The following is a 115343-nucleotide window of genomic DNA, read 5'->3' as shown; positions in this document are numbered from 1 at the left end:
TATAAATACATTCACATATATAATTGGGCAATGATTATCTTCCTTGGATTTGAAGTTTTTTACATATCACTTCAGGCTTCTAGAGGTCAGTTGTCCCATTATAACATCAGTTCAACTTTATATGCTTCACTGACTGTGGTCATGGCTATTTCAGCAATAGCGGCCACATTATACACTGGATATATCGGGATCTTGTTTTGTACGGGGGATTTTGCTGAGCTTCCGGATTACTATCTTTGGGCTATTCGCTTTGGCATATTTTTATTTGCCATATTTGCTTTGGAAGGCACCATAATCGGCGCCAATGGTTCGCACAGGGTTGGTGGTGCTGGTGGAAGCGCAATACCTTTTCTGAACTGGAGTCTTCAATATGGTGATCTGCGCATAGCTCATTTCATAGGGATGCATGCGCTGCAGGTATTACCATTGGTTGCTTTTTATGTACTTAAGGATATTAGGCTGGTTATTTCGGCTGGAATAATGTACGGATTACTTGCTGGTTTTTGTTTGGTATTGGCTCTGAATGCCAGGTCTTTATTCTCATTTTAGTAAATTCTTTAACAATTATTCAGATCAGTATTGAAGTTGGCACCAATATTTCAGATCAGGAATGATAATTACTTACAAATATTAAGGTGGATTGAAAGAGCTTAAGAAATGGTTCTTGATTCTACCTGAACTGTAGTAACCCGGATTGTAATAATTAGGGATGTCATTTGAATTAGAATTTATTCGCCTGCATGGTTTCCCAGAGTTGGAAGCATGGTGATAACTATAGAAAAGGCTGATGTGAGGGATTGTGATTTTGGCAAGTAAGGATGATTAAAGAGGATAATTATCGTTTATTCTCTAATTCAGAGTAGCAGGATATTTGAAAGAACGTTTTAGGTAGTCTACAGTTGCCTGACCCTCATGTTTGTAGATAATTATCATTTTTTATCTTCATCATTGTTTTAGATATAAGCATTGGTTTTTAATTAAATGATTTTCGAAACTCCAATGGTGAAACGTTTGTTTTTATCTTAAAAAGTTTGCTAAAGGACTGGGGATGTTCAAACCCGAGTGCGTAGTCGATTTCGCTCACTGGAAGATAAGTGGTGGATAACTTCTCTTTCGCTTTTTCAATTAGTTTTTGGTGGATGTGTTCCTGAGCATTTTTACCTGTAAGCTGTTTCAGCATGCTGCTCAGATAATCTGATGAAACGTTCATAGCATCGGCAACTTTATTGACGGTAATAAGACCACCTTCCGATTGTTCTTCAGCGGAGAAATAGGAATTCAGAAAATTCTCAACTTTGGTCAGCATTTGGTGACTGCTGATTTTTCTGGTCATAAACTGACGGTTGTAGAAGCGTTCACAGTATTTGAGCAACAGTTCAATCTGAGATACAATGAGACCTTGCGAAAAGCTATCAATATTAGCATTGTATTCTTGTCTTATGTTTTCAAAAATAGTAAGAATAACCGTTTCTTCTCTACCGGAAAGAAACAGCGCTTCGTGAACTGAATAATCAAAAAACGAATATTTTTTAATTTGCTTCGCTAAAGAAAATCCCCATAGGAAATCAGGATGGATTTGCAGAAGATAACCGGATCCGCTATCAGACGAACCCGGATCTTTTTCTATTCGTAATACCTGACCTGGGGCTAAAAAAGACATCAATCCTTCATCAAAATCATAAATCTGTTGCCCATAATGCAGTTTTGCGCCAATATCACGCTTTAAAGCTATCGAATAAAAATCCATAACAAGATTCACAACTTTTGAATCTTCGCTAAATTCCAACTGTGAATAGTCAACAAGACTGATTAGGGAATGTTCCGGTTTTGGGAGTCCTCTGAAACGGTGGTATTCTGTAATCGATTTTATTCTAGCGATTTCCATAGGTGCAATTTAAAGTATTTAAGATCAGTTGTGAATTGGATATTTTTAAAAAAAATGTTATCCCTTAACATTAATTTGTCTTTCCTGACTGGCTTTTCATTAAAAGCCCAAACCAATCCTCCAAATGCCAGGTATGTGTAAGCTTACCATTTTTTAAGTAATGAAATTCGTGCAGCGATACTGATACTTTTTGATGTGTCGGCTTAATCCCCATAATTTCATTGATGTGGGTAAACTCCATTGATGCCCTCACTGCCGCCCGCTCGTGGCTTCCGAAAATGTCGTGGATGATCACCTCGATGTCCGGACAGGTTTCAAAAAGATAGGCCATAATGTTCTTCAGACCTTCGGGCCCGTTTTTCTGGCCAGGTGCAAGTGGGATATCTTTCCAATCCGGCGTACAGATTTCATCCAATACTGAGGGATTTTTCATTTTAAACGCACCGTAAAATTTCCTGATTGTTTCTATCTCGGATTTCGTCAGGTTTTTAACAAAATCATTTTCTTCATTTTCCATTTTCATAGGGGTATTATAGATTAGACCCTCCGGAAATTTCAATCCGCTGGGCGGTAATCCAGCCTGCCGCGTCACTGCATAAAAAAGCAACAACACCACCTATATCTCCAGGAAGACCTACTCTTCCCAAAGCAGTCTGGGAAGCTAGTTGTCGATTCATTTCCTCATTGTCCCGAACGGCACCTCCCATAATATCGGTTTCAATTGCTCCGGGCGCTATTACATTAACCCTGATATTTCTTTTGCCTAACTCCTGTGCCTGGTATTTTGTCAAGGTTTCCATGGCGCCTTTCAATGCCGCGTACGCTGCAAAACCGGGCGTAGAGAATCGTGTAAGGCCCGAAGAAACGTTTACAATACCCCCGAACGGATTGATTTGTGACAATAGTTTTTGGGTGAGGAACAATGGTCCTCTAAGGTGTACATTTTCCATTTCTGTGAACTGCTTTTCAGTAAGATTTTCAAATTCTGTATAGTGGATAAATCCAGCATTGTTGATTAGGAAGTCAAATCTGTCTGTATTTAATTCAGATTGCAACTTGGCTATTAAAGTTTTTGAGAATCCATCAAATAGCGAAGAATTTGAAATATCAAGTTGAAGTGCAATTCCCTTTTGCCCGGTTGCTTCAATTTGTTTTACAACTTCTTCGGCTGCATCTTTTTGACTGTGATAAGTAAAAACGACATCAAGTCCATTTTTAGCAAGACTTAGGACGATATCTTTTCCTATACCCCGGCTTCCCCCGGTAATTATTGCAATTTTGTTTTGTGATGACATGCTTCTTTTTAATTTATTAATGTGAAGCAAAGGTATGTGGACAAAACATGGGGAATGAAGCCAAAGCCTTTATGTTTGTATCCAAAACCCATTTTCTTGAACGAGAAAAGACTTCAAGAAGAAAATTTTCCATTATAATTAGTAATGAGTGTAAAATAATAGCTGAAAGAAAGTAAGCGGTAGTGGATGCCCCGATACCTAGCTACCTAAAAAGAGCGGGCTTGAGATGGTATATATCCAATTAACGTCGACAAAGGCACTATTGTATCTCCACATCAAAATAACTTGGGCCAATAATCAGGAAAACAGGACATTACTAACTTAAACCGAGATACTGATGAACACACTACCAATTACACAGTTTTAGGTATCGCTGATTGCTTCGGGCATCGAGTATTGCAAGCCTTACCTGGGCAACGGAAACCGTAGGGAAGATTTATGTTCATGCAAACGGCAGGCCTGCGTTTGACAGTTTGGTCAACCGATTGACTACTGGTCAACTTGATGCTGTTGCAAAAATAACATGGAAAACTCCAGAGAAATTAATATCAGCTATTAAAAACTCCTTGACCTCCAAAATTATCGGCGAGGTTGATATTGTTGATTGTGTCCTAAACCATTCGGGCGTTTGGTCAGCGCATAAAGCATTAATAACGCATAAGGTTGTTGAGGTGGAGGTGCCGGTTTATAATTGGGTTTTAGCTAACCCGATGCTTCATGAGCAACCGATCCTCCAACATGTTAAAGCCGCTTCGTCACTTGTGAAATCTGAATGGCTTTTTGAGGTCGTTGGGAATGGGAAAGGATCTCCACCTAGTCCAAAAAGGCTATTTTTTAAAATCTCAATGATAATCAATTTTATAACATGAAAAAAATTATACTTTCAATCGTATTGTTATCGTTTCTAGCATCATGCGCTCAGAGGTTTTGTCCTGCTTATTCGTTTAAGCATAAAATTCGTGGAGGTGCAAGAACTGGATATTAAAACAAACATTTTATAGGCTAACCGCAAATCAGTTTTAGCGATGAAGAGTATGTTGCTTTTTGCGTGAACACCAAAAAAGCCACCGAATAAATCAGTGGCTTTGCTTTACCAAATATATATATTGCTTAAAAATGCAATCAAATAACGTTAAGGATTTATGTTTGTTTTAAAAAAATAAAAATATGTGATGATTGTGCTACTTTTCCCGGAATTCAACCCTGAGCATATCAGAATGCATTATCAGAGCTGATAGCGATGATTAAGATATTCGCCTTTCGTTACAGATTTTGGTGCAGGCACGGAATGAAAGCCATGCCGGTTAATATGATAGAAGTTAAACTAATATTCCCTAAAACCTAAGCGCGTAGTTAATGAATTCGTGATCAGTCATCATATCAAATTCATGATTCCCCTGCTACGCTGATAACAGGGGAATTAACTTTCCTCGCGAAAGATGAGAATCGCCAGCCATTGATTCTCAAGACACCATTGTCTGTTGCAATGTTATACAATCTCATTAATAAAACCAAAACTCATATATAATTTTACCCTGCCAAATCCATGACAGGATAAATACCGGCCAGGAAGTGTCATCCCACTAGCTTAGGGTTAAACCAAACGTAACAAAAAAGTGGGAAGTATTTATTACGGTAATAGCTAATGAACAGTATGAACAGCTAACATATTGATTTACTGAATGATTTCTCCCTTAGATGACATATTGTAGTAAAATATCCAATGACAAAAATGGCGATTCGAAATATCCATTTCAAACCGCCAATTAATCAATCTTAGTGTGTGCTGAATTCAGCTATTAGATAACGGTAAAAACAATAATTGGTTTTAACAAAAAAAGGCTATCTCGCGACAGCTTTAGTCTATTTTAACCAAATTTGAATGCCAATGTGTTAATGATTAAATAACCAGTGATCGATCAAAATGTTTCCAACAATTATTCATTTCTTTTAACCCGGATAAGTAAAACTGTGCTTTGAACGCGGCAATATTCTGCGCATGTGATTTCCGACGACAAAGAGAAGGGATTGTTTCATAAGATATGACTGCTCATTAAATCATCCCTTAGAAAATATGACCACCGAATCAGCATCAGGCTAAAGAATCGAAATGCTTTGACCGTATCATACTTAAAGAAGATGTGATAGATAGCGTGACCATATTTTGTTTTCAGATATGGCAAGCATAATGTACCATGCTATATTAAAAAAATAGGCTTGATTGTTGGAAGATCTAGGGAGGAAGCTAATGTCCAGTGTTCAGCCACCATTTTATTTTTCTCATTACTGTGGTGATAGCGGTTGGGGTACACAAGGATGAAGTATGGTCAATTTAAGATTGGTGATAGAGTTGCTCAAACAAAAGGATCTTTCTATGGTTTAGATTGCGAATATCCATAATTAAACCCATGAAAAACCTGTACCAATCCCCGATTTTCCTGTTGGCTTTTGTCGTCATGGTTATGCTCTTTATTGCTCCGACTTTTGCTCAGTCACAAACCGGAATGAATATGAAGGCCTATTCGGACTATAAAAAGGCAGATGCGGAACTAAATGTCGTGTACCAAAAAATCCTGAAAAGCTATTCGAAGGAAACTATTTTCATTAAAAAATTCAGGAATGCACAGCGGCTATGGATCCAGCTTCGTGATGCAGAACTGGCCGCAAAATACCCCAACAACGGAACCTATGGTTCGGTGGCACCTATGTGCGAGTCGATATACCTGGAAACGCTGACCAGAGAAAGAATTATATTCTTAAATGTTTGGGTCACGGGAATCCAGGAAGGTGAGGTTTGCCTGGGATCGGTCAGGATGAAATCATAGTACATTCCGGTCTTTCAGTAATGCATTAATCAATTTTATCAATTCCCTATATTTTTACCTAAAACGCCACTACCAATGACTTTATATCCGCTTCTAATGAGATTCTGTTGTCTAACCTTACTAATTAGTATATTCACCTGCTGTAAGAAAAAGGAAGATCAAACTCCACCCGAAGTAGATATGCCAACGGTAATTACAGGAAAGCTATACGGATCGCCTTTTACGGCAAAAGTGACATTGGAGCGTTATACAAAATTTGGTATGAATACCTACCGCCCCGAAGACCTGTTCAGTATATACCTTGCAGGAGATGAATCTAAAACCTGTAGCTCACCCTTGAGTGATTTTTCGATACGCCTGACGGTGCCAAAAAAAATAGGTACTTTTTCGGGCAATGATACCTATATCCTGGTTAATGATCCGGGTGACCCAAGCGGTCAGAATGGTTCATTATTCTCTTCTGAACAAACCATTATCACCATCAGTTCCATCACAGCGGATAAGGTTACGGGCCAAGTTAATGTGAAATGGCCGGAACAGAATATTGATTTTAAAGGACATTTTGAAGCTTATTACTGCAAATAGGAGGAGATGTTACATTTAATTTGGCTTCACTGCAGTGCAATCCAAAGATTTGTATCTCCCCTTGGATAAATCTGGCTCCAAGGTTATAACGCTAAGCTGATTCTTTATTCCATGGAAAGCAATGACTGGAATTAAAGAATGGAGATCGTAAGTCTGAAAGTTTAATTTCTACAAATGACAAGAATATTAATGAGCTGTTTATTTTTTTGGTTTAATATTTTAAACTGATCAGTTTAAAATATATCTTTGCAGCATCATGGGGAGAAATAAAGAATTTGATTATGAGCAGAAGCTGGATATAGCGCTGGAACTTTTCTGGACGCAAGGGTATCATGTGACTTCTATCACTGACCTGGAGCGCGAGATGGGGATTAATCGCAGCAGTATTTATCCTACTTACGGGGATAAAAAGGAGTTACTGCTCAAATGCCTGAGCAAGTACTTGAAAAGTAAAGTAGCTGAATATGCAGCCATTACAAAGGGTGCGCAAACTGATGCAATTGAAAACTTGAGGAGGATGTTTAGGCTGGCAGTCGACCAGAGTATCAAGGAAGGGAGGACCTGCCTGGCTGTGAAAATGGCTTTTGAAATATCGCTAGGCGATGAAGATGTCAGGCGGGTACTGTTGCGCAGTGAGAAGAAGATTGAGGAAATCTATTATAAAATTTTATTAGACGGACAGAGCGAGGGGTCTGTTAATAATAAACTGGATAGTAAACTGACGGCTGATTTTTTTGCGGCCTCTTCCAGTGCGCTATTTAAAAATTATGCTTTGAATAAAAACCGGAATGCGGTTTATGACATGATTGAGAACTTGATCAGCATGGTCAAAGTATAGGGTTTCTTTTTTTAAAATAATCAACAATAAATATTTTTTTAATCTTTTTTAAACTGACCAGTTTAATATGAATTTAAGTGTAAATAAAAAAGTGGCCTACATCGGATGTCTGGGCGTTATCGGAATTATCAGTACAGAATTTGGGGTGATTGGCATCTTGCCGCAGATTGCGGAATATTACCATATCAATATTGGTACGGCGGGTTACTTATTAAGCTTGTTTGCTTTGACTATTGCATTGACGGGCCCATTTATGGTTTTATATGCCTCGCGGTTTGATAAAAAGAAAATCATGCTTTATGCGTTGGGATTATTTTTGATTTCCAATGTGGGTTCGGCTTTCAGCCCACCGTTGTGGCTGCTGATGGTATTGCGGATTTTGCCGACCATTTTGCACCCGGCATTTTTTTCGATGGCGATCGCTGCGGCAGGTAAAGATGCTTCCCCTCAAATACAGATGCGTCTGACCAGTATCATCATTGGTGGTATAGCCCTGGCGCAGGTAACACTAATTCCCTTCACCACTTTTATCGCCAGTATTTATGCCTGGCAATTCAGTTATGTGATCCAGGCTTTGGTGATTTTGTTCACGTTGGCAATTCTTTATAAAGGACTGCCTGCTATGCCCAACACTGAAGAAAAGTCGTTTAAAAACCAGTTGAGTATACTGAAAAGGCCAAAGTTTATCGCGGGAACCGGGCTGAACTTATTTCTGATCACAGCCTGGTTTTGCTCATACAGTTATTTTGCGGATTATCTTTCCAAAGCGATGGGCTTAACGGATCCACAAATCAGCTATATGCTACTATTGTTTGGGGTGATGGGTGTAATCTCTAATTATCTGGCTGGCCGTCTATTAGGTAAATATATGATCAGTACGACGCTGTTTTTTCTTGCCGGTACTTTTCTGATGCCGTTTGCATTTCAGTATGTAACCCCTTCATTTTTTAATATTTCGCTGGTGGTAGGGTTTTGGGGAGTAATGTATGGACCTTGTTTTCTGATTGGGGTTGGATATATGGTTTCTGCGGCACAGGATGCGAAGGAATTTGCCAATAGCCTGCAGACTTCATTTGGAAATCTTGGGGTTTCACTTGGTACGGCAACCGGTGGCTGGTTTATCAGTTATTACGGGATAGCCGTTACGCCCTGGGTGGGAATTGGCTTTGGTTTGCTGGCTTTGGTGATGATTTTATGGAGGGCCTGGCTGGATAGGGTTTAAGTAGGCAGATCAATCCAGTTCTGCCACAAATTTAAGGTTCAGGTGCGGCACAAGAAGGAATTTCCGGCATAAACCTACCTGTGGCATCTTTAAGCTGTTCCTCCTTTTGCTTTGGCGCAGGAGACTGAACCTTTTACTGCACCATAATTCAATCTTAAATATTATGGAAAAGCAAATTTTTAAAGTTCCAGAATTGAAATCAGTTATCGTCCGGCGTTTAAACTTTCGGAAAAACCCAAGATAACTTCGTCTGATATCGCTTATGGGATATTGGATCAAAGTTGGGATCACAAGGATGGAGCTGCTGGAAGAGTTTAAGGTAGCTGTTGAACAGGCATAACAGGATACTTGGTGTGCTGAATGTACCCCGAGGTGGATTTTCAGAAGTCATGATTGATCCAATGGTTTGTTCTCGGGGGCGCTGAAAGCTTGTGCGAATGGTATTATTTAGCTCACAATCATCCGGGTTCGCAGCTCAGTCTGGATGAGGCGGATATCCGGCTGACCAGAAAAATAGTGGAGGGCGGGAAGCTATTGGGAATTGAGGTGCATGATCATATTATTTTTTCAGCCTATGGTTATTATAGGTTCGGGGATGAGTGGATGATGTGATTCATTAGTCCGTCGAAACCTATAAAAGATCCTGACTCGTACTGAATCAATTCAGCTCACTGCTGGCTTTGACTCTACTCAGCGTTTCGGGGCGCATCCCAAGATAGCTCGCCAGATATTTACCCGGAATTCTTTTATTGTTGCTGAACAGGGAACAGAATATTTGATATCGTGCTGAAGCATCAGGAATCCGGGAAAGGGCAGACTGCTGGTTGAGCTGGTATATTTTACTCATCATGAGGGTTTTTAATACGAAACCGGATTCCGGGCATTGATGTAATAGTTTTTTGATCAATGCGTGTGGCATGACAATCAATCTGCAGTCTTCTAATGCCTGAAGACGAAGTTGTTGTCCTTCAAGATAATGGTGTTTAAACAGGTCAGAGTCCAGCAGGTTTTCTTCACCCAGAAAATCCAGGGTAATATCTTTTCCCTGGTGCTCGATATATTTACGGATGAGTCCGGAAGACAAAAAGAATGTACTATCGGTGTCCTGCAACAATTGAGTAAGGTCCTCATGACGGCTCACCTCAAGAATATAGGCATCTGATCGGATCAGTTTTATAAATTTAGCGGAAAGTGGATGATTTGCCTTGCAATAGCTGATAAATGGTGTGACCATAGTCTTTCATTAGATAGGCAAGAATACTGTATTTTGTATCAAATTCAAAAAATAATAGACTTGATGACTGAATATTTACTACGAAGTTGGTAATTAAACTTCAGCCAACATTCCATTTCATTCATTAATTGGGTGATAACGGTTAGCAATATTAAAGGGCTGAAGTCTAATTAATTTAAGGATTTTGATGTGATAGGATGATTTTATTTGTAGCTGTTTTTTGTGTTTTGTTGTTATTTGGTATTGATCTTTGCTGCGGCACTTCGGATTCTGCTCAGGGTTTCCAGTCTCATGGCTAAAAAGGAAGCGATGTATTTAAGTGGTACCCGGTCCAGCAGATGATGGTAGGTGACCAGAAACCGTTCATAGCGTTTGGCAGCTGTTGGAAGCCTGGCGATGAAGGCACGTTCTGAGGCACCCTGGTAATAGATCTCGGTCATTTTTCGACCGACATAATTGGCAATTGAGAAATGTTCGTATAAGTATCTTGACATGGAATGGGGAACGGCGATAGCCAAAACAGGTTCAATGCTTTCAATGTATTCATCCGAATCTACTTCTTTCCAAAGGTTTCGGATGCTTCCTGCAAGTTCATTGTCCGCGGCAATCCAGGTCGTGATCTTTTGGTTTCCTGCTTTGATATATCCGTGCACGGCGCCTTTGATGATCAAAAATATATAACGGTTGCGTTTGAGTGGGGAGGCCAGGTGTTTTCCTTTTGCAAAAGCAACAGGAAATGTTTGTTCATTGATGATTTGTTCGATTTCCGGGTTGAGCGTATGGAAGGACTTAAAAACGGCGATGAGCGGCGATATGCCGCCGAAATTATCCCATTTATTGTCCCCAAATTCGTTTTTTAAGTTCATTTTATGCAAAAATAAAAAACTGCGTATTTTATGCAATAGCGTATTTAAGTATACAACTTTCGGTTGTTCAATGCAGCACAATTAACTTTAATAAGTAAGAAAGATGTATATATTTTGATCAGGATTACAATCATATTTTATTGAAAAAAATTACGTTAACACATTCTACTTATAGAGAATTAGCATAGGAAATTACTTGGCTGAGCATATTGCGATTCCAAGAATAGTCAAAGAGGAAAAGTGATATTTAAGATCGTAAAATTGCTGCTATGTTTAATCTTAATGATGACGCATTTGATAAATATGTAGCAGCAATAAAATAGAATTTGAGGAGCATAATCCTGATTTGGTGTTTGAATAAGAGTTTGAGTGGTGGAAGCAATTTTTGCCCATGATACAATTTTAATTAATGCTCCGGAAAATATTAAATGAAAGTAATTAAGAATAAAGTGAAAGACGATCTAAGAGTGGTAAAGTATTGCTCCTATGAATTTTTATCCATAGAATCGGAATCATTACAATTTAGACACTTCAGGTTTTCTAAAGCAACAAATTAATGCATTCGTAGCATAGAACTATGGGCCTTTATTCTCCACAAATTATTGATATTGTTTTGATTGTAGAAAATGATTTTAAAATCCTAAACCATTGAATCTACGTAACTACATTACGTCCCGGTCTTTAAGTTCATGAAAGCTAGAATAGAGATATATGAGAAAGGGAATAGTTTTGTCTTATAACAGAGATGTTAAATACGGGTTCATCAGAGATCTAAATGGTCAAAAAATTCGATTTTACAACGACGATGATCTGATAATTTTAAATGTAGGAGACTTGGTTCAGTTTGCGATTGGCGTGATAAAAAATAGGCCTTGTGCAGTGAATATCATGATGTTATGCCGTAATCAAAACAAAGTTGATGAATGCAATTAATCATTCTCCGAAGTACCATTGGATCGCTCCTGTGCTAGCTAATATAAGAACGATAACAACCACACCTTTTAATGTAGCTTTTTGCCATTCTTCCGGTGTATCATGATGCCTTATGATTTTGCCGACACCGAAATGTGCAATCAATACACATGATATGAGAAAAAACCAGAGGGTAGATATCATAGGTACAATATAGGAAGAATTTAGTTCAAAAGTTTTGGGCGCTCAGTTGTTCAGGGATACTGTTTTCTTGTTGGTTATAAACTTGTTATATAATTTTTTTTCTAAAAAGATATACAACTGCCTATTTTGTGCAATACCGTGTTTAAGTATAAAACTTTCGGTTGTTAAATGTTGAATTATACCTTATTGAAGAACGGTCCTTGTCGAAATTTAACCTATATAATTAAGAGCAGGACTTCAACATATAGGCAAGTGGATCAATAAAATAAATCCTCCAATCCCAGTTTTTTTATCCGCATACTGATTGCCGACCTGGAGCGGCCAAAGTGCAGCGCAAGATCCCCCGGGCTGTACCCATCGGCAAACATGATGGTGAGTTCATTATCCAGTTCCACTGTCCAGGATTGGTTAGCGGAGGAGGTATGTTGTTCGCGGTTAACTGATTTGGTATTGATCGCCTTTTTTTGAGAACCCTGGGATGTCTTCGCGTGAGGTTGTGATTCTTTGGGGGCTGCGATGAGATAGATTTGCGGGGAGGCGGGAAAATGTTTTGGAACCAGGGCTTCTGGGATATAAAGACCAGTTTTGGCCCGGGTGATGGCAACATATAATAGATTGATTTCTTCGTTCATCCGGACAAAATCTTCTGGCATGGCATTTTTGTCTTCCCTGAGCCTTCTCACTTTCTCTTCGGTTACGAAGTCATCGGCCAGAAGCACTGCATCATATTCCATTCCCTTACAGCGATGCACGGTGGAGAAGACGATTTCAGCTTTTGATTTATCTTTGTTTTCTACATGCTTTGCCTTTATGGCTTTGATCATGCCGGGTATAGCGTTACCATATTTTTCCACCAGTTCAATCATCATTGATAATTGTTTATCGCCGGTCTGCTCCACATATTCTTTCAGCGCTTTAATATCACGCATGGCGCTGATCAGCGGATCTTTGATCTGATTAGAATTTCGATTATGCAGGTTCAGGATATCATATAGTGATGCGCCTTCTTCCGCATAGGTGTAGGAGTTGATGTTGCCTTCAAAGTAGATATACCGGATGTTTTTCCTTTCGGTCACATACTCGTTTGCTTTGATGAGCAGTCCGAGATTTGTGCGTGCGATGACGGCATTGCTTTTAATTTTTTTTCCGCTGCCTTTTCCCAGTATGGTCATTGGGCGATGGGGCTCCAGGAGATTTTTCAATCGCAGGGTTTCCATTGCAAGGTTAGCAATGTCCTGTCCGAACCGGAAACTGGTGGAAAGGTGATAAGTTTTGAAATTAGCTTTCTCCAGGGAGTTGACGGCATAACGCCAGCTGTATATTTGCTGATGGGTATCGCCAACAATGACTTTAGTGGCATTTTGTTTTAAAAAGATATCCAGCATGGCAGGGGAGGAATCCTGCGCTTCGTCAAACAGGATGTAGTCAAAGCCAAGCTGGGGATGCTGAAGCTGGAATTTTTTCAGGTAAAAGTCGTGGGTGATTTCGATTTCACCGCGGTCCATTTTGCCCAGAAAAATTCTTGCCTGTGAAACAATGTATTCATAGTTTTCGGCGATAAGGATCTTAGCTGCTACATCCGCTGCAAGATCGAGGTAATTTAAGTGCTGGACTTTCGGCTTATCGCTGTTAGAGAAATAAGATATGAGTTTAAGTACGTGATTGGCGATTACTAATTCACTGTGCTTTTCTCCTGTACCTTTTAGTTTAAGAATGCCGGCAATTTCGTTTGTGGTATAATCCTGGTTTCTGACCTGGTATTTGCTGCGCATGACAATGTTGCGAAAGGCGAGGGAATGTGCGGTTTCCACATCAACGTTCTGTAAACCTTTTGCGGCGAATTTTTCGGCGGCTTCTACTTTTACAGCTTTGTTGAAGGCGAGGTATAAAATCCGGGAGTTGGATGGCCTTGTCCTGGCATACTCAATGATGGTGGTTGTTTTTCCTGATCCTGCAACCGCGTTAATTTTGATATGGCCAGTTGAATTGATGATATCTTTCTGCTGCCTGGTCCATTCCATCTTCAAAGGGTGTATTCTGTTTGGGTTTTGTAATGATGCAAGAATACGAATTTTGGCGTTGTTGTATGATCTTTATTTTCAATTGTTGTGGTGCTGGGGTTGCTGATGGTGGCTGGAATGGTGGTGGCTTGCGGTTGGTATTTCGGGAAGGGTGCACTTTATCAGTGAGCTGCTTTCGGTCATAAAATGTAAAACTCTCTGGCCGATGGTTTGAATTATTATCTTTAAGTTAAGCTAAATAAGAAGTTAGATAGTTAATAGATGGTGACTCAAGAGGGGTTTTGGCCATAAGTGACACGGGGAGAGCTTTTGGAACGGTTTGCAGATTTTGAGTGGTTTTGAGGTTTTGTTTAAGGAGGGGTTTTCCATATTTTGTATTTTTAGGAATAAAGCTTACTTTAGTCCCATATTAACATAACGCTCAGAACGCTCATCAAATTACGCCCTCTTCCAGTAATCATCCGTTGATCTTGTTTTCTTTTGTTACTGGCTAAGTAATCTGTTGTGAAGTGCTGATTGTTGAAATTATTGATTATTATTATAATAATTTTGAAATCTATATCATCATACATCTAACAACGATTTAAAAGTTTTCAATTTGTCTAATTAGTTAGATTTTAAGACGAGAATTCAGGAAGAGTGAATGTTAAAAATATTTTGATATGTTGCGAGTCAATTGTGTAAGAAATTGTCGCATTTTTGTTGAATTCAGGTATTGTATTTTGTGGTAGTTTGAAGATAAATTGAATTAGTCGTGCGACTTTTTAATTAATGCATTTTCTTTTAATGGAAGGCGTAAACTATAAAATATTGGAAAGTAATTTCTTTTAATGCCTATTTCAATTTTAACTTCTTTAATGTATTTTTTTATTAGGAAATTAAGACTCCAAAAAGAATTAAATGGTATCTTTTTTTGAGTCTTTTCATAATGCTAATTTTTAATGTGTTATTGCTACTAGTGATACATTACCTTTTTAATGTTGATTGTAAATGAAGTTGTGGCAGCCGAAATATACATTTTTACACCTCTTTAATACAATATACATTGTCTATTGTTTTAGTTGTAACCGTTTAGTTGTATTTAATGTCCATTATGATAATATATTTTCGACTGTTTGGTTTTCGGTAATGATGCCTTTCCTGTAAGCTGCCTATATCATCCAGTAGCTTTACCCGGAGAGAAAAAATAATCAACTCTATCATATCAGTCAAAGAATCGGGATTATTAGGTTTCAGACACGTTTATCTGTTCATGATGGGTATAGAAATACTTACCTGGTTCTTTTTTGCGCTTCTTTTAATGTCAAGTCCGATATAGCTGCAGGTGGATTTCGAGAAGGCTTGCAGCAATAAAGCCTTTCAAACGTTTACGCCTCCAAAACCGTCATCGATCAATTTCATCAGTTCATCTCAGCTAATGCTCAGGTTGATTTTCACATGCTGTTTGATATAATAATATTCGCAAAGGAGTTCACTACAACCTTAATCGATGGTTTTGATGAAAGCATTGTTGGTAGACTAACATGCTAACTAATACAATTACGTTGGAGTTATTGTTATATTTATCCTTCCCTGCGAAACAATTGCCCCGTTACCGGGTTAGCTTGTTATACAATACTTACAATTATGGGCCACACTGTGCCGCCGGTAAACCAACATCCCTTCTTGGCCGGAGGCGGAACCATGGGTGAGCTCATCAGAAATTTTTCATGGGATGAGACCTTGATTGGTGATCCGTCAGGGTGGCCACCATCGCTAAAAAACTCAGTGAGTATAATGCTGCATTCCCCATTCCCAATGCATATTACCTGGGGAGGAGAATTCTTGCAGCTTTATAATGATGCTTATCGGCCGATTCTCGGAACAAGCAAGCACCCCAGAGCATTAGGCATTCCTATATATGAAAGCTTTCCCGAAATATGGGATACGGTTGGACCTATGTTTTATGGAGTAATGAAGGGTACCCCGGTACGAATGAAGGACTTCAAGGTATTTCTTGACCGCAAAGGTTACATGGAAGAATGTTACTTCGATTTTGCCTACAGCCCGATTTTAGATGAGTTAGGAGAAATACGTGGGGTTTTAACCAATGTCTTGGAAACTACAGATAAAGTGAAGGCATTTGTTGAGCTAGAAAACACCAGAGAGGAATTGAGGGCATCTGAATTCCATGTTATTCAACAGAGAGATAGGTTGATGGAGTTCTTTATGGATTCGCCTGCCGGAATATGTATTCTGGACGGACCTGATTTGCGTTTTACCATGGTTAATCCGCTTTATCAACAATTTTTCCCGGGTCGTGAACTTATCGGCAAAACAGTAATCGAGGCTATTCCTGAAATTTCCAATGACCGGATAATTGACATTCTTGATCAGGTATTAAAGACGGGTAAAACCTACCATGGAATTGATGAATTAATCCCAATGTCCAAAAGATATGATGGGGCAGTGGAGGATCGTTTTTTTGACCTGACTTATCAGGCAAGGTTTGATGAGAAGATGGCTGTATCCGGCATAATGGTTTTTGCCATTGAAGTGACTGAACGAAAGAGGGAAGAGATCAGAAAAAATGAATTTATTGAAATCGTAAGTCACGAGCTCAAAACCCCGCTTACTTCCCTGACAGCTATTGTGCAGATTGCAGAATCCAAACTTCAAAAGGGATTGTCGGATAGCAGTTTTTTACTAGAGGCGATGAGTAAGGCTGGCTCCCAGTTAAAACGCATGTCTGCGATGATTGGCGGGTTTCTGAATGTATCTAGGTTAGAATCTGCACAGATACATCTAGGTAAAACAATTTTTGATTTTACTCAGCTTGTAATTGATGCCATGGATGAGCTCCAGTTATCTTCTTCCGGTCACCAATTGGAAATGGACTGCCGGGACGTGCATATGTTGGAAGCAGACAGGGAAAAGATGATTTCTGTTGTCACTAACCTGATGGCGAATGCTGTTAAATATTCACCTGAAGGTGGAAAGATCATTATGGACTGTTCCAAAAAAGAAAATGAGCTAATATTTTCCGTAAAGGATTCTGGTATTGGAATCTTGCCTGAAGATACTGAACGCATATTCGAGCGATATTATCGTGTGTCCAGTTCAGTCACAAAAAACATATCCGGTTTCGGAATCGGCTTATATCTAAGTGCGCAGATCGTCAAATTACATGGTGGAAGGATTTGGGTAGATAGCAAGCGGGGTGTTGGATCAGTATTCAGCGTTAGCTTGCCACTATCACATTAGCATATCTGTTACAACATGTTTTTGATCTCTGCTAATTATTCTTTAAGTCACCTTCATATTTCTTAATTAGTTTAATTTATTAAAAAAAAATGCAAAATCGCATATTACTCATTGATGATGATGAGCTTATCCTTAATTCATTAGAATGCTTTTTACAAGATGAGCACTATATCATTCAGAGTCATGATAGGATAGAGGGGCTCGGAGCCATCATTTCCAGCTTTGATCCAAATTTGATTATTCTGGATATTAAATTACACAATGCCGATGGAAGGGAAGTTTGCGATGAATTAAAAAACAGTCCTGAAACCGCAAATATTCCTATTATATTACTCACCGCACTTAGCTTTGAAGAGATTTCTATGATTGAATGTGGGGCCGATGCGATAATCGGAAAACCTTATCCGGGTCATGGTCTACTCTCAACCATACGAAGCTTGATAGCGGCTATAGAGAAAGCATAAGCAGCTATATTTCTTTAACCTCTGAATTCAAAAGAAATATTTCGAAGTGCTTTTTCTAGCTGAATAAACCGGAATAAGATCCCGTCAATCTTAAACTGATTTTACGATAAGTTGTCTTTCAATTGATTAGTAATTTTTTATCAAGATAGTCGACTAGATCTAGGGATGCGCTACAACAAAATATCAGTAATTTGAGCTGTCTGGTACTGCTGTATCGACTGCGATGGTTAGCCCTCATATGAGTATAATTATATAAAGCAAACTTTCGATAAAACCGATATTTAAAGCAAACCGGTCTTTTGCTCAAACTCAATGATCATTAAGATATATCTTTAAAATAATGTCCGAATGGAGTTTTGCTAAGAGCAATCGTTTCATTTTGGATTAAAGGTCAGTATGTTTTACTTTATATCGATCACTACAATAAGCTGGTAACTATTGTTATATAAATGTGTCATATGTTTTCCTGGCCTGGTCAGTTTGCTACGGAATCTATTTATCAATCGAGCTAAAATTTCCATTACATGTTATTTCAGATTTGTTAGAAGTATTGATACTAAAGGCTGTTAATATGACGTGGGATTAGCAGATGATCTAGAACAATTTTATCAAATTCGCTCACGATATTTCTTCGGAGTTGTTCCAAGTATTTTTTTTACATAGCGGGTAAAGAACGAACGGCTCGAAAACTCCATTTGATTGGCTATTTCGGAGATGTTAAGGTTCTTATTTTGCAATAGTATGATGATCCGCTCTCTTGCATTACGCTGTATCCATTTAGATGCAGTTATCGCGGTATTTACCTTGCAAATATAGTTAAGGTATTTGGGCGTAATATTCAGCTTGTCACTGTAAAACCGTACTTCGCGATGTGACATGCAATGTTGCTGTACCAATTGTATAAACTGTTCATACAATGTTCCGCTTTGAAGACTCCGTTTTCTTCTGTCTAACTCGTATTCAAAGATGTGCCACATTTCCAATAAGAAAATTTGCATTTGCAGTTTAAGTGCTTCATCATAAAACCGATGGCTGGTTTCCAGCGACATATCGTACAGCAACCTGAAATTTTTTAAGATCTTCTCTTTGTCTGTTCTATCCGGATGCAATATGGGATATTCTTTGGAATGTATATTGCTGTCGATGCTCGCCGTGGCACTCGGCAAACTTTTGGTAAGCAGATCGCTTTCGACAAACAAAATCGTGGACTTAAAACTTTTTGAAAAAAATAGGTCTGAAACATTTATTCCCGCCAGCCAAAAGATAAATTCGCCTTTTTTGCTCTGATATTTTTGGCCATTGAAGGAAAATCTTAAACTCCCACTTTGACAATAGATGTGTGTATGAAACCGGATATTAAAATCTTTAGGAAACTCACTTCCAGATACGGCGCTGCAAAGCATAACTTTTTGATTTTTTAACATATCGGTAATAATAGAATAATGGGTCAATAATAGGTAATATTTGACATTACTTGCGATATAAATGTAACATAACACCTTTAAATTCCTTTTAGCTTTGTTGCAATAAAAATTACTGGAATGAATAAACAAGATATTTTCGAAAGGTTACGCAATGGGGAAACTGTTTTACCAAACGACCCTGAAGCATATAGAATGCGTGAGGAGTCCTTTGCCACAAAGAAACTTTTAGTCCAAATGAACAACGCGACAGACCTTAATGAAATAAGAGGTTTATTGAGTCAGATAACAGGTTCGGATATTGACGACAGTGTTGCGGTTTTTACGCCTTTGCATATCAATTACGGAAAACATATCAAAATCGGTAAAAATGTATTCATCAATTTCGATTGCGTGTTTTTGGATCTTGGCGGAATTATCATTGAGGACAATGTTCTTATCGCTCCAAAAGTAAGTTTACTATCCGAGGGGCACCCAACTTCAAGGGAAGACCGGCATTCGTTAATTCCCAAAGCTATCCACATCAAAAAAAATGTCTGGATTGGTGCGGGTGCAACCATACTTCCAGGGGTAACTATAGGAGAAAATGCAGTCGTTGCTGCTGGAGCAGTTGTTTCAAAGGACGTCGCTCCAAGTACAGTTGTCGGTGGGGTTCCGGCTAAATTCATTAAAAACATTTAAGCATGAAAAAATCAATGCTTTTAGCGCTAAATGCAATCCTTTGTTTTGGTATCGTGGACGCACAATCAACATACACCTCGATACAGATCAAAGAAATATCAGCAAAAAGCTATACAACCTTTAAGGTAAGCGACATGATCACCCTGTATGCCGTAAGTTTTAAAAATCAATACAATATGCAGATAGCGGGACATCTTTTTGTTCCTAAAACTATAGATAGGAAAGCCAAGCATTCCGCCATAGTTGTCGGTCACCCTATGGGGGCTGTGAAGGAACAGAGCGCCAATGTATATGCCTCGAATATGGCGGACAGGGGCTTCATTGCCTTAGCTATTGATCTTTCATTTTGGGGGGAAAGTGAGGGTTCGCCAAGTAATGTCGTGCTTCCCGATATGTATGCAGAAGATTTCAGCGCTGCGGTGGATTTTCTTGGCACAAGGGATTTTGTAGATAGGGAACGAATCGGCGTACTCGGGGTATGCGGAAGCGGAAGCTTTGTAATCAGTGCCGCCAAGATCGATCCTAGGATGAAAGCAGTTGCAACGGTAAGTATGTATGACATGGGTTCAGCTAGCCGAAATGCGCTGAACCATTCGCAAAGCCTTGAAGAAAGAAAAAAAAATCAGGAAGGAGCCGCTGAACAAAGGTATACGGAATTTTTGGGTGGAAAGACTAGATATACAGGTGGAACTATCCACCAACTGGATGAGAACACCCATCCAATACAGCGTGAGTTCTTCGAATTCTATCGCAGTTCTAGAGGAGAATATACACCAAAAGGCGGCTCGCCAGAAACCACAACACATCCTACTTTCAGCAGTAATACCAAGTTCAATAATTTCTATCCGTTCAATGATATAGAAACCATTTCTCCCCGCCCGATGATGTTTATAACAGGTGATAAATCCCATTCCCGTGAATTTAGCGAGGACGCTTTTAATCGTGCAAGCGAACCGAAAGAGCTGGTCATCGTTCCAAATGCAGGCCATGTTGACCTTTACGATAAAACTGAACTGATCCCATTCGATAAGCTTTTTTTACCCAACATCTTAAAGAAAACAAATAGTAAAACACAAAATCCAATACCGATGAAAACATTATCAATAACCGCAATAGCTGCCCTGATGCTTACGAGCATCAGTTGCAGGGCGCAAAATACTAGCAAGGTAGATCAGAAAAAAATGAATTTCATTTTTCCGAAAGGAGAAATCGGCCCTGCAGAAAATTTCACTGGCATGGCCTGGACCTTCGCCCTTGTTAAAAATGATTCAGTCTACAACACCGTGGTTGGCAACGTCTTTTTTGAGCCTGGAGCAAGAAGCAACTGGCACAAGCATCCTTCGGGCCAGATCCTGATCATTACCGATGGTGCAGGATACCACCAGATCAAAGGACAACCGAGGCAGACCCTCAAAAAGGGAGATGTGATACAATGTCCGCCCAATGTGGAACATTGGCATGGCGCCAGTTCTGATATTGGTATGTTACAGCAATACATATTACCAAATACAGAAAAGGGCATCGTGACCTGGCTACAGAAGGTAACGGATGAAGAATATCTCGGGAGTAAATAAATAACTTCTAAAATGAATAACACCAAGTCTCTACTGACCATTTTTCATGGTGAGTAGCCTGATTAATAGTTACGCTGGGCACTGAAAGTACTGGCATGTTTCTTTACTTGTATCCTTAAACTCCGGTAGCATAGTTTTTTAAAAAAAAATGTTACCTGATACCTGAAATATTTAACGCTTATTTATTTTTTTACAAAATAATAGGTCAGCTTTGCGGAAGTGTAGGCTGGATCATTGTTATACGGCCCTTCGGTCGACCATGTCATTTTATTATTATCTATGGTGATCTTATAGGTCTCGGTTGGATTATTTGTAATACTGATGTAATTGATATTATTGTTATTATAGAAACTGTAGTTATATGTTCTTGTCCCCCTGGCATCAACACTTTTCGCGGAATTATCTCCAGCAAATTCCCAGACTTGTCCACTTAGAACGGGTTGATCTTCGGTTTTGGCAAGCTTCCCTGAGGCATCGTAATACTCAATTTTCCCCGCTGTGGTTATCCAATTACACGTAATTTTTACTTTAAGCGCTTCAGGATCGTTGACAACTGGATCAACCTGTGCATCTTTCTTGCAGCTAATCAGTAAAAAACAAAAAATAAGGGATAGCGTGTATAGTTTAGATTTCATAGAATAATTTTATTCAATAACGTTTTGTCGTTATAATAGTTTAGTATCGCCGTAAACATCAGGAGAAATTGTATCAGACATCTTTGAAGCATTTCGACGCCAGTAAGGCGAATACGAAATGAATGGTGTGGTCCTATATTCTAATGCTTTAAACCCATTTACTTATCCAATTATCTATTGTCTGAGGAAATCAAGTAAAATTTGATTAAAGAGTTTTGGATTTTTTAATGGTAAGTAATGGTCTTCACCCTTGACGATTTGCACGCTGGAACTTTTGATATGGGCGTGGATCAAGAGGGTATGTTCGGATTTAATCACATCAGACTCACCAGCCAGGATAAGTGTGGGAATGTTGATCTTATTTAACTCATCTTCATTTATCTGAGGTTCCTTCAATACCAACTGAGTGAGTCGCAACTGGTTGTTGGATGCTTCATCTTGAAGATTCATCAGGCTATCTCTACGTTTTTTAAACATTCGGACAATATCTTCCTTTATGGCCCTGGTGCCCGGAAAAATATTCGCACCCATCAGGACCATTTTATCAATTTTTTCAGGGTGTATCAAAGCAAACTCAATGGCTGTATTTCCGCCATCACTCCAACCCAGTAAACTCGCTTTTTTGATGTGGATGGAATCCATTACCGACTTTAGGTCATCGGCAAAAAGCCTATAGCTATAGGCCATCGTATCTCGGTTGATGCTATTCCCATGTCCCCGGGTATCGATGGCAATGACCTGGTGATGCTCAGATAGTGGTCCTATCTGCTTTCGAAACGAGATAATGCTCTCGCTGTTTCCATGGAGCAGAATCAATGGACTTCCTTTTCCATAGCTCTCATAATAGATTTCACCGTTTGCCACCTTGATGCGCTTTCCATTGTTGTTTCCGTACAATGCCCCGGATATCTCCGGATCAACTTTCGTTATCCCGTCCAGGTTTTCCTCCTGTTCTCCTTCCTTCACATTTTTGGTTCTACTGGTTGATACTTCCAGGCCAATAAGCAAATGGGAACTGGAAACTTTTTGCCACGTTGCCTCACTTTTTATTCTGTAGAGGCTTGAGCGCAGCGGACTGGGGAATGAAGGGATAAAAAATGCCTGCCTGCTCGTGTCCCCGGGTAAAGACTCAAGTTCAAGAATGGACAGGGAAACGGCAATTTCTTTTCTTCCCTTTATCTCGATCTGGTAAGGACGCAAATCTATGGTCTGGACCTTTGGCATTCCCTGCTCAGATGAGCCAGACACATCGAACACGACATCCTTATCCAGCAAAGAGTGATCGGGAATTCCATTTTTAATTCCATAAACATTCAATCTGAGCTTTATCTTTTTGAAATGTCTTCTGTTGATGCCGAAATTAAATGTTCTTAAGTAAACATCCGGGTCTATTTTAAGAATGGTCGCCTGTTCACGACCCTTTTCATCGCTGAATTTAGGTATATTCTTATACATTGCAGGAAAGAATACCAGATTTGCTGACCAGCGTCCATAGCTTTTCATTTTCCTTTGCCCGGCATTTATTTCTACGGTTTTGAGGTTTAGCGGCAACTCCTTTAAAGAAATGGTCGTGTTTCCATTGATGAGCTGTTCTGCATTCATTCTAGCGGTCTGGAAACCTATTGCAGTGAATATGAGCGAATCTGTTTTTGAAATTTCATTTGGGCGATAGCTTAACCTGTAGTTCCCTAATGAATCAGAAATGGTGCCGATAGCCTTACCTCTGATGCCGATACTGACAAATGCAAGGGGGAGTTTGGTGTCGGCATTTACGGTTTTGCCGGATAATTGACTTTCCTGGGCATGAGCTTTAATGTTAAATAAAAAAGAATGAGCGAGTGCTGTAAGCAGAAAAAACTTTAGAGTCGCGTATCGAAAAGGAATTTGTTTTTGCATTTTAAGGCCGTTTTCAATCAAGATGAGATCGAGACTAAAAAGGTTGCAAGCACACGTTTTTATATTATTTCGACATTATCATTCGCAAGGCGTTAACCGTTCAAAGGATAGAATAAACAAACTTTTTTAAAGTTAGTTCAATTAACTCGCAACTTATTTGTTGATATATGCATCATGAAAAAACTGTAGATTATGACATTGATCCGCAAAGAAGCTGCTGGATTTGGATATAGCTGAGTCACTTAAATCTTTCTTAGAGAAAACTAAATCATTGCGGGAGGAAAGATGCGGAGGACTGAAATGAGCGCATGACTCACTATTTTCCAAATAATCTGTATGACTAGTGATAGAATGATTCAATTCATTCGGCTAGTGTTAATTTGCAATGCGAATTGATTTACGGAGGTTCTTTAATGGAAAATTAATCTATGTCCTTAATGTCAAATCTGAAAAATCATTTATGGTAGATCAGTTTATCCACAATATCGATAGGTGGGCCATTTGGGTAAGCCATCATGATGTTAACTATAGATATACATTTGGTCTGGTTAATTTGGTTTAATTTTTTTAATACTCATAGAGATCCAGACACATGTTATTCCCCAAATGATCTGAGCCGGAAGCATTAAGGGCCTAATGAAACCACCTAGTGCATTCGATTCTTTGTAGATATATGGGACAAAATGAATATCTGGCGCTGTGTGCCAGTAAAGGTAATAGATCATGAAGGCTCTGATTCCAGTAATGAACATTACCGTTTGGACAATCGAAGCACTTGTTTTATTGTTTATATTCAACAATATGATCAGACCCAAGGTGATCGATGCATGAACAATCAACTCAATGATAATAAAGGCTACATGAACGACATTGTAAGTTGGGTGGTGACCCGGAGCGGGCGTGTGCAGGTAGGTTAAAAAATCGATGCATTCCACTAACAGGAACAGGGTGTATATCCCGTAAAGATAGATACCCCATTTGATGACAGAATGACCTCGTGAGATTGAGGTTTCTGCCTGCTGTTTAGGTTGTTCCTGGCTTGTTGCTCTGCTTTCCATGTCATATGATCATAAAGTGTTTTAAAATAGCCAGCCGGGGTTGACAGACGGTGCAAAGTATCCTGCAACTCCGGTGGCTGGAGAGACATTAACGCCATAGGTTTAGCACTAGGACTCGTGATTGGTTTTTGTTTCCCTTATGCTTGTTTTTCGTTTAGTTGGCGAAGTTGAATTTACCTTCAAACAATTTCCCTACAATTGGAAGGGGTTTAAGTACTTCGTTGTTGGCGGCGACTACCCCTAATAATAAAAACACCAGGCTTAACACACTTACAATAAGGGAAAGGACGTATAAAGAGGGAACAACGCTCACCACTACTGATATCGCAATTCCCAGGATAAAGGTTAAAATGATTAAACCTAATGATTGCCCTAGATGGTAATTTACCAAAGGGTTTTTGTCTGAACTTTTTTTGTACTGCAAGTAAGCTACCACCCATCCGATGATGGTAACATAAGCCAAAATGGCCATGGTTTTGTTTGACATAATAGATTTTTTTAGATTAATGAAATAAACTATTGTGACCAAAATTAGGCTCCCAATTGCTGCAATACAACAAAAGGCAGCCTACAATGTGTCTACTGATCAAAAATGGAGCGTCTACAAATCGTCTACAACAAATTCATCGATGCGTTGTTAAATGTATATTCGCTGAGGTTAAAGCCCGTCATTAAACTTTATTCCTATCTGATAAATGTTCAAGAAAGTTGCTATTCTTCTCGCCATCGTTACGTTTACTATTCACAAGTTTGCCGCTGCGCAAATGCTTGTGATCGATTCCTTAAATAATGTACTTGCAAAAGCAAGCCAAGGTGAGCGACCTGTTGTGCTGGCTGAATTGGCCCGCGCAAATTATGAGACTGATGTTAACAGGGCTATTGATCTGATTATGCAGGCTATAGCTTTGGCAAAAAAGGAGAAGGAAGAAGGTATTGCTGCTTATTGTTATGCTTCAGCCGCGCATCTTCTGATGAGGAAAGGACAGGAGAAACGGGCGGCAGCTTATATAGATAGTGCCATGCGCGCTGCAGGTAATTCGACAAATTCACTTTTCAAAGGTTATGTATGGCTCCGTAAAGGCTGGTTTGAGCTAAATAAAAATGAGAATGAGAAAGCCATGTCGGCATTTATCAATGCTGATAAATTACTGAAAGTCAGTGCTGACCGAAGGGCACTGAGTTATCGAACGCTGATAAATCACTATGCTGCGAGTATTTACGCTTATGGCAGTGACACCTTAAAACAGCATAAATATGCGGTTTTGGCTTTGCAGCTCTCTAAGATGAGCAGATATCCGGATGATGTGCAGATTGGCTACATGACTTTAGCACACAGTTTCTTTTCTGCTTTTGAAGTGCAAACGAAAAGAAGGATGCTTCTGGATTCGGCAGTTTATTACTACCGGAAATCTGCGGAAGTTTACCGCCGCAACCAGGATAAGATTTTGATTCAAAGTAATGCATCAGTGACCGCGCTCAACCTGGCGAATATCTATTTTAAGTATTTTCCGGAAGGCTTTAGGGACAGTGCCAATCGTTATGTCGATGATGCACTTAAAGTCGCCAGGAAAACCAATATGCCTGAAGTGATAGCCAATTGTTATGGTATCATGAGTGAATATGCGATGCGTAGGGGGGATTATCCAGCGGCAGAAAAATATTTGCTGACGGGAATTGCAGAACTTGATAAGGCCTTACCGGGGGTTGATATTACACGATCGCGGATGATGTTGGGGCTGTCGAAACTGGCGGAACAAAGCGGAGACTACCCTAAAGCCTTGAGTTATTATAAGCGTTACTCGGCGTATTACAGGAAGGTCTTTGATGCCCAGAAGCTTGCTGCTGTGCAGCAGGTGGAGGAGCAGTATCATTCGGAACAACGTGATCTGGAAATTGTAAGGTTACGTGAACGGGCAAATTTAAACCGGCAGATAAACTGGTTATATGTGGCTGTAGGTTCAGCAAGTATATTAGTATTGGCTTTGTTACTGGGTTTTTACCATTATAAGCTCAAAGCCTCGCAGCAGCGGATTTTGATATCGCTTCAGGAAAAACAGGAGGCGGAGTTACTGGCGTCTTTGGGGGAGCAGGAACGTGAACGGATTGCTGCTCAGCAGGCTTTGCTTCAGGACCGCACGGAGTGGCTGGAGCGTGAATTGTTAGCGGGTACGCTCAAGATTGAGGAAAAGAACACGATTTTGGAACTGCTGAAAGAGAAATCGAAAAGTATTGCCGATACGGCTACTAAAAGTATGGGACGAATGATCGCTCAAAACCTGCGGATGGATAAGGACAAGGCAGATCTGCAAAATTCGATTGGAGATATTCATCCTGGATTTTTCAGTGCTTTGCAGGAAAGGGCGGGTGGTGTGCTCACTAAACTCGACCTGAAATATTGCGCCTATATATTAATGGGCCTGGATAATAAGGAAATTGCGAACAGGCTGGCGATTGAGCCCAAGAGCATCCGGATGGCCAGGTATCGCTTAAAGCGAAAACTTGGTCTGCAGAAAGAGGAGAACTTGGATTTAGTCGTTCGCGCCTATGAGTGGAAAATCCAGTACAGATCGGGTTCGACTGATAGGGATTGATGATTTTAAAATTTTACCGTTGAATTTGATTAAAATCTTGAAACTTCACAGTCTTTAAATATTTCATGTATTAATTTGCAGTATATTATAAGCGTGGACCAATTAAATTTGTCTTAAGGCTTTTGTAAGCAATGCTGTTGTGGTTTTTAGTTGCGGGAGAACTTGATATAATAAATATCTGGAAAAGGGTTAGTTCAGGTCGTAGCCATAAGTTACCAAGATAAGACATTCGGTAAAGTTGTGCAAATATGAAGTGCCTGTTATCTCACATGCCCTCGCCGTTACCCTTCCACTTTTGTTCATATTTCCTGTTAATTATCTTCAATAGGTTTTATTCAAACTTTATTTGTCTACAGGATGATTATATTTTGTTTATTATATACAAACATTAGTTAAAATAGTATTAATAGATTTTCACGGGATGTTATAATTTTGGTTATTGACTAATGCAAAAGCGAACATGTTGATTCGTTAGCTCCTAACCAAATAAATATGACTATTTTCTACTTCATTTCAACTTTCTTTTCAGAAAAGCCCGGCTTTCGCCAATCGATTTTCATTGTATATATGTTGGACAAAATCACCATAAATTTCTAACATGAGGTTACATCTGGCAGATTTAATGATTTTAGTGTCTTATCTGGTGCTGATGGTCTTCATCGGCTGGTACTATAGGAATAAGGCCCGTTTAAATAAACAAAGTTACCTGATGGGGGGCAAGAAGCTGCCCTGGTATATGTTGGGGCTAAGTGATGCTTCTGACATGTTCGACATCAGTGGGACCATGTGGATGGTGTCACTGTGTTTTGTTTATGGTTTGAAAAGTATCTGGATTCCCTGGCTTTGGCCGGTGTTCAATCAGGTCTTCAATATGATGTTTTTGGCCAAATGGCTCCGAAGATCAAATGCGGATACCGGAGCGGAATGGCTGGCGACCAGGTTTGGGACTGTTGGTAAGGGCGTCAAGGCTTCGCACAATGTAACTGTTGTTTTTGCTCTGATCGGCTGCCTTGGCTTTCTGGCTTATGGCTTTGTGGGCCTTGGTAAATTCGTAGAAATTTTTATTCCCTGGCACATTGTGGAGCCCTATGTTCCGTTTCACGTCAGCGCACAGTATGTGCCTCACTTCTATGGAATATTGTTTACCATTTTTGCCACTTTTTATTCCATTCTGGGTGGAATGCATAGTATCGTGTTGGGTGATGTGATCAAATATATCATTATGACCATTGGTTGCGTTGCCATCGGATACATTGCCTTTACGCATCTAAGGGCATCTGACATAAACGTTCCCAAAGGCTGGGTAAATCCTTTCTTTGGGTGGAACCTGGATCTGGACTGGTCCAATCTGGTCAAGGATGCAAATAAAAAAATTGCTGATGATGGGTATGGTCTATTTGGAATATTTTTCATGATGATGCTCTTCAAAGGGGTTTTTGCAAGCTTGGCGGGTCCTGCACCCAACTACGATATGCAGAAAGTACTTTCCACCAGCAGTCCGAAAGATGCGTCCAAAATGACCGGATTTGTGTCAATAATTTTATTGCCTGTCCGCTACACCATGGTAATCGGCCTTACAGTTCTGGCGTTACTTTATTATAATCAATTGGACCTGAGTTCGCCCAACGGAACTGATTTCGAACGGATTCTGCCAGCTGCAATCAATGCATTTCTTCCAGTTGGAATACTGGGTATTGTTCTGACCGGACTGATGGGTGCGTTTATGGGTACATTTTCTGGAACATTAAACGCAGCGCAGGCTTATATTGTCAATGATATCTACTTAAAATATATTAAGCCAGAGGCAACAACCAATCAGATCATGACGATGAATTACCTGACGGGTCTGGTAGTTGTGGTGACCGGGGTATTTTTAGGTTTTTTTGCCAAAGACGTGAACAGCATCCTGCAATGGATTGTTTCCGGCCTGTATGGAGGCTATATTGCCGCAAATATGCTTAAATGGTATTGGTGGCGATTTAATGCCAATGGGTTTTTCTGGGGGATGCTGACTGGGATTGCCGGGGCACTTGTCTTCTCGCATTTTTTTAATGGGATCGAGTTCCTTTATTATTTTCCGGTTCTTTTTGCCATCTCTATGTTAGGCTGTATCATCGGTACCTACACCGCGCCTGCAACAGATGAAGATATTTTGAAAAGTTTTTACAGTACCGTCAGGCCCTGGGGTTTCTGGAAGCCGGTGGATGTTTTGGTGAAAAAAGATGACCCGGATTTTAATGAAAATAAAGGATTTAAACTTGATATGTTCAACGTAGCGCTGGGTATTGTGGCACAGCTCTGCCTGACTGTGCTCCCGATGTATTTTATCCTTTGGATGAAACTTCCCTTATTGATCACCGTTGCAGTGATTATTGTGATTGCGTTGATCTTGAAAAGGACCTGGTGGAATAGATTGGAAAACTAAAAATATAGCATTAGAAATAATATGGATTTTAACAAACGATTGGAAAAAATAAGCTCAAATTATGAGTCACTCATTACAAGGGAAAATAACATTAGTGAGTACACAAATGGCGTGTACCAGCGGTATCTGAATCCGGTACTTACTGCAGAACATGTACCTTTTAAATGGAAATATGATCTAGATCCAAAAAGAAACCCGTTTTTGATGGAAAGGATTGGAGTGAATGCAGTTTTTAATTCGGCAGCCATTAAATTTAACGGGAAGTATATCCTGATGGCTCGGGTGGAGGGAAGCGATAGGAAATCTTTCTTCGCAATTGCAGAGAGTCCCAATGGAGTTGATCAGTTTCGTTTCTGGGACAAGCCTTCAATCATTCCGCACAAAGATGGCGAAACCAACCTTTACGACATGAGACTGGTATCGCATGAGGATGGATGGATATATGGCGTTTTCTGTACAGAAAGCAAGGATCCGATGGTGTCAGAGGCGGATCAGTCTTCTGCAGTGGCGCAGTGTGGTATTGTCCGTACCAAGGACTTAGTGAATTGGGACCGCTTTGCAGATTTTAAAACCAACTCTGCCCAACAGCGAAATGTGGTGCTTCACCCGGAATTTGTAGATGGTAAATATGCGTTCTATACCCGTCCGCAGGATGGATTCATTGAAGCCGGAAAGGGAGGGGGGATTGCATTCGGTCTGTCAGAAACGATAGAAAACGCGGTGGTGGACCATGAGGTTGTCATTGACAAACGCGTCTATCATACTATTTATGAGGCGAAAAACGGGTTGGGTCCTGCTCCGATAAAAACCGGTAAGGGATGGTTGCAAATGGCTCATGGTGTTAGAAATACAGCAGCAGGTTTACGTTACGTGCTATATCTTTTTCTGAGTGATCTTGAAGATCTGACAGTTGTTACACATAAACCCGGAGGATATTTTATTGCACCAGAAGGCATTGAAAGAACTGGGGATGTATCAAATGTTGCTTTTTGTAATGGGTGGATTGCGGATGAGGACGGAAAGGTCTTTATTTATTATGCCTCATCGGATACGCGAATGCATGTAGCAACCTCTACGATAGATAAATTGCTTGATTACGTAATCAATACGCCTCGGGATGGTTTGAACAGTTCATCCTCGGTATCGGAAATATGTAAGCTTGTGGATAGAAATGAGCTCATCACCGATCACCATGCCCTGGTATAATAATATTCATTAGCCCAGCAGTCTTTGGTGCGGGTGTTAAAATGCTATCATAAATATTTTTTGATGAAATTGAATCCCGATCAAACTTCAGCGTCTTGTCCTCCCTAGATTATAGTTAGAGTCCAGTATGACTAATTTATGCGCCGATGGCCTGAAAATTACTTTTTCAGGTGAATCCTTGGTAATTTCTAATTCTAAATTGATGTATAATGTCTATTGTTTGGGTTGATTTTTTTCGAATCAGATCCCGATACGACTTAATTTTTTAGGTGGTTTGCTTGTTCTGAGGAAGTCTTAAGGAGTAGGGATAGAGAATTTTAATTATATTTTGTTAAAAAAGTATTAATACATCTGTCAATTGAATTCATAATATTGTTCTAACAATTTGTTACGGCAAAATCAAACTAACCAAATTTAACTGTATGAAAAGTTTTTTACAAACTACAAGCCTGTGCTTAATTTTTCTGCTGTTGCTGATCCATTCTGGATTCGCCCAGCAAAAAACTATCAAGGGTGTGGTAAGCGATGAGAAGGGACTTCCTGTTCCGGGTGTGTCGATCATGGTCAAGGGCACGCAGCAGGGCACTTCCACCAACGGCGATGGAGGGTATACGATCAATGTTCCTTCAGCCTCATCAATGCTTATTTTTAGGGCAATAGGCTATGCCACCAGAGAAGTTGCCGCTACATCCTCGGTTTTAAATGTCAGTATCAGGGTAACTACCGGCGATCTTGACGAGGTTGTTGTCAAAGGCTTCGGCGCCCAGCAGAAGAAAATAACAGTCACGGGTTCAGTTTCGACCATTTCAGGTAAAGACCTGGTATCGACTTCTGTAGCCAATGTTTCCAATATGCTCATCGGTAATGCTCCGGGCGTAAGTGGTCTACAGCAAAGCGGTGAACCGGGCAGAAATGGATCAGCGATCTATATCCGGGGCGTGTCCACCTATGCCGGCAGTACAGATCCGCTGATTGTAATTGATGGAGTACCAGAGCCTCCGGAACAGACATACTCCAGGCTGAACTCTATGGATGCAAACGAGATCGAGAGTTTGAATATTTTAAAGGATGCCTCATCAACGGCCGTATATGGTGTCCGTGGAGCAAATGGCGTAATTATCGTAACGACCAAACGGGGAAAGGTCGGAAAACCGGTGTTAAGCGCATCAACCAATTTTGGTTTTACAACTGCTGCAAACCTGCCTAAAAATGTCAGTTCTTATGATTTTGCGGTCATGAGAAATGAGGCCATCAGGACCGAACAGAGCACTTATGGCGTATCTGCCTTTAATGATCTTATTTTTGATGCAAACGATTTATGGAAGTTTGCCAATAATAGGGATTATTTGCCTTCAGAGGTTGCGGCTTATCCGGGATTGAATGATGCACAGAGAGCGGCCCTGAATGCCAGTCCGGCACTGTACTATTCCAGCAGGGACTTATTTAAGGATCAGTTTGGAGGCCGCGGACCCCAGCAGCAATTTAACCTTAATATTGCCGGTGGAACGGAAAAAGTAAAATATTATACCTCCCTGGGCTACTTTTCCCAGGGAAGTATCCTGCAGAACACAGACTATTTCGGGGCCAATACCAACTCTACTTATAACAGGTATAACTTCCTGTCCAATTTTGATATCAATGCTGTTAAGAATCTCGCGATTTCTGTAAATCTTTCCGGACAATTTGGTACCACCGTTGGGCCCGGGATAGATGGAGGTACATCTTTGGGTGACCGCTATAAAATCATTATGCAGTATCTATATGATACCAATGCGATGATGGCCCCTGGTATTATTGAGAATAAACTGATCAACAGCATCGCGGGCAATCCCGGAACACCTTCCAATCCTTTGGGACGTAAGATCGGTAGCTTACTGGGCAACCAGAATTCTATACGCAATCTTCTGGCAAGCGGATCGGAAACCACTTATGATTCCAGGTTAAGCGGGCGTATAGGCGCAAAGTACACGATGGACTATCTGACCAAAGGTTTATCCCTCCGTGCAAATGTAAATTACGAAAACAACTATAGTAAAGCCACCACCTACAGGGTGACGCTGCCTGAATATTCTGTTCGTAGAAATCCTGTTGATCCTAATGTTTTGGATTTCTTTGGGGGAGAAAGGACTTCTTCAGGTACTTTTAATCCTAATCCAAATCACAACAGTGTGAACAGGACCTTTTATGTCGATGCAGGTATCGACTATGCCCGGACTTTTGGCAGCCATAATGTAACGGCCCTGGTTCTTGGCAATGCACAAAAATATTATCTTCCTTTCGATAATTTCAATACCCCGTCAGGCAATATGGGATTGGTAGCAAATGTTGCCTATAACTATAAAGAAAAATATCTGGCAGAGGTAAGTGTGGGTTATAATGGCACCGAGCAGTTTGCAGAAGGCAGGCGGTTTGGCCTTTTTCCAGCATATTCTGCAGGCTGGGTGATGTCCAATGAATCCTTTTTTCCAAAAAATGATTACTTCACTTTCTTTAAGATCAGAGCATCTTATGGTCTGAGTGGATATGATAAAATCGGTGGCGACCGGTACGTGTATCTGCCAAGTACTTTCGTCATCAATCAACCCGGTTATTATTTTGGTAACGGCGATGGTTCGGTGGCCAATACCTTAACTCCTGGAACAAATGAGAGTAAATTAGGCAATCCTGATGTAACCTGGGAAGAAGAAACCAAAAGAAACCTGGCCATAGAGGCGAAATTTTTCAAAAACAGGCTTTCTCTTATTGTAGAAGGGTTCAAGAATGATCGAACCAATATTTTCACCCAACCTGGCACCATACCTGCAACCTATGGCGTATCTGCGGCAAATGTGCCCCGGGCCAATCTAGGTATCATGAATAACAAAGGATATGAGGTTAGTCTGGGATGGACCGAGTCAAGGGGCGATTTTAGTTATAATATTAACGGGTACCTGAGCTATGCGAAAAATAAGATTGTATTCAATGCAGAGGCACAGAATCCATATCCATGGATGAATACTGCTGGCTATAGTTTTGGCCAGTACAGAGGTTTTGTCTCTGACGGATTTTACAATACCCAGGAAGAACTTAACAACAGGCCCAACCTAACCTACAATGGAAATCAGGCGGCCCTTGGCGATATCCGCTACCGGGACATCAACGGTGATGGTCAGATTGATGCCAGTGACCGTGTTCCGATTGGTTATACCAACCGTGCATTATATGATTTCAGCCTGAAAACCGGCGTGACTTACAAAGGATTTGATTTGAATGTACTATTTATAGGGAAAAGCAAAGGATCCTTTAACATCAATAATGGAATGAACCACCCCTTTGTTAAAAATGCCGGAAATGCTTTCCAATGGCAGTTTGATGGAAGGTGGACACCGGAAAAGGTTGCCAATGGCGAGAAAATCACCTTCCCGAGGGCGACGATGAGCGGATCGGCAAGTGAGGCCAACAACTATCAGAACAGTGACTTTTGGCTGATTTCCAACGCATTCAAGAAATTGAAGAATGTAGAAATCGGTTATAGCTTCAAAAATTATGAGTTTCTTAAAAAAGCACACATCAGCTCACTTAGGATATATGCAAACGGAAATAACCTGCTGACCTGGGACAATGCCTTTGATGAAATTGATCCTGAACAGACTGATAGCGGAACCTCTTATTTATTCCCATTGACAAGGGCTTTTATTTTCGGTGCGAATATTCGCTTTTAATCCATTAATGATCCATAGGATATGAAAAAGATAATTTACATAATAGTTGGCATGGTTGGGGCAATAAGTCTTTACTCCTGCCAAAAGGAATTTTTGGAAAAACCTGAGACCACGGGAAATACCACAATAGAAACAGTATTTGCTTCATCTGTTGAAGCGACAAAGGCCCTGGCCAATGCCTACAGAACCTCACTTTGCCAGGGGCTGTTTGACAACGGTGGAACGAATATCGGTAATGGAACACTCTCTGGAATTTCGGGTGAATGCATGCCTGGCGAAACATGGGCAGATATTTATGCAGCTTACAGTCTTGCTGGATTAACTTCTGAGCGCAGTACAGATAACTTCGCTACAAATTATGTTGCCATTCGCCGAAATCTCCTGATCATCGACAATATTGACAAGGTTCCGGATATGGATGCCACAACCAAGGGTTATATCAAGGCCGAAATGACCGGGCTGATCGCTTACCGTTACCTTGGTATGTTTATCCGTTATGGCGGGGTGCCTATTGTGGATAAAACATTTGTCTCTTCTGACGATCTGGCTGTTCCACGTGCAAGTTTGCAGGCAACTTTGGACCACATCGTTAAATTATCTGATGCGGCCTATGCAGGATTGCCGGACAGTTGGCCCGAGAAATCAATAGGCCGATTGACAAAAGGGGTTGCGCTGGCGATCAAATCAAGGGCGCTACAATATGCCGCGAGACCACTTTTCAATTCAGCCACGCCATACTTGAGTATGGGGGCAAACAATAATATGATCTGTTTTGGCACTGCAAGTCTGCAACGGTGGACCGATGCGGTTACAGCAAATGAAGCAGTAATAGCCTGGGGCAAGGGACATTCGACCGACATCATCAATACAGGAGGTGGGACAAATACCGCAAACCCAAATGCACTGGATGATTATGGTACGGCAACATCGACACCGAATAACAGGGAAGTGCTGCTGGCTTATAAAGTGGATAACATTGCCAATAACGTTAAAATGTTCAAATTTTATATCCCTGTCCGCGGATCCAGTGGCCGTGGTGGAACGGACATTAATAATGAGCGTTACCTCACCGATAATGCAGGCATGATTACCAATTTTCTAAGGATTTATTACAGAGCGGACGGCGCCGATCAGGACTGGCCTAAAGTGGGTGACAGTCCAAGACCTTACACTGATTACAACTCCCGCATGCAGCAGATGGAAGCGAGGTTCAAGGCAGACAATTATGCCCATGGTATTGATGCCTGGAATAATCCTGGAAACTCGGTCTGGTCGTATGACAACATCAATTCTGGGGTGAATACCGCTGGATCTGGCAAAGGGGTTGCGCAGAGTACCAAATTTTACTACAAGGCAGGTACACGCTCCTGGTTTGAATGGCCATTGTTCCGGATGTCGGAATTCTATCTGAACCTGGCTGAAGCATATAACGAGCTGGGCAATACCGCAAAAGCACTGGAGAATTTAAATGTTGTACATAACCGGGCAGGCCTGCCATCCATCACCGAAAGCGATCAGACCAGGCTTAGGCTATTGATCCAAAGAGAATGGAGCATAGAGTTTTATAAGGAAAACAGAAGGTATTTTGATGTAAAACACTGGAAACGTGCCAATATAGCAGCCGGTGTAATCGGTGGCCAATATGAAGAGTTTAGATTTACGTTTTTACCAGGCAAAACCAATCCGGCAATCACTTCAGATATTGTGAGTTATTTCAATGCCAATACGCTGAGCCCATTCTGGAACCCTAGGATGTACCTCGAACCGATCCCCCTCTCGGAGATCAACAAACGCATATTGGTACAGAATCCGGGATATTGATCCTATATAAACCGACAATTTAATTAATGAGGAAATGATTAAAAAATATTTCAATGGCCTATTACTATTCAGTGTATCGCTTTTGGCTATTCCTTTCAGGGGATCGACCCAGGACACTGTTAAAGTTCAGCTTATTTCAAAACAAGACTCATCCAGGATGATCGAGCCAGGCAGGTTCCTGAAAGTAAATAAAATAAATTCTACAGCAGCGGTATCAACCGTTTATGGCGAATCCCTATATGCCACCCCGACCATGAATTTGACCAATACACTTTATGGTAGGCTCAATGGACTAAGTGTGAATCAGGGCTCTGGTGAACCAGGATATGATAATGCTTCACTTGGGATACGCGGGATTGGATCCATCGCGACCTTGTCTTCCAGTGGTTATAATACCTTTAAAGTTTTTGTGGATGGATTCGAAACCAACCTCAATTATTTCTCTTACCTGTCTGCGGCAGAAATTGAGAGCGTATCTATTTTGAAAGATGCGGCAGCACTGGCAACTTTTGGAATGCGGGGCGCAAATGGTGTGATTTATGTGACGACCAAACGGGGCAAAATCGGCAAGCCTACTATTCAATTTCAAACCCGAACGGGTCTTCAGCAGGCACAGAATATTTATAAACCGTTGGACGCTTTTGGATATGCCTCACTATATAATCAGGCGATCAGCAATGATAGGGGCAGAGTCTGGTCTCCAGCCTATTCTGCTGCCCAGCTTCAATCTTACCAAAATGGAACCGGGACGAATGTGGACTGGTTTGATGCTGTTTTGAAAGATCATGCCCCTTATACGGATGCTGATCTGACTTTCAATGGGGGAGATGACAATGCCCGTTACAATATAGTATTGGATTACGCCAGACAGCAGGCATTGTATGATGTAAAACAGACCGATGCGACTTCAAATGCAATTGTCAAACGCTATAATCTTCGTTCCAACCTGGATTTCAAGATGTTTGATATTTTTGAGGCAAAAGTTGATATTGGTGCCCGCCTGGAAGATCGCAAGGCACCAAATTTCAGTGGAGCAACTTTATGGCAGAACCTGGCCAGGTATCCATCCAATATTTATCCTGTTGTTGATCCAACCGGAAATTATTCCGGAACTACGCTTTATCCGGATAATCCTGTTGCGTCCATCAATTCTTTGGGATGGTTTTCTTCCCACAGGCGAATTCTGCAAGGAAACTTTTCACTTAAGGAACGGCTGGATGAATTAGTTCCGGGTTTATATCTAAGTCAATCTTATTCATTTAACAGTTATTCCCAAAGTAATTACAGTAAAACCGCTGATTACCCCAGATTTTTCAATGGACAACCAGGCGGACCAACCAATGTACTGGTTCCTTTGCGTGCAACTGGCATGAGTCCGGGCGGGCAGGAAGATTGGAAGCAGTTGATGGCGAGTGTGGGTTATGACAAGGTGTTTGGAAAACATCAGATTCAGTCTGCAGTCAATTATCACCAGTCAGATTTTAAAAATGACGGGGGTGTGGGTGCGTATATTTATCATTACCAGAACATCAGTGGCAGGGGAAACTATGTGTATGATAACAGGTATGTTGCGGAATTCGGCTTCTCCTATTTTGGAGCAGACGGTTATGCTCCCGGTAACAGATGGGGTTTTTATCCATCGCTTTCAGCAAGCTGGATCATTTCAAATGAAGGCTTCTTGAAGAACAATAAAGTGTTGAGTTTTGCAAAGCTTCGTGCTTCAGTTGGAAAAACCAGCAACATGGATTCAGAGACGCAAAACAGCGGCCGCTTCCTGTATCAGCAATATTATAACAACAGTGGTACATTTTATACCGGAAACGCCAGTTTAACCGGCAATACAGGTCTGATACAGAATGTATTGGCCAACCCGGATATATTTGCCGAACAAAGTATAAAGTATAACCTTGGTGCAGCGCTTACGCTGATCAGCAAAATAAATATCAGTGCAGATGTTTTCCTTGACAAAAGGAGCGGGATCATCTCCCGTGACAATACCATCACAGGAATTTATGGAACGGTCAATAGTTTTGCCAATTTAGGCGAGGTGACTAATAAGGGTTTCGAGGTGTCACTAAACTTTTCTGATAAAAAAGGGGAAATAGGTTATGGTGCCTGGGGACAACTCGCCTATAACAAAAACAAAATCGACTATTTTGCCGAGATTCCACAGCCTTATGAATATAACCAGCAGACCGGAAGATCCATTGCGCAGAATTATGGGCTGATCTCAACCGGATTCTACCAGTTGACTGATTTTAATGGCAGTGGAACACTTTTGAGTGGTCAGCCTGTACCTGCTTTTGGATTGGTACAGCCTGGAGATCTGAAGTATCAGGATCTTAATGGCGATAATATCATAGATGAAAAAGATATCTCATCTGTCGGAAAGTCACTATTTCCAGAAATTACCTATTCTTTTGGCGCAAACCTGAGTTATAAAGGGTTTGATTTAAGTACATTGTTCCAGGGTGTTGGAGGTTCTTCAGTCAATATATTGAGTGCTGCGCCCATTCAGGTACAGGCTTTTGTTGGAAACGGGAACGTCTTTCCATTGGCACAGGGCGCCTGGGCATACTATCCCGAACAGGGCATCGATACCAGGGCGACAGCTACATATCCGCGTTTGACAACAGCAGCGAACAATAACAACTACAGGGCAAGTTCTTTCTGGGTAAGAAACAGGGCATTTCTACGCCTGAGGAATGTAGAGCTTGGCTATGCTTTCAATGAGAACTTCACCAAAAGAATCAGCCTGAAAAACCTGCGGTTATTCATCAATGCGGTAAACCCGCTGACATGGAGCAAACTAAAAGACGAAACAGGATTGGATCCGGAAACTTTAAGTGGCTATCCGGGAATCAAGTCTTACAACGCAGGTCTTTCTGTTACATTTTAATCATTTAGAAAATGAAAAATATCAAACCAAAATATTTAGTAATGGGATGCATGCTGGCTTTAGTGGGCACATCGTGTAAGAAGAATTTTCTTGATACCCAAATGGATACTCTGCCGACTCCTGAAACGATTCAGACAACCAGAAGTTCACTCACTGGGTTTGCGAATGCATTCTATGCGCCCATAAACAATTTTGTTGGATTCAATACCCTTGACGGCAGTTTTTTTGAAGCCGCCACCGACGATGCCCAGCAGACGGTGACATTTGCCCAGGGCGTAATACCTTTTAACCAGGCTACGCTTAGTGAAGCAAACCCATCAACTGAGGTCAATAAATACTATGCAAGCTACGAAGGCATCCGGGCTGCTAACTTTTTCCTGGACTATTCCAGGAACTGGCGGGCAATGATTACCCAAAACAGAGATACAGTGACTGATGTCACCAATTATAACAGGGACAAGCTGTTTATTGCAGCTTACCGTGGTGAGGCACATATTGCCAGGGCTTTCTACTATTCTGAACTGATCAAACGTTATGGTGGCGTTCCGATCGTCACAAAAACACTCCAGCAGGCAGGTGATGATCTAACAGTAGCCAGGTCAAGCTATGATGATGTGGTTAGCTATATCGTTTCGGAAATCGATACGTATAAGGACAGCGTGGTGGTAAACTGGAAAACCAACGGTTTTTCTGATCAGGATGGACGGTTCTCAAAAGGTTCTGCTCTGGCTATTAAAGCCAGGACATTATTGTATGCAGCCAGCCTGCTTCATAATCCAGGCAATGATCCGTCAAAATGGGCAAAGGCGGCAAGTGCAGCACGTGAAGTGATGACCACTGCGGGATTGGGTTATGCACTGCATACTGGCGGTTACGGGAATTACTTTCAGGGCAATAATTCATTGAATAGTCCGGAAACCATTCTGGCAATCAGACGCACCGCATCAAATGACCTGGAACGGGCCAATTATCCTATTACCACTACAGGTGGAGCAAGTGGGGTTACCCCTTCGCACAACCTTGTTGCCGAATATGAACTGAAGGGTACTGCTGATCCGGCAAATATTTATGCCAACCGGGATCCACGCCTGGCAGAGACAGTAGTTTTAAATGGCAGTACCTGGAACGGAAGGACTATCGACCAGTCTCCTGGAGCATTTGACAACATGTTCAAATCCAATACCAGCCGTACTGGCTATTACATTAAAAAATTTCTTGCACCAAATTTAGATTTGGTCAATAATGCAACTGCCCAGCATCAATGGATCGCTTATCGCTATGCCGAAATCCTGCTAAATTATGCTGAGGCCATGAATGAGGCTTACGGTCCGGACGCCCTGGGCCCTGATGCCAATTCTACCCTCTCAGCAAGGCAAGCGCTGAATCTGGTTCGTGCACGTACAGGGGTAGCAATGCCAGCGGTGACCGCAGGTGGAAAGGACAGTTTTCGTCTGGCCGTGAAACATGAAAGACGCATCGAGCTTGCTTTCGAAGATCATCGTTATTGGGACTTGCTAAGGTGGAATGATGCTGCGAGCATACTCAATCAGCCTGTTCAAGGGGTGATGGTTACAAAAAATGCGAATGGTACCTTCAATTACGCTGTCAGTAATGTGGCGACAAGAATATTCAGGTCACCGGCAATGTACTATCTGCCTTTTCCAAGGGCAGAAGTGGTTCGCTCCAATGGTTCAATAGTTCAAAACCCAGGCTATTAAAATTGTCTTTATGAAAGCACTAAAAAATATATCTTCACTTCTATTGATTTTTTTAACAACTGTACTGCTGTTAAGTTGCGAGAAAAACGATAAGGATCTGGAATACGGAGATCCCAAAATCCTTATCCCCCAAAGTCTTACTTCGGGATCCAATCTTAATTATTTTGTTCCCAAAGGACTTGATTCCGCTTCAAGAAATTATATTATCGATGTCAAAAACAATCAGGTCAATATACTTCTTGGGGTATATCGCAGTGGAAAAGTAAAGGATGAAGCTTATTCGGTAAATATCTCCACCCGCCCGGATACGGTAACTACATTGATAGCCAATAACATATTAACCAATACAGTATTGCTGCCTGAGGGACTGTATAAACTTCCTTCTTCTGTGGCGGTGCCGGATGGTAAAAATGCCGCATCATTTTATCTTTCAATAAATTCAACTCTTTTGAAAGCAAATTATAGTGGTAAAAGAGTTGCATTAGCTGTAGCGGCATCTAACGCCAGTAGATATAGCCTAAATGCAGTAAACAATAAAGTAATCGTAATTATCGATGTGAATGCCCTCAAACTTTAAGCGCTACCAACGTGTAATTCGCTAACAAAATAAATTATAATGATTAAAGAACAGATGATAAAAGGCTTTTGCACTATAGGATTTATGCTCGCTGTGATTAGTTTGAAGGCACAGAACAAAATTATCGCTTTCTCTTTAGAGAACAGAAATGCGAAGCAATATGAAAAAGCAGAGTGGAAAATTGATGTTTCTGCTGATTTTGATAATCCTTACCTGCAGGAGGACATCTCGATGGATATGGAATTGAAATCTCCTTCAGGAAAGCATTTGGTCCTGCCATGTTACTATGAATCTGGAGCTAGCAAAAAATCGACCTGGAAAGCAAGATTTATGGGGCAGGAAAAAGGAAAGTATACCTACAGGTTTCATCTGAAAAAGAACGAAAAACTTGTTTTCTCCACGGCTACTAAAACTTTCAATATTACAGGTTCCAAAAACAAAGGAATTTTGCATGCGGGAAGCAACTGGGCATTTCGATTTGATAATGGTGATGCTTTCCGTGGTATCGGTGAAAATATTTGCTGGGAATCAAGAGATGATGATGATTCTAAATTCTTCAAGGCACTCCATGAGAATCCTAAGTACAATTATGAATATATGTTGCCCGCACTTTCCAGCCATGGTGGTAATTATTTTCGGACCTGGATATGTTCCTGGAATTTACCGCTGGACTGGAAGAGCGGTATTAATAATAAACGCTACACCAATTCTTCAGCTTATTTCAATCCCAGTGCAATCGCAAAAATGGATAGGCTGGTTAACCTTTCAGATTCGCTGGGTTTGTACATAATGCTCACCTTGGGACCAGGTTCTTATGATGCAAAGAATGGTCGCTATCCGGTATCCACTGCTGAGTTTTTTAAGGATCCAAGAGCTAAAAAACAGTACTATAACCGCCTGCGTTTTATTGTTGCCCGTTGGGGATACAGCGCTGCAATTGGTGCATGGGAATTTTTTAATGAAATTGACAATGTTCAGTTCCGAGATAAGAACAATCCCATACCAGCTGAAGATATTGTACAATGGCACAAGGAAATGGCTGAATACCTGAAAAAAATTGATCCGTTTGATCATCTGGTCACCACCAGTATATCCCATCGGGATCTAAAAGGTTTAAACAGTATCAGTGATATTGATTTCAATCAAAAGCATATCTATAAAAACAACAGGGCACTGCCAACGACGATTGTAAATTATACCCACGAATTCAATAAACCATATGTAATCGGTGAGTATGGTTATGAATATGACTGGTCGAAAAACTTTGACCTTTTTGCCCATGAGATGGACAGTGATTTTAAAAGGGGACTTTGGTATGGCCTGTTTTCTCCAACACCTGTTTTGCCACTGTCCTGGTGGTGGGAATATTTCGACAACCGGGGGACTGATACTTACATTCGTAAGGTGAGGACCATACAAGACAGGATGATGATGGCTGGGAAAGGTAACTTTGATGCTTTTTCTGTTTCATCATCTAATTTAGACCTTGAGCTATATAGCGTTAAATGCGGGAATGAGTATTATATCTATGTGTATAACCCTAAAAAAGAAAAGCTCACAACCGAAATCAATTTACTTTTAGAATCGGCAGTTTATTCTGCAGAAAGGTATGATTGTGAAAGTGGGATATCTTCTGCATTAAATGATATTACATCTATTGCTGATAAGGCCGAGATTATTACAGTGGTCTTAAATCCCGGTACCGATGCTGTTTATATTTTAAAGAAGAAATAAATTATGAAAATACTCAAATACGCAATTTGCCTTATTGTAAACCTCAGTTTGATCGGGCAGGTTAAGTCCCAGAAAACGGTAGTGATTCCGAAATTGAAAAAAACAATCGGACCAACCAGGTTCAAAAGCCTGAATTATCTATATGCCATTTCAGGAAAATATACCATTGCCGGCATCCATAACCGGGAACCGAATGCTGAACCCGCGAAATGGACTGATCAGATAAATGTCACGACCGGAAGATACCCGGGATTATGGAGCGGCGATTTTCTTTTTCAGCAGGAAAATATTTTCAACCGACAGACGATGATTAACGAAGCAGCCAAACAGTGGAGCAAAGGTTCAGTCGTTAATGTCATGTGGCATGCCTGTAATCCTGCACTGGAGCAACCTTGTGGTTGGGACAAGAAAGGTGTACTCAGTAAATTAACAGATCAACAATGGACGGAACTGCTTACCGAAGGAACCGTTATCAATTTACGCTGGAAAGCAATGATGGATGAAATTGCAGTTTATCTGCAACAATTAAAGGAGAAAGATGTTGAGGTACTTTTCCGTCCGTTGCATGAAATGAATCAGGGCGTTTTCTGGTGGGGTGGAAGGCCGGGAGCATCCGGTACGAGAAAATTGTACCAGCTCACGCACGACTATTTAACCAAAAACAAAAAACTGTCAAACCTGATCTGGGTATGGGATATACAGGATTTTAAATCTTTGGCTAAAGATGCAGTTAATTATAATCCAGGCCCCGAATATTGGGATATTGCAGCGCTGGATATCTATGATGATAAAAGTGGGTTTAGTCAGGATAAGTATGATATCATGGTGAAAGCTGGAGGAAATAAGCCAATTGCTATTGGTGAATGTCAAAAATTGCCGAGTGCAGGGCAGCTCAAAACACAGCCAAAATGGACTTTTTTTATGGGGTGGTCGGAATTGGTGTTTGAGCATAACACGAATGCAGAAATCAATAATTTAATAAATGCTGAAAATGTCATCACCCTTGATGAGATTAAAGGCTGGTAAACCGAAAGATGAAAAGATATTTCTTTATGCTGATATTGTTGGCTGGATTCCAGTCATACGCACAAAAGCCCCAAAATACATATAGTGTACAGGGCTGGTGGGGGCCTGCTTCACCACCTTACTCACCAGTGGTTGCAAATGATAAAAGTATAACTTTCCGTCTCAAGGCACCGAAGGCTTCAAAGGTAAACCTGATTTTCGGGGAATGGGCAGTGAAGCCTGCTGCAATGACTAAAGATATGGCCGGTAATTGGGAAATTAAACTTCCCGCTCAGCAGCCAGGTGTATATTCCTATCAGTTCTGGGTTGATGGCATCACTATTTTGGATCCCAAAAATCCAGTGGTAAAATCAGGTACAGAACTTTATGGCAGTATCATCGAAGTTCCAGGGGATGAGCCAAGGTTCGATGAGGTTCAGCAGGTTCCTCATGGTCTTTTGCAGTACATTAAATACCAGTCATCTTCACTTCAGAAATTAAGGGGAATGACGGTTTTTCTTCCTGCAGAATATCAACAAAATCAACAGCAGAAATTTCCGGTGTTATATTTAAGGCATGGCGGCGGGGATAATGAAACAAGCTGGACGCAGGTCGCAGGCAAAGCAGATATCATCCTGGAAAATCTAATCGCTGAAAAAAAAGCCAAACCAATGATTATTGTCATGACCAATGGCCTTATAGATGGAGGCTGGGCCGGTGGAAGTTCAAAAGATGGCGTTGAGCAACTGGAGAAAGAATTGCTGGCTGATGTTATACCTTATATAGAGAAAAATTTCAGGGTTATGGCGGATAGAAAGTCAAGGGCCATTGCCGGCCTTTCCATGGGCGGGGGTCAGGCTTACATTATAGGGCTGAAAAATCTGGATAAGTTTTCTTACATAGGCGAGTTCAGTGCGGGGCTGCTGAGTGATGCTGCCTTTGACATAAATGAAAGGGTGCCATCAGTATTCTCGAATCCAAAAAAAATCAATCAAAACATCAAATTATTGTGGATCGCATGTGGTAAAGACGATCCAAGATATCAGGGGCATTTAGCGCTGGATTATACCTTAAAGGAAAAAGGTATAATTCATGAATTTCATGATAGCCAGGGCGGTCATGAATGGCGTTTCTGGCGTGAACAGCTCCATGGGTTTGTGCAAAGGATATTTTAAATAAATACACGTTTTCCACCATAATTTTCCCTGAATTCCTTTGGGGTACAACCTTTTTTGGTTTTAAAAGTCCTGTTAAAATTGGCCATATTGTTAAAACCACATTTATAGGCAATCTCCGCTACAGATTGGGTGGTGTCAATAAGCATTCTGCTGATATGACCCAATCTGATTTCACTAAGGCTGTCAACAAAGGTGTAGCCTGTCCTTTTTTTGATAAACCGGCTGAACGAAGCCTCTGGCATGTTGGCGATTTTGGCCACGTCCGACAAGGTTAGCAACTTATCAAAATTACTGTTCATATACTCAAATACCTTTTCGATACGCCTGCTATTGTAATTGAAATCCTCTTTTGTAAATGTGGAATCGGATAGCATTCTATTGTCCTTAGAAATGGAAAGATCATGCAGGATCGATAACAGTTCAAGGATAGAGTGAAATCCGTTCTTATTACTCAAATTAAGCAGCCTTGGTGCAATTTTATCGATGGTTTCCCGGGAAAACAAAACGCCGCGTTTGGATTGTTCAAACATGCTGCGGATGAAAGAAAGTTGGTTGCGTTTCAGGAATTTTTCATCAAGCAGATCCTTATGGAACTGAATGGTTACTTCCTTGATTTCAGTACTACGGCAATTATGGGTAAACCAGCCATGAGACAGGTTAGATCCTACAAGGACTAAATCCATGTCGTCAATTTCCCCGATGTGGTCGCCGACAATACGTTCTGCACCCGGTGCATTGAGCACAAGGTTGAGTTCCATATCATCATGGTTATGCAGCGGAAAATCGAATTCGGTTTTGGTACGTGAAAAAATTGTAAAACAGTCGCTTTGTGTCAAAGGTGTGATTTCCCTTATAATATTGTTTAACATGTTATATTTGGTATGCTACTAAATTAATAAAAATACACAGGTTATAAAAGTTAGCAGTTAAAAAATACATTGCGGGTTGGTAAATAAGCATCACTAATAAAATTGATCTTATGTGTGTTATGCAGTCTTGAATGCCGATTTCTTGATCTTGTATTGTGTTTTGATGTTAAATAAACATTTACTTTTGTTAAAAATGTATTGATGCGCATCAGTGGGTATAATATGTTTTTATGGTAAAATAGTATTAACTAATCTTATGCATCAGGAATTATTTTTGAAGAAAATACAGCTTAATGGATCGTAAATTATTTCATTTTATCGGGGAATTTGAAACTGAACTGAAAAATATCCTAACGTACTGGAGGAACAACACTGTAGACCTGGATTTTGGCGGGTTTATTGGTCAGATTGCCGAAGGTGAGTTAATTAATCCTGATGCTGAAAAGGGATCGGTTTTAAATGCAAGAATCTTGTGGAGCTTCTCCGCTGCCTACAATTTTAATGGAGATTTGCAGGATTTATATTTAGCCCAGCATGGCTTTCAGTATATCAAAGAACACTTCATTGATACAAAATATGGAGGCGTTTACTGGTCGCTTGATCATACGGGAATGCCCCGGGATCGAAAAAAACAGATTTATGCCATTGCTTTCACCATCTATGCGCTTTCTGAATATTATCTGGCAACAGGTGATAATGAGGCATTGGATCTGGCAATAGCATTATTTCACGATATCGAACTTCATAGTTTTGATCCGGTAGATGGCGGCTATTTTGAGGCTTTTGCAGAAAATTGGGATCAAGTTCGGGATTTAAGGTTAAGTCAGAAAGATGCCAACGAAAAGAAAACAATGAACACGCATCTCCATATTTTGGAGGCCTATACCACGCTTTATAAAATATGGCCTGATGAACATTTAAATAATCAGATCATTGGCCTGTTAGGTGTTTTTGATAAATACATTATAGATACAGAGGGACACCTAAATCTTTTCTTTGATGAGAAATGGAACAGGAAATCCAGTGAAATTTCTTATGGTCATGACATTGAAGCATCATGGCTACTGCTGGAGGCGGCCGAAATGATTGAACACCCGGAGCTCATTTCACACTTTAAAAGCATGGCCATTAAAATTGCAGAAGCATCTGCAGAGGGTATGGATGAGGAGGCCATGATCTATGAATATTCTCCAGTGAATAATCACAGGAATGATGAGAAGCACTGGTGGGTACAAGCTGAGGCCATGGTTGGTTTCTTAAATGCATTCGAATTATCAAAGAATCAAGTTTTTTTTGAACTTTTTGATAAAATATGGAACTATACAAAGAAGCAGATAGTTGACCACCAGAGTGGTGAGTGGTTTTGGGGTAGAAATGCGGATGGTTCTGTGATGGCAAAACAGGATAAGGTTGGTCTATGGAAATGTCCTTACCATAACAGTAGGGCCTGTATAGAGATTATTTCGAGGTTAAAGCATTTGCAAAAAGATTAAATGATGTGTTGATGAGCCATACGGCTTAGGTACTCAGGTATTACTTTGATGTTCTTCAGATACATAATATCATAAAATGTTAAAATCCTATTAAAGTAATGGGAGGCTTACACTTAAGTTTGTATAAACCAAGTATAAGCTTATGCCACGATACCCCCTTTCAAATTATCCGTCCAAGAATGTATTCCTGTTAATTCTGTTTTTAAATGCATTTCCTCTTCTGCTCCTGGCACAACTTAAGGTGGAGAGTTGGGAAACCAGCAATGACAAATCGATGCTTTTATCAAAAAAGAATATTGTCGAGCCGGGAAATGATAAGGCGGAAGTCATCAACATTAACGCAGCAAAACAATATCAGTCTGTTGATGGGTTTGGGTTTGCGCTGACAGGTGGAAGTGCTCAGCATATTATCAGGATGTCTGCTACGGAGAGAAGCAAACTTCTGAATGAGCTTTTTGGAAACAGGCCTGGCCAAGTGGGAATCAGTTATATCCGCGTGAGTATAGGCGCATCTGATCTGAATGAGTACGTATTTTCTTATGATGACCTGAAAGCAGGGGAAACTGATCCAGAGTTAAAGCATTTTTCCCTATCGCAGGATGAAAAGGATGTGGTGCCTGTATTAAAGGAAATTTTGGCGATATCCCCAAAGATAAAAATTATGGGTTCTCCATGGTCCGCTCCGGTATGGATGAAATCAAACCAGAATGTTCAGGGTGGGAGATTAAAGGATGAATATTATAGTATTTATGCGGACTACTTTGTGAAATATATAGAGGCCATGAAAAAGCACGGGATTGTTATTGATGCTGTGACTGTTCAAAATGAACCTTTTAATGATGGCAATACACCCAGCATGCAGTTTCTGGCCAAAGAAGAGCTGCGTTTCATCCGCGATCATCTGGGCCCAAACTTTAAACGCAAGAATATAAAAACGAAAATAGTTCTTTATGACCACAATTGTGATGCTCCGGAATATCCCATTTCAATATTGGCAGATCAGAAGGCAGCAGCTTATATTGATGGTTCAGGATTTCATTTATATGCCGGTCAGACGGCTGCAATGGGCAAGGTTCATGATGCTTTCCCTGGGAAAAACCTTTATTTTACTGAAATGATGGCGGTAAGCAAGGATGGTGGTTTCAATACCGCCTATCCAGTAGGAAGGATATTAATAGGTGCCTTACGGAACTGGAGTAAAAATGTGATTTTGTGGAATCTAGCGGCAGATCTCGGCTATAATCCTCATACGGATAATGGAGGCTGCTCAATATGCCAGGGAGCAGTGACTATAGACGGAGATAAGGTGGTTCGCAATCTTGCCTATTATGTCATCGCACACGCATCTAAATTTGTCCCTGTCGGATCGTATAGAATTGAAAGCAGCCTTACAACAAAGGTGAGTAATGTAGCCTTTTTAACTCCGGAGGGAAAACGGGTGCTTATCATTTCCAATAATTCAGCAGAGCCCCAATTGGTAAAAGTCGTTGAGGATAAACAGTTTTTCTTTTACACTATAAATAAAGGTTCATCCCTTACCCATATCTGGTCATTATGATAGAAATGAAAAAATATATAATTCTGTTGTTTCTCTTATTTTCTTCGAGCCTTTCATTCGCTCAGAATGATATTTTAAAAAACGGTGAAACGTTGGTCACGCTTAAGGAAGGTAAAATCAGAGGAACTGTTCTCTCCAGCAGTGTGCTGGCATTTAAAGGTATTCCTTATGCGGAGCCTCCGCTGGGTGAACGCAGATGGCGATCTCCCATGCCTAAAAAGAACTGGGTTGGTGTAAAAGACGCTATGGCTTTTAGTTCACGATCGCCTCAGCGGAATACTTACGATGACATGTTTTTCAGGAGTGCTGAAGAAAGTGAAGATTGCCTCTATCTTAATATCTGGAAACCTCAAATAAAGGATGGTAAGTCCTTACCGGTGGTGGTCTACATTCACGGAGGAGGATTTTCCAGTGGGGATGGATCAGAACCCAGGTATGACGGAGAAAGTATGGCTGTCAAAGGCGTGATTTTTATTACTATAAATTATCGACTGAGTGTTTTTGGGTTTTTAGCACATCCTGACCTTTCCAAAGAGAATAAACAGGGGAGTTCTGGTAATTATGGGTTGCAGGATCAGAATGAAGCGCTGCGTTGGATCAAGCGTAATATTTCAGCATTCGGAGGAAATCCGGATCAGATCACCATTGCTGGGGAATCAGCGGGTTCTATGTCAGTTTCTGCTCAGCTGTGTTCACCGCTTTCAAAAGGATTGTTTCAAGGTGCGATCGGCCAAAGCGGCTCCATACTTGGGTTCGAACCTCCTGTGAGCCTGTCAAATGCAGAAAAAATAGGCGCCGAATTTGTAAAAGCCTGCGGAGCAAACAGCATCTCTGAATTACGTAAAATCCCAACACAGGAGTTATTAAAAAGATCAAAAGATTACTGGTTCCCCTTAACAGTAGACGGTTATTTTTTTGTAGAACAACCACTAACTACCTATACCTATGGTCGTCAGATGGATGTGCCGCTCCTTGCAGGATGGAATACTGCAGAGCGAAGTATGAATGCTATTCTGTCTAATCAGAAACCTACTGTTGACAATTATAAAGCCGGAGTGGATAGGGGCTTTGCTTCAAAGAGCAAAGAAATATTTGCTCTGTATTATGCGAACACAGATGAGCAGGTGCCACAGTTGGCGACTGACCTCGCAAGCGATCGCTTTATTTCCTATTCTACCTGGAAATGGATTGATGTGCACAGCAAAACAAATGGTCATCCTGTATATCGGTATTTGTTTTCCAGAAAACGTCCTGCTTTTATCGGACATGGATCTCATAATACAGATATAATGGGTGCGGTACATGCCTCAGATATTGAATATGCCCTTGGAAATCTCAAGCTAAACAACAGTTATAAATGGGAAAGTGAAGATTTTGAAACATCGAAAGTCTTCCAGTCCTATTTGCTAAACTTTATCAAAAGTGGCAATCCCAATGGAGAAGGTCTTCCCAGATGGTTTGGTCTTCAAAGCAGTATTCCAAAAGTCATGATTATTGATGGGGAGAGTAAATCTTTATCTGAAAAAAATGGAAAAAGATACTTGCAATTGGATGGGATAGTGAATCCCTAATTGTTTTTATCACCTAATCAAGATTTAATGAAAAACATATATGGACATCAGGGCATGGAAGGACGGTGAATTTTCCAGCTTCAATTGTTTAAAAACCCGAAACTTTATAATTGTAGTAATGGATTTTAGGTATTGAAAATTAAGGTCTCGACTAGGTTTTAGGTTTTGTATAATGCGTTTAATTAGGATAATACTTATCTTCGGTTAACGATATTTTTAGACATCGGGTTTATATTGCTATTTTTTTACTCAAATAAATATATCGTGAAATCTTTCCTAAACAGAATACTTCTTGCAGCTGTTACCCTAATTGCTTTATCAGCATATGTTGTTGCTGCCAAGCGGGTCTTTTATTATCAAATTAAGATTTATCATTACAAAAGCACTGCGCAGGAAAATACAATCGATATGTATTTAAAGACAGCTTACTTACCAGCTCTGCGCAGGGCAGGCATAAAGGAGGTGGGAGTTTTTAAGCCGATTGTGCAGGATACTTCAGATATGACTGTTTATGTTTTCATACCACTTCAAAAGCTGACCGATTTAGATAAAGTCGATATGACGATTATCAAGGATAATATAGATGCCCAAAGCGGAAAACAATATACGACTGCACCATACAATGATGCGCCATATACGCGTTTGGAATCTATATTGCTTAAAGCTTTCACTTCGATGCCGGAGTATTCGCTACCAAAGCTTTCTACACCTAAAAACGAACGGGTTTATGAATTAAGAAGTTATGAAGCCGCGACCGAAGCCCTTTCTCTCAACAAAATTGAAATGTTTAATGATTATGAGGTTGAGATTTTCTCGAAGTTGAATTTTAATGCTGTTTTTTACGGACAGGTGATTTCCGGAAGTAAAATGCCGAATTTGATGTATTTAACTACCTTTGAAAATAAAGCGGACCGGGACAGCCACTGGGCGGCTTTTGGTCCCGAATATAAAAAGATCAGTGGTTTGCCTCAGTATCAGCATAATGTTTCTAAAAATGTAACCTTGTTCCTGTATCCCGCGGATTATTCTGATATTTAAGTTTTCCCATGTCATCCTGGTAAGGATTATCTATCCTTAAATAAAACAAGGACTGCATTTAGTCAGTTTTTTTAAATAGCAGAAAATGCTGTAGCGGTAAAAAAGTGGCATTCTTGATTAGCTTAAAGCCATTGGCCAAGAGTTCTTTCTTTGCTTGCTTAACGCTCATTTTGTGTTCAGGTTTGATGGCTACTTTGGGATCTTCCGCTTTGTATTCTAATAATAGTAGCTGGCCATTGGGCTTAAGTGCTTTTTTTAAGGCGGTCAGGTAAGCTGCGGGGTATTGCAGTTCATGATAGACATCCACCATAAATGCCAGATCTATGGAGTTGGCTGGTAGATTTGGTGATTGTTCGGTACCCTTGATTACTTCCATATTGGATAGGCGGTCATTGGTTGCTATTTTTTTGAGGTAAGTGATAGCATCGTCCTGGATCTCTACAGCGTAGATCTTGCCGTTTGGGATCAGCTTGGCAATTTTTGAAGTGTAAAAGCCGGATCCCGCGCCAATATCAGCTACAATGCTATTGTCTGACAATGGTAGGGATGCGAGTGCCAAATTGGTATTTTCTTCTTTTTCGCGGCTATTTCTTTCTAACCAGTCAAGACCCTCAAAGCTCATTACATGGGCGATCTCTCTTCCCATATAAACTTTACCGGTACCGTTGGAGGATGGTTTCTTGTAAGTGTATGGAGACTGCTCCTGAGCCCTTGTCATTTGGACAGCTATCAATAAGCAAAATGGAAGTACTAGGGATGTGACGTTCATAGCGATATCAATTATAACTGAAGCGGAGATAAATTCCTAAAAGTTAAGGTAATAAATTTTTGCCATTTGGTCATATATTCATTTTTAGGCTGCTGTACTATCTTGAAATTTAAAAAGTATTACACGATTTTAAAATCAAGAAATTGTTAAAGGAAACTATCGATGTCTTCGCCAAGGATTTTTATTTGGGAACTCAACATGATAATGATAGAACTCGATTACCGCTTCAGGTATATATTAATAATGGTAGTGGAGGATTTTGGTTTATAAAAACGTTAGTTTTAGACAATTTGCTAAGCAACCAGTTTAGGCCAATCAGGGAGCAGGTTGATCTCTGTTCTATTAATTGTTGAATTATGGATATGTGCACTTTAAGATAGACATCTATCCTGGTCATTTTTGGCTGAAACAATCCACAAACAGGTCATCCAGCTTAATATAGCTGTGGAAATCCCAAGTTCTGGGACAGCAAGGTTAAAAGAAGAAAATATGGCAATGATGGAAATTGTGGCGGCAAATAATACTGGGATGAATTTTTTCATATAGGATGCTTTGGAAGGGTAGGTTCAAAAATGACTCCAGAAATAATAAATATAACTAACTGGCAACCAATATTTCTTTATTCTGACATTTCTACTAAAAAAGTCAGGTTTTTAGGTTTTGATCTGCCCATCAGTGATGGCTTGCTGACAATATGGTATTGGTATGAATTGCACCTATTATGTCCATACGAAATGCATTTAAGCATTTATATTCATTATAATTAATTTGGAAAACCATGGATCACTTTAGCTGGTTATCAAAGTGACGGGAAGCAATAAAAATGTGCATTAATATAAAATATGGAACTTAATCCTAAATCTTTTGAACCCCAACAGGTGGCCAATTCAAATATGATACTACTCGATTATTTTATTGGTGAAGGAGAAGGTCTTGAGGCGTATCAGTTAGTGCGTTTTTCAAGATCTGAGGTATGGAATGTACTTTGCGACGGCTTTCTTCTAGGCTCACTTAAGAAGAAAGATGGGAAATGGTTAGAAGATAGTGCAGGTAATCTCAGTAAACATGAATTGGTAAAGATTGGCGATTTCATTGATCGGCAACATTTCAACTCATTGCCTTACCGGATTAAAGAGCATTGGGAAGAATATGTGGAAGAAGTAATTATGCAAACTGATAGCGAATATCTCGTGGTGACCATTGCGGGAAGTAATTTTGAACGCTTTGAAAAGATGTTCCGCTCTTTTATTTCTGAATTGATTGAAGATTCATGGCCGATTCATTTTAAGGTATATGATAGTGGATTTGAAAGGGAATTTGAAATGTTCGGCACTCAGAAACTTCGATATTAACTTTGCTGTAAACTAACAGGAATAATACTTCAGCTATTTCCGTATTTCCAAATTAACAATCTTGCAGGTATACAATTATTTTCCGGATATATATCTGAACTTATTACATCCTGAATGTTTTGTTCGGGCAATTTACAATTCATGCAACTTCTTTTGGTATGCGTATGGGGTTTGAAAGATGGTGTGGTTTGAGGCCTTTTCTTTATTGTCCCGCTGACGCCTGTCAGCTTATTCTATTGATTCAGCGATTTTCTTCAGTCACGGTTTGATAACCATGTTTTCTCTCTTTAAATGGATAAATAATAAAGTAATAGTGCTTTCGCCGCTGGATGAGGGGATATTTATTTTCTGATTATGTGATGATCTAGGCTCATATTCAGCTCATATACTGTCCGATTTAGCCCACTTCAGTCCAAAAATTTCATATCCATGGCTTCCTGAATAGGTTTGTTCCAAGAAACTTAGTTAGTTGATTTAGCTGCTAAGTAGAGATGGGTCTTTCTAATCGCATAATAAGCTGCTCATACTGTGACCGTCAGGATCTTTGACATTTGGGAATGAAACATTATTCTGCGAGGAGCGGAAAATCCTGCGAAGTTGAGATGATTTCAATACGACGAAAGCGCAGGGGCAGGCGGGAGCCCGGTTTGTATGAATCGATATGTATTTCTTTAACAATTTTGAAGCGACTTTGCAAAAAGCGGGTGGTGTTGATCCTGTTTCACAGGTTTTTTACATCAATAAGGGTGAGGGTGTTACGGCCAAAGAATCTTTTAACCTGCTATCTGATCGTTCAGTTAATAAAGATGTGGTACTCAAGAGTGGTGAAAAAGCGAATCTATGGCTCAAACTAGACTTTGCTGAAAAGGTAGATGGAAAATTTGCCATGAAAAATTTTGGCGAAAGGTATGGTTTTGATCTTTCGGCAACCATTGATCGTTTCATGATCTCAGATTTAGAAAAACCTGGGTTTAAAGATCAGTTAATGAAGTCTTTGCAACGTGGTAATGTTCATGAAGTTTCCTTTTCTAAGGATGGCAGGGAAACCAAAGGTTATGTAGCCGCAAATCCTCAGTTCAAGACTTTGGATTTTTATGATGCGGGTATGAAGTCAGTCTACAGTAAGGCTGTTGATCAAAAGGAGGTAGCAAGTGAGGCAGTTATTCAGGAACCAGAAGTGGTAATGGAAGTAAAAAAGGGCAGGGGCAAATAGCCTTTGTTTAAGTTTTAGTATTGTTGAGGCTTAGCAGGGGGCATTTGCCCCTTGCTTTGTTACGTCTGGATTTTTGCGGTTTTGGGGGATTCAAATATATTTGCCGCTTAAACATTAATTTATTATGGAAAAATTTGCAAAAATTAAAGAGCTTGTGGCTTCAGTTGAGGCTGATGCTGAAAAATTTTACAATGCAGGAAATGCTGCAGCCGGAACACGTGTTCGTAAAGGTATGCAGGACCTGAAAAACCTAGCTCAGGAAATAAGAGCCGAGGTAACAGAAAAGAAAAATACGAAGTAATCAGTTCAGATTACTGTTTTGGGAATCATGCCCCAGTCCGGATTCGGGCTGGGGCATGATTGTTTTAAATAAACTGAATCATTTTGTTTCTATACTCAAAAAGTATTAAGAGAATATCAAAACAACTATCCTGTACTAAAATAGCTTCTAGTTTTATTGCTGTTATAACTTATATGGAAATTATAATTCACTCTTTGATTTTTTAAAAACCTTATTTTAACCTGCAAATCTATCGCTGAACTGCTATTTTAACGTTATTACCATTTTAAATGATATTTACTTGGGATCAACGTAAATTTGTTTTAAAGATTTCATCACCTTTCATCTTTAGATGAGATGATTTGAAAATGCTTTTCGTATTCTTCATAACTTTCAAAGCCGACAAACAGGGAAAGACTATTGTAGACAAATGATGAAAAGGTAGCCTTATCGTCAGTGATACCAAAGAACTTTTTGATTGTATTTTCTGATAGATAATTTTGATCCTGAATAAATATTTTTTCGGAAATCACTCTAAAGTCTTTAAGTGAAATGGAATCAATTTCGCATTTCAAAAGGATTAACCTTTTTAAATATTCTTCTGCATCCAATATCATAATAATGAACGATGATGGTTAGAAATAAGATATTGATGACTTTGTGAGCCACTTCAAAATATCAGTTATCTGTACAAAGTCGAAAATTTAAATTTTATTTGAAAATTATACCTTACTTTCCGTATTAATTCAAGGCTTATTAACACGTTTTTTACAATTGATTTTGATGGGACATTTCAATCCGACAACTGATTTCATTCTGCAAAGACGTTAGTCCAAGAATTTTTGAAAGCTGCTGATTGAAGGACAGCTAGATGTTTTAATTAGAATAGCAGATTATAGATCTGATATAGGATCTATAAAATTGAAGTTCTGATTAAGATACCTGAAATTGCTTACGAAAGGTAAGCGGGTTATAACCATACATGGTTTTGAATTGTCTGTTAAAGTTTGATAAGCTGTTGAACCCGGAATCTAGCCAGATTTCAGTGATACTCATTGTGGTTTCCATGAGCAATTTTGAAACATGGTTTAGTCTGACCTCGTTGACAAATGCGGTGAAAGGTTTTCGGGTGCGGTTGCTAAAATATCTGGAAAATGAAGTGGTCGACATTCCTGTTGATTTTGCTAAGGCAGGAACTGATATCTCGTTTCTGAAGTTCTCCAGAACAAAATTTATGATGTGGTTCATGCGATGGGACTCTTTTTGGTTTTGTCCAACCAGAGCCTGGCTGCAGATGTAATCCTGACTCGGGATTCTGGATATTAAATCTAAAATTTCAACAAGTTTAAGCCATTTGCCGAGCCCGTTCATGTGGATTAACTCATGGAGAATGATACTCACCTTTTGCTTTTCAATTCCCCTTACATTAATTCCCCTTACTGAATTTTTTAGCAAGGTCTGTATCCTGTATGTTTCAGGGAGTGATAAAAAACCTTCCCCAAAGGAGGAATCGCGAAAATGTACGACAATTGAGCTCGCCCTCAATGCTTTGTTTGATTGATGATAGATCTCATCATTTTGATAAGTATGTGGCAGATAAGGACCTAGCAATGCCAGATCTCCAGGTTCAAACCGACTGATTTGATTTCCAATTACACGCTTGCCTGTACTTTCGGTAACCAGTACAATTTCATATTCTGGATGGAAATGCCATGGGGTCGGAAAATAGTCATATTCAAATTTCCGGCTTACAAAGGATGCGTTGGGTTCTGATGGGAGATATTCTAATGCAGGTTTCATTGTCGGGACAGTACGCTAAGGAATCTTTATTTCATATTATGATATAAAAGTACCAGTTTTTATCATAATAAATGTAGTCGAATCTCTAATCTTTTTTGATATTACCCACACCAAATATATTCACATGTTCAGCTTAAAAGAAGTCCAGGATAATTACCTTCGACTCCCGTGCTTACCTGCAATCCCAGAGAATACTTTTACTGCCGATTTTAAAGTTCGCGTTATATGCAAACAATTTATTTTCTTCCTGATAGGCATGCTTATCGCAGGCAAGCCTTTTGCACAAAGCAGTAAATCAAATCCGCAAGGTGAGTTTATTCCGGTAGTGGGAATTATAAAAAATATCAGCGACGCTGCTTTGCTTGATATCGTTCAGCGGCAGACTTTCCGGTATTTCTGGCATTTTTCTCACCCGGTAAGCGGTATGGCCAGAGAAAGAGACAATACCGTTCGGGCTGAGTCTTACTGGGATTATATTAATGAGGCGAATGATGTTCCCAATTTAAGTAAGGGAACTTTTGGTCCGGAAGCCTGTGCGGTAGGCGGTACCGGAATGGGAATAATGGGCACTGTTGTGGCCGTTGAACGCAAATGGATTTCCCGTGATGCAGCGTTGAAAAGATTGATTAAGATTGTAGACTTCCTGGTCAAGGCTGATTGTTATCATGGTATCTATCCACATTTCCTAAACGGCGCAACAGGAAAAACAATACCCTTTGACCGTATTGACGACGGGGCAGATATCGTGGAAACCTCCTACTTGATGATGGGTTTACTTACCGCCAAAGCCTATTTTAATGGGGAAACGATTCAGGAACGGTATTTCCGCAAAAGGGTTGACCAAATGTGGGCAGCAGCAGATTGGAATTGGCATACAAAAGGGGAGGACAAAAACTTATACTGGCACTGGAGCGTAAATAACGATTTCAACATGAATTTTCCTGTGCTGGGTTATAGTGAGGCGCTTATTACTTACATTATTTCTGCTTCATCTCCCAATCATGGAATATCAAAGGCGGTGTATGAAAATGGATGGGTGGGAAGTAAAGACTGGAAAAATGGCAAAAAATATTATGGTTACAAATTACCTCTCGACGGATATGATAAAGGCGGGCCTCTTTTTTTTGAACAATATACTTACCTTGGGATCAATCCATTTGGGCTGAAAGATGATCATGGTATTGATTATGGAGAACAGACCACCAACCATACGCTCATCAACCGTGCTTACTGTATCGAAAATCCGAAAGGATATAAAGGGTATGGGGAAAATTGCTGGGGCCTAACTGCCGGAGATAGTTTTAAGGGTTATGTTGCTCATTGTCCCAGCGATGACCGCGGAGTGATCCAACCAACAGCGGCGCTGTCCTCATTTCCATATACGCCAAAATATTCCATGCAGGCACTTAAACATTTTTATTATGATCTGGGACCTAAACTATGGGGACCATATGGATTTGCTGATGGATTCAGTGAACAGCACAACTGGTTTGCGAAAACCCATTTAGCCATCGATCAGGGGCCAATTGTAGTGATGATAGAAAATTATCGTACAGGATTGCTTTGGAAACTGTTTATGGGAATTCCTGATATTAAAAATGGCTTGGCTAAGTTGGGTTTTAAATCTGAGGGACCATAGATTCATAGTAACAGAAAGTTTAATTAAAAGATTAGAATATGCTTCGTCTAGGCAAAATCACTAATATAGATAGAACCACTGGGATAGGAACGATCACGGACATCAACGAACAGGAGATCGAATTTTCTTACCGCAATGTAGATCTGGAGCTCAAGCTAAACCAGCAAATCTGGTTTAATATCGAGATGAGCAGCACTGGGCTTATCGTCAGCAAAATTACTTTACTGTTTATTACCATCCCCAAAGAAAATGAAAACCACAACTTATTTATTTACAATAACTTTATTAGCCATAACGGCCGTTTTACATTATGATAATTAGTGCTCAATCGAAAAAGACTGATGAAATCAACATTTCGAAGATTGATTTTTTTCTTCGTTTTATATCTTCCATTTGCGAAATTCCTCCTGCCATGAGCAATAAAATTATTGCAAAATGTCGTGTGCAGGAATTAAAAAAAGGGGATCTTCTGAACGCTGATGTATTGGAATTAAATGTTGTTTTTATCAGCCTGGGGGTAATCAGGGGATTTACAATGGCAGCCGGTAAGGATATTACCCTGATGATTAGCCAGGAGACCCAACTGATCGGTGCTTCAAGTCTGGATGTTTTTTCGCGCAACGATTACGCATTGTGTTATCAGGCAATGGAAGATTGCTGCCTGGTGCTATTGCCGATTAAACTTTTGAATCAGCTTAGAGATCAATACAAACAGATGGATGCCATTAATGACAGATTCATCTGGCGATATCATGCACAGGCTACGGAACGAAACCTACTCAGCAGACTCCCAACCGCGATGTTGCGGTTTTCAAGGTTAATGTTTGCTGATCCAGGGCTTTTTGATAGGGTTCAGGATAAATATTTATCTTCCTATTTGGTGATGAGGCACGAAACTTTAAGTCGCCTAAGGCGTCTTAAAAAAAAGGCATCATAATTATTGATAATGTTTTTATATGTGCAACATCATTTTTAAGACTCTCACATTTTTTGTGAGGTTAACTTTTCGAGGATGAGCTTACTAAAATAATATTAAAGCGAAATGTAACTATAAAGAAAAATGTGAATTTGTATATAAAAATATTGGTTTAATTGTTTTGCATTACTGCCTAGCAGAAGATTAAGCGCCTAAATTAATATAAAAACAGCAGGTTTGAAATGCCCTTGGTTACTATTGTGCATGTTGAATCTAATACTTTGCAAAATACATTTTTACAACGCTCGGCAAACTCCTTTGATGGCGGGCATGCAAGGAATTAAAAAGACAACTAGAGATTTTTAATCTCCATTATCAGGCATTTATGAAAAACTATCAAAATTAAATACTCTGAAAATGTTTTTATTTATTATTATGCAGGTTGCAATACTCTCGACACCATCACCACATCAGACTAGCTTTTGATCAACTCAATGTCGTGATATTTTATTTTTTATTTAGTTGGCTTTTGACATTTGTTGTAAAGATAGATTTGTTTCTCATCTTCCTACCCTACAAAAGCTCTTGAAAAATAAAAGTTGAGTATTGAGATCACCATCGGAAACTAAACATTAATTCGAACAATGTTTTCCGTTTGATGTAGCTCAATAATCAAATGTTGGAAAAGCATTTCTCTCTGATTTGCTTTCTCACTTTATATTCATATTAAAATCATCTTTTTATTCTCAACAATCAGTATTTTTCCGTTCTCCAACTCAAGCCAACCATAATCAAAACAAAATCTGTAGATGCCTTTTGATGTGTTGAGGACTCTGGTGGTAAATTCAAAGTTGAATCCGCTATCCCGAAGAAGAAAATTAGTGACAATGATTGAATTGTCCTTTTCCTCATAGAGCGCTTTGAGTATTTTGTGATTATTTTGTAGGATCTCAACGATTTTACTGTAGAACATTGGTGCATTCCATCTTTCCTCTTTTAGCTGATCACGTCTAGCACGATTACGGCATTGATCACTGCAAAAGATTTTATCGCTTCTTCCCTGGAATGAATTGCCGCAGTATTGATAACTGCAGAGCCGCCGGGTTTCTCTGAGTTGTTGCATCTCGAATAAATAATAGGGTTTTCTATATCCGTTTTTTATCCGATCTGATCGGATAGATTAATAAACAACCGATTAGCCAGAATTCAAATCCACAATTTTGTGTATACCAATATTGTTAGATATGAAAAACCCTAATCTTACTTCTGAAAACTTCTCTTTAGCAAACCGCAATTACTTCATTGATTTCAAGCGGGCGATTAACGATAGCAACTATATCTGTATCACCCGAAGTGATAAACTGCAAACCGGAGGTTACCACAGGTGGTATGCGGTGCGCATCAGACACGCGGAGCATATCATCAGAAGTATTATTGTAAATAATGGATATGAAGTTCGAATTTCTAGACGCAGGGGAACTTATTTAATTAAACAAAGATCATGAGGACTAATTTTTTTCAAGCCTTAAAGCGTCTGCAAAGTGTTGGCGCATGGGTAATTAACGTTGATTTTTCCGCAGGGCATGGACTTATTGTTTCGGTGCTTTTGAAATCACAGGATGGGGAGAATCAGAATTCCCAATTGCCGCCAATGGTTTTTAAAGGAACAGCGCAGGAGATTGACGAGGGAATCCTAGAGGGATTGACGAAGCCCGTTGAACAAACCAAAATGCTCTTTGCGAATATTTCTGCCTATAACAAGGGGCTTGAAGAAGCCAAGGCAAAACTAGTGCCGAAACACAAAGCCGAAAAGCAAGCTGTGAATACAGAAAAGCAAAAGCCTGCCGAATCAATTTCCGATAAGCCAAAGTTCGAGGACATCATCAAAGACATCAATGCGCTAAATGCAGCCTGTAAATATGCAGAAGCTGTGTCCATGGTTCCAATTGTAGAAGATTATCCCGATAAAAAATCAGAGATCGGAAAGCTGAAAGCTGATCTGGAATGGAGAATGAAACAGTTAACCTTATTGTAAAGATAAAGATTTTAATCGTGTTGACAACTAGTATTTTACCACGGGTGTTTGTTTTTACCGATAAGAACAATGAGGTCAGACTTTCTGACCCCTCCAACAAAATGACTCCCGAAGAAGTCATGAACTTTTATTCGGGAACTTACTCTGTCTGACTACCACCAAAATAGAAGGCCCCGAGATCACAGGGGATGAAATTGAATATAGATTTATAACCACTCTTGGAACAAAGGGATAATCATGAAAGGAAAAGCAAAATGCATCAGAATCAAAGCCTACAGCAAAACGTGGCAACTGCACCAAAAATTGGGACAGTTCGCCCAATCCTTAAACAGAAGAGCCAATCTTTCGGTATTAAGAAGCGACGAGCAGAAAAGTGCGCCCCCGTCGTTAGTGGAAATGGTTTTTTAAGCCACTCATTTTCTCCATTACTCAATGGTTATGCTCAGGAACTCAACGCAGCCAGTAGGGTAGCGGGAAGTATATTTTCCGCTGCCCGAAACCTCTGTGATCTCTACGGGATAAAACTGTTTGATGATGAGCGTCTGATCTATCCACAAAATGTGTCAAGGTTAGTTGAGGATTTCAAACAACAAATCGCTGCTATAGATAAGGATGCAAACGTGCTTGTCATTTCATGCGAAGACAGGCTTCCAACGCTGGCCGTTACAAAAGTCTTTGATACCAAAACCACGCTTTACTATCTGCCCGTAGAACCGCTGCATCTTTTGATGCAGCAGGAGGAGCGAAAGCCAACAGCGCAGCTTTTGCTCTCGGTGCTGTGCTATTTTTATCAGGTTGGCGGTATTCCATATTTTGGAGAAAAAAGCAGTTACCTGTACTATGTCTATGAGATGATCTATGATTGGTATAGCGATGAAGAAATTTGTGAAGACCCAAAAGAGCATCAGTATATAATTGATCATATTCGATTGGTAGAAAGCGAATCAAGCAATTTACTTAAATCTTTAAGCGATAAAGATCAGCTGGTTTTATTGAATGATTGGCTAAGCCAATTTAGCCCGAAAACAAAAGCCGATGAAAATCTGAAAGCTATCGCTATTCGTTTGAGCGCATTGATGGAGCAGTTCCCCTTTCGCTCTATCATGGACAGCATTGCCGATGACCTTAACGGCATTGACGCGGAAGGCAGGATCAACGCTAACCATTACCTTTCCTTCATTTGGAGCGGAGAGGACTGTTTATACGATCAGTTAATAGAAACGGTGAACTGCGAATTGCAGGAATATAATGAGATCGATGAGCCGATAAGTATTCAGCTATTTGATAAACCGCAAAACCAAATCTCGCATGACCTAAGCTTTGAGCAGGAGTTTTTTGATCTGCTCAACGAATTATCTGATAACCTTTATGACTTTGCACATGAAAAACATCACTGATTTATTTTTACAAAGCTATACGCCATTTAAGGCTTTGCTGTTTTACCAAAACGAAAAGGATGACCTATATGTGGAATCCTATAATATGGATTCATTGGGCAAACCGATCAACGCACACCCTTTGACGCAGAGGGAAAGTAAGGCGCTTTCCGAGTCCATGCAATCCAAGCAGGAAAATTCGAGTGGATTTCTTTGTACGGCGGGGCTGCTTTCTGATCGGGTTTTGTATGTGGACAGGAGCGGAGAGGGTTATGCCATTTGGTATACCCCCGAAATGAGAAGGCATCTGCTCTTCAAAAGTGATCTCGGCATTTCTAATGGGGAAGCTTACTTGCCGCCATTGCTTTGGAAAGCATCAAAAAACGGTTTGTCCCTATGGGCTTTGGTAGATAATGATCGACCCAATTTAGAATCCAAGCTTTATCAAGCACCGTTTTTTAACCTGTATGCTAATGGCAGGGTTTGTATGGGAAATGTCCATATCAAATTTTCATTGAACATTGATCTTGATGAATTTATACTGCAATGGGAGAAGTTTTACTTTGGGTCGGCATTCAGTCATTTATTGCAAAGCATGTCGCCCGTGAAAGGCAACATTGTTCTGCTTTGGCAACAGCAGATCGGCACAGAAAATCCCTTTCCACAAAGGCAGTTAAAAAGGTTTCCAAATTTATTAAAGGATATTATCAGATGAATACATCAAATAGAAGGGTGCACATCGTTTACCCATACTTAATCAATCCAACCAATCCGGTTTCTGTGAATCTGATCGGGGCTGGAGGAACAGGCAGCCAAATGCTAACCGCACTCGCCCATATCAATCAAGCTTTGGTTGCAATTGGTCACGCAGGATTACAAGTCAATGTTTTTGATAATGATATTGTGCAACAGGCTAACTTAGCCAGGCAATTGTATATTTTTTGGTGCAAATTGGAAAGCAGTTCCTGAAAGATTTGAGCAGAACAATGGTAAGCCTTGCGAAAATCGGATGGCTAATATAACGGTTTCCTGTGTGGATACAGTTAAATCCCGAATCAACATTGAAGCATTGCTTTGTTCTGCAGAACGCAAAAGCGCACAGCGGGACAGCAATTTATACCTACTTGATTTTGGGAATAGCAAAGAAACAGGACAGGTCCTGCTTTCAACCATCGGCGAGATAGCGCAACCTGAATCCAAAAAATTCAATACCGTTGCGGTGCTGCCCTCATGGCTTAAGGAATATCCGCCATTATTGGATGAATCGCTGGATAACGATGACACACAGAATTGTTCTTTAGCTGAGGCGTTGGAAAAACAAGACCTTTTTATTAACTCCGCACTAGTCAATTTTGGGGCATCTTTACTATGGAAAATGTTTTAAGAAGGAATAATTATGAGTAGAGGATTTTTTATGAATCTTTCTGATTACAGAACGCAACCAATTACAATTTAACTGCGTGAAAAAATACAGCCTTTCGATCCACGACCCGGTTATTTATGATAGGCGGATAAGCGGTTTAAAAGCGATCATAAAAAGCTGTTTAAATTTGTAATTGATTTTTTTGTTTATTTTAAGTCATTAAAGTATTGATAATAAAATGTATATGATGTTGTTTATTTGAATTATGAAATTCATAATTTTTTTGAGTCAACTAACAATTACAACTAAATTCACTAATGACAGGTTGTCAGTACTGTTTATGAAAGGGATCATAGTTGGTTCAAAAAAAGTCTAAATTAGTTTAATTGAGTTCAAAAATTTTCTGGTTAATCTGTGACACTTAATTTCATATTCAATATTTAAAGATTAAAATATGGAAATCTCAGAGTTAGTGACCAAGGCAGATATTGAACAATTAAAAAATGATATTTTCGAAGAGTTTCGAAGAGTTTCGAAGGTTTAGAATGTTTGGAACAAAAAGGCCAGTCCACAAGGAATGGTTAAAAAGTTATGAGGTCTGCCAAATACTTTCCATTTCAAAAGGTACCCTGAGTAATTATAGACGAAACGGTACTCTTAAATATTCAAGGATTGGCGGGTTGATGTTTTATAAATATGAGGATATAGAAAAATTAATCCTTTAACAAATTAAGATGATAAGGCTTGATATTTGTGTTTGGAATATGTGGTATTGAGATTTAATTATGCGCGAAGTTGCTATCTTAGGCTTGAACCAAAGACCTGAGAAATTTCTTTTCCATCCATGCTGCTTTAACATAAAAAGTCAATTAGCTCCAAGGCACATTCCGCTGGCTTTTCCGGTAATAAAAAGTGTCCACAGTCTTTCATATTAATGAGTTTAACGTTATGGACGGCTCCTGTTAAGCCTTGTTTCAATACCTCATATCCGCTGCCACCAATCGCCAAAACTGGGAGTTTTAATTCATCATAGTGCTTAAAATCTTCGATATCTTTAGCAAAGGCCTGATACCAGCCATTTGAAGCACGGATTGCCTCGGCATTATTATAATGATGAGCATAAACCGCAAGGTCAAATTCCGTTACTGTATCTTTTTGAACGAGAAGTTTTTCAAACATCCAATCAATGAGCAAATGCATCCTGCCTTCCATCAGTTGTTCTGGTAACTGTTTTATCTGATTGAGAGCCAGCCAAAAGGGGTATACATAATCTGCTCCCGGTATAGGCAGCATCGGCAGGCGGTACATCCCTTCTTCTGGATGTGGGGTGTCCAGCAGGATAAGCTTTTCGGCAGCCTGCGAAAAATTTGCGGCAAAACTATAGGCCACATGTGCACCTATATCTTGCCCGGCAATATAGATTTTCCCCAGATCAAGCAATTGAACCAATTCAAAAATGTCCTTTGCCATATTTTGCTTATCATAGCCGTCAGCGGGTTTTTCCGAATCACCCATTCCCCTCATCTCCACGACATACACTTTGAAATGAGCAGATAGCAAAGGCATGATTTGATGACAGCTCCACCATGTTTCGGGGTAGCCTGGAATTAGTATCAGGGGCTGACCCGCTCCACCAGTAACATAGTGTAACCTCGTGTTATTTACCTCAACATTATGGCTGAAAAATCCTGGTAATAATTTGAATAATTCAGGAGTAGTATAGGGATTTGACATCATAAAAATGCTTTTTTATTTTATAGCTTTATATTCAAATGCGAACTTAGATACTAAATTTGTACTTCACAAGTATGCAGTATACTTCATAGTTTAACTTTATTTTTCCACACCCATGAAGCTTATTCATCAGTTATCCAAAGAAACAGGCATTCCCATTCCCACATTGAGGTTTTCTGAAAAAAGCGGACTGATACAAGGAAGGTGCAAAACCGACGTTAGTACCAATAACTACCAATTTTATGATCAGGAAGCGATTGACAAACTGAACTTTATACAACTGGGCCAAGGCGGTTGGTTTTACCCTCAGCGAGATCAAAGACGTTGTCGATCTCTGGTATAAAAAGAAGATCACCCAACAAACGCAAATCGAAGTGCTGGATAGAAGGCTCGCTCAAATCGACGGAAAAATGATGGAGTTGGAAAGTATGAAAAAACAAATCAAAAAGTGTAAGGAAAACATTGTTAATAAACTATCTTTCAACCCGCGATGAAAAACATAAAAGTTAAGCTGATTTACCTATACAGTGCACTGCTATTCTTGAGCATACAATTTGCCGCTGCCCAGAGTTACGATTACAAACAGGATTTACCGGACAAAAATGATAAACTGGTCTATGAAAAAATTGTTGAGGGGTTGGACGTCAAAAAGCCACTGTTATATGCTAGCGCTAAAAAGTGGATGGCCGATAAACTTAAGAATACCGGTCCTGTACTGCAGACAGAAGACCTGACGACTGGGCAACTGATTGGCAAAGCCTATCTGGACATCGAAAAAAGGTCATCACTTGTGGGCAGTCTGGAGGGATACCCGATTTACAAGTTCAGTGTTCAACTCGATGTCAGGGACGGGAAATACCGGATTCGCATCTATGATATACTTATTAATATCCAGCCTAAAATGGGAGAGGAAGTGACTGTTAGCCTGGATTCCCTTTTATTCCAGTCGCCATCTGTTACTGGAAAAACCCGAATTGAAAAGGCAAAGGCCACCTCTTCAGATCTGAATAACCTTTTTCGTGGAATACTCAATTCTTTTAATGACATTATAAAGGAATCGAAACGTGATGACTTTTAGTGCAAATTGATAACCTATTGCGAAATAATATCGTGAATACAACCCGTTTAACCTGTAACAAAAGTTATCGTCCGGTATCAAATAGGTAATAACTGATCAAACATGAAATTTTATCACCTTTTTTTCGTACTGCTTTTAAACTTAACTGCTTTAAACAGTTTTTGCCAGCAGACCATCGTTCCTGGGAAAAAAGTTGCTAAACAAAAATGGATCCGTGACCAGGACTATAAGATGAAGTGGATCATGTTACGCGATACTGCTAGAGTCGAAGTCGGCACTGTCCATACGAAAGTTAAAGTTTCCAAAAAGACTATTCTAGTCATTACTGCCGTGAACTTAAAGGGAACAACCTCTAGTTGGATAGATTCCACCATAGTGAATAAAACTGACTTTTCACCAATTTATCACTCCTCTTCTAATGGGCAAAGGGACATGATGCTCCGTTTTGGAGCAAACATCACCGGTTATTACCTGGATAAAACATCTGGACAGCGTACCCAGATTGCGCAGCAGGTCGACAAGGGCTATTTTGATAGCAATTTTTATCCCATGCTGCTTGCTTGGCTCCCAATCGACACCTCATTGAAAGCAGATATCAATATCTTTGATTATAACCCTAACGGAAAAACAGGTCTGTTGAAAGCACGCGTGATCAAGGTTTCCCCAGGCATCTTTCCGGGTAAAAAGCTGGGCGAGCGGTCGGTGTGGATTATCGAGGCAACAGATGATATCGCTGGAGCTACAAGCCACTACTATTTTGATAAACTGACCAGACAACTATTTAAACAGGAAATCACCGCTGGCAATCGAAGAATGGAAATGAATCTCATTGAATAATTGAGACATATGAATTTTCTAATTGAAATAATTAATTACCATATTGGATCGGGTGCATTTCTCTTAGGTTTCAATTATTATAATTTATCAAGACTAGCAGTTTAATTTTAAATGAAACGCTCAAGTCAAAACCAAGCTTTTTACGTTCCTATTTAGTTAAAAACTTTGCAGTCTGATTGAAATACATTTTGATAACAGCAGTTTAATTGCTATTTTTAATACAATAAAAAACAGTTTTTCATTTTGTAAATCGCGAAATTTTAAAGTGAAATTTTAGTTAAAAACCGGACTAAAAATAAAAGTAACCAATTAGTCACCACAACATTATATGAGGTTATATGTATTTGAAAATCTGACAGTTATAATCTATAATATCATCCGGCCATTCCGACACTTGTAGATACAAATCGTATCAAAAACCCTCTAAATGGTTCATTTAGGGGTTTCGTTTTTTTATTGGTATCAGTTTAGGTAAAAGAATATCAGACTTTTTTTTACCAAATCCAATACCAGACTTTTCTCAGTATTATTGTTTTCTCAACAAAATCGAATTTTTTTTTGATAGATTTTTTTAACAAACTTACCAAGTTTATATATCCATTTTTTATCTGCTTTTGGTATTGGATTTGGTAAAAAAAATAGGGGGAAATTTGATAAAATCAAAGCACAGTTTTAGTGTTAATTTCTAAGTTAGAAGTGATAGGAGGGCCTTTGGAACTGCTCTATTGTATGTAAGAATCACTGTCGATGGAAAGATGATTTATTTCGCAACCAAAAAGTCTGTAGATTCATTACAATGGAACCAAAAAGCTCAGAAATTAAAGGAAAATTCACCAGAGAATAATTCTGTACGTGACAGAATGCGACAAATTCTTAATGATATTAATATCGCCTACGATGAATTACGTTTTCAGAAAGAATTGGTAACAGCAGAAAAAATTAAAATCAAGGTGGAAGGCGAAGATCAGGGAAAGTCATTGAGAGACTTAATCAAATATCATTTTGATCAACCAGGTAAATTACTTGCTGCTCTTTACCTTATCCTTTGGATTTTATCTCAGCGCTCAATGACTTGAACCGTAAATAGACCGGAAGAAAAGCTAAAATAATCGTGACAACGGGAAGAAACAATGCTACGTTAGCTTTTTTGTAATAAAAATAAATGGCAGCAGCGAGTATACATGGCCAAAGGATAGAGATACCAATAAGTATGCCTTTGAAAAAATCTTTTTGTTTGATCAGGCTTTTTAGGTCTTGTGCAGCGGATGGGTTATTCGTTGTCATGTTTTATGGATGTTTTACTTTTATATTAATTTTAATTTCAACTACGTTCAGTTTGGTAAGCTAAGACAAAACTAACAAAAAATTATTTATATCACAATAATGTGATATAAATAATCAATATATTTTACTGGCTTAGAGCTTAGTTATTCAATTAACTGAATGGTAGATTTCAGTAGTTATGTTTGCTGTATAAAATGAGGACTTCGCTTGTTTCTATAGAGGAATCTTTGACTTGGACACAAAAAATTGCAAATTGCACCAAAGTATAATTTAGATGACGAGAAAAATTACAGATGGTCCGGTTAGGAACAAGGAGCGCACGAAGGAAAACCTGATCACTGCTTTGAGAAAAATCCTTAAAAAGGATGGCTTTTCAGGGCTGAACATCAGCAGGGTTGCTCAGGTAGCGAAGGTAGATAGGAGGCTGATTTATGATTATTTTGGAAGCCTTGAGGGGCTGGTTAAGGAATATCTTAACACCAATGACTACTGGAAGATCAGTTCAGAGGAGATCGGAGAAATTGTGCAAAACAATAAAGCGGATGCCGGGAAGACGCTTGCCTATAATGTATTGGAGAATCAATTTGACAGTCTGATCAAGAATGAGGAGATGCGCCGGATCATTACCTGGGGGCTTAGTGAAAAATTGCCGATTTTGAAAGCGCTTGATTTGAAACGAGAGGACATCGGTAATCAGGTGCTGAGTGGGGTCTTTGATGGGCACTTTGAAAGTAGTAGTAAAAACTTCAGGGCAATGTATGCTTTATTGATGGGAGGAGTATATTACCTTACCCTTCATGCCAAAATGCAGGAAAATCCTTTTTGTGGGATAGACTTGCAAGAGTCCTCTGGTCAGGAGGAGATTAAGAAGGCACTCAGGCAGTTTATTGATCTGGCCTATTCTTAATCAGTTTATCTGAGCGCTACAGTTCAGATTACAAGTCAGCGTAAACATTGACTTTGCATAGTTCAAATAAAATCATTGAACCAGCTCAATAGTAAATGTTAATCGCTCCGCGAATCACCCTTAAACGAGCGTATTCAAATTTGATTCAATATGCGCTCTTGCCATTTTTTGGAATTCCTCTGGCGTCTGACCAGTCTGTTTTTTAAAGAACCTGCTGAAGTATGGACGATCGCTAAATCCCAGGTCAAAGGCAATTTCCTTGATCGTCACCTCGCTATGGATAATCTTTCTCTTCGCCTCCAGGATAATCCGGTCATGGATAATCTGTGTACCCGTCTTGTCCAGTTTTTCCTTTAAAATCTGGTTGAGCCTTTTCGAGCTGATGCCTAGTTTTCCCGCATAAAAATCAATATTGGTAACCGTATGGAAGTTGCTTTCCAACAACATCAAAAACTCATAAACCCGCTTTTGGTGAATGTCATGACCGGTAAATTCCAACTCCTTAACTGAAATCAGCTTTAACAGCAGCACCTTGAGCAAGGCTTTCATCATCTCAAAGTTGTTCTCCTTTTGATACTCACTCTCCATGATGGTGTATATATTGCCAAGTTCTTTCGCGGCATGCTCATCCAGCCTTAGGCATGAAAATTCGCCCTGAACATTGAAGATCCTGAAAAGATCAAGCAGAAAATCCTTGTCTTCTTCCTCCAGCATCGAGCGCTTGAAAGAAATGAGCTCACCATTTTTTCCTGCTTTGTTGAGCTGATGCACCCGGTACGGTGGAATCAGATATACCCAGTCCCCTTTGATCCGGTATGCGGGGTCCGAGATTCCATGAAGCGGGTCTTCGTTTTTCAACCATACAATCTCGAAGAAATCCTTTCTCCCCGGATCATTTAGGTAGCTCGGCGGACAGTTGTTCAAGTTGCGGATGTAAAGCACCGCCTTTTCCAGTCCAAGGGTTGTTTCAGTATTCATCCTACAAAGATATAGGCTCAGTTTAATTCTGATTGGACTTATGGATAATTATGGTGGACAATTCGGAAATCTTAATTTTTAGCACCTTAATTATGACTTTTTGCTTATATAATTTCCAGATAGTCCCACTAAATAGGCTGTTAGTGTAAAGCCTATGAATATTAGCTAAGCTACCTTTGGCCAAGAATAATATTATGAAAACAGCGGTAAACGAAATAGAACATCTGGATTTTCAACAATTAAACTGGGAGTTGCAATTGAACCTCGATCTGGTACTGGAGGAGAATCTGAAGCTCGCAAGGAAAATTGATACTGAAAATCTAATTCCCCTGATTAACGCCATCCAGCATTCGAAAAGGATATTTTTAGTTGCAGCCGGTCGATCAGGACTTGCACTTCGCGGAGCGGCAATGCGGTTGATGCATCTTGGCCTAACCGTTTATTTTGTTGGTGACACCACTACGCCGGCCATTAAAAAAGATGAGCTGCTTATTGTCGCTTCAGGATCTGGAACCACCGCCTCGATGGTAAGGGCTGCAGAAAAAGCAGGCTCTATAGGCGCAAAAGTAGTCGCTTTGACCACTGCGCCAGAATCGGAACTCGCCAAACTGGCTTTCCATACCGTGATTATCCCCGCCGCGGGAAAACAGGATTTTGAGGGTGGCAAATCTAAACAGTATGCAGGCAGTTTGTTTGAACAGTTTTTGTTCCTTTTAATGGACGTCGTATTTCAGTCGCTTTGGAAAATAGACGGAACACCGGCAGAAGTACTTTGGGAGCGGCACGCAAATCTTGAATAATAATAAAGTAAATACAAATTATAAATAAATACAATCATGGCAAAATTACAAGTAGCAATAGATTTATTAACAACTGAAGAAGCGTTGGCATTGGCAGCAAAAGTTGCTCCCTATGTAGATATTATTGAATTGGGAACCCCATTGATCAAAAACATGGGATCAACAGTAATTACCGCAATGAAAAATGCACATCCAGATAAACTTGTTTTCGCTGATCTAAAAACTGCTGATGCAGGTGAATTGGAAGCAGATATCGCGTTCAAAGCAGGAGCAGATTTAGTAACGGTAATGGGTGCAGCTGGAAACGCAACAATTATTGGCGCAGTTAAAGCAGCTAAAGCGCATGGAAAAGGTGTTGTTGTGGACACTATTGGTTATCCTGACCGTGTAAAAAGAGCAAGAGAGGTTACTGAACTTGGTGTTGAGTTTGTAGAACTTCATGCAGGACTGGATGAGCAATGGACAGCTGGTTATTCCATTCAGGTATTGATTGATGAGGCAGCCAGAGCTGGTGTACCGGTTTCAATCGCTGGTGGAGTAAATATCGAAAACGTAGCCGCAGTAATTAAAGCTGGAGCTCAAGTAGCGGTAGCTGGAGCAGCAATATATGGTGCTGAAGATCCAGCAGCAGCAGCAAAAGCACTTCGTGAGGCAATCGATGCCGCATAAGGTTACATAAGCAATTAAAGAGCTCTCCGGAGCTCTTTTTTTTGCCAGAACATTTATAATTCCGCAGTTTCTTTTAAATGGATTTGTCTCGTAATACGACTTATCCTTCAATTAGTTCAAGAATGTTAAGATGAGACTTCTTGCTAATGCTATATCCAAGATTCGCATTTGAATCAATTGGAATGACCATTTTGTTTAGCCCATCAATTAATTTACAATTAGCATTGTATCGCACTTTTGGAAGCCTACCATATGCGTATGCGCTCATTTGGTGACAAAAAAAGTTTATTTTTTGGATCAATAGAAAAGGCTTTGTACCAGGCATCAATGTTTCTGACCACACCGTTTACCCGGTATTCAGCAGGCGCATGGTAGTCCCGAAGTGTTAAACGATATGCTTCAGGAGTGTACAAAGAACGGCTAACTTGGGCTAGTGAAAGGAAATACCGCTGGTCTCGAGTGTATCCATCCATAACAGGCGAATTTCCCTTATCTTTAAGGTAGAGCTGATAGGCATCGTAGGCTACAATTGCACCTGTTAGATCGCCAATATTTTCGCCTAATGTTTGTTTGCCATCAACTTTAATGCCATCAAATGGAGAAAAGGAATTGTATTGTTCAACCAATTGGGCTGTACGCGTCTGGAAAGCCATTCGAGTATTTGTTGTCCACCAGTTCCGTAACTTTCCGTTACCATCAAACTTTGAGCCTTCATCATCAAAACAGTGACCGAGCTCATGTCCGATAATTGCGCCTATAGCGCCAAAGTTTACAGCTGCATCCGCGTAAGGGTCAAAAAATGGCGGTTGCAATATGCCTGCTGGAAATTCGATTGAATTGTATAGTTTACTGCTTGTTGCGTCTACTGTTTGCGGAACTTGGTACCATTCCTTACTGGTAAACACTTTTTTAAGCAAAGAGCGTTCATAATCCCAATTTACCTGTGCTATCAGGCGTTCGTTGTCAATGGGATCGTCTTTTTTGAAATTAATTGTTGAATAATCAGGCCATTTATCTGGATATCCAATTCTAACAGTTACAGAATTAAGCTTATCTATCGCCTCCCTTCTGCTGCTTTCATCTAGCCAGTCCAGGGATTCCATTCTTAATCTGAATGCGCTGCGGACATATCCCATTAATTCTTGGATACGTTTAAGGTAATCATTGTTAAAATACCTTTCTACATATAGCTTTCCCACAAGCTGGCCTAAACGGTTATTAACATATAATACTGCTTTTTTGTCCCTATCTGTGTCTTTGGATATTCCATTGAGCGTAGTCGAATAAAAATCAAATTGACTTTTTCGGAACCTGGTTGGCAAAAGGGTTGAATGGTTTACTACCCAGTGGAAGGCGAGATAAGATGCCCATATATCCACCGGAGTGGCAGAAAATAGCGCTGATTTTGCCTTAATTGCTAAATCCGTCTGCAATACAACTTCACTAACATTAGCAACCTTTCTTTCCTCAAGGAATACTTTCCATGGAAAACCCGGAGCGTAAGAATCTAGTTCTTTAGTTGGCATTTTGCGAAAATTGATTTTGCTGTCTCTCAATTGTGCGGGTGTCCATTGCATAGAAGCCAGCCTTGTTTCCAGTTCAATGATGTCACTTGCACGTCTTTCCGCATGAATAACCCCAACAAGGTTTAGCACATGTGTTATATATTCCTTATATGCCTTTAGATAGCCAGGATAAGGTCCATCTTCTTTTTGATAGTACATTGGGGAGGGGAGACCGATGCCACTTTCGCTAAAAGTTACCAGAAATTTGCTCCTGTCGCTGATGTCGGGCTGGGTATGGATTGTTACAATAGAAAACGATTTTGGATTGGCCATCCATTTCGCAATACTATCGTGGCTCTTGATTGAAAGTATGCGATTAACTTCGCGTTCAATAGTCTTTGTTCCAAAAGTCTCCATTTGAGCGGTATCCAAGTAGCCCTGATAGAGTGCTCTCAATTGTTGAAGCGGTTTTGAGGATATTTTTTTATTTGATTCCATAGTAATCAAATCCGCTATCCTTTCATTTACTGTTTTTTTAACCTCACTGTAGTTGCTCAGACCAGAGGAACCTGAAGGAATTGTCTTAGTTGTCAACCAACCTTCGTTTACAAATCTGTAGAAGTCATCTCCTGGTGCAATCTTTCTGCTTATGAATTGTGTCTCAACGCCCCAATTCCCAAATATAACTTTATTACTGACGTTCGTTTTTGATTGAGCACCTACATCAGTATTATTAAAAACCAATAAATAAGTAATTGCACCTAAAACAATATTCTGATAATAATTGCTATATTTCATTTTTAAGCTCTGCATGGAACGAAGTTATCGCTAAATCTAAGTTTATGATTGTAAAAATGCGAACAGTAAGCAATAAAATCCAATGATGCCGATCAGTTCCGTTATTGCCACTTTGAAAATGGATCACTTGATCTCCGGGAAATTTTAGGGCTTGAAAATAGGTCAAGATTTTGCATGTTGAAATCCATTAATTCATTGCAAATTTAAGGCTAATTATGATGTTTAAATACGAAGAGTACGAAGTCGATAAAACACTGTCATACTTTATTAAAAAACTCTGGATTTTGGATAATTCGACTAATTCTGTTGAGGTAACAGGAAAATCGGTTTTACCAAACGGGTGCTTTAATATCGCTGTGGTGCAGGGCAATGGATTGATGGTTACGCATCAAGGCCGAGAACAACATTTAACGCAAGGGACTTATTTCTGTGGACAGATGACCGAAGCCATAAGCGTAACAATCACAAATGGGTCTAAGGCGACTATGATCCAGCTCCATGCCTGGACACCAGTACATTTTAGTTCCGTTGATATGCACCAGTTTCATGACCAGATAGTGCCATTCGAATTAGCTGGGATAGATTTGGATTTGATGAGTAAACTGCCGGGACAAAACGCTCAAACCATCTGTCAAAATATTTCCTTGCTCTTTTCACAAAATCTAACTGTTAGTGTCTGCAGCAGACTGATATATTTGGCCGCCATGATCTTATTAAATAATAAAGGTTGTTACCCCATCGAAAAGTTGGCTGAAGATATAAAATGCTCATCGAGATACTTGCAAAAAATATTTAAAAAACATGTCGGACTAACACCCAAACAGTTTGCGGTCATCATCAAATTACGTTCCGCGGTAGACGAAATCGCATATCCGCAGCCGGAACAATCATCCTTTATTAGTATGGCAATCGATAATCATTTTTATGATCAGGCTCATTTTAACAATACCTTTAAATCAATAGTAAAAACTTCACCAAAAAAATTTAATCCTCCTGATTACTTCCTTTCTTTAAAGAAGTGATCACCTTATGACCTCGGAAGACCGGTAGCTACTATTTTTAATACCTCTGATTGAATGGTATATTTCAAGTTTAAATGACTGGAAGGTAGGTACAAATAAGCAAGGAAGATTTTTTAAAAAGTATATTCCAGAGGATTTGTAGAAAAAAATTACTGCTACCTTCTCTGGATCAAACATTGAAGAAAACTGGTTATCATTATTTGCTTACGCGGATATTACGCATAAATTGGGAACAGAATTGGCGGAGTCATTGAATTATCATTATCCAAATGACCTGGAAACGAATATCCGTAAGTACATAATTAGTATTAAGGAAAAAAATAGCTAATGGAAATCTGTTATCCTGAGATTGTTTCGATTATTATAATGATAGTACTTCGTAAAATACTATGCGATAGTTTTGGAGCCATATTATTTTCATAATTTAGATACTGAGTTAGGGAGAATCTTTTAGAAATTAAATGATATACTGTTTTAGTAGATAAATGCCTGACAAGATATATTTTATCAGATTTACCTTGATACATGATGGATACTATAATAACAACAGACAATATTCTAGCACTTGAAAATGAACTATATGGTGCAATTAAAGATAGAAATGTCAAGTTGCTTGATGAACTTCTTCACGATGATCTGCTTTTTATTGTGCCAAGCGGTGAAATTATCACAAAAAATATGGATATAGATAGCTATAGGGAAGATAATTTAAGAATTAATGAACTTCTTCCAAAAACTGAAAATTTAAATATTATCGGTGACACAGCAGTCATTACCGTAGTATTGTTGCTAAAGGGAGAATATAATAAGATACCTTTTGAAGCAAAATATCGCTATATCCGGTTTTGGAAACAACTTAAAGATGGAATAAAAGTTATAGGAGGAAGTGGAATAGCTATTAATGATTAGAATTGTGCATGTGCATAAGATCTATGTCCTGTATTTGGTTTTTAGGAATACGCTCATGTTACGAGACTGTTTAAGTGAATTCCACAAAAGTTCAAAAAAAGAAATTACGATATATAGAATTTATCAGACCATAAACTGGATCATCAACAGTTAATGTTACAAATGCCGACGTTATGAAATCTAACGGATGATGAGTTGAATATAATGGGGGCAATGAGCACCTCTCTTTCATTCAATAGGAAAAGATGTAAAAAAAAATTCAACACAGTAAGCGATGAGCAAAAAACTAAAATATTGATCAACTGCGATCTTGAAAAATCTTTTTTGACATTCGAAATATATCGTGATGAAAAGTTAAATCATCCTGTTATTTTTGTGTGATTTTGTTGTCCTAAATCATTGCCCGCACAAACAATGGATGCTATAATTATTAAACCCAGGAATGAATTGCTGAAGAAATTTGTTCAATATTTTTTATTCTTCAGAAAGCCAGATGCCGGGCTTGTGAGTTATTCCACCTTTCCAAACAACAACCTTTGCCTTGCTATTTACAAGGAAAATAAAATCGAGTACACAAGTGATTCAAAATCAAATCATTGCATTGTTTCAAAGGATTCATCCAGTTTCAAAAGCAGACTATTTGGTTTCCACAAGATGCCTTTTCATGTCAATGTACATTCTGCCCTTGATCAGATTTGTATCTTATTTGAACCAGCTGCCTTAACAGCTTTTACCAATGAATCTTATCAGGATCTGTTGAGTGCAGATCATGTATTTGATATATTTGGACGCAACAGTCATTTTTTACTGGAAGAAATATTTGACGATGAAGATCTTTTTAAAAGAGCGGAGAAATTAGAACATATCCTAATGTCGAACCTAAAGATCAGGCAGCCTGAAAAACTTAAAGAAGCACTAGATTTCATCTCAACTGGTAGCGATCATCTAACTATTGATATGCTGGCGAAAAAACTTGGCATTAGCCCGCCCACGTTATTTCGCCTGTTCAAATATAATGTTGGTCTAAATCCTAAATCCTATATCAACACCAATCGCTTCAGGAATATTCTTAATGAAATTCTTCAGAGGAAACAGGCCTTAACAAGTGTTGCCCATGCAAATCTTTACTATGATCAGGCCCACTTCATAAAGGATTTTAAAGCATTTTCCGGTTACTCTCCAAAACAGCTTATAAATAAAATTTCCATAGAGCAGAACAATCTGGCATGGATTTACCAAAATAAAAATCATCGCTGAACGATTTTTACAATTTTGAGAAATTCCTCTTGAGTTTCTTTGTAAAAAAAATAACAGATGAAATACCTTGTTTTAATAATGATCTCTTTTCTTGTGGCTGAATGCACCAATGCCCAAGCCCAGGTTACGAATACGGAAGACTTGCCAAAAATAACTTACGCTCAAATGCTAAGTGAGCATGATTCGCTTGTTTCCTATATCAAACAAACGAGCCCGGTTATATATTACAATAAAGAGGTAAGGGGAATTGACTTTAATCGGTACGCCAGACAGCTTAAAAAAAAGATCACGCCCAAAACATCAATGGGTGAGTATCTGCAGATTATTAAAAAGACGCTTAACGTTTCGCAAGACGGCCATACCAGTCAGCTAAATGCTACTTTGCTTGATATTGTTAATAAATATTGGGTACCCGCTAAGCTAGTATCCTTTGACAGCGCAAGTACTGTTAATATGTACAAATATGTTAAATATTTAAAGGAGGCCTATTATGCTAAACCTGAACTGAATTTAATTTATACATCAGGAGAATATTATAATCTGCTAGCCTTTAATTATAAGGGGAAAAGTTATCCATCTGGCATGAAGTTGCTGAGTTGCAATGGCAAAAGTATTCATGATTTTGTGAAGACACTCACTACACTCGTTTCTCCATTACGTTGGGACAGGATGAGGAATAGGGTATACGATGAAAATTTTTACTGGCCGGCAGAAATCTATAAAAATGGTACGCTCAAACTTGTTTTTGCCGATAAAAACAAAAACAGGTATAATTTGCACATCGCTAAACAGGATACGGTCACTTATTTAACCAAGAAAAGCAACGACTATGGCTATTTTAGCCAGACAGATACCGTAGTAACACACTATTTTGAGAAGTCGGGCATATTTTATGCTAAAATTCCTGCCATGAGGGAAGAACTGGGAGATACGATTAAACGTAGGATGGCTTTGGTTTTCGATCATCACAAGGTGAAAAGTATCGTGATCGATATCAGAGGAAATGGTGGAGGAAGTGATAATACCTATAGCAAATTCCTAAGGAAAATCGTTCGTGATACCTTAAAGAAAAAGGTAGTGGTAGCCAGAAATTTCAGCCCTTACATTCAGGCACATTACCATATTAACAGGGATTCTGTATTAAAGAATAAAACCTTCACTTTTGATCCTGGTGTACCCACGCTAAAATCGCCGGAAATGTACTACATTAAACAGAATTTTAATTTTGTCGTACCAGATACTTTAACCTTACCCTTTGATGGAAAAATATATGTGCTTCAGGATAAATTCATCTATTCCTCGGCCAGCAACCTCTCCAGCCTGGCAAAGAACAGTGAACAGTTGGTTAGCATTGGAGAAACGCCCGATCTTCTTGGTGGGCTTCAGGCCAGCACACTGATGATCATGCTGCCTTACAGCAAATTCATTTTCAGGGTAGAACCTCAGATTGATTTGACAGACATTAAACGAGTGGGTGATATTTTTCAGAATCATGTGGAATATCCTGTTCAATATACCATTGAACATTTACAATTACGGACAACGACTAAAGAGCATATTTATGGGAAAGATTTTCTTGAAAAGCATGATCCGATGTTTGAAAAGGTATTGGAACTGGAGCACAAAAAATAATGTCAATACACTTCTTGAAACGCTATTGGCGACAGGCAACTGATCTGTTTTAACGAAAGTTTCTATTGCAAATGGAATTAATATAATATCTTCAACTGAATCTCTATTTTTAATGCAATATAAAGAAGAATAAAATCAAGCTGCCCAGATCAATCTGAATCGGGTGGTGCTCTCTTATTTTAATTTCCTGAATCCTTCTCATAATCAAAAATCGATGCTATTCTATTAAAAATTAAGCTTCAATGATTTTCTGGGTTCGATTTTCCAGTTCAGGATCTTCTGGAAATTGTTTTAGGTAAAATTCCTCATAATAAGCTTTTATTATAGCAGATAAAGGTGTGGCCAACAATGCACCAATTAAACCGAATGCTGCCGCTCCGGCTAGTAGCATAAATAGACTTGACATAGGATGGATGTTCATTGTGGAAGAACGTAGTTTGGGCATTAAAAAATCTGAGATCAGTTCATTGAGTATTAAAAAGAATATCAGGCACCATAGCGCTGTCATTCCACTAACTGATAATGCGACTAATGTAGGCGGAATAGCCATAATATAGAATCCTAATTTTGGTATCAATTCTGAGAAAAAAGCAAGTGCTGCCCACACCAGGGCTCCGGGAACTTCCATCCAGGTTAAAAAACAATAAACTACCACCGCCTCAATCGTTCCTGCAATCACATTTGATTTCATCCAGCCTACCAGCATAATCGAAGTATTTACAATAGCATTTGCTGCTTTATCTCGTTTTTCTACAGGAAATAATGTAAGATAAAGTTCTATCAAAGGCTTAGGGTTACCAACGAAAAAAACTATCATACATATGAATACGATAAAAATAAATAAGTTACTAAATAATGAAATAGAAAAGTTTCCTATGCCCTTTACAACATTGCCAATTGATGGTATAGCAGAAGAGATTGAAATTTCACTTTGATCAATTTGTTTTTGTAGCTGGGGGAAATTATTGATTAGTTTGTCTATGTAATCAGTTACTGCTTTATAATATACGGGCAAATCTTGTAATAAGCTGTTTAGTTGAGTAATCAACTGTGGGATGACTATCCTAAAAAGCAAAATGGAAATACCAAAAATTATACTGAATACAATTAACGATGCAAGCCACCGCTTAAGCCCTTTCTTTTCTAATTTATTTACTGGGGCATTAATGATAAGACCAAACACAACGGCAAAAATTGCAATCAATACTACATTTAATATCTGATGAAGGAACCAGAGCAAAATAATTAATCCTGCGGTATATAATATTAATGATGTTAGGGTCCGAAATGAATTGTCATTGGTTTTCATGCTAATGTTTATTAAATTATTGTAAATGGCATTTGTATTGTTTATCTACAACAACATAATAAAATGAAAAAGGATGTTAAAAAGAGATTAAAGTTTTACAAAAGCGATGATGAGCATGGCTGATGATTGCAAGGCGCTGATTATCAGTCTTTGATTGATACGCCTGATTTTAGCTATAAATGAGAGTATGGAAATACACGGTACGTTTAGGAGAGATGACATCAATAACTACGGTCGGTGAGGACAAATCAATTTAGAATTATCAATTCAAGATTCCATGAATAGTTGATGATTTGATCAACTATAGAGATTGCACTGATTTTTTTGTCGGAATGTTGGGTTTAAGTTCATCCCGATATCGCTAACGTTTGGTGATTTTGTTATTTGAAATTGTCCGCTGACGATCGCACTTAAATCTAGAATTTGTATAATTTCTCAATGCCTGATGTTTGGTCGATCTGCCTGTCATTCGTTTCCGCCACATTTTAAAACTTCGCTCTTTCATTTCATGCCTCATCAGCACAATAACTTCCTGGTGGTTCAATCCGAATTGTGTTTCAATGGCATCAAATGTTGTCCGGTCTTCCCAGGCCATTTCTATAATCCTGTCTATTTCTATTGCTGATAATTTATTGGTGTAATTCATTTCCCAGTAATTATTTTGATTAAGTTTTTTTATTCTTGCTCATTGTACTTCAGTTATCTGATGCTTTTCTGTTTTACACATTTGTCGCTGCAATTTGTCAGCCTAACCAAAATCTTCTCAAGTTAGTTAACAATCAAATCTAATTTTCGTTCGATATCATTTTCCAATCTTTTCAAAATTTTGAGCAAAATGAAAATCTTCGAGTTTTTGAAGCAGGGAAATCAGCTGAATTTTCTCATCAAGGTCTAGCGGGGTTGTAACATTTGCCGATGCCATCCTGATTTTTTCAATACTTTTGTTCAGCTCCTGCGTTCCTTTTACCGATATGCTCAAGATCATATTGCGTTTATCTGTTCCGGAAGGTTGCTGGCTGATCAAACCTTTATCTAAAAGTCGTTTAATAATAAGTGTTCCCGCCGGCTTATCATGTATATTTTCTTTTATTAGCGCTGATTTAGTCATACTCCCAACAGATTGAAGATTAATCAGGTATATGAATTCGTCGGGCGTTGAAAATGAACTATTGGTTATGGCAGCCTTTGCCTGAACTTTAGCATATCTGTAAAGATGAACGAGTGCAGTATTAATCACGCTATCCGCCGAACGGCCATTGGTCTTTCCAGTCCATTCGCCTTCTTTAGGTTTTTGGACTTCTTCTGCAGCGTTTTGTGTACCATTCCATGCTAAAAAAGAATTTAAATCATCTTTCGCATCCACGCAGCTACTCTCGTAAGTTTTTACTAATGATAGTAGATCATTTATCAGTTTATACATCATCGTTTTATAATAATGGTTTATAATTGATTTATGCTGAATTTTATCTTTGCGAAAATATAGTTTTTAAGTTTCACTGGCTTCCATTTAAAGAAAATAATATGTCTGGTGATCCAATTAAGTTTATTTCATCACTAAATGTGTGGTTGCCAGCTAATGTCTTTTGGTTTTTATCTCGTCAAAAAAGTGTTGCTCCAAATCCCAAAGTCTGCATCATGTGTTGAAATTATTTCTCAATAAGATTACCAAAACCGATTTCCAAATTATTTGTATATTTATAATCTAATTTATTTAAATAAAGTTTATAAATATACTATTTTTGTTTGATGATTATTTCGAATTGCAACATATGTGGAAAGTGAAATAGTTGTTAAAGGAGTACGAAACAATTTGTGCCGATCTACTTAACTTAATATAATTGCTAAATTTGTTCGAATTTTATAATAATGACATAGCTATAAGCTAAAAAAATTAGTACAGCAATGTGTTGTTTCATTCCTTAATGATACAGAGCCTGCAGCAGTTTTATAAAATGCGAAAATCAGTAAAAAATCACCTATGAATAAAAAACTACTCATTTTAATTTTCTTCATTTTTTACTTATCCTGCCCAATTTTTGCGCAGGAAAAAGTTATATCCGGAACCGTAAAAGAAGCAGAAACTAATCTCGTACTTCCCGGTGTAACTGTAAAAATCCAGGGCACATCCCAGGCTACTACTACCGATAAAAATGGCTTTTATAGAATTGTTTTGTCTGGTGGCGGGGAAACTATCGTTTTTTCAATGATAGGCATGACAGAATATAAGCAATTGATCGGGAATAAAACATCAATCGATGTTTTGCTTCTTTCTGATTCAAAACAGTTAGCTGAAGTGATCATCAACGCAATTGGTATTGAAACCGAAAGGGATAAGTTTGGCTCTTCCGTATCTACCATCAAAGGTGCGGCCATTGCCAGCTCCGGTGAAACAACACTACTTACGGGAATCAGCAGTAAAGTTTCCGGTGTTTTAATTACCAGAAATGGCGGGGATCCAGGTTCTGGTGGTTATATACAAATCAGGGGGCAGAATACCATTAATGGAAGTGCTCAGCCATTATTTATTGTTGATGGGATACCGGTAAGTAATGCCAGCGACAATCTTGGAACCGCTGCGGGAAATGGCATCATTCAGCAATCGAGAATCAATGATATAAATCCGGAAGACATTGAGAGTATGGAAGTTCTTAAAGGGGCCTCAGCTGCGGCGCTTTGGGGAACAAGAGCTGCAAACGGAGTGGTGATTATTACCACAAAGAAAGGAAAAAACACCAATGGGAAAGTCAATATTGTATTTAATTCTACCTTATCGCTTGATAGGGTAAATAAATTACCTGAACTGCAAAGCACATATGGGCAAGGTACTGGTGGATTTTATAACCAGGGTGACAAATTAAGTTTTGGTGATCTGATCTCCAGCCGGACAGGGGCAAGCGACACCTATATCACCAATCCTGGCGCTGCCGGCTACCAGGGATATACTGTACTGCAGGATGGAAGCATCAGATATGCTATACCTGCCGGAAATGCGGCTAATCCCCATGGAGGTAAAAATAGTAGGGAAGTTTTCGATCGATATGGGGATATTTTCCAAACGGGTCATTTTCTGGATAATTCACTCGCTTTAAGTGGGGGCGATGAAAAGTCAAATTTCTTCATCAGTTATGCCAATTTAAGTCAAGATGGGATTATTAAATCATTAAGTGAATACGACCGTAATACGGCTCGGGTTAACGCCTCAACAAGATTTAACTCCTGGATCAAAGCCTCTGTAAACCTTGGTTACACAAAAGCAAAATCGCTAAGGGTTCAGGAAGGAGATAATGTGGATGGTTTATTATTAGGTACCACAAGAACCCCTGCAGATTTCAATAATTCGCTTTATCAGGGTAGCTACACCAATGCTTCTGGTGAGGTTTTGCAAAATGCGCATGTATCTTACCGTAATCCGTTGGGAAAGGATTTATCCACTATTTATTCTAATCCGGTATGGAACATTAATAATAACAGGAACAGCAGTAATGTCGATCGTCTGACCGGAGTTGTAGAAATCGGATTAACACCAGTTTCCTGGTTAAATATTACCGGCCGCTCTGGAATTGATAATTATGTTGATGATAGAACTGAGCGTTTCGCGAGAAACTCAGCGCTTTTTCTTAACGGATATTTGTCGAGAAGCCAGGTTTCTGAAAAGCAGTTTAATACTGATCTTTTTGCTGCTGCCAATAAAAAATTCAATGATGATTTTGGTGGTACATTATTACTCGGCGTTAACTATAACAGCAGGAGAAGAGCGACACAATCTGACGCGATATCGAATTTAATCGTGCCAACAGCGCCCGACATTCTTACTAATGCACTAAATTCAAATCTTTCTGCAAGTAATTATAGTTCCTTAATCCGGACTTATGCATATTACCTGCAAGCAGATTTAGAAGCCTATAATATGTTTTATCTAACATTGTCAGGAAGATCGGAGAGTGCTTCTACTTTTGGTGCACAGGCTAACAATACTTTCTTTTTCCCTTCTGCTGCCCTGGCCTGGCAACTTACCAAGATCAAAGGGCTTGATGATATACCTTTTCTGAATTTTGCCAAGCTTCGCCTTACCTGGGGACAAGTAGGAATTCAACCTCAGCCGTACCTTAATTTTACAACGTTTAGTCCGGCGGTATATGGTGACACTTTTACCCGTGGGTTATCTTCTGTAAGCAGTTTGTATGGAGGAGGCTATGTTAGAAGTTTGACCGAAGGCAATGACAACCTGCGCCCCGAGCGAAAGACCGAAAGTGAGATTGGTTTAGACCTTAGGATGTTCAATAACAGGTTAAATGTTTCAGTAACCGCTTATACCAATCAAACCAAGGACGTGATCCTCCCGATAAATGTGCCTAGCGAAACAGGTTTTGCCATCAAAAATGCAAATGCTGCTGTGCTTTCGAACAAAGGTCTGGAAATTGACTTTAATGGAGATGCATTGCGCCTGGGTGATTTCAGATGGAATCTATCAGCCACTTTCGCGATGAACAGAAATGTGGTAAATTCCCTTGCGGGAGCCAGCGTGTATACCTTACCTGATAGTTATATGCAAAATGCTTCCCTGATTCCAGGTCAGCCTTTCGGGATTTTTTATTCAACAGACTTTTTGAAAGACGGTAACGGTAATTATATATTGGATGGCAACGGTTTTCCACAGGCAGGTATCAGCAATGAAATTATTGGTAATCCAAATCCTAAATGGCAGGGCGGTCTGGGTAGCACTTTTACCTATAAAAATTTTTCGCTTTTCGTATTATTCGACCGCATTGCAGGAAACGATTTTTTTAATGGAACCAGGGGTTCTTTATACAGTATAGGAACACATGGAGATCAGGGGCAAACCGTTATTTCTCCAGCTGGAGGGCTGAAAGATGTTACTGGAAAAGTAATCGCCGCAGGCACTTCTTTTCAGGGACAAATAAGGGATTTTGGTGCGGGTCCTGTAGCCATTAATCAAGCCTGGTGGCAGGGAAGGGGTTCGGCATCCAATTCAGCATCTTATAAACAGTTTGTGGAAGATGGAAGTGCCTCTAGAATTCGGGAAGCTACTTTGAAATATTCTTTCAATGTGAAATCAATTAAATTTTTATCCAAGCTATCGGGCATTGACTTAAGCGTAACAGGTAGAAATCTGGTTTTATGGACAAAATACACAGGAACCGATCCGGAAGTAAATGTTTCCGGCGCTGGATTAGCCCGTGGCCAAGATTGGTTTACCAATCCAAATACCAAATCTATTCTTTTTTCTTTGCAGGTAAAATATTAATCAATACAACAAGTTATGATGATGAAACATATACGGATAACTTTATGTGTGTTTTCAATGGTTCTTACCATTACAATCACAGGGTGTAAAAAGTTATTTGATCAACCAGATATTAATAGTAACCCGAATGCGGTGACAAATATCGATTTGCCCACACTTTTTAGCGGAACATTACTGGGTGTATCCTTGTTGCATGAGGATACAGATGTCCGTATTGCCAGCATGTGGTCTGGACAGCTCAGCGGGCTCAACCGGGCCCATCTTGGCTATGCTCAATATATTGTATCCTCTCAGAATTTTTCCTGGAATACCATCTATTCGGTAGCTGGTCAGGCAAGGCTGATACAGCTTAAGGCCGATTCAGTAGGCAATAAGTGGGGAAAGGGCTTGGGTCAAATCCTTGAGGTGCTCGCTATTCAAAAAGTTGCAGATTTGTACGGTGATGTTCCTTACAGCCAGGCGTTTGATGGCAAAACTTATCCAACACCTGTATTTGATCCGCAACGTGATGTATACAAGTCGCTGTTGAATGTTTTGGATGATGCCATTAAAAATCTGTCGGTAACCAGCGGCTCCGCTTTCCCTACAAAGGATTTTATTTATAAAGGTGATGTTTCCAAGTGGAAAGCTGCTGCCAATACTTTAAAGGCAAGACTTAACCTTCATTTGGCGAATTATGCAGCCGCTGCCGAATGTGCCAGACTTGGAATTGGTGTATCAGGCGATGCATTCGTGCCACACGGAAATAGTATAGGTGTAGACATAAACCAGAACTATGATTTTTTTGCGGTTTCCCGAACCGGTGATACCGGTTTTGATGGAGCTTACTTGCCTGTATTACTAAAAAGCAGAATAGGCTCATCCAATACCAAAACAGATGAAACGGCTTTGTATAATTTTTTCTTTAAGGTAGGAATTACTGCTACGGGTAGTTTGGATCCGAACACTGTAGACGGTGCCTTCGTATTAAATGCCTCGCATCCGATAATTACTTATTGTGAAAACCAGCTGATTCTTGCTGAAGCACTTGCTCGGCAAGGTTTATTGGAAGATGCGGTGGTTGCGCTCAATACCGTACGCAGCAGGTTTAGCACTGGTTTATATAATGGTAAGACTTTGCCAACCACTGGTAGAAAATATGATCCTTATATTTTGTCTGATTTTGGAACAAATGGTCTTGCCAATCCCACAGCATCAGGCAGTATTCAATATGCATTGTTGTACGAGATTGTTGTTCAGCGCTACATTGTACTATTGATGCAATATGAAGTATTTAATGATTATCGGAGACTTTCCTCTGCCTTACCAGTAGTAGAATTACCTATTCCATTAAAAACAGGTACTAAGAAACCAAACCGGTTAATCTATCCGCAGACGGAGATTAATACTAATCCCAATGTACCCAAACCTTTACCAGACCAGTTCACGAAAGTAGCACTCTTCAATTAAATGGAATTGATTAAAAAAAGAAACTTGCCGGCACTTGCAGATAGTGCCAAATGGAGATATTTCAATTTTATAGCCCTTTATTTTGCCGAAGGCTTACCTATGGGGATGCTCTTTATCGGCATACCGGCATGGATGGCCATGAACGATAAAAGTATTGTGGAGATCGGTAGTTTTGATGTGGCCTGTGCATTGCCTTGGACCTTTAAATTCTTTGTTGCGCCATTAATGGACCGCTACACTTATCTGCCCATGGGGCGTAAAAGGCCTTGGGTAATCTTATGCCAAACAGGGTTATTTCTAAGTATGCTTGGCTTTGCTTTTGTACCAGACCCCTTAAATAATGTGCACCTATTGGTTATCGGAGGTTTTATAGTTTCTATTTTTGGAGCCTCACAGGATGCTGCTACCGATGGTTTGGCTGTTGATACAGTACCTGCCGAGGAACAGGCTAAAACAAATGCTTACATGAATGGATCGAGAATGATTGGCAGTTCGTTTGCACTTACCATCGGAACTTGGTTGTTAACGGATTATAACTTCACGATTTCTGTATTGGCAATCGCAATATTGATTGGAATTATAATCTTTGTGCCTCTTCTCTTGCGAGAACAAATATCGGAGCGGTTATTTCCATGGAGCACGGGCGAGCCTGACAACAATAATGAAAAGCTCCAGATCAATAGCTGGTCAGCCATGGTGAGGTCGCTGTATATGGCTTTCAGTTTAAAGAATTCTTTCTTGCTCGGACTATTGCTTTTTACTTCGCAGGGCGCTTACAATTATTTCGAGAAGTTGCTCCCAATTTTTGCAGTTAAGGTGAGTGGCTGGACAAATGTATATTATTCCCATGTTTTTTCAATCGCCGATCTTACCGGTGGTATATTGGGTATATTGTTGGGAGGCTGGCTAATCGATAGGTTCGGGAAAAAAAGAATGATCTATACCTACATGTTTTTCATTTGCATCGAAACGCTGTTGCTTGTATTTATGAATAAATATTGGACCAACGTACCATTCCTTTATGGATTCATTGTTATTTACCGTTGGGTTAATGCTTTTGCCAAGATAGGTGTATTCGCAATTGCGATGCAGTGTTGTTCAAAAAAGGTTTCTGCTAGCCAGTTTACCTTTTACATGACTATTGGAGCACTAGGATCTATGGTTGGTGCTGCACTGATTGCTCCTGTTAAATCTTTCTTCAGCTGGGAAATTTCTTTTGCAATATTTGCCATGTTGATGTTGATCAGTGCATTGATTTTAAGGTTATTGAATTTCCACAAACTGGAACAACAGATTTCTGATCTGGCAGATTTAGATAGCGAGAGAGTGGCAGTGGGTGTATCTTAGGCATTTGAATATATATTGATAAGTATTTATCGGACACCTAAGCTGTTTATTTAGCGATAATGATTAGCACACTTTCTGCCCATAATCTTATTGGCTATCCGAAATTAATATGGATCTTTCGATATACTATTTTTGATTTGGATAGCCGAGGGATATTGAAGGATAGTAACCTGATCTACTGGACCGATCTTAATCAGTCCCATGTTTTCAAATGCTTTAAGCCAACGCATCATGGGTAAAACGTGCCATTTCTGTTTATAGCGAACAGCATTTTTGATAATGGAATCAAAATGGTTTAAAGGTGGATCATATTTATCATGATATTGATGTAAGATATAATCCCGTACAAAGATCAGCTGGATTCCTAATTGATGAAACTTGGTAGCGAAATCCGTATCCTCTGCGCCATAACCTATAAAAGATTCATCAAAGCCGCCAATCTTATCAAATGTTTGTTTTCGAATGGCAAATATTAAAGACCAGAATTGAAGATGCTCAACGGGCTGCCCGGAGAGTATTTTTTCCCTGTTAGGATGTGCTACCGCCTGTTGCTTTAAAACATTATAATTTCCGGTATTGGGAAGTATAGGCAGATAAAGTGGATAGGCAGTAATAACATTTTCTGCATTTAATCCTGCTAACATTGGTGAGAAAAGGGTAGGTGATACGATGCAGTCTACGTCGATAAATATAATATTTTCGGTTTTAGTGGCACTTATCCCAATATTTCTTGCAACAGCTAGGGGTAATTGATGGGGTCCGGTGATGCGATGAAAATATACATTTAATTTATCTGGAGCAGGCAATTCTTCCAGATCATCCATACAAACCACCTGGATATCAATGGGAAGCATCGAGGCTGCATTTATTGATTCTAAGAGATTGGCCAACTGCTGCCTACGTCCTTTAACAATGGTTACAATACTAAATTCCATACCATTCATTCATTTTTTGTGCTATATCCGCCGCTGCTGATGCATTTACTAAGTTCTTAGAGATTGGCCTAAATGCCTTTGCTTTTTCTATCGTCACTTTCCATTGCTCGGCATTAAAATCCTCTCGTGCTAAAAAGGCAATTTGATTATTAAATAACATGTCTGCATGCACTGCCTGTTCATTGTAGGGTCTGGACTCTGGAAGCAGGATCAGGCGTTTATTGAGTGATAAAAGTTCCGCAATGGTGTTTTGGCCGGCTGCCGATATGACGATGTCACCGGTTGTCGCCTGGCTGATATCTTCAATAATACCCAACTGGTTGCAATTCTCACCTAAATCATAATGCCGTTTATTCCCTATAATCGTGAAATTCGTGTCTGGATTATGTGTTATTTTTTTGATCACCTTTTGATCGTAATTGTCAGAGCCTAAAATTATAGTGATTTTTTGAATGTTGGAAGGAATAACATGTTGGATTTCTCTAATGGCGTATTTGGATAAATATCCGCTGTAAAATGTTTTTGCTGAATACCGATAGTCGGGTTGCTCCAATATTTGAGGAAAGTGAGCAATGATGTGATCTGCCAGCTCGTGTGCAAATACCTGTGTTGGGTCATTCGATATATTTCCCGGCAAATGAACTAATACTACTGGCACACCCATTCCCCGAACCATGATAGCCAGCTCAGGAACACCATCGCAGTAAAATACCTTTGGCCTATAGTGTATAATGGCATCTGCCAAGGCTCTGGCTCTATTTGCAGCCTCTTCCTTATAAGGGGTTACTTCAAAAGCTTGAGAAAAAGTATGCTCCGGGATCTCATAGTCAATAGGATACTTTGGAGGAAGTTCGAGGACAGCGACCTGATGTACATTTTTTAAACAGTTGGTGATAGTGGCGTTTGTGGTTACAGCAATGACATCAAAAAAGACAGACAACGCAGGTAAGAGCATATTGAAAGTTGCCATATGGCCATTGCCGTGTGCGTGGACGAAATAGAATATGGTCGGTTTTTTCATGATGTGATTTTTGTAGCCAGGCGTTCATATAACTTTACATACTCACCAGACGTCTTTTTAATATTGAAAGTCTTAGCGAAATCTCTGCATTCGCGTGGCGTGGCATGTTTAATGTTTTCTAAGGGGATGATCAGGTCCTGCCATCGTTGTGAATCAACTGCTATGGAAACTTGTTTATTACGTAGTTCTGGTGGTATAGCGGTTTCAAAACCTATAACAGGTATTCCACTCGCCAGCATTTCTATTGTACTCAGCCCGAAAGGCTCCTCCCAGCTGGCTGTGGCCAGGTAGGCGAAAGCGCCTGCGGCAAATTTGTTTAATTCCTGCTGGTTTAGATGCGAGATATACTGAATACTTTTGCTAAGCTGTGGCTGGATAAAGTCGTTGAAATATTGCTGATCGAAGATTGGTCCGATGATCTTTAGTGGCTTTTTTAAATGGTTGGCAAGGTGGATAGCCGCCTCAACGTTTTTTTCTTTTGTGATTCGCCCACTCCAAAGCAAATAGCCTTCTTCCGAATTTCGATCATACATTTTCCACTGGTCTAGATCAATTCCATTCAAGATCACTTCAATATCCTTTCCCAGTGATGGTTCCCATCTTTCGCTCATCCGTTTTGAAATTGCGATAGGCAAGGCAGGTGCATGCTTAACGAAAAATTTATAGATCAGCTCAAATTTTTTGGTTGGAGGCAAATGTAATGTCAGTATACTCGGAATTTTAAACAGTGCACCCACTGCGTATATCTCTGGGATAAAGGAATTGTAATGGATAATGTCATAATTACCCACATCGAACATACCAAACTGTAAGCTTTGATAGTGCTGCTGTCCAAGCCACTCAGCGCAGGGGCGGTAGGCATCATCTTTCATGCTCAGCGGGCTTTGCGAAAATTCAATAACCTGAAAAAGGTTTTTTTCATCTGCGTCTTTCGCAATTACATCAACACTATGGCCCAGAAGCACCAGTTGGTTTGCATGCGCAACAATAAAGGCTTCGGTACCGCCATTATAAGGTTCTCGAAGCGTAATAAATGGTCCTGCAACCAAGAGTATTTTCATAGGAGTTCCTCAAAATAGCTGATGTACCGTTTGGCCATCTTCGTTAAAGAAAATTTTTCAGCATGTAGCCGAACTTTATTGCTTTCCAAAGGAATTGCAGTTTCAATTGCTTTGATTAGGGATTTTATATTCCTTTGATCTGCAGTAGCCCCGCTATCGATATTTATCAATTCCCGAAAGGCACCGCGGTCAAACCCTGCCACTGGTACACCCGAAGACATGGCCTCGATATTGGTAAGGCCAAAGGGTTCTTCCCAGCGAACAGCATTTACCATCACAGTCGCCCCACTCATATGAGCGTGTAGATCAGACTGTTGAAGATGGCCAAGGTAAGTGTCTTTTATCCTAATTCGGGGTTTTATTTGTTCATCAAAATATTTCTTATCGTCAACTGGTCCGGCAAATTTCAAAGGTATACCCATTTCATGTGCTGCATCAAGTGCGATGTCTAGCCCTTTTGCAAGGACAATTCTTCCAAACCAGAAAAGATATTCCCGCCGGTTGCGGATCATTGGCCACTTATCCAGGTCTACGCCATTATATATAAGCTTTGAACCTCTGTTTAAATAAGGTCGCCAGGTTGCTTCGAATGATTTTGAAGGTATCACAAAATGAAGGTTTTCAGCGCCTGAACAAATCGTGATTGCCGCCTTCAATTTGCTGATTGGTGGGGTATGTAAGGTGGTTACAACAGGAATAGATGCTTTTACTCCCCAAATTATGGGCAGCTCATGGGTCGAATTGTTGTGAACGACATCGAATTCATTCTCCTCAATAAATTTCAGTATCGATAGGTATTCATCATTCTCATATATCTCGAAATGATCATCCATACGATATTCCTGACCATAAAAACCTTTAATATTTAGTTCTGGATCACTATCGACATGGGCAAACAAAGTGATTTCGTGCCCCAGTCGGATATATTCTTTACATAAACTATGCGTAAAAGACTCTAAACCACCACGAAATGGCTCAGCGATTGGAAGTCTGGTTTTGGCGATAACAGCAATTTTCATATGGCTACCCTGTAATTTCTGTCGTTTCGATAGCACTTTTTGTGAGTAGCCTGTCAGCAGATTTCACCTGCTCATCCATATCATAAAACAGTACTTTGCGGTATAATTTTAAATAGTTTTCAGTCATTTGCTGAATACTCATGGAAGAGGCAAATTCTCTGCAATTGTCGGAATTGACTGAACGACTTTTTTCAACCAGCGCAACCAGATCTTGCCATTGGAGAGAAGAGGTAGTTAATACACTTTCATCTGACCAATCTGGTGGAACTGCTGTATTGTAGCCGATTACGGGTACGCCGCTAGCCAACATTTCCAGGGCAGCCAGTCCGAAGGGTTCTTGCCAGGTTGCCGTTACAAGATATCCTGTGGCATGTCGACTCAACCTACTTAGTTCGCGTTGGGTGAGGTGACCAACGTATTCAATTTCACTGTTGAGATGTGGTTTAACATCACTGTCGAAATAAGACTGATCAGCGATTCTGCCAGCAATCTTCAACCGCACCTGCATGTGCTTGGCCAGATTAATGGCATCAACAACATTCTTTTTTTGATTGATCCGTGCAGACCATAGCAAATATTCGCGATCACCTGATTTTTTTATGGGCCAAAGATCCATGTCAATACCATTGTTTATCAGAGGGATATCCATACCAAGTGCCTGATCCCATTGTTCTTTTACTCTTTCTGATATTGCAACAAAAGTTATATTTTTCCCTCTGGAAAGTTTTTTATATACAGCCACTCTTTGTTTATCGGCTGGTGAATGCAGTGTAAGGAATATGGGCTTTTTAAAATTCAATCCTGTTTTCAAGAGATGAGGATAAAACATATGATAATGGATAACATCATATTTTTCAACATCCAGTTTTTTAAATTGGCGCCTTTCTTTAATCCGTTTAAAAAAATCAGGATTATCTGTGATGGAAGAAGTAAATGGATTTAGAAGATTGAATTTCTTACTGGCTTCTGCCTCCGCTGCAATAACATCTACCTCATGACCAGCTTCAATAAGCTGGAGGGCAAATGATACAATAAAGGCTTCTATGCCGCTATTGAAAGGCTCCTTAAGTGATATCCCTGGACCAGAAACAAGTAATATTTTCATAAATGTACTGTGCCAGTCTTCTTGGCTGAAATTTTTGTTTTCATAAAAAAAAATGGATGCCTAACGGCTAAAGGTATTCGTGTGTTCTAAACATTAACGTTATAATTGAAACAATTAAAGTCGTTAATCTTCGAATTCCAGAGAATTCTGAAACTCAATCAAAAGCTTCCCGATTTTAATATTGTAATATAGCTTGGTTTACCATCTTGTATAGGTTTGTTAATGGGCAAACTATTCAAAGTTATACTGTAAGTCATCATAGGGTGATTTTAATAGATCAAACGTTCTATTTAAACTTTATAAAATCTTAAAAGTTTTAGGAAGTTTATTGGCATCAGGTTAAATGGGAAATTCTTGATTTGGGATAGTGTTTCACTAATTGCCCTTGAGCGCATTATTCCTATAAAAGTATTATTGAAAAAAATAGAGATAGGATGTACTTGTTAAAATATCAAGCACTTTTGATTTGTGTTGGCAAATTTTATTTGATCCGTCCGCTTTCATTTTCTAATGCAGAGGTTCTGGTTCTTGGGCCTTTGGAGTTTCCGGTAGAAAACTTGTAACTGAAGCTTAGTTTCAGTTGCCTTGTTTCAAAATAGCTGTAGTTTCGAATCGTAAAATTTCCTACACTTTGAAAGGAATTTCCCTTGCTTCCTTTAAAAATATCACTATAAACAATTCTTAAAGTTCCGTTCTTTTGCCAGAAAGCTCGCTGTAATCCTAAGTCTATCTGACTATTGGGTTTAAAAAACTGATTCGCCCCAACAAGGCGTTTAGAATTATAAAATCCCATCACTTCCCCGATAAAACCTTTTGGCAATTGGAATGTCTGCTGAAGACTTAGTCTTGCAGCCGTTTGTTTAAGATCAAGTGTTCTTCCGTTTCCAAAATCAATATTATTATAAAGCCTGAAAAACGTTCCGTTGAAGGTGATATCCCACCAATTAGCAGGCTTTAATGATTGTGTTAATGTTAATGCAAGATGTTGTTGATTGCCCAAATTTCTTGGGATCATCACAATTTTTGATGGCCCGATGGTATCGGTTACCTCCACGCTGAAATCATTGGTGTAGGTATAACTCAAACCCGCTATAGTGCTTTTATGTACATATTGTATTAATCCGCGTTGGCTGATCTGAGGTTTTAAGAATGGATTTCCCTGCCAAAAAGAGAGTTCATCTAACAAATAGATAAATGGATTTAGGTTTTGGTAAGCTGGTCGATCTATTCTTTTGGAATAACTAAAAGAGAAGCTATTTGATGAAGAAGCAGTTAAACTTGCCGAGAAGAAAGGGAAGAGGTTCGTGTAGTTTCTGTCGATGCGTTGCTGATTTCCCGCAATGGTAGATATCTCTTCCAGTTTACCTGTAGAGGCCGAATGTTCCACTCGCAATCCGCTCTGGAGCTGCCATTTTCCTATCTGTTTTCTATAATTAAAATATCCGCTGCTGATGTTTTCCATGAATGAAAATCTGTTTGATCGGGTGGGGTCCAGTATTTCAGCAGCTTGCTGAACTTCCAGAAACCTGGAGTCGTTTGCTGATGATACGGTTGAATATTTTATTCCTGTCTCCAGTTTTCCTTTCCAAAGGTTAGTGGTATAATCAAGTTTCAATGCTCCTAAAGTAATATCAATTCCATTTAAAGAGCGGTAGAGATTGTCACTTATTACCGTATTGTCAATCAGCGTGTACCTGTTTGATTGAAGGTTTCCTGCCTGTTTGGTAAAACTACCGTAGTCTGCATCAATATTCAGGATCCTGCCCAGCGTATCTTCATATTTATAATTTGCATTTAAATTATAACGCTGGGTTCCCTGGGCATAGTAATCGTTTACGGCAGTTAAAGTTTGCTCCACTACCTTTGTCGATTCAGGGCCAATATCAGTTCTGGTATCGGTTATTCCTCCTCCAAAGAGGAAATTGCCATTTAATAAAATGCCTACTGTACTTTTTTTATTGATTATAAAATCTGCACCCACCCTCGATCCGATTTTATTTCTTTTATCAATATCGTCTGTGAAACTGTTAAAAAATCTACCTTCCTGAATCCGGTCTCCTCCATAGAGATAGGAATAATAACCTAAAAAATGACTGTAGGAGCCATATAGATTAAACCTGTTTTTTCTGTAGTTGATGGAAAGGTCTTGATTGTTCCTTAAATATACACCGTAATTTAAACCTGTAGTCATGCTCACATTTAATCCATCTACTGTGGATTTTAAAGTCTTCACATTGATAATTCCTGCCGTACCTGCCGCATCATATTTGGCTCCGGGGCTGTTGATGATTTCAATTGATCTGATGTTAGAAGATGACATTGTTTTTAGTAGCTCGGCAACTTCTCCGTTAGATAGATAAGTCATCTTCCCATCAATTAAAATCGATGCGCCAGCTTTACCATTTAACGAGATGGAGTTATCACTGGCAACGCTCACGCCTGGAGCCCTAGCTAATAATTCAAGCGCATTTGTACCCTGAGCACTAATACTTTTGGAAACGTTGAAAATTATATTTCCATCATTCATTTCAATCACTCTTTGATTGCCCTTAATCTGTACTGATTGTAGATTTTTTGTTTCAGGTTCAAGTCTGATTTTTCCAAAATCGTGTAGGCCCATCAGATATTTACCCTCCGGAAATTTCAGAATCAGGTTTTCATATCCAAGGGAAGTCAGTTTTAAAGTGAAACCCTCATATTTTTTTAATGGATAAGCAAATTTGAAATTTCCATTTTCGTCAGCAATGGCACCACTTACCAGCATTCCATTTTCCATGAGAGAAACTGTTACAAATGGAACTCCCTGATCATCTGTACTTATTACTTTTCCAGAAATAAGCACCTGATTGGCTTTAGGTTTCTGCTCCTCCATCTCCTGGCTTCGAATCACAATCAGCGATTCGGAAAGTAATTGGGCAGACAATTTTTTTGGAACAAGGATGCTGTCTAACAAAGCCTTTACTGCAATATTATTGGCATTTACAGATATTAAAATCGTATCTGCCACTACATCGTTGCTGTAAACAATGGCGTAACCACTCTTAATTTGTATCTGCCTGAATAGTTCTACTAACGGTTTTTTTTCAAGTTTTACTGAAATTTTTACTTGTTGTGCATTTGCAGACCAGTTAAAAATAAAGAAAAAGAGAAATATTATAAGAAAATATTTTTTATCAGTCATAGCAAGGCTTTACATTCAGTTGCGCATTCGGTTAATCCTTATTGTCTAGGCAATGGATTGGTACTGTTTTTCGTTAAATAATGCTTTAAAAATCCCCAATTAAGTTTTTTTGAATGAGTCATGCTTTTACTAATTGGATGATCACATTGTTTATTCATGCTCCTTAATTACCACCAGCCTTTTATTAATTGTGTAAGTTAAGGGGTAAGAAAATTTAAGGGAAGTAAGTGCCTGTTCGATGGTTTCATTAATAAATATGCCGCTGAAGCGTTTTTCTTTGAGTGCTTCGCTTTGGATATCTATTTTCACATCGTATTTTTTCTCCAATTTAATGGCTAAATCCTTAAGCTTATCTTTTCTGAAAACCAATGTATCTGCAATCCATTTGGTTTCGTTTAAAAGTTCGGATGGATCTATTGATTTAATCTGGAGCTTATTATTTTCTGCTTTTTGGGTGGTAGTGTATACAATTTTCTCGTTGGGGTGCAGTAAAAATGTTTTGTTCTCATCTTGCCTTTCACTAACCTGAATCAAACCCCTAATCAGTGCCACTTCGATATTTTGGCTTTCCTTTTGTGTTTTAACATTGAAGGCCGTTCCTTTTACTTCAATATCGATAGCACCGGCATGTACAAAAAGTTGAATTTTACTGTTTTTTACTACATCAAAATAAGCTTCTCCTTCAATGGTAATTTCCCTTTTTTGCTTTCCAAATAACTTATTATAACTTAATGTTGAGTTTTTATTTAGCCAAACTTTGGTTCCATCATCAAGCATTTTAAAGGTTTTTGTTTCGTTAGTTGTTAATCTTTCAATTTCGGCCATTGATTGCTTGTAAAGAAGCTGATAAACGATTAAACTAACAAAGGAAAGAATAATAATAACCGCCGCAGCCTTAAGCCAAATTCCTGGAATGGAAAAATTCCAAGGGCTTGAATAATCGTATTTGCCGCTTATTTGACTGTTTTCATTGTCTTGAATAGCAGCCCAAATTTGGTTCAATTGCTGCTGTCTATCGGTTTGGTCGGATTTATTGTGCTTAATAAAATATTGCTCAAGATGATCTGCCAATTCCCTATAATGTGCATTATCGCTAATGGCCTTATTGAGTAAAACGCTGTCATACGCTTCAATTTCGCCCGAAAGCTTTTTTGAAAATAATTTAATGAATTTTTGTCTGTTCATCATTCCATGCATTTACATTAAAGACAGTTTTAATGTGAAAACTACTCACTGCATCATAAAAAAAAAGATAAGATCAATTGCGCAACGATGCTACGCCTCTTTTTATATTGGGGGTGATACCCTAAATATATACTAATCGTATCGGCCAAAGATTTTACAGCTTTGTAGAGCTGATTTTCAACTGTCCTGACTGAAATCCCCAGAATCTCTGCCACCGCCTTGCTCTTTAATCCGTCTTCCTTAATCATAATAAAAATGATCCTACGCTGTTCAGGAAGTTCTGCAATGGCTTTGTTAAGCAGTTTATACAATTCCTGATCGGTAATATTCGAAGTTTCTATCGACACCTCCTCAGCTGACCATAGATTAAAACCTAACTTTCTTCTCTTTTCAGACCTGATCAAATTAAGACTGGCATTTTTTATAGAAGTGAACAGATATACTTCTGGACTATTTACTTTTGATAAACTACCACGTTTCAGCCACAATTTTACAAAGAGTTCTGATGTTATTTCTTCAGCACTTTCCAGGTTACTTAAATAATGCCTTGCTACCGCCAAAAGCTTATGGTGATAAAGCATAAAAAGCTCATCAAAAGCAGATTTGTTTCCCTGCTCAATGTTTTTAAATAATGTTAAAATCTTCAGTTCTTTTTCTGACATCAACAGGCAATCTCTTTTAGTTCTGTGCTTTTATCATAAAGACACAATTGTTTCAAGATATACTTATTCCCAATAAAAATAAATTATTTCATGATATTCCGGCTTATAGTATAAAGCCAGTCATCATTCCAAATTGAATAAAGCAAATTATAAAAATTGGGAGGAATTGAAATTTATCTGTTTGCTAAGAGATTGCAAATGATTTGGGTATTATTTTCTATTATTCAAATGATAAAAATATACATTAAATAATCAACTTCACTTTTAAGTGAACGAAAGTAATTTTATAGAATCGTAGGTTTTCGAGTTATTTCGCTTTTGAGGTTGTTGTTTAATAAAATGTTTTTACTTTAGTAATTGAAGAACTAATTATTAATCATCCCCTTGATCAATGCTGAACAATTTTTTGTGTTTTGTTATGATCAATATTTATTATGCACAAAGCAAAATCATTTCTATCCAACCTCGTTTACAATAAGTTTTTTTGGCAGTTTTTTCTGGCAGTTTTCATGCTCGGAATGGCTGTATTTTTTATTCGGGCACAGCATGTAGAGGTTGTGCAAATTAACGAGCAACTTCGCACCTCGATACCTATTTACATTGTATTGGGTATTCTTTTAACTGGAGTTTATATTGTTGCCCAGGGCCAAATGTATGTGCACAGTTTCAAGGCTTTAAATGTCGACCTATCTTTAGGAAATGCCATTAAGCTTTTTTTAAAGCGTAATTTAATTAGTATATTTTTACCTGCAGGAGGCTTTTCTTCCCTCATTTTTTTTACAAGGGAAATTGAAGAAAAGGGTATTTCTAAATCCAAAATCCATCTTTCATCTACACTATTTGCTTTCTGCGGGATTCTATCCGTAGTTGTCGTTGCAATTCCTGTTTTGGGTATTGCCTTACTGTCCACAAAATTAGGTCAGGTTGAAATTTGGAGTTTCGTTTTTTTATTACTGCTTACCATTTTTCTTTTTGTTTCCATTTACTCCATCTCAAAAAAAGGTTGGGCCTATCGCTACATCGCTAAAATCAGACCATCGCTTTCAACGGTTTTTGATGACATGATCGAAGAACAAATTAGCAGAAAGCAGTTCTGGTTAACATTGCTAGTTTCCATTTCGATTGAATTTATCGGCATTGTTCATTTATATATTTGCATGCTGGCACTGGGTTTTCAAGCCAGCATTCCTGCTGCAATTGTAGGATATATTGTGATGGTTATTTTGCTGATTGCTTCGCCTTTTCTACGTGGTTTGGGTACCATTGAGGTTTCGCTTACCTTCATTCTCGGTCAGTTTGGCTTCCCGCTAATTGCAGCAGCAACCATTACGCTAATGTTCAGGTTTTTTGAATTCTGGCTGCCTTTAATCGGTGGTGTTATTTCTTTTATCCTTAAAAAAGATAGTATTGTTCTTCGTATCCTGCCGGCTTTCATTATCCTTATTTTGGGCGTGGTGAATATTATTTCTTCCATTACACCATCCATTCCAACAAGGTTAAGGTTGGTTAAGAATATTCTTCCCGAGGATTTGATCGTAACCAGTAATGCACTGGTCCTCATCTTCGGACTGATTCTCGTAATGGTGAGCATCTTTTTACTTCAGGGATCTAAAAGAGCCTGGTATGTTGCCATATCCCTTACCTTGTTTTCCATTATTGGCCATTTGCTAAAAGCTGCTGATTATGAAGAGGCTGCATTGGCGCTGATTGCCGGCTCATCATTATTTTACACCAGGGATAATTACAAACTCAAGCCTCATCCAAAGTTTGTCAAAATTAGCTACAGTGTATTTATCTATGCTATTGCCTCAGTATTTGCCTATGGCGTACTGGGTTTTTATTTCATGGAGAAAAGGCATTTTGGTGTAGAGTTTAAATTCATTGATTCGGTAACAGCCGTGTTGAAAGTAATCTTCTTTATTGATGATAAGGCATTACACCCGTTAACAAAATTCGGCATCCACTTCGAACAGTCGATTTATGCAGCGAGTGGGGTAGTTATCCTGTTCATCATTTTCAGTTTATTAAAGCCATATTTTTCCAAGCCTTATAACAGTCCTGAAGAATTTAAGGAGGCCGATATGCTGATGGCTGAAAATGGAAATTCGGCGCTCGATTATTTTAAAACCTATCCTGATAAGTTCATTTACTTTAACGAGAGCCGAACGGCGTTTATCAGTTTCAAAATTACCAGGCATTTTGCACTCGTATTGGAAGATCCCGTTGCAGATAATACGGCTGATAAAATCGCGATGATTGAAAAGTTTGAGGAGCGTTGTCGTGAAAATGGTTTCATTGCAGCTTATTACCGTGTGGATGAAGACTCCTTGGATATGTATAAAGGGATCGGTAAAAAGTATATTCCCATTGGCGAAGAGGCAATTCTTGATCTGAAAGCATTTACGATTGATGGCGGGAAGATGAAGACCACCAGAAGTGCAATTAACAGATTAAGTGGTGAAGGCTATGTATTTAAGGTTTATAAAGGCCAGCAAAAAGAGGGTTTATTACAGAAATTACAAACGGTTTCTGATAATTGGCTTCGCGATTTAAACCAGAAAGAAGTTGCATTTACACAAGGGGTTTTCGATAAGAGCATTTTAAAGAACCAGGTTATTTTGACCATTGAGGATCAGGAGGAAAAAGTATACGCGTTTTTAAATATCGTTCCGGATTATGCACCTGGGGAGGCAACTTATGATTTAATCAGAAAGGAAACCGATGCACCAAATGGCGTTTTGGATATGCTGCTGGCAAAAACGTTTTTATACCTGAAAGATGAAGGGTTTGAAAGTGTAAATATGGGACTAGCACCACTTTCGGGTATTGATGGGCCTGATTTTACTCAAAAAACCATTAAGTATGCTTATGATAACTTAAAGGCTTTTGCCCAATTTAAAGGGTTAAGAAAATACAAGGAAAAGTTTTATCCATCATGGAGAAAAAAGTATCTGATTTACAGTCATCATTACCATTTGCTGCAAGTGCCGAATGCTTTAAAACGCATATCAGAAGGCAGCTAGTTTATAAACCCGATTGAATGGTATTCACTACTTTTTGGATATCGTTGTTAAATTTATGCGAACCAGGAATCTGGATTTTGACGATGTTTTTTATTTCTGGAAAAGCCTTATAAATATTTTCATCTTCATCACGGCCGAAAATCATCATTAAACGGCTATTAATTTTGGCAAGCTCGGGAACGGTTTTGTATTTGGCCTCCTTGCTACCAAAGCCCATCATATCGGTGAGCTTCACCACAAAATCAGTGGATGTCGATGGCGATAATACAACTGTGGATTGATATTTTGTCTGTAAATCCTTAGTTAAACGTGGTATAAGAAATAAAGCGGCATCCGCACCAAATGAATAGCCTAAAATCGAAAATTCATCTTTATCCCAAGTTTTTAAATAATATGCAATGATGCTATTTAAATCCTGCGCCAATTTATCGGGCGTTTTCGAATCCCAAAAATATTTTTTACTATCTAAACTTACTATTGCATAGTTCTTTTCCACCAGGCCATCTACAACACTCTGTGAAAAGCTGTTCATTCCACCGTCACCGCTCAGGTAAAAAATAATGCGTTTGGCGCTGTTCTTTTGTTTTAGGGTAAGCGGATATTTGGACATATCTTGTGCATTGGCCTGAAAAGCATAAAAACCGATCAGGATGAGTACGTATAGGGAGATTTTTTGCATTGTTATTTTCTTGTTTTCAAGGCGGAAACTATTTTTTCATATTCTATTTCTTCATAATGATGATCGCCCTGAAGCTTGCTTAGTATGAAGTTTTTCTGAATGGTGGATTCCAGAGGCTTTTCATTTTCCTCAACACCGTAGAAACAATAGATCGGCACATTAATTTTTTTTACTTCCAGATCAACCTTATAAGGATTATTGTCGCTCGAAAGATTAGTGAGATCTCCAAATCGAACTTTAAAAGCGGTAGTAGAATAAGGCGATAGCATTTCCAGAGCCATTACATGCCTTTTTGCACGGTATGGCAATCGATTGTAGATAAAGGGAATAATGTCGGCGCCAAAAGAATATCCACATAAATAAATCTGGTTTGTTTGATACTTCAAGGCATATTTTCTGATGAGCTGACTGATGTCTTTTTCTGTTTCCTCTGGTGTTTTTTGCTTCCAGAAATAATCTCTTGAATTAATTCCAATGGTGTGGAAACCTTTTTTTGCAAACATTAAAGAAAGATCATCTTCAAACTTAATCCAGCCACCATCGCCAGAAAGAAAAATAAGCAGTTTTTTTGCAGCTGGATTTTTTGCTGGATAAAAGAAAACAGGCAAATTAAATTCCCGGCTTTCGACACCGAAATTTTCATGTACCCGTTCTCGTTTAAAGATTGCACAACCATTTAGCAGAAGTGCACCAATAATCAACAACCACCCAAAATTCTTCATCCTTAAAAAAATGTAAAACCAAGTGTAAACGAAAGTCCGTGTGGGTTAATATCCAAATCGTTCGTACTCATTTTATAACCTTTAAATCCGACAGCTAAAAAAGTATTTATGCCCTGGCTGATGCGGTATTTAGCGCCAAATCCAGTATAAACATAAAACCCCTGTTCAGAAATTTTAGCTTTGATATTAGGTGTGGGGTCTTCAGCACGATCGTATTGGTTAAATGAAATTCCAAGCGAGGTTTCGGCGTAAGGCCTTATTTTTCTGCTTGTTTTAAAGTTATATTTTAAGTTGCCATAAATAGGCAAGAACCTAACCTGATATAATACATATCCATTGTCGTGGTGTACGGGCGTACTGGAATACTCGATGCCGATGCCTGGTTCAAGTCCGTTGTTGAAAAGATAGTTTGCCTTTAACGAAGGTGCGTAAAAAAGATTACTGTGGGTAGAGCGCATCAGCTCAAATGCAGGGGATACCGAAAATTTACCAACTTCGCCATTTTTCTGTTGTGCGCTTATCGAAAAAGGTAAGGCAATTAATAGGAATTGAAAGAAATGTTTTTTAGAGATCATTTGATTTTAAAAAGATGTAGTAAACATAATAAAAAGCAAATTCACTTAACGAAACTTCCATTAATTTTAACATAAGTATGCTTATTTAATGCACCACTAACCTACAATCGACTAATATTTTTTGGTAGTCGCTAATTTCAATGTTTCTGTTTAAAAGCTGCAAAAGAAGTTTCATTGCATTTTCTCCAACTGATTCGGGGTTTTCTTCGATAGAGGCAACAGGAGGTGAATTAAAATAGCTTATAAACGAGGTATTACCGAAGCCAATGCATTCGAGGTTTTGAAAGTTCGGATGATTAATTGAACGCAAATATTTCATGGCATCAAATAAAATTGGTTCTTTAAAAGCCACCAGAGCTGTTGGTATTTTCTCTTCAGATGAAAATAGACTTTTAATGGCAGTAATGGTACTTTCTTTATCAAAATCGGTGTAAGCCACCAGTTCTGCAGAAAACGGAATACCATGATCTTTAAGTGAATGGATGTAACCATTAAATCGATCGTGGGTAAAACTGATCATTTTTGGGCCGCCCAGATAGGCAATATGTTGATGGCCCCTTTCAATCAGGAACTTGGTAGCTTGATAGGCACCCTGAAAAGTATTGCACAAAACTTTATGACAGTTCAGGTTAAAACTTGGGTTTCGGGTATAGTAAACTACTGGAGTACCCATTTTCTCAAATTCGTTAAAATGAGAAAAATCTTGGGTATGTTTAGAAATGGCTACAATTAAACCATCTACCCGGGTTTGTAAAAGCATATTTGCAGATTGGATTTCCTTCTCTAAACTATCATGCGATTGACTGATGATAACATTGTACCCGAGTGTAGAAGCAAATTGTTCGAGGCCATAAACACTTCTCGTAAAAAAATGGTCTAAAAGGTTCGGTAAAATTATACCTATAATTTTTGATTTTCCTTGTTTAAGATTAATGGCAGATTTGTTTGGCGTAAAGTGTAATTCCCTTGCCAAATCCTGAACACGCTTTTTAGTGAATTCGTTTATGGTAGGATAGTTATTCAATGCTTTAGACACTGTTGATATTGACATCTTTAATTTTTCTGCCAAATTTTTTAAGGTTACCGGAGTGTTTTGCATATCGCATGGAGATAGGGTAATGCATAGTTAAGCAAAATTATGCTATTATTTCAAACGTTTGAAATATAGTTTAAGCATGTTTTTTGTGTTTATTGGATATTAGTGTGGAGGAATTCTTTTTTGCTTCCATAAATTAGATCAATTAAAAAAAACTAACCAAATAAACATGAAAAAAAATTACCCTATCATGCAACCGCTGTTGCCATGCAGTTATTCACGGTACTTAAACTTAGGCATTCAAACAACATCCAAATCTCCAACATAGGTATTAATTATCCTATTCATTTATTTTAAAAAGCAGATTATTTAGGCGCTATTCAATGGTCTAAAGTCTATGCAATTATTATTACGAAAACTTATTATGCTTTTGGCGTAACAGGACTGGTATTGGTATGCGCAAGTTTCACTAAACAGATTAATATTAATATAAATTATGAAGAAATTTTATTTTCTTTTAAATGCTTTAACGGTTAATATAATTAAGCTTATCCCGAAAGCAAAAATTATTGCGGTTATTGCATTTACTATACTGATAAACAGTTCGGCTTTTGCTCAAAGCACAATAACAGGAACAGTTAGAGATGAAAAAGGCATTACGATGCCTGGTGTGAGTGTAAAAGTAAAGGGATCGCAAATTGGCGCCGTTACGGATGAAAATGGTAGATATACCATCAAAACCACTGCTTCAGATGCTGTATTGGTATTTGCTTATATTGGTTTTGCAACTAAGGAAGTTGCCGTAGCAGGCAAGACCTCTATTAACATTAGTCTTGCCGATGATGCACAAGGATTAAACGATGTGGTTGTGATTGGTTATGGAACCCAAAAGAAGGTAAACTTAACAGGTGCTGTGGCACAGGTTGATGGAAAGCAACTTCAAGATCGTCCGGTTCCAAATGCAATTGCTGCCTTACAGGGTATTTCGCCAGGCGTTACAGTTACCAGAGGAAGTGGTAAACCCGGTGCTGAAGGATTGGGAATAAGAATCAGGGGCTTCTCTTCTGCAAATACAACAGCAGCGTTAACTTTGGTTGATGGTGTGGAAATGGATCTGGCATTGATTAATCCTGATGATATTGAAAATATTTCCGTACTGAAAGATGCGGCTGCAGCTTCTATTTATGGAGCACGTGCCGCTGGAGGCGTAATTTTGGTTACAACTAAAAAAGGTGCGAGCGGCAAAACACGCATTAATTTCAGTAATAACTACAGCTTAAATATCACAGCAAGGCAGCCACAGCGACTTAACTCTTGGGATGAACAAACATTAATCGACGAAGCCCGTTTAAATGCTACTGGCGCTCGTGAGTTTACTCCAGAGCAAATCGAATGGCTCAAAAACCCTAACTTTAATTATCGCGAAAACCAAACTGCAGATCGTTGGGATTATTATGACAATACCAACTGGATAAAGGAAGGTATGGATAAAGTGAATGCATCTCAAAAATATAATTTATCTATTGGAGGTGGCAGGCAGGATTTAAATTATCTCTTGTCGGGTAGTTATTTCAAAAGAGATGGTGTTATGCGCTTTGGACCAGATGATAATTCGGTAAAAACCATGCGCTTATCATTAAACTCTGAAATTAACAAATACTTATCCGTTGGAGCGATTTTAAGTTATGCGGGGTCGCAGGTAAACGAAAATTCTTACAGCACAGGCAATATTATTGATTTGCTTTATCGGGTACGTACCAGGCAGTCGCTGTATGTTCCAAAAGAAGATGTTACGGGAAATATCTACAATGGCGATTTACAATTAAATCCTGTAGACATTGAAAAAAATGCTGGTTTCCAAAGAAGCGATTTCGATAACTTTGTTGGAAAAATTAATATTACGGCTAAGAACTTTATAAAAGGACTTACTGTAGATTTAAATGCCTCCCGTAATTATGGTTTTTATAATTATGAAGCCGATAGGAGAACATTAAATTGGTACGGTAGAAGCACTAATACTGTACGTAATACATTAAATGCCTTAAACCAACTCGATCTTACTAAGAACAAAAGTTACCAAGATAATTTAACTGGCCAGATTTCTTACGATTTGCAAGTAAAGAAACACAATTTTAAAATTTTGGGAGGTGCTTCATTTGAGCAGTATAGAAAGGATGAATTTTCTGCAAGTGCCACTGGCATGGTAACCAACGATTTCTTTAGTCTAAATTTTGGAGATGCTGCAACTAAAACCAATAAGGATAAGGTTGAAACCTGGGCATTTGGATCTATTTTCGGAAGGTTTAATTACAACTACGACGAAAAATACCTGTTCGAAGCAGTTGTTCGTTATGATGGAAGTTCTCGTTTAGCTCCAGAAAATCGCTTTCAGGTTTTTCCTGCTTTTTCTGCCGGATGGAGAATTAGCGAAGAACAGTTTTTTAAAGATAATGTCCCATTCGTAAGCAATTTAAAACTTCGAGGTTCATGGGGCCAAGTGGGTAATGGTGCTGTTTTAGGCTTCTATGATTATTTTCCATTAATTACCAGTGGTATTGGTATAGATAACCAAAACAGGGTAATCTTCAATGGCTTGAAAACCCAGTATCTTTATCAAAATCAATTGGCTTCAGCCAATAAAACCTGGGAAACCGTACAATCCAGTAACATTGGTATTGATGCCGGTCTTTTCAAAAATAAGCTAACCTTAACAGCAGATTATTATGTAAAGTATAATAAAGACATGCTGGCCGATTTGTTTCTACCAAGTACAATAGGGGTAAATGTTCCTAAGTTAAATGTTGGCGAACTTAAAAGCTGGGGTTGGGAATTGGAGTTAAAATGGAGAGATACCTTTAAAAACGGTGATTACAGAATAGGATTTAATATTGCCGATAATCAAAATAAAGTTACCAAATATGATGGACGGAATTCTGTAGCGAATGCAGGAGTGGTAGAGATTTTACAAGGCTATCCGCTAAATACGGTTTGGGGTTATAAAACCGATGGGTATTTCCAAACACAAGCTGAAGCAGATGCTTACAAAGCCAGGGTGAGGTATCCGTTTTTCGCCAATCCAGCTGCAGGCGATGTTAAGTACCTGGATTTAGATGGAAATGGTGTAATCGATGCAGGTGGTGGTACGCCAACCAATTCAGGCGATTTGGTAAATCTTGGCACCACTAACGCCAGATATACTTTTGGTTTCGATCTTGGTGCATCGTGGAAAGGATTCGACATCACCGTATTTTTTCAGGGAGTTGCCAAAAGAGCCTTTTTGATTGATGAAAATACGCTTTCTCCAATTTTAGGAACGGCAAACATGCCATGGACGATCCATTTGGATCGTTGGAGCCCCGAGAATCCAAATGCCTTTTTCCCACGGATGTTTCAAACTAGTGCACATAATTTCCGACCATCTGATAAATGGGTACAGAATGGAAATTACATCCGCTTAAAAAACCTTACGCTAGGTTATAATTTTAAACCACAAAATAAAATTTTCCAAAATTTAAGGGTTTATGTGGCAGGACAAGATTTGTTCGAAAAAACAGATGTGCTAAGCGTTTTCGATCCCGAAGTTGGAAATGATGTAAATGCACAAACGTATCCTTTTTATCGTTCTGTGTCCTTCGGTTTAAATATTACTTTATAAAATGATTGATATGAAAATAACATATAAAATATTCTTTGCAGCCATATTGATTGTATCCACATTAAATGCTTGCAAAAAACTAGATCGTTTACCAGAAACGGAACTAACCGATAATACATTCTGGAATACAGAAAGCGATTTAATGAATGCCGCAAATAGGATGTACCAGCAATTGGCAGGTTACACCATAGATAACCGAGGCGATGATAATGTAAACCAAGGTGGCCTTAATCAGATTAGCAATGGAAACCGTGGTGTACCAGGAACAAGCGATGATTGGAGAATTCCTTATCAGCATATATTCACGGCCAATAACATTTTGGAGAAAGGTACAAAAGCCCAGGTAAGCGATGCGATCAAGAACCGTTATTTTGCCGAAGCTAGATTCTTTAGGGCATACGCCTATTTTAATCTTGTTCAAAAATATGGCAATGTGCCTTTAATTTTGAAAACCTTAGGTGTAGATGCACCAGAACTATCTATGCCGAGCACCGATCGCTTATTGGTGGTACAAGCCATGTATGATGATTTGGATTTTGCCGCAACCTGGTTACCCACACGAGCAGCGTTACCGGCATTACAATATGGAAGAGTTACCAAAAGTGCTGCATGGGCTTTAAAAGCCCGTATCGCTTTAAATGAAGGTACCCGCATGAAATTTTTTGGAATTGCTGATTACCAAAAGCACCTGCAAATAGCTGTTGATGCCTCTACTCTGGTAATGGGGCAGGGCCATCGGCTTTTTGCTAATTATCAGGGGATGTTTACCCATGATGGTGAAGGCGCATCCAATACCGAAAATGTTTTTGTGAAACTATATGGCGGAACATCAGCAATTGGTTTGGTACATAATACTTCCCGCGATTTGGAAAATGGTAGAATAGCGCCAACTAGAAATTTAATCCGCATGTTTTTGTACAGAGATGGGTTGCCGGCATTTAATACTGATAATTCTGTTTCTGCATCCAGATCTCCACTGTTTGTTAATGAAGGATCAGAACCATCATACAACACAATCCTGGATAATCGTGATCCACGTATCACTACATTGGTTTTCAGGAGTGGTGAACAAGCCTATCAACGTCCTTGGGTTCCGGGTACATCGTTAGGGTCGAGATCTGCTTTTGCAGCTAAAAAAGGTTTCAATGCGCAAGACTGGACAACAAACAATAATTCTACAGTACACAAACCTCTAATTCGATATGCAGAAGTCTTATTAATTTATGCTGAAGCAAAATATGAATTAACTGAAAATATTTCAGATGCTGATCTGGATCTGTCCATCAACGTGATTAGAAACAGAGCTGGTTTAAACGTGAGATTAACAAATGCTTTTGTTGCTGCAAATAATTTAAGCATGAGAGAAGAAATAAGAAGAGAGCGTACAGTTGAATTATCATTGGAAGGCTTTAGATATGGAGATCTCATCAGGTGGAAAACTGCTGAAACAGTTTTGCCTAAAGCTTTATTGGGCGCTAAGTACAATGCGCTTGAATGGGTTGGCACTGTTGCTTCAACGTTGGTTTTAAATGCCGATGGTGTATTGGTTGTTGAGGCAGCTAATAACAGGGCTTTTAACCCACTTAGAGATTATTTATATCCTGTGCCTTTACAGGAGATCAGTTTAAGCGGGAACAATATTAAGCAAAATCCAAACTGGAATTAAAAAACTGAAAAGCATGAAATTATTACATATAAAATTTTTAACAGGCATCCTGTTTAATATTACTTTGTTATCAAGTTGCGATAAACTTGATACAGATCCTGTTGGCGTACCAGAGTTAGAGAACTATTATTATGCTGGCTTTTTCTCTATACCATGGAACAATACAGGAACAGCTTCCGTATTAAGAAACCAGACAGCACTCGTGAAATTTCCGGTTAAATTTCATTCTTCTTACCTGCGTGATTACGATCCCTCGGTGCAATATTCTCTGATCACCACCGGTATAACCAATCCGGCTGTTGTTGGTCAGGATTTTGAAGTGGTAGATAAAAGTGGAAATAGAATTCAGCCCACCAATGGAATTTATAATTTAGTATTCCCAAAAGCTGAAACTAAAATAGATACCTTGTATTTTAAGGTACTGAATAATTCATTGGCTGGTACCCGCAGAATAGAAATTAATCTGGTTACCAATACCACGCAGCAATATACTGTAGGTACTTTTACCCAGGCATTTAAACGATTTATAGAAATCAGATAACTTTACTATAGTTTTTTAAAATACTAATTCCTTCCTGCTGATCCATTTCGGCAGGAAGGTTAATTAAATTTAGCAAATTTTCACACTAACAGTTCCCGGTCTTCCAAATTTATCCCTTCGTATTTATGCTAAAATTTAAGTTGTTGTTTGTATTTACGATTTCATTAATTTGGATTTCCGTTTGCTCTGCTCAAATGGGAGGACGAAAACTGATCAGCTTAAATGATCAATGGCAATTTCATAAAGATAAAGAACCACAACAGCCGGTAATAATCCCACATACCTGGAATGCAAAAGATGTATTGGATGATCAGCCCGGTTATTACAGAGGTTTAGGTTTTTACACCAGGAAATTAAAATTTGATGAATCGGCTAGAGGGAAACAGATCTTTTTGATTTTTAATGGGGTTGGTCAGGAAGCGGAAGTATTTGTTAACGGAACTTTGGCAGCAAGGCACATCGGCAGTTATACCCGTTTCACGGTACCGATAACAAAATTCTTAAATTATAAAAATGATGTAGTAGAAGTGCAGGTTAATAACCGTTTCAATGAAGACATACCGCCCTTAACTGCCGATTTTACTTTTTTTGGAGGTATCTATCGAAATGTAAATCTGTTGATTGCTGATCAGGTACATTTTTCGCAAAGTGAGAACGGGAGTTCCGGTATATTCATCACCACTCCAGAAGTAAGCTCCAGTTCTGCGAATGTTAAAGTAAATTCTTATATTGAAAATGCAGGAACTACCGATAAGGTGGTACAGATTATCCATCAAATATTCGATGCAAAAGGATTACTCATTGCCACTAAAACAGCCAATATTAAAATCATAAAGGGAGAAAAGAAATCTGTTGTTCAGGATATCAGATCAATTAAAAATCCTGAATTATGGTCAACTGAAAATCCATATCTCTACCGTATAATTTCTAAAATTCTGGATGCGAAAACTAAAAAAGTGATTGATCAGGTTTCTCATCCACTAGGCTTTCGTTGGTTTAAGTTTGATCCCAATACAGGATTTTTCTTAAATGGTAAACCGCTCAAGTTGATGGGGGCAAGTCGTCACCAGGATTATGAAGATCTTAGCAATGCTACACCCGATGCGCTCCAGATAAGGGATGTAGAACTGATAAAAGAAATGGGCGGCAACTTTTTACGGGTAGCTCATTATCCTCAAGATCCTTTAATTTTGGAAACGTGCGACCGCTTAGGTATCCTGGCTTCTGTCGAAATTCCAGTGGTGAATACCATTACAGAATCAGCTGCTTTTACCAATAACTGCTTAAACATGGAGCGGGAAATGATCAGCCAGAATTTCAACCATCCAAGTGTGATCATTTGGGCGTATATGAATGAGATATTATTGCGACCAAAGTTTACAGATGACAAACCCCGCCAGCAGATTTATTTTGATCATGTTCGTGAACTTGCACAAAAACTCGATAGTTTAACACGTAAATTAGATCCATCGCGGTACACTTTATTGGTCAATCATGGTGCCTGGGATCTTTACAATAAAGTTGGCCTCACCAAAATTCCAATGATTGTTGGTTGGAATTTATACTCAGGCTGGTATTCCGGAGTACCCGCAGATTTCGAAAAATTTTTAGATCGCCACCATAAAGAGTTACCAAACACGCCTTTTCTGGTAACAGAATATGGGGCAGATGCCGATCCAAGGATTAGATCCACAGATCCGGTAAGGTTTGATAAAAGCGTAGAATATGCAGTAAAATTCCATCAAACCTATCTCAATGCCATGCTAAACAGGCAGTTTGTAGCAGGTGGAATGGCCTGGAATCTTGCCGATTTTAATTCAGAAACCCGTGAGGAAACCATGCCTCATATCAATAATAAAGGATTACTCACCATTGGACGCAAACCAAAGGATACATACTTTCTTTATCAGGCATATTTGTTGCAAAAACCTTATTTAAAAATAACATCGGCACAATGGAATGAACGAACAGCCTTAGCCGATTCTGGTAAAACAACAAGCACTCAGCTGATACAGGTAGCTACAAATTTTAAAACAGCCGAATTATATTTAAAAGGTGTTAGTTTGGGTATTAAAGATGCTGTAGATCATATGATAGATTGGCAAGTGCCATTTAAAAATGGCATTAACAAATTAAGTGTAATTTCTGGCGATCAAAATGACCAGGCTGAAATTAATTTCCAATTGCAACCTTATCGTTTTACAGATACCATTCCGTTTCAACAGATGAATGTGCTTTTAGGTGCCAAGCGCATGTATATAGATGAAAAGCAGCATCAACTGTGGATACCGGATCAGCCTTTTAGAAAAGGATCTTGGGGTTATGTTGGCGGCATGCCGTTTAAAGGTAGCAATAACAGAATCAGTTATGGCAGCGATAAAAATCTACTGGGTACTGATCATGATCCAATTTATCAAACCCAGCAAGTAGGAATTGAGCAATTTAAATTTGATGTTCCGGATGGTGAGTATGAACTTGTACTTCATTTTGCTGAATTGTTGGGGGGCGAGGCAAAAGAAAAATTAGCTTATAACCTGGAAAATAACACTAAAAAAGAGATCGAACAGCGCAGAATTTTTAACGTACTGATCAACGATGAGATGTTTATGGAAAATGTAGATCTAGCAACCGATTATGGTTATGCAACTGCTGTAGAAAAGAAAACCCGAGTTACAGTTTTTGGAAAAAAAGGCATTACCATCAGTTTTAATAATCTTGTCGGCAAAGCCGTTTTAAATGCAATTCAACTAAGAAAAATTTATTAATTATAAAATGTTCAGGTACTTCAAATATATATTGATCTTTGCTTTACTGTTTTGTAGCGAGATCTCGTGGTCACAAAAATCAGTTCGCTTAAGCCAAAACTGGGAATTTCTGAAACAAGATTTGGGCGGAATATGGGAAGCCGTTCGCCCTGTTGGAGTAGGTAATCCAGAATCTGTTCCGCTTTGGGAAAATGTAAACCTGCCTCATTGCGTTAATGCTACTGATGCAGTTGATCCAGATTTAAATTATTATCAAGGTCCGGCTTGGTACCGTACACAACTTAAAATTGAAAACCTTTACAAAAACGGAAGAACAATTTTGCATTTTGAGGGAGCAGGGCAAAAAACAGAAATTTATGTTTATACAACAAAAGTAGCTACGCATGTTGGTGGTTACGATGAATGGAAAGTCGACATTACCGATGCAGTTGCTTCATTTCAAAAAACAGAGATTTATCAAAAGCAGTTTAAAGGTAAAGTACCCATTTCCATCCGTACAGATAACTCAAGGGATTTGGAAATGATTCCATCCGATTTATCTGATTTCAATGTATACGGAGGCATATATCGTCATTTAAATTTAGTTTATGTTCCATCTCTTTCAATCGATCAGATGTTTGTAAAGGCTGAAGTTGATGCTGAAGGTAAATCAGGTAAATTACGATTGACCGCACGTTTTTACAATCCAAATCAAGTGGGTGGGGCAAGCATTAAAGCCAATATAATCGATCCTAATGGAAAAATT

General features: G+C 39.1%; 95 protein-coding genes and 2 pseudogenes (2 of these 97 cut by a window edge). 64 read left to right on the top strand and 33 right to left on the bottom strand.

Annotation, left to right across the window (positions count from 1 at the left end; all coding sequences use genetic code 11):
* A protein-coding gene (locus tag LUA91_RS07395; protein WP_231425391.1) for a hypothetical protein crosses the window boundary here: on the top strand, nt 1–549 show its 3' portion. The gene continues 129 nt to the left of window position 1, outside the view; only the last 549 of its 678 coding nucleotides appear in the window; the start codon falls outside the window, past its left edge; its stop codon occupies nt 547–549.
* Between the two features lie 424 nt (nt 550–973).
* Here the strand turns inward: LUA91_RS07395 and LUA91_RS07390 are convergent, their stop codons facing one another.
* From LUA91_RS07390 to LUA91_RS07380, 3 genes are all read right to left on the bottom strand, one after another.
* Nucleotides 974–1885 carry an AraC family transcriptional regulator gene (locus LUA91_RS07390; RefSeq protein WP_231425390.1) on the bottom strand — a complete coding sequence of 304 codons (912 nt, stop codon included), beginning with the start codon at nt 1883–1885 and terminating at the stop codon, nt 974–976.
* A gap of 70 nt (nt 1886–1955) precedes the next feature.
* Nucleotides 1956–2408, bottom strand: a complete 453-nt coding sequence (locus LUA91_RS07385) for an ester cyclase (protein WP_231425389.1) — start codon at nt 2406–2408, stop codon at nt 1956–1958.
* 7 nt (nt 2409–2415) lie between these two features.
* Nucleotides 2416–3180, bottom strand: coding sequence for an SDR family NAD(P)-dependent oxidoreductase (locus tag LUA91_RS07380; protein ID WP_231425388.1), 765 nt, complete (start codon nt 3178–3180; stop codon nt 2416–2418).
* Between the two features lie 485 nt (nt 3181–3665).
* Here LUA91_RS07380 and LUA91_RS07375 point away from each other — a divergent pair, with 485 nt between their 5' ends.
* From LUA91_RS07375 to LUA91_RS20740, 6 genes are all read left to right on the top strand, one after another.
* Nucleotides 3666–4049, top strand: coding sequence for a hypothetical protein (locus tag LUA91_RS07375; protein ID WP_231425387.1), 384 nt, complete (start codon nt 3666–3668; stop codon nt 4047–4049).
* Nucleotides 4050–5588: 1539 nt separating this feature from the next.
* Nucleotides 5589–6005: a lysozyme inhibitor LprI family protein gene (locus LUA91_RS07370; protein WP_231425386.1), complete on the top strand. Its 417-nt coding sequence runs from the start codon at nt 5589–5591 to the stop codon at nt 6003–6005.
* A 96-nt stretch (nt 6006–6101) separates the two neighbouring features.
* On the top strand, nt 6102–6590 hold the full coding sequence (locus tag LUA91_RS07365) for a hypothetical protein (RefSeq protein WP_231425385.1): 489 nt from the start codon (nt 6102–6104) through the stop codon (nt 6588–6590).
* Nucleotides 6591–6846: 256 nt separating this feature from the next.
* Entirely contained in the window at nt 6847–7428 is a 582-nt protein-coding gene (locus LUA91_RS07360) for a TetR/AcrR family transcriptional regulator (RefSeq protein ID WP_231425384.1), read from the top strand.
* 67 nt (nt 7429–7495) lie between these two features.
* Nucleotides 7496–8650, top strand: a complete 1155-nt coding sequence (locus tag LUA91_RS07355; protein ID WP_231425383.1) for an MFS transporter — start codon at nt 7496–7498, stop codon at nt 8648–8650.
* Nucleotides 8651–9043: 393 nt separating this feature from the next.
* Complete coding sequence (locus tag LUA91_RS20740; protein WP_370633610.1) at nt 9044–9262, top strand: JAB domain-containing protein; 219 nt, start codon at nt 9044–9046, stop codon at nt 9260–9262.
* Nucleotides 9263–9308: 46 nt separating this feature from the next.
* Here LUA91_RS20740 and LUA91_RS07350 read toward each other — a convergent pair whose 3' ends face one another.
* The 3 genes from LUA91_RS07350 to LUA91_RS07335 all read right to left on the bottom strand — a co-directional run bounded on the left by LUA91_RS07350 (nt 9309) and on the right by LUA91_RS07335 (nt 13887).
* A complete protein-coding gene (locus LUA91_RS07350; protein ID WP_231425382.1) occupies nt 9309–9884 on the bottom strand; it encodes a Crp/Fnr family transcriptional regulator in 576 nt (191 codons plus the stop codon).
* Nucleotides 9885–10117: 233 nt separating this feature from the next.
* On the bottom strand, nt 10118–10750 hold the full coding sequence (locus tag LUA91_RS07345; RefSeq protein WP_231425381.1) for a Crp/Fnr family transcriptional regulator: 633 nt from the start codon (nt 10748–10750) through the stop codon (nt 10118–10120).
* Between the two features lie 1373 nt (nt 10751–12123).
* On the bottom strand, nt 12124–13887 hold the full coding sequence (locus tag LUA91_RS07335) for a UvrD-helicase domain-containing protein (protein ID WP_231425379.1): 1764 nt from the start codon (nt 13885–13887) through the stop codon (nt 12124–12126).
* A 1626-nt stretch (nt 13888–15513) separates the two neighbouring features.
* Between LUA91_RS07335 and LUA91_RS07330 the strand changes: the two genes are divergently transcribed.
* Nucleotides 15514–17130, top strand: coding sequence for an ATP-binding protein (locus tag LUA91_RS07330; protein WP_231425378.1), 1617 nt, complete (start codon nt 15514–15516; stop codon nt 17128–17130).
* 89 nt (nt 17131–17219) lie between these two features.
* Nucleotides 17220–17594 (top strand): response regulator transcription factor, encoded by a 375-nt coding sequence (locus LUA91_RS07325; RefSeq protein WP_231425377.1) that lies wholly within the window; start codon nt 17220–17222, stop codon nt 17592–17594.
* 608 nt (nt 17595–18202) lie between these two features.
* On the opposite strand, the gene LUA91_RS07320 is transcribed toward LUA91_RS07325, so the two are convergent.
* On the bottom strand, nt 18203–19018 hold the full coding sequence (locus LUA91_RS07320) for a helix-turn-helix domain-containing protein (RefSeq protein WP_231425376.1): 816 nt from the start codon (nt 19016–19018) through the stop codon (nt 18203–18205).
* A 117-nt stretch (nt 19019–19135) separates the two neighbouring features.
* Here LUA91_RS07320 and LUA91_RS07315 point away from each other — a divergent pair, with 117 nt between their 5' ends.
* Together LUA91_RS07315 and LUA91_RS07310 are read left to right on the top strand one after the other, a co-directional pair.
* On the top strand, nt 19136–19696 hold the full coding sequence (locus tag LUA91_RS07315; RefSeq protein WP_231425375.1) for a DapH/DapD/GlmU-related protein: 561 nt from the start codon (nt 19136–19138) through the stop codon (nt 19694–19696).
* 2 nt (nt 19697–19698) lie between these two features.
* Nucleotides 19699–21270, top strand: a complete 1572-nt coding sequence (locus tag LUA91_RS07310; RefSeq protein WP_231425374.1) for a cupin domain-containing protein — start codon at nt 19699–19701, stop codon at nt 21268–21270.
* A gap of 182 nt (nt 21271–21452) precedes the next feature.
* On the opposite strand, the gene LUA91_RS07305 is transcribed toward LUA91_RS07310, so the two are convergent.
* From LUA91_RS07305 to LUA91_RS07290, 4 genes are all read right to left on the bottom strand, one after another.
* Nucleotides 21453–21905, bottom strand: coding sequence for a hypothetical protein (locus LUA91_RS07305; RefSeq protein ID WP_231425373.1), 453 nt, complete (start codon nt 21903–21905; stop codon nt 21453–21455).
* 174 nt (nt 21906–22079) lie between these two features.
* On the bottom strand, nt 22080–23801 hold the full coding sequence (locus LUA91_RS07300; RefSeq protein WP_231425372.1) for an alpha/beta fold hydrolase: 1722 nt from the start codon (nt 23799–23801) through the stop codon (nt 22080–22082).
* Nucleotides 23802–24349: 548 nt separating this feature from the next.
* Nucleotides 24350–24859, bottom strand: a complete 510-nt coding sequence (locus LUA91_RS07295; protein ID WP_231425371.1) for a hypothetical protein — start codon at nt 24857–24859, stop codon at nt 24350–24352.
* Nucleotides 24860–25013: 154 nt separating this feature from the next.
* A complete protein-coding gene (locus LUA91_RS07290; RefSeq protein ID WP_231425370.1) occupies nt 25014–25346 on the bottom strand; it encodes a DUF4870 domain-containing protein in 333 nt (110 codons plus the stop codon).
* A 208-nt stretch (nt 25347–25554) separates the two neighbouring features.
* Here LUA91_RS07290 and LUA91_RS07285 point away from each other — a divergent pair, with 208 nt between their 5' ends.
* From LUA91_RS07285 to LUA91_RS07235, 11 genes are all read left to right on the top strand, one after another.
* Nucleotides 25555–27450 (top strand): LuxR C-terminal-related transcriptional regulator, encoded by a 1896-nt coding sequence (locus LUA91_RS07285; protein ID WP_231425369.1) that lies wholly within the window; start codon nt 25555–25557, stop codon nt 27448–27450.
* Nucleotides 27451–28048: 598 nt separating this feature from the next.
* A complete protein-coding gene (locus LUA91_RS07280; RefSeq protein ID WP_231425368.1) occupies nt 28049–29875 on the top strand; it encodes a sodium:solute symporter family protein in 1827 nt (608 codons plus the stop codon).
* Between the two features lie 21 nt (nt 29876–29896).
* Complete coding sequence (locus LUA91_RS07275) at nt 29897–31081, top strand: glycosidase (protein ID WP_231425367.1); 1185 nt, start codon at nt 29897–29899, stop codon at nt 31079–31081.
* A 422-nt stretch (nt 31082–31503) separates the two neighbouring features.
* Nucleotides 31504–34782, top strand: a complete 3279-nt coding sequence (locus LUA91_RS07270) for a TonB-dependent receptor (protein WP_231425366.1) — start codon at nt 31504–31506, stop codon at nt 34780–34782.
* Between the two features lie 21 nt (nt 34783–34803).
* Complete coding sequence (locus LUA91_RS07265) at nt 34804–36603, top strand: RagB/SusD family nutrient uptake outer membrane protein (RefSeq protein WP_231425365.1); 1800 nt, start codon at nt 34804–34806, stop codon at nt 36601–36603.
* 34 nt (nt 36604–36637) lie between these two features.
* Nucleotides 36638–39502 (top strand): SusC/RagA family TonB-linked outer membrane protein, encoded by a 2865-nt coding sequence (locus LUA91_RS07260; RefSeq protein ID WP_231425364.1) that lies wholly within the window; start codon nt 36638–36640, stop codon nt 39500–39502.
* A gap of 11 nt (nt 39503–39513) precedes the next feature.
* A complete protein-coding gene (locus LUA91_RS07255) occupies nt 39514–41220 on the top strand; it encodes a RagB/SusD family nutrient uptake outer membrane protein (RefSeq protein WP_231425363.1) in 1707 nt (568 codons plus the stop codon).
* A gap of 10 nt (nt 41221–41230) precedes the next feature.
* Entirely contained in the window at nt 41231–41797 is a 567-nt protein-coding gene (locus LUA91_RS07250; protein ID WP_231425362.1) for a BT_3987 domain-containing protein, read from the top strand.
* Nucleotides 41798–41836: 39 nt separating this feature from the next.
* On the top strand, nt 41837–43531 hold the full coding sequence (locus tag LUA91_RS07245; RefSeq protein ID WP_231425361.1) for a DUF5060 domain-containing protein: 1695 nt from the start codon (nt 41837–41839) through the stop codon (nt 43529–43531).
* A 3-nt stretch (nt 43532–43534) separates the two neighbouring features.
* A complete protein-coding gene (locus LUA91_RS07240) occupies nt 43535–44557 on the top strand; it encodes a glycoside hydrolase family 26 protein (RefSeq protein ID WP_231425360.1) in 1023 nt (340 codons plus the stop codon).
* Nucleotides 44558–44565: 8 nt separating this feature from the next.
* On the top strand, nt 44566–45711 hold the full coding sequence (locus LUA91_RS07235) for an esterase (RefSeq protein WP_231425359.1): 1146 nt from the start codon (nt 44566–44568) through the stop codon (nt 45709–45711).
* Here LUA91_RS07235 and LUA91_RS07230 read toward each other — a convergent pair.
* Nucleotides 45708–46472 (bottom strand): AraC family transcriptional regulator, encoded by a 765-nt coding sequence (locus LUA91_RS07230; protein WP_231425358.1) that lies wholly within the window; start codon nt 46470–46472, stop codon nt 45708–45710. The genes LUA91_RS07235 and LUA91_RS07230 overlap by 4 nt on opposite strands.
* A 404-nt stretch (nt 46473–46876) precedes the next feature.
* Between LUA91_RS07230 and LUA91_RS07225 the strand changes: the two genes are divergently transcribed.
* From LUA91_RS07225 to LUA91_RS07210, 4 genes are all read left to right on the top strand, one after another.
* Entirely contained in the window at nt 46877–48076 is a 1200-nt protein-coding gene (locus LUA91_RS07225) for an AGE family epimerase/isomerase (RefSeq protein ID WP_231425357.1), read from the top strand.
* Nucleotides 48077–48218: 142 nt separating this feature from the next.
* Nucleotides 48219–49634, top strand: coding sequence for a glycoside hydrolase family 30 beta sandwich domain-containing protein (locus tag LUA91_RS07220; RefSeq protein ID WP_231425356.1), 1416 nt, complete (start codon nt 48219–48221; stop codon nt 49632–49634).
* Nucleotides 49635–49639: 5 nt separating this feature from the next.
* On the top strand, nt 49640–51205 hold the full coding sequence (locus LUA91_RS07215; RefSeq protein WP_231425355.1) for a carboxylesterase/lipase family protein: 1566 nt from the start codon (nt 49640–49642) through the stop codon (nt 51203–51205).
* A gap of 264 nt (nt 51206–51469) precedes the next feature.
* Complete coding sequence (locus tag LUA91_RS07210; protein WP_231425354.1) at nt 51470–52243, top strand: NIPSNAP family protein; 774 nt, start codon at nt 51470–51472, stop codon at nt 52241–52243.
* 58 nt (nt 52244–52301) lie between these two features.
* Here LUA91_RS07210 and LUA91_RS07205 read toward each other — a convergent pair whose 3' ends face one another.
* Nucleotides 52302–52889: a class I SAM-dependent methyltransferase gene (locus LUA91_RS07205; protein ID WP_231425353.1), complete on the bottom strand. Its 588-nt coding sequence runs from the start codon at nt 52887–52889 to the stop codon at nt 52302–52304.
* Nucleotides 52890–53411: 522 nt separating this feature from the next.
* On the opposite strand from LUA91_RS07205, the gene LUA91_RS07200 reads away from it, so the two are divergent.
* From LUA91_RS07200 to LUA91_RS07185, 4 genes are all read left to right on the top strand, one after another.
* Complete coding sequence (locus LUA91_RS07200) at nt 53412–53558, top strand: hypothetical protein (RefSeq protein WP_231425352.1); 147 nt, start codon at nt 53412–53414, stop codon at nt 53556–53558.
* A gap of 296 nt (nt 53559–53854) precedes the next feature.
* A complete protein-coding gene (locus LUA91_RS07195) occupies nt 53855–54364 on the top strand; it encodes a hypothetical protein (RefSeq protein ID WP_231425351.1) in 510 nt (169 codons plus the stop codon).
* Between the two features lie 661 nt (nt 54365–55025).
* The gene (locus tag LUA91_RS07190; protein WP_231425350.1) at nt 55026–55577 is read left to right on the top strand and encodes a hypothetical protein; all 552 of its coding nucleotides are present in this window, start codon (nt 55026–55028) and stop codon (nt 55575–55577) included.
* Between the two features lie 124 nt (nt 55578–55701).
* Complete coding sequence (locus tag LUA91_RS07185; RefSeq protein WP_231425349.1) at nt 55702–55878, top strand: histone H1; 177 nt, start codon at nt 55702–55704, stop codon at nt 55876–55878.
* Nucleotides 55879–56192: 314 nt separating this feature from the next.
* On the opposite strand, the gene LUA91_RS07180 is transcribed toward LUA91_RS07185, so the two are convergent.
* Nucleotides 56193–56468, bottom strand: a complete 276-nt coding sequence (locus tag LUA91_RS07180) for a hypothetical protein (RefSeq protein ID WP_231425348.1) — start codon at nt 56466–56468, stop codon at nt 56193–56195.
* 322 nt (nt 56469–56790) lie between these two features.
* Complete coding sequence (locus tag LUA91_RS07175) at nt 56791–57657, bottom strand: AraC family transcriptional regulator (RefSeq protein ID WP_231425347.1); 867 nt, start codon at nt 57655–57657, stop codon at nt 56791–56793.
* Between the two features lie 124 nt (nt 57658–57781).
* On the opposite strand from LUA91_RS07175, the gene LUA91_RS07170 reads away from it, so the two are divergent.
* The 12 genes from LUA91_RS07170 to LUA91_RS07120 all read left to right on the top strand — a co-directional run bounded on the left by LUA91_RS07170 (nt 57782) and on the right by LUA91_RS07120 (nt 65711).
* Nucleotides 57782–59296, top strand: a complete 1515-nt coding sequence (locus tag LUA91_RS07170) for a glucoamylase family protein (protein ID WP_231425346.1) — start codon at nt 57782–57784, stop codon at nt 59294–59296.
* A gap of 38 nt (nt 59297–59334) precedes the next feature.
* Nucleotides 59335–59610 carry a hypothetical protein gene (locus tag LUA91_RS07165; RefSeq protein ID WP_231425345.1) on the top strand — a complete coding sequence of 92 codons (276 nt, stop codon included), beginning with the start codon at nt 59335–59337 and terminating at the stop codon, nt 59608–59610.
* A complete protein-coding gene (locus LUA91_RS07160) occupies nt 59607–60233 on the top strand; it encodes a Crp/Fnr family transcriptional regulator (protein ID WP_231425344.1) in 627 nt (208 codons plus the stop codon). The genes LUA91_RS07165 and LUA91_RS07160 overlap by 4 nt, the downstream gene beginning before the upstream one ends.
* 1223 nt (nt 60234–61456) lie before the next feature.
* Nucleotides 61457–61717 carry a hypothetical protein gene (locus tag LUA91_RS07155; RefSeq protein ID WP_231425343.1) on the top strand — a complete coding sequence of 87 codons (261 nt, stop codon included), beginning with the start codon at nt 61457–61459 and terminating at the stop codon, nt 61715–61717.
* Entirely contained in the window at nt 61714–62247 is a 534-nt protein-coding gene (locus tag LUA91_RS07150; RefSeq protein WP_231425342.1) for a PRTRC system protein E, read from the top strand. Before LUA91_RS07155 ends, LUA91_RS07150 begins: the two co-directional genes overlap by 4 nt.
* A complete protein-coding gene (locus LUA91_RS07145; RefSeq protein WP_255717760.1) occupies nt 62217–62399 on the top strand; it encodes a PRTRC system protein C in 183 nt (60 codons plus the stop codon). The genes LUA91_RS07150 and LUA91_RS07145 overlap by 31 nt, the downstream gene beginning before the upstream one ends.
* Nucleotides 62396–62482: a PRTRC system protein C gene (locus LUA91_RS20660; protein WP_316797373.1), complete on the top strand. Its 87-nt coding sequence runs from the start codon at nt 62396–62398 to the stop codon at nt 62480–62482. Before LUA91_RS07145 ends, LUA91_RS20660 begins: the two co-directional genes overlap by 4 nt.
* A 49-nt stretch (nt 62483–62531) precedes the next feature.
* Nucleotides 62532–63644, top strand: coding sequence for a hypothetical protein (locus LUA91_RS07140; RefSeq protein WP_231425341.1), 1113 nt, complete (start codon nt 62532–62534; stop codon nt 63642–63644).
* Nucleotides 63628–64338, top strand: a complete 711-nt coding sequence (locus LUA91_RS07135) for a prokaryotic E2 ligase family D protein (RefSeq protein WP_231425340.1) — start codon at nt 63628–63630, stop codon at nt 64336–64338. Before LUA91_RS07140 ends, LUA91_RS07135 begins: the two co-directional genes overlap by 17 nt.
* The gene (locus LUA91_RS07130) at nt 64335–64592 is read left to right on the top strand and encodes a ThiF family adenylyltransferase (protein WP_231425339.1); all 258 of its coding nucleotides are present in this window, start codon (nt 64335–64337) and stop codon (nt 64590–64592) included. Before LUA91_RS07135 ends, LUA91_RS07130 begins: the two co-directional genes overlap by 4 nt.
* A 40-nt stretch (nt 64593–64632) precedes the next feature.
* Nucleotides 64633–65007 carry a hypothetical protein gene (locus LUA91_RS07125; RefSeq protein WP_231425338.1) on the top strand — a complete coding sequence of 125 codons (375 nt, stop codon included), beginning with the start codon at nt 64633–64635 and terminating at the stop codon, nt 65005–65007.
* A 482-nt stretch (nt 65008–65489) separates the two neighbouring features.
* Entirely contained in the window at nt 65490–65711 is a 222-nt protein-coding gene (locus LUA91_RS07120) for a helix-turn-helix domain-containing protein (protein ID WP_316797350.1), read from the top strand.
* Nucleotides 65712–65838: 127 nt separating this feature from the next.
* Here LUA91_RS07120 and LUA91_RS07115 read toward each other — a convergent pair whose 3' ends face one another.
* Nucleotides 65839–66723, bottom strand: coding sequence for an alpha/beta fold hydrolase (locus LUA91_RS07115; RefSeq protein ID WP_231425337.1), 885 nt, complete (start codon nt 66721–66723; stop codon nt 65839–65841).
* Nucleotides 66724–66835: 112 nt separating this feature from the next.
* On the opposite strand from LUA91_RS07115, the gene LUA91_RS20735 reads away from it, so the two are divergent.
* The 6 genes and pseudogenes from LUA91_RS20735 to LUA91_RS07095 all read left to right on the top strand — a co-directional run bounded on the left by LUA91_RS20735 (nt 66836) and on the right by LUA91_RS07095 (nt 70826).
* Nucleotides 66836–67063: a MerR family transcriptional regulator gene (locus LUA91_RS20735; RefSeq protein WP_370633608.1), complete on the top strand. Its 228-nt coding sequence runs from the start codon at nt 66836–66838 to the stop codon at nt 67061–67063.
* Nucleotides 67035–67214, top strand: coding sequence for a hypothetical protein (locus LUA91_RS20730; protein ID WP_370633611.1), 180 nt, complete (start codon nt 67035–67037; stop codon nt 67212–67214). Before LUA91_RS20735 ends, LUA91_RS20730 begins: the two co-directional genes overlap by 29 nt.
* Nucleotides 67211–67798 (top strand): DUF4468 domain-containing protein, encoded by a 588-nt coding sequence (locus LUA91_RS07110; RefSeq protein WP_231425336.1) that lies wholly within the window; start codon nt 67211–67213, stop codon nt 67796–67798. The genes LUA91_RS20730 and LUA91_RS07110 overlap by 4 nt, the downstream gene beginning before the upstream one ends.
* 102 nt (nt 67799–67900) lie before the next feature.
* The gene (locus tag LUA91_RS07105) at nt 67901–68635 is read left to right on the top strand and encodes a hypothetical protein (protein ID WP_231425335.1); all 735 of its coding nucleotides are present in this window, start codon (nt 67901–67903) and stop codon (nt 68633–68635) included.
* 719 nt (nt 68636–69354) lie between these two features.
* Nucleotides 69355–69711, top strand: a pseudogene (locus tag LUA91_RS07100) (Arm DNA-binding domain-containing protein); the annotation flags it as partial.
* Between the two features lie 482 nt (nt 69712–70193).
* Nucleotides 70194–70826, top strand: a complete 633-nt coding sequence (locus LUA91_RS07095) for a TetR/AcrR family transcriptional regulator (protein ID WP_231425333.1) — start codon at nt 70194–70196, stop codon at nt 70824–70826.
* 120 nt (nt 70827–70946) lie between these two features.
* Here the strand turns inward: LUA91_RS07095 and LUA91_RS07090 are convergent, their stop codons facing one another.
* Nucleotides 70947–71804: an AraC family transcriptional regulator gene (locus tag LUA91_RS07090; RefSeq protein WP_231425332.1), complete on the bottom strand. Its 858-nt coding sequence runs from the start codon at nt 71802–71804 to the stop codon at nt 70947–70949.
* A 194-nt stretch (nt 71805–71998) separates the two neighbouring features.
* On the opposite strand from LUA91_RS07090, the gene hxlB reads away from it, so the two are divergent.
* Together hxlB and hxlA are read left to right on the top strand one after the other, a co-directional pair.
* Nucleotides 71999–72604 (top strand): 6-phospho-3-hexuloisomerase, encoded by a 606-nt coding sequence (hxlB, locus tag LUA91_RS07085; RefSeq protein WP_231425331.1) that lies wholly within the window; start codon nt 71999–72001, stop codon nt 72602–72604.
* A gap of 36 nt (nt 72605–72640) precedes the next feature.
* Nucleotides 72641–73273 (top strand): 3-hexulose-6-phosphate synthase, encoded by a 633-nt coding sequence (gene hxlA, locus LUA91_RS07080; protein ID WP_231425330.1) that lies wholly within the window; start codon nt 72641–72643, stop codon nt 73271–73273.
* A 245-nt stretch (nt 73274–73518) separates the two neighbouring features.
* On the opposite strand, the gene LUA91_RS07075 is transcribed toward hxlA, so the two are convergent.
* Nucleotides 73519–75591: a M13 family metallopeptidase gene (locus LUA91_RS07075; protein ID WP_231425329.1), complete on the bottom strand. Its 2073-nt coding sequence runs from the start codon at nt 75589–75591 to the stop codon at nt 73519–73521.
* Nucleotides 75592–75791: 200 nt separating this feature from the next.
* Between LUA91_RS07075 and LUA91_RS07070 the strand changes: the two genes are divergently transcribed.
* The 5 genes and pseudogenes from LUA91_RS07070 (at nt 75792) to LUA91_RS07055 (ending at nt 80396) form a co-directional block, all read left to right on the top strand.
* Nucleotides 75792–76598 (top strand): DUF6597 domain-containing transcriptional factor, encoded by an 807-nt coding sequence (locus LUA91_RS07070; protein WP_231425328.1) that lies wholly within the window; start codon nt 75792–75794, stop codon nt 76596–76598.
* A 40-nt stretch (nt 76599–76638) separates the two neighbouring features.
* Nucleotides 76639–76926 (top strand): annotated as a pseudogene (locus LUA91_RS20725) (aminoglycoside 6-adenylyltransferase).
* Nucleotides 76927–77123: 197 nt separating this feature from the next.
* A complete protein-coding gene (locus LUA91_RS07065) occupies nt 77124–77507 on the top strand; it encodes a nuclear transport factor 2 family protein (RefSeq protein ID WP_231425327.1) in 384 nt (127 codons plus the stop codon).
* A 447-nt stretch (nt 77508–77954) separates the two neighbouring features.
* Nucleotides 77955–78764, top strand: a complete 810-nt coding sequence (locus LUA91_RS07060) for an AraC family transcriptional regulator (protein WP_231425326.1) — start codon at nt 77955–77957, stop codon at nt 78762–78764.
* Nucleotides 78765–78821: 57 nt separating this feature from the next.
* The gene (locus LUA91_RS07055) at nt 78822–80396 is read left to right on the top strand and encodes a S41 family peptidase (protein WP_231425325.1); all 1575 of its coding nucleotides are present in this window, start codon (nt 78822–78824) and stop codon (nt 80394–80396) included.
* Between the two features lie 232 nt (nt 80397–80628).
* Here LUA91_RS07055 and LUA91_RS07050 read toward each other — a convergent pair whose 3' ends face one another.
* The 3 genes from LUA91_RS07050 to LUA91_RS07040 all read right to left on the bottom strand — a co-directional run bounded on the left by LUA91_RS07050 (nt 80629) and on the right by LUA91_RS07040 (nt 83128).
* On the bottom strand, nt 80629–81705 hold the full coding sequence (locus LUA91_RS07050; protein ID WP_231425324.1) for an AI-2E family transporter: 1077 nt from the start codon (nt 81703–81705) through the stop codon (nt 80629–80631).
* Between the two features lie 361 nt (nt 81706–82066).
* Nucleotides 82067–82351 (bottom strand): TIGR03643 family protein, encoded by a 285-nt coding sequence (locus LUA91_RS07045; protein ID WP_231425323.1) that lies wholly within the window; start codon nt 82349–82351, stop codon nt 82067–82069.
* A 156-nt stretch (nt 82352–82507) separates the two neighbouring features.
* Nucleotides 82508–83128 carry a MarR family winged helix-turn-helix transcriptional regulator gene (locus LUA91_RS07040; protein ID WP_231425322.1) on the bottom strand — a complete coding sequence of 207 codons (621 nt, stop codon included), beginning with the start codon at nt 83126–83128 and terminating at the stop codon, nt 82508–82510.
* 555 nt (nt 83129–83683) lie between these two features.
* On the opposite strand from LUA91_RS07040, the gene LUA91_RS07035 reads away from it, so the two are divergent.
* The 3 genes from LUA91_RS07035 to LUA91_RS07025 are packed head-to-tail and all read left to right on the top strand — an operon-like array spanning nt 83684 to nt 89767.
* Nucleotides 83684–86971, top strand: a complete 3288-nt coding sequence (locus LUA91_RS07035; protein WP_231425321.1) for a SusC/RagA family TonB-linked outer membrane protein — start codon at nt 83684–83686, stop codon at nt 86969–86971.
* An 18-nt stretch (nt 86972–86989) separates the two neighbouring features.
* Nucleotides 86990–88420, top strand: coding sequence for a SusD/RagB family nutrient-binding outer membrane lipoprotein (locus LUA91_RS07030; protein WP_231425320.1), 1431 nt, complete (start codon nt 86990–86992; stop codon nt 88418–88420).
* Complete coding sequence (locus LUA91_RS07025; protein WP_231425319.1) at nt 88421–89767, top strand: MFS transporter; 1347 nt, start codon at nt 88421–88423, stop codon at nt 89765–89767.
* A gap of 104 nt (nt 89768–89871) precedes the next feature.
* Here LUA91_RS07025 and LUA91_RS07020 read toward each other — a convergent pair whose 3' ends face one another.
* The 8 genes from LUA91_RS07020 to LUA91_RS06985 all read right to left on the bottom strand — a co-directional run bounded on the left by LUA91_RS07020 (nt 89872) and on the right by LUA91_RS06985 (nt 99936).
* Entirely contained in the window at nt 89872–90702 is an 831-nt protein-coding gene (locus LUA91_RS07020) for a glycosyltransferase family 2 protein (RefSeq protein ID WP_231425318.1), read from the bottom strand.
* A complete protein-coding gene (locus tag LUA91_RS07015) occupies nt 90692–91723 on the bottom strand; it encodes a glycosyltransferase (RefSeq protein ID WP_231425317.1) in 1032 nt (343 codons plus the stop codon). The genes LUA91_RS07020 and LUA91_RS07015 overlap by 11 nt, the downstream gene beginning before the upstream one ends.
* Nucleotides 91720–92784 carry a glycosyltransferase gene (locus LUA91_RS07010; RefSeq protein WP_231425316.1) on the bottom strand — a complete coding sequence of 355 codons (1065 nt, stop codon included), beginning with the start codon at nt 92782–92784 and terminating at the stop codon, nt 91720–91722. Before LUA91_RS07010 ends, LUA91_RS07015 begins: the two co-directional genes overlap by 4 nt.
* The gene (locus tag LUA91_RS07005) at nt 92781–93803 is read right to left on the bottom strand and encodes a glycosyltransferase (protein ID WP_231425315.1); all 1023 of its coding nucleotides are present in this window, start codon (nt 93801–93803) and stop codon (nt 92781–92783) included. The genes LUA91_RS07010 and LUA91_RS07005 overlap by 4 nt, the downstream gene beginning before the upstream one ends.
* Nucleotides 93804–93807: 4 nt before the next feature.
* Nucleotides 93808–94908, bottom strand: coding sequence for a glycosyltransferase (locus LUA91_RS07000; RefSeq protein ID WP_231425314.1), 1101 nt, complete (start codon nt 94906–94908; stop codon nt 93808–93810).
* A gap of 481 nt (nt 94909–95389) precedes the next feature.
* Nucleotides 95390–98089 carry an outer membrane beta-barrel family protein gene (locus LUA91_RS06995; RefSeq protein ID WP_231425313.1) on the bottom strand — a complete coding sequence of 900 codons (2700 nt, stop codon included), beginning with the start codon at nt 98087–98089 and terminating at the stop codon, nt 95390–95392.
* A 150-nt stretch (nt 98090–98239) separates the two neighbouring features.
* The gene (locus LUA91_RS06990; RefSeq protein ID WP_231425312.1) at nt 98240–99277 is read right to left on the bottom strand and encodes a FecR family protein; all 1038 of its coding nucleotides are present in this window, start codon (nt 99275–99277) and stop codon (nt 98240–98242) included.
* A 50-nt stretch (nt 99278–99327) separates the two neighbouring features.
* Nucleotides 99328–99936, bottom strand: coding sequence for an RNA polymerase sigma-70 factor (locus tag LUA91_RS06985; RefSeq protein WP_231425311.1), 609 nt, complete (start codon nt 99934–99936; stop codon nt 99328–99330).
* A 434-nt stretch (nt 99937–100370) separates the two neighbouring features.
* Here LUA91_RS06985 and LUA91_RS06980 point away from each other — a divergent pair, with 434 nt between their 5' ends.
* Nucleotides 100371–102959, top strand: a complete 2589-nt coding sequence (locus tag LUA91_RS06980; RefSeq protein WP_231425310.1) for a phosphatidylglycerol lysyltransferase domain-containing protein — start codon at nt 100371–100373, stop codon at nt 102957–102959.
* A gap of 1 nt (nt 102960) precedes the next feature.
* Here the strand turns inward: LUA91_RS06980 and LUA91_RS06975 are convergent, their stop codons facing one another.
* The 4 genes from LUA91_RS06975 to LUA91_RS06960 form a co-directional block, all read right to left on the bottom strand.
* Nucleotides 102961–103638 carry a virulence factor gene (locus LUA91_RS06975; RefSeq protein WP_231425309.1) on the bottom strand — a complete coding sequence of 226 codons (678 nt, stop codon included), beginning with the start codon at nt 103636–103638 and terminating at the stop codon, nt 102961–102963.
* 2 nt (nt 103639–103640) lie between these two features.
* Nucleotides 103641–104360 carry an AcvB/VirJ family lysyl-phosphatidylglycerol hydrolase gene (locus LUA91_RS06970; RefSeq protein WP_231425308.1) on the bottom strand — a complete coding sequence of 240 codons (720 nt, stop codon included), beginning with the start codon at nt 104358–104360 and terminating at the stop codon, nt 103641–103643.
* Nucleotides 104361–104362: 2 nt separating this feature from the next.
* Nucleotides 104363–104935: an outer membrane beta-barrel protein gene (locus LUA91_RS06965; protein WP_231425307.1), complete on the bottom strand. Its 573-nt coding sequence runs from the start codon at nt 104933–104935 to the stop codon at nt 104363–104365.
* Nucleotides 104936–105020: 85 nt separating this feature from the next.
* Nucleotides 105021–106034: a LacI family DNA-binding transcriptional regulator gene (locus tag LUA91_RS06960; RefSeq protein ID WP_255717758.1), complete on the bottom strand. Its 1014-nt coding sequence runs from the start codon at nt 106032–106034 to the stop codon at nt 105021–105023.
* Between the two features lie 433 nt (nt 106035–106467).
* Here LUA91_RS06960 and LUA91_RS06955 point away from each other — a divergent pair, with 433 nt between their 5' ends.
* The 5 genes from LUA91_RS06955 to LUA91_RS06935 form a co-directional block, all read left to right on the top strand.
* A complete protein-coding gene (locus LUA91_RS06955; protein WP_231425305.1) occupies nt 106468–109626 on the top strand; it encodes a TonB-dependent receptor in 3159 nt (1052 codons plus the stop codon).
* A 10-nt stretch (nt 109627–109636) separates the two neighbouring features.
* Nucleotides 109637–111292, top strand: coding sequence for a RagB/SusD family nutrient uptake outer membrane protein (locus LUA91_RS06950; protein ID WP_231425304.1), 1656 nt, complete (start codon nt 109637–109639; stop codon nt 111290–111292).
* A 13-nt stretch (nt 111293–111305) separates the two neighbouring features.
* Nucleotides 111306–111833: a hypothetical protein gene (locus LUA91_RS06945; protein ID WP_231425303.1), complete on the top strand. Its 528-nt coding sequence runs from the start codon at nt 111306–111308 to the stop codon at nt 111831–111833.
* Between the two features lie 143 nt (nt 111834–111976).
* The gene (locus tag LUA91_RS06940) at nt 111977–114598 is read left to right on the top strand and encodes a glycoside hydrolase family 2 TIM barrel-domain containing protein (RefSeq protein ID WP_231425302.1); all 2622 of its coding nucleotides are present in this window, start codon (nt 111977–111979) and stop codon (nt 114596–114598) included.
* Nucleotides 114599–114605: 7 nt separating this feature from the next.
* On the top strand, nt 114606–115343 hold the start of the coding sequence (locus tag LUA91_RS06935; RefSeq protein ID WP_231425301.1) for a glycoside hydrolase family 2 TIM barrel-domain containing protein. Its footprint extends 1722 nt past the window's final position; 738 of the gene's 2460 nt are visible here — the first part of the coding sequence; its start codon is at nt 114606–114608; its stop codon lies beyond the right edge, outside the window.

It is taken from the genome of Pedobacter sp. Leaf250, from assembly GCF_920984735.1.
Taxonomy (GTDB): Bacteria; Bacteroidota; Bacteroidia; order Sphingobacteriales; family Sphingobacteriaceae; genus Pedobacter.
Note: the sequence above shows the minus strand (reverse complement) of the source record. Positions and strands in the feature narration are given on the sequence as shown.

Bases quoted from the DNA above. Each gene is read 5' to 3' on its own strand.
- LUA91_RS07220 (WP_231425356.1), top strand. From the start codon at position 48,219: ATGCCACGATACCCCCTTTCAAATTATCCGTCCAAGAATGTATTCCTG.
- LUA91_RS06965 (WP_231425307.1), bottom strand. From the start codon at position 104,935: ATGATCTCTAAAAAACATTTCTTTCAATTCCTATTAATTGCCTTACCT.
- LUA91_RS07330 (WP_231425378.1), top strand. From the start codon at position 15,514: ATGGGCCACACTGTGCCGCCGGTAAACCAACATCCCTTCTTGGCCGGA.
- LUA91_RS07215 (WP_231425355.1), top strand. From the start codon at position 49,640: ATGAAAAAATATATAATTCTGTTGTTTCTCTTATTTTCTTCGAGCCTT.
- LUA91_RS07095 (WP_231425333.1), top strand. From the start codon at position 70,194: ATGACGAGAAAAATTACAGATGGTCCGGTTAGGAACAAGGAGCGCACG.
- LUA91_RS07015 (WP_231425317.1), bottom strand. From the start codon at position 91,723: ATGAAAAAACCGACCATATTCTATTTCGTCCACGCACACGGCAATGGC.
- LUA91_RS07195 (WP_231425351.1), top strand. From the start codon at position 53,855: ATGGAACTTAATCCTAAATCTTTTGAACCCCAACAGGTGGCCAATTCA.
- LUA91_RS07380 (WP_231425388.1), bottom strand. From the start codon at position 3,180: ATGTCATCACAAAACAAAATTGCAATAATTACCGGGGGAAGCCGGGGT.
- LUA91_RS07040 (WP_231425322.1), bottom strand. From the start codon at position 83,128: ATGATGTATAAACTGATAAATGATCTACTATCATTAGTAAAAACTTAC.
- LUA91_RS06985 (WP_231425311.1), bottom strand. From the start codon at position 99,936: ATGTCAGAAAAAGAACTGAAGATTTTAACATTATTTAAAAACATTGAG.
- LUA91_RS06950 (WP_231425304.1), top strand. From the start codon at position 109,637: ATGAAAATAACATATAAAATATTCTTTGCAGCCATATTGATTGTATCC.
- LUA91_RS07360 (WP_231425384.1), top strand. From the start codon at position 6,847: ATGGGGAGAAATAAAGAATTTGATTATGAGCAGAAGCTGGATATAGCG.
- LUA91_RS07000 (WP_231425314.1), bottom strand. From the start codon at position 94,908: ATGAAAATATTACTTGTTTCTGGTCCAGGGATATCACTTAAGGAGCCT.
- LUA91_RS07275 (WP_231425367.1), top strand. From the start codon at position 29,897: ATGGATTTTAACAAACGATTGGAAAAAATAAGCTCAAATTATGAGTCA.
- LUA91_RS07350 (WP_231425382.1), bottom strand. From the start codon at position 9,884: ATGGTCACACCATTTATCAGCTATTGCAAGGCAAATCATCCACTTTCC.
- LUA91_RS06945 (WP_231425303.1), top strand. From the start codon at position 111,306: ATGAAATTATTACATATAAAATTTTTAACAGGCATCCTGTTTAATATT.
- LUA91_RS07270 (WP_231425366.1), top strand. From the start codon at position 31,504: ATGAAAAGTTTTTTACAAACTACAAGCCTGTGCTTAATTTTTCTGCTG.
- LUA91_RS07090 (WP_231425332.1), bottom strand. From the start codon at position 71,804: ATGAATACTGAAACAACCCTTGGACTGGAAAAGGCGGTGCTTTACATC.
- LUA91_RS06995 (WP_231425313.1), bottom strand. From the start codon at position 98,089: ATGACTGATAAAAAATATTTTCTTATAATATTTCTCTTTTTCTTTATT.
- LUA91_RS07115 (WP_231425337.1), bottom strand. From the start codon at position 66,723: ATGATGTCAAATCCCTATACTACTCCTGAATTATTCAAATTATTACCA.
- LUA91_RS07190 (WP_231425350.1), top strand. From the start codon at position 55,026: ATGTATTTCTTTAACAATTTTGAAGCGACTTTGCAAAAAGCGGGTGGT.
- LUA91_RS07290 (WP_231425370.1), bottom strand. From the start codon at position 25,346: ATGTCAAACAAAACCATGGCCATTTTGGCTTATGTTACCATCATCGGA.
- LUA91_RS06955 (WP_231425305.1), top strand. From the start codon at position 106,468: ATGAAGAAATTTTATTTTCTTTTAAATGCTTTAACGGTTAATATAATT.
- LUA91_RS07280 (WP_231425368.1), top strand. From the start codon at position 28,049: ATGAGGTTACATCTGGCAGATTTAATGATTTTAGTGTCTTATCTGGTG.
- LUA91_RS07075 (WP_231425329.1), bottom strand. From the start codon at position 75,591: ATGCAGAGCTTAAAAATGAAATATAGCAATTATTATCAGAATATTGTT.
- LUA91_RS07205 (WP_231425353.1), bottom strand. From the start codon at position 52,889: ATGGGAAGAGAGATCGCCCATGTAATGAGCTTTGAGGGTCTTGACTGG.
- LUA91_RS06975 (WP_231425309.1), bottom strand. From the start codon at position 103,638: ATGCAAAAAATCTCCCTATACGTACTCATCCTGATCGGTTTTTATGCT.
- LUA91_RS07345 (WP_231425381.1), bottom strand. From the start codon at position 10,750: ATGAACTTAAAAAACGAATTTGGGGACAATAAATGGGATAATTTCGGC.
- LUA91_RS07030 (WP_231425320.1), top strand. From the start codon at position 86,990: ATGATGAAACATATACGGATAACTTTATGTGTGTTTTCAATGGTTCTT.
- LUA91_RS07370 (WP_231425386.1), top strand. From the start codon at position 5,589: ATGAAAAACCTGTACCAATCCCCGATTTTCCTGTTGGCTTTTGTCGTC.
- LUA91_RS07385 (WP_231425389.1), bottom strand. From the start codon at position 2,408: ATGAAAATGGAAAATGAAGAAAATGATTTTGTTAAAAACCTGACGAAA.
- LUA91_RS07265 (WP_231425365.1), top strand. From the start codon at position 34,804: ATGAAAAAGATAATTTACATAATAGTTGGCATGGTTGGGGCAATAAGT.
- LUA91_RS07005 (WP_231425315.1), bottom strand. From the start codon at position 93,803: ATGAAAATTGCTGTTATCGCCAAAACCAGACTTCCAATCGCTGAGCCA.
- LUA91_RS07025 (WP_231425319.1), top strand. From the start codon at position 88,421: ATGGAATTGATTAAAAAAAGAAACTTGCCGGCACTTGCAGATAGTGCC.
- LUA91_RS07355 (WP_231425383.1), top strand. From the start codon at position 7,496: ATGAATTTAAGTGTAAATAAAAAAGTGGCCTACATCGGATGTCTGGGC.
- LUA91_RS06960 (WP_255717758.1), bottom strand. From the start codon at position 106,034: ATGCAAAACACTCCGGTAACCTTAAAAAATTTGGCAGAAAAATTAAAG.
- LUA91_RS07125 (WP_231425338.1), top strand. From the start codon at position 64,633: ATGGCTAATATAACGGTTTCCTGTGTGGATACAGTTAAATCCCGAATC.
- LUA91_RS07255 (WP_231425363.1), top strand. From the start codon at position 39,514: ATGAAAAATATCAAACCAAAATATTTAGTAATGGGATGCATGCTGGCT.
- LUA91_RS07260 (WP_231425364.1), top strand. From the start codon at position 36,638: ATGATTAAAAAATATTTCAATGGCCTATTACTATTCAGTGTATCGCTT.
- LUA91_RS07035 (WP_231425321.1), top strand. From the start codon at position 83,684: ATGAATAAAAAACTACTCATTTTAATTTTCTTCATTTTTTACTTATCC.
- LUA91_RS07155 (WP_231425343.1), top strand. From the start codon at position 61,457: ATGAAAAACCCTAATCTTACTTCTGAAAACTTCTCTTTAGCAAACCGC.
- LUA91_RS07010 (WP_231425316.1), bottom strand. From the start codon at position 92,784: ATGAAAATACTCTTGGTTGCAGGACCATTTATTACGCTTCGAGAACCT.
- LUA91_RS07305 (WP_231425373.1), bottom strand. From the start codon at position 21,905: ATGAAATCTAAACTATACACGCTATCCCTTATTTTTTGTTTTTTACTG.
- LUA91_RS07170 (WP_231425346.1), top strand. From the start codon at position 57,782: ATGTTCAGCTTAAAAGAAGTCCAGGATAATTACCTTCGACTCCCGTGC.
- LUA91_RS06990 (WP_231425312.1), bottom strand. From the start codon at position 99,277: ATGATGAACAGACAAAAATTCATTAAATTATTTTCAAAAAAGCTTTCG.
- LUA91_RS07020 (WP_231425318.1), bottom strand. From the start codon at position 90,702: ATGGAATTTAGTATTGTAACCATTGTTAAAGGACGTAGGCAGCAGTTG.
- LUA91_RS07320 (WP_231425376.1), bottom strand. From the start codon at position 19,018: ATGTTAAAAAATCAAAAAGTTATGCTTTGCAGCGCCGTATCTGGAAGT.
- LUA91_RS07160 (WP_231425344.1), top strand. From the start codon at position 59,607: ATGATAATTAGTGCTCAATCGAAAAAGACTGATGAAATCAACATTTCG.
- LUA91_RS07105 (WP_231425335.1), top strand. From the start codon at position 67,901: ATGAAATTTTATCACCTTTTTTTCGTACTGCTTTTAAACTTAACTGCT.
- LUA91_RS07055 (WP_231425325.1), top strand. From the start codon at position 78,822: ATGAAATACCTTGTTTTAATAATGATCTCTTTTCTTGTGGCTGAATGC.
- LUA91_RS07365 (WP_231425385.1), top strand. From the start codon at position 6,102: ATGAGATTCTGTTGTCTAACCTTACTAATTAGTATATTCACCTGCTGT.
- LUA91_RS07315 (WP_231425375.1), top strand. From the start codon at position 19,136: ATGAATAAACAAGATATTTTCGAAAGGTTACGCAATGGGGAAACTGTT.
- LUA91_RS07295 (WP_231425371.1), bottom strand. From the start codon at position 24,859: ATGGAAAGCAGAGCAACAAGCCAGGAACAACCTAAACAGCAGGCAGAA.
- LUA91_RS07245 (WP_231425361.1), top strand. From the start codon at position 41,837: ATGATTAAAGAACAGATGATAAAAGGCTTTTGCACTATAGGATTTATG.
- LUA91_RS07120 (WP_316797350.1), top strand. From the start codon at position 65,490: ATGATATTTTCGAAGAGTTTCGAAGAGTTTCGAAGGTTTAGAATGTTT.
- LUA91_RS07300 (WP_231425372.1), bottom strand. From the start codon at position 23,801: ATGCAAAAACAAATTCCTTTTCGATACGCGACTCTAAAGTTTTTTCTG.
- LUA91_RS07165 (WP_231425345.1), top strand. From the start codon at position 59,335: ATGCTTCGTCTAGGCAAAATCACTAATATAGATAGAACCACTGGGATA.
- LUA91_RS07150 (WP_231425342.1), top strand. From the start codon at position 61,714: ATGAGGACTAATTTTTTTCAAGCCTTAAAGCGTCTGCAAAGTGTTGGC.
- LUA91_RS07285 (WP_231425369.1), top strand. From the start codon at position 25,555: ATGTTCAAGAAAGTTGCTATTCTTCTCGCCATCGTTACGTTTACTATT.
- LUA91_RS07335 (WP_231425379.1), bottom strand. From the start codon at position 13,887: ATGGAATGGACCAGGCAGCAGAAAGATATCATCAATTCAACTGGCCAT.
- LUA91_RS07250 (WP_231425362.1), top strand. From the start codon at position 41,231: ATGAAAGCACTAAAAAATATATCTTCACTTCTATTGATTTTTTTAACA.
- LUA91_RS07145 (WP_255717760.1), top strand. From the start codon at position 62,217: ATGGAGAATGAAACAGTTAACCTTATTGTAAAGATAAAGATTTTAATC.
- LUA91_RS07185 (WP_231425349.1), top strand. From the start codon at position 55,702: ATGGAAAAATTTGCAAAAATTAAAGAGCTTGTGGCTTCAGTTGAGGCT.
- LUA91_RS07235 (WP_231425359.1), top strand. From the start codon at position 44,566: ATGAAAAGATATTTCTTTATGCTGATATTGTTGGCTGGATTCCAGTCA.
- LUA91_RS07390 (WP_231425390.1), bottom strand. From the start codon at position 1,885: ATGGAAATCGCTAGAATAAAATCGATTACAGAATACCACCGTTTCAGA.
- hxlA (WP_231425330.1), top strand. From the start codon at position 72,641: ATGGCAAAATTACAAGTAGCAATAGATTTATTAACAACTGAAGAAGCG.
- LUA91_RS07050 (WP_231425324.1), bottom strand. From the start codon at position 81,705: ATGAAAACCAATGACAATTCATTTCGGACCCTAACATCATTAATATTA.
- LUA91_RS07070 (WP_231425328.1), top strand. From the start codon at position 75,792: ATGATGTTTAAATACGAAGAGTACGAAGTCGATAAAACACTGTCATAC.
- LUA91_RS06970 (WP_231425308.1), bottom strand. From the start codon at position 104,360: ATGAAGAATTTTGGGTGGTTGTTGATTATTGGTGCACTTCTGCTAAAT.
- LUA91_RS06980 (WP_231425310.1), top strand. From the start codon at position 100,371: ATGCACAAAGCAAAATCATTTCTATCCAACCTCGTTTACAATAAGTTT.
- LUA91_RS07110 (WP_231425336.1), top strand. From the start codon at position 67,211: ATGAAAAACATAAAAGTTAAGCTGATTTACCTATACAGTGCACTGCTA.
- hxlB (WP_231425331.1), top strand. From the start codon at position 71,999: ATGAAAACAGCGGTAAACGAAATAGAACATCTGGATTTTCAACAATTA.
- LUA91_RS07065 (WP_231425327.1), top strand. From the start codon at position 77,124: ATGATGGATACTATAATAACAACAGACAATATTCTAGCACTTGAAAAT.
- LUA91_RS07175 (WP_231425347.1), bottom strand. From the start codon at position 57,657: ATGAAACCTGCATTAGAATATCTCCCATCAGAACCCAACGCATCCTTT.
- LUA91_RS07240 (WP_231425360.1), top strand. From the start codon at position 43,535: ATGAAAATACTCAAATACGCAATTTGCCTTATTGTAAACCTCAGTTTG.
- LUA91_RS20735 (WP_370633608.1), top strand. From the start codon at position 66,836: ATGAAGCTTATTCATCAGTTATCCAAAGAAACAGGCATTCCCATTCCC.
- LUA91_RS07225 (WP_231425357.1), top strand. From the start codon at position 46,877: ATGGATCGTAAATTATTTCATTTTATCGGGGAATTTGAAACTGAACTG.
- LUA91_RS07230 (WP_231425358.1), bottom strand. From the start codon at position 46,472: ATGGAACTCAACCTTGTGCTCAATGCACCGGGTGCAGAACGTATTGTC.
- LUA91_RS07135 (WP_231425340.1), top strand. From the start codon at position 63,628: ATGAAAAACATCACTGATTTATTTTTACAAAGCTATACGCCATTTAAG.
- LUA91_RS07045 (WP_231425323.1), bottom strand. From the start codon at position 82,351: ATGAATTACACCAATAAATTATCAGCAATAGAAATAGACAGGATTATA.
- LUA91_RS07130 (WP_231425339.1), top strand. From the start codon at position 64,335: ATGAATACATCAAATAGAAGGGTGCACATCGTTTACCCATACTTAATC.
- LUA91_RS07310 (WP_231425374.1), top strand. From the start codon at position 19,699: ATGAAAAAATCAATGCTTTTAGCGCTAAATGCAATCCTTTGTTTTGGT.
- LUA91_RS07325 (WP_231425377.1), top strand. From the start codon at position 17,220: ATGCAAAATCGCATATTACTCATTGATGATGATGAGCTTATCCTTAAT.